This is a genomic window from Occallatibacter sp., assembly GCF_035317045.1.
Classification (GTDB): domain Bacteria; phylum Acidobacteriota; class Terriglobia; order Terriglobales; family Acidobacteriaceae; genus Telmatobacter.
Genome location: NZ_DATHHT010000011.1, coordinates 288,356 through 403,698, shown reverse-complemented (window position 1 = coordinate 403,698; position 115,343 = coordinate 288,356). Strand labels below are relative to the sequence as shown.

Genomic DNA, 115,343 nt, shown 5'->3' with positions numbered 1-115,343 from the left:
TGCTGTCGCTGCCGCCTTAAAAGAAGTTGTGGATGATTGGGAGGTCGTCTATATCAACGATGGTTCCACCGATTCCTCTCTCGAACTTTTGAAGAGATTGCAAGCCGTGGATTCGCATGTGGTCGTCGTCGACTTATCGCGCAACTGGGGTCACATGGGGGCAATTTCCGCCGGCCTCCAGACAGCGCGCGGTCAAGCCGTCATCCTGATGGATGGCGATTTCCAGGATCCGCCGCAGGTTCTTCCACGCTTGATCGAAGCCTGGCGTGACGGCGCTGAAGTCGTTGTGGGAGTGCGTCGCAGCCGGCAGGAGAGCCGCAAAATCCTCGCCGCGCTCTTCCCGTTGTTCTATCGCGTTCTTGGAACCCTCTCCGATTATCCAATTCCCCTGAATGCCGGAATATTCAGTCTCATGGACCGCAAGGCTGTCGATGCAATCGTGGCCTTACGGGAAAAGAACCGTTACCTTCCTGGGCTGCGCGCCTGGGTTGGCTACAAGAACTCAATTGTCTATTACGACCGGCACGATCGTGCCGCTGGCGATGGGAAGCTCTCGTTCATCAGCCGAATCAAGTATGCCATGGACGCAATCACGAGCTTCAGCTACAAGCCTCTTCGGCTTAGCTTTGGCCTCTTTGGGTTCTCCACGCTGATGGCTGCGTTTCTGGCGCTCTGCATGGTTATTGCATCCTCTGCCGTGTCGGCCGTGGGGTTCGGCATCGCCAGCGCGGTGTTCTTTGTCGGCGGACTCCTGCTTCTATCCGTGGGAATTCTCGGCGAGTATATTGGTCGCGTCTACGACGAAGTGCGCAACCGGCCAGTCTCGCTGATTAGTGAGGTCCATCGGCCTCAACTCACCATCGAAACCGAAGCGGGATCGATCGAGGTTCCCGTCGGCAGTTATGGCGTTCCCAGTGGAAGCCTCGCCATGCAGGCCGTGAGGTATTCAGAACAAGACGCAGCCTGAACATCACAGGATGTACTGAACCCCGCTGCCATTTGGCGAGCGGGGTTTTACTTGTTGCGAAAAGCTGCAGGTTGCGTTGGTCTCTAGATGAATATGCCAGTTTAATGAGCGGGAGTGGGATTGCTGATCGGGGTCTCGTTGGAGGTTGACACCAAGCCATCGTTCCCCTTGCCGCAGGCCGGGATCCCGCGCTCGATCGCTGTCCCCTCTTCATAATCGTTCCACGTCTCCAGCATGATGAAGGGCGGAGGCTGGTTCCCAGGAAACTCCTTGCGCCAAAAGCCAAAGGTATCGGCAAAAGTCTGGCCGCAGCGTGCAGAGATATGGCGATTCAATCCCCATGATGCCTTGCTGTCGTCGAATGTAGACCACGCGCCGCCAACGATGATCTTGTCAGCATATTTGGTCTTCATTGTCTCGTAGAATTCAGTCAGATATTGTTCTCCCCAGTCGCTGCCATCGGGCTTCCAGCCCTGGGTCCCCGTATTGATCCATGCATAGAAGCCGTCAAAATCCTTCGAGTACGCTCCAGGAAGATTTTCCTGGATCAGAAGCGGTGCCGGATTCCATGTGTTGACCATCGCACGCACCTTGTCCCAGTCGGTATGGCCGCCTTTCGGGAAGATGAAGATCACTGGACGTCCTTCGTACGTCAGATAGGCCTTGTTCCCCTCCGCTTTCGACGTGAGATAGGTATCGTGAAACACTGTGAAGTCCGCAATGGCTTCGTCCGTTGAGTCGTCTTCATGGTTCGTCTCGTCGTACATCATGGCTACCTGGAAGCCGTTCTTTCCGGCCTGCTTCTGCATCTCCGCGTAGCTCTGATCGATAAACGGTTCCCGGTCACCATACCAATCGACGACGAAAGCGGTGATTCCCATTTTCCTGGCGGATTTGATCTGGCGTTGAATTTCGTCGGGATCCTGGGAAGAATAGCCAACCGAAATATGTCTCGGGTGTCCAAACCACGCCTCATAGAGGGCGATCACCTGCGGCGAACTCCCCGTCGCTCTGTACTTTAGCTGTACGGGCGCATTTGAAGCCGGAGCGAAGCATCCGTGTGCCACAAAAAGAAAGAAAAAGAGCGTAAGACTCAAACGATTCAGCATCAATAGTGGTTTAGAAGCTATCAAGGCGACTTCGGTTGCAGGCTTCACCCGCAACAGCAGTTGCCCGGTCGTGAGCAGCCATAGAGCCATTTAACGCATCGGATGAATAGAGGCTGTCCCCGGAACATATTGAGAAAGCCTGCGATACTCGCAGTTCCTTCAAGAAGCGCATGGAGACCCATTCACTGTGGTAAGTTCTGTTGTCCAAACCAGGAAGTCATTGCAGGCACGCATAGTTTCCGGCAGCATTGTCCTGCTTTCCGGTTCCGGGCTCAACACCGGGATCAATCTCGCATACAACATTGCGGTTGCGCGATACCTTGGACCGAAGGGTTTCGGTCACGCCACCGTCATTTACACCATCCTCGTCCTGCTGTCGGCCGTGACCTTGTCGTTTCAGATCATTGCCACAAAAATGATCGCCCAGCAGGAATCCTCCGCAAACAAAGCCGCCATCTATCGTTTTTTTCATCGCGCCTCATGGGCGGGCAGCATTGCAGTTGCCTTGCTGCTGGTTGCTTTTCAAGGTCCTATTTCAAGCTACTTGAATCTGCCCGATGCTAATCTCATCACCCTGATCGCGGTCGGCGCAGCGTTCTATGTTCCGCTTGGAGCGCGGCGCGGTTACATCCAGGGAACATACGGCTTCCGCAGCCTCGCTCTTAATCTCGTCATTGAACAGGCGATCCGGCTGGGTGGGTCGCTTGCATTGATCGGTCTCGGCTATGGGCTCTACGGTGTTATTGCCGCAAATTCTGCGGCGATTGCGATTGCCTACTATTGCGCCAGGGTCAAGCTCATTGGTCACGCCCCTAATCCGATTCGTCTATCCCATGCGGCTCATGAGACCTTTCAGGCAATCATCTTCTTTGCCGGGCAGATGATCATCAATAACTCCGGCATCGTTCTGGTCAACCACTTCTTCCTGGCTCGCGAGGCAGGGTTCTATGCCGCTACCGCCATGGTCGGTCGCGTTATCTTCTCCTTCTCCCAGGCTGTCGTGAATTCCACTTTTCCCCTCGTAGCCGGAACGAGCAATGAAGAGAGAAGAGATTTCCGCGTGATTGCGACCTCTCTTGCCCTGGTGCTCGGTGTAGGCCTCACCATCACCGTCGGGCTTTGCTTCGCTCCGGCCGAGCTGTGGTCACGTCTCTTTGGAAACGACTTTGCCATAGCGGGAAAATACAACCTCCCCTATCTGCTCGCCCTCTACGCTCTTGCCACCGTGGTCTACTCGCTCGCCGGGGTCATCATTACCTTTGAAATGTCCTACAAGATTGCAAACACCAGCTGGATGCAATTGATGTTCAGCGGCATTCTCATTGTGGCGATCTGTCAATATCACTCCTCCTTGAGAGAGGTCGTGTTGGTTCAACTTGGCCTCATGTGCCTGATGCTTGTCTTCGTGGCAATTCCTTTTCTTATCAATTCGCTCACAGATCCCAAGGACGTGCTGCAACCGGGCAGCTCTCGTCCTCTCCGCTTGATCTGCAGAGTGTCTGAGGATGTCGCGATCGCGGAGTTCTTGAAGAGCGACTTCAACGGCCCAGCCTTCCGCAACTATCAAAACACCCTTGGCAATATCGTCAAATCTCCGAATCTTGAAGATCCCCAGGAAAACGCAAAGCGTCGGGCTCTTCTCTTCCTCCGACATCTCTACCTGTGGAGGGAGATTCCGGCTGACACCGAGTGGTACGAAGCCGAGATCACCACGGACGACCTTGCAAGCATTCGCATGTTCCCCAGGGCGCAATGGCGCAAGGTTGCGAATGGAAGATTTTCAACGCTCGCGATCGCGGAGGGAATTCAGAAGCGACAGGATCAGCTTGATGCGCAGTTCGTGTCGAAGCTCGATGCAATTTCCCGTCGCTTCGACGCTGAAGAATCCGAGCTCGGCGCCGTATTGATGATTGGTGTGAGCGAATCGGACCCAGTCACTGTTATTGATGGAAATCACAGGGTGATGGCGGCAATGCTACATTCGCCGCAGGCGTTAAGGAAGCTTCGATTTATCTGTGGGCTCTCTCCACGCATGACGGAATGCTGCTGGTACAGAACAAATCTGATGACTCTCTTTCGCTATGCAAAAAATGTTCTTACGCACTCCGCGCGGAATCCCGCTGCAGAACTGGCTCGCTTGTTATAGGACTTTCATGACGTTTTCCGGCAGTCTGGAATTGGAAAGTTTGGAAAATGCATCGATTATTCGAAATGAGAACAAACAGTTTCCGAAAGGAATTATTTACGATGAAATATCGAAGAAGATTAATTGAAGTTCGAACGCTTCCGGGGCACATCGATGGTCCGCAGCTGAGAACTCTCTACCGCGAGCTGGAGAGCTGCATCAATGTTGACGGACCCGCGGTGGTACTTGACTGTTCCATGCTCTGTCGGGTCGACAAACCCGCAATCCACTTCCTTCTCTGTTGTCTTGAAGAAGCCATGAAGCGGAACGGCGACATACGACTTGCAGGACTGCAACCCGCGCTGATGGCGGAAATTCGGTCAACTGGCCTCGATTCGCTCTTTCAGATTTTCGAGAGTATCGAAGATGCGCTTGAGAGCTTCCGGATGCCGCACGTGGGCTTCATCCTGCCCGAACAGCCCGCCGCAAACGACCGGCGCGCAAGTGAGAATGCAGCGTAGGCACTGTGGGAGCAAGTATGGCGATAACACGAAGCAGGCCCTTCCCTCGAAGGGAAAGACGGAATCTGTGGAGTCCCGGCATTCGACTCGTTGCGTTCAGTATCGCTGCGCTCCTGATGCTGGAAACCTCAATTGCAGCTGGCGCCCAGCAAAGTGCTCCGCCGATACCACCGCAGGCGCCTCAGTTGCAGAACGCGCGGCCGGCGACCACACCGGAGCCGACCGTCCAGGATGCGCGTAACGAAGCCCTCGACTCGTTGCCGTCGGCGCCAACTCCGCAGCCCGCGCAGCAGGCGCCAGCACAACAGCAGGCGCCTCCGCAACAACCGGTCGGTACGGCGGCAGCGCCATACGAAAAACCCACCGGTGTCCCGGGCTCCAGGCCAGCGGGAGCAGCGATTGCGCCTGCAAAGCAGCGGCGGGTGCGAGCCATTGCCATTCGAGTCGGAATCGTGCTGGCAGCAGGCGCAGCCGTAGGTGCGGTTGTGGGACTCTCCAAGGCGACTCACAGTACTCCTCAATAACTCGAAGTCGTGTTGTCAATCGGATGGTGTGGATGCGAAATAGACGCGATAGCGAGAGAGTCAGGTTCGTGAGCTTTTCAGGCGTTGACGGCGCCGGCAAGAGCACGCAGATCGCTCTTCTGTGCGCTCGTCTCGAAGAGCGGGGCCTGCGGATTCGCGTCGTACGTTTTTGGGATGACGTCGCAAGGCTCACAAAACTCCGCGAAGGCACCGGCCATCGAATCTTCAAGGGCGACAAAGGCATTGGCAGCCCCGAGACACCCATCAACCGTCGCGATAAGAACGTGGGCGGCTGGATGATGACCGGCCTTCGCTTCTTTCTCTACTTTGTTGATGCAATTTCGTTGCGATATGTAGTTGGAAAACAACTCCGCAGCAATTATGACTTCGTCATATTCGATCGCTATGCCTACGATGAGCTAGCCAATCTCGACTTGAATAGTGCCATCGCACGGACCTATGCTCGCATGATCCTGCGCATCACTCCTAAAGCGGACGTCTCCTTCTTGCTCGATGCCGACCCAGACGCTGCGTACGCCAGAAAACCGGAGTATCCGATTGAATTTGTTCGCGTCAACCGTCGTGCATACATGCAATTGAATGAACTGCTCGGAATCTTTACGATTGTTGCGCCGACTGAAATCGACACAGCGAGCCAAGAAGTGTTGAGCCAGGCGCTTCGTGTCCTCGCGCCCGAGGGCTCGCTGGAAAAGACTCTCCACGTCAGTCTCTCCAGCGAGACCTAAGCTTCAAAGCGCTTTAGCGATCTGAACCGGCAAGAACTACCACCTGTAAATGGTCAGGTCGTCCACAATTGCGGCTGCGGAACCGCTCCCACTGGTCGCTCCGTCAATTTGCACGTTGGCCAATAGCGTGGGCGCCCATCCGAGCATGTAGGCACCCAGAGCCGTGGTGTTAATGTTTTGCTGAGATCCATCAAGCGATACATATTTGTAGGAAATCCAGCCGGTATCGTTTCGCGAGTAACTCAGTTGCACGTGATGCCAGGTGTTGGTGGACCAGCTGCGAACATTGCATTTAGCGCCGGTATGAACCCACTGATCCAAGGGGTGTGTCGTGGTTCCCTTATTGACTGCGATGTCCCAGGTGTTGGACCATCCGTCGCACTGCATTCCATACAAAACGGTCTGGCCGCCGCTCAACACTTGATTGAGATCCAATTCCAGATTTACCAGGCCGCTATTCGGGCTGGGAATATAGACCCAGGTGTCGAAGAGGAAATTCGAAGCGGCTTCATCGTCTCCGAACGAAATACTGTAACGCTCCCCGCCGTAATTTGAATAGTTCATCGAAAACTTGCGGGCAGCTCCACTTCGGGATGGCGAACTGGTAGTGCCTGACCATCCGCTGGAACTTCCCGGCGTTCCGGTGTCGTGGATTGCCGTCCAGCCGCCAAAGGTCTGAAGGCTACTGACACTGCTCGCGGAAGACGGAATTCCTGAAGACGTTCCAACCGTAAACGCAATGTCCGTCACACACGAAGCGCCGGAAACTCCCCAGGCTTTTACGTGCAGGACGTGCCCGCCGGCAGCTGCTGAAACCGTCGTCGTGATTGCGGGAGCCTTGAAGATGGCGGTGTATGTACTGCTATCAAGTGAGTAGCCCGTTGCGCCTACCTGTTGACCCGAGCAAAGGGATGTAAAAGCCGAGAGGCTGAAGGGCGAACTAACTTGGCTATTGTTTGCAGGGGTATTGACAATGACGCTTGCAAAGGAGGGAATGATGGCGGAAACAAACAAAAACATTGCGATGGCGAGCTTCTTCGAAACCTTCATTAAGGATCCTTTTGGGGGAAAGATGGTTGATTACGACCGGCAGGAATTTGAAGCAGGCTGTCCCTTGCGCACAGCTCGATGCAGGAGTCGAGGTTGCCCCTCTATCCGGTTAACGCGGCTGCTTTCAGGCGTCCCCAGATCACATACGAATGAGCATGCTTGTCTGCTCGATGCCGGTAAGAGTCTTGGCGGCTAGCTTGGCCAACTCCCCAGGATTCTGGATTTCTGAATGCAATATTTCACTTTTGGACATTCACAGGCAACCCTTTTCGGGAGCAAAATACACGAAAATTACAACCATCGCATTTTCGTGAATTTCCTACGCGCTTTATGGAGCAAGCGGGTAATTATTACGCAGAATTCGCTTTGTTTTTCGCAAACACAGCTCTTTGAGGTCCATATGCTGGGACGCAAAAACGGCCTGGCACCGAACTTCGAAGGGAACCTCCATTTCACATCCTTGGCGCACTTGCAAGCGAACTGTAAACTCCACGTTTCGGTTGGACCGACTCGCGCATCTAAATCCTTGTAGCTGTATTTTCGAATTGCGCCGTCGACGCGGTCGACGCGGATGGGGAAGGGCAAGTTCACTCATGCCATCAAGATTTGAAGTGCTTCGGCGTACCCTTTTGCATGTGGCCATTTGTTGTATCGTCTGCGAGGTGCAACTGGCACATGCGGCTACCTGTTCAACCCAGTCCCAGATGCCGCCTCAGCAGCGCGACCTAATCGCGAACCAGGCGCGTGCCATGATTGCATTCGTGCAGCAGGGCAACATTGCGGGATTGCGCGGCCGAACACTTCCCGCAATCGCGGCAGATTTCGATGGCATCGCGGCATCGGTAACCAGTCTCAGTCCGCTTATGCAAAACTCGACGATTACCGTTGAAGAGCTGTATCTGCTCGATGCCTCCATGGCGCAGCCTGGCGCGGAGCGCACCCAATTCTTCTGTGGTACGCCCACCGTCGTGCTTACATTCAACGGGATACCCCCGGGCAATTACGCATTGGCCATCCTGCATGCCACAGGGGTACCGCACCCGCAACAGATATCAATCATTCTCGCGAGCACCCCGGGAAATCAATGGCAGCTTGCCGGTTTCTATGCCAAACCGATGCTTGTGGCCGACCATGATGGTATCTGGTACTGGGCTTCGGCACGCAAGTTTTCGCAGATGAAGTCGAATTGGCCGGCACTGCTCTATTTCCGCGTGGCGCAGAATCTGCTGAGTCCCGTAGATTTCCTGACCAGTCCGAATCTCGAAAAATTGCAACAAGAGACCGAACAGGCCCGTCCCGGTGATCTCCCCGGAAAATCACCAATGATGCTCAACGTACAGGGTTCGACCTTCGAAGTGACTGCAGTCGACACGACCACTCAATTCGGTCCACTGGACATGGACCTTCATTACGCACCCAATCCTGCGCAAGCGGCGCAACTGCGGGTTCCCGTTTCCGCCCGCAAGCAAGTCACCGATGTCATGTCCGCGTTGCTTCTCCAGCACCCTGAATTGAAGCAGGCATTTCATGGTATCTGGATCCATGCAGACCAGGGGAATGCAAGTCTCTTTGCGCTCGAATTGCCGATGGATCAGATTGCTTCAGGGCCTCAGCCGCAGGCAACAAACACAGCACCCGCCTTGCGTTGACAATCATTGTGTCGAGATCGTCACTTGCCTTTAAGGCTGCGTTCAACGGTTTCGCTGGCTTCGCGGTAGACCTTGATCTGGTGCGCGCGCAGCAGGGCATGTAGCGTTCCTTCAGTCGAGTCCGACGTAATCTTTGCGGACTCCAGCAGAGGCATGTGGCAGTCCACGCACTTTGTCCGGATTCTGGAGCCAAGGGCCACGTACCTTCCGCAGGCGCTCATCTCATGGCAACTCAGACAATGACGCGAGAAAGCATCCGCGTTCTCCTGTTTCTCATGAACATTGTGGCAGGTGGAGCACGTCATTTTGCTTGAGGTGAAGCATTTGCTCTGTTCCAGCGCGCCGACCTGGTTGCCATGCACGTCCGGCGGAGCGTCGGGAGTCGGGGGCTGAATCGCGAGGTAGTTGTGAACATCATCGCCCGCTATGAAGGTGAGGGGCGGCCGGGTCGGCTCGACGGCTCCCGCATGACAAAGCGCGCACAGGTCAAGTTGCCGGTCGCGTGTCAAGCGTGCAGGATTCACGATCATCTCACCGTGCTTGTCGCTGTGCGGCACGGCGACTGAGCGCTCGTTGGCAACATGTTGTGCGCCCGGCCCATGACAGCGCTCGCAGTTGATTCCGAGCACCAGGCTGCCCTTTTCAAAACGATTCAGCGGGGGAGCCAAAGAAGTGAAGTAGCTCGCGTGGCATTCCAGGCACCGGGGTACGATGGCGCGGTCAAAATGCACCTGCCCTGCCGGAAAGCCGGGGCTGATGACCCATTCGTGATTCCACGTCCAATACGACGCCGGCATCTCGTACAGCAGGTCGTCATGCCAGTATAGGTACGATTGTCCGTGACGTCCCGATCCAATCACAATGTCGAATCGTTCGGCCAGCCGGCTCTGATCCGCCAAATTAACTGCGCTCTGATAGAAGCCGTCGGGCGCGGCCACCATGTTCACAACGAGATTTGGATTCGAGGTATGTAGTACGTTGTGTCCTTGGCCGAAGCTGCCAATAATGTTCTTCGCCGTGGCCGGCCCGGAATCAAGGGCGTGCGGTGTGAGCCCGTAGAATTCCGACTCTTTGCGATGGCATTGCGCACAGGCTGCATCGCCTGCATACGAGCTGGGTGGCGGCGGCACGGCATGATCTGCTCCGGCATGATCTGCGGATGTCTGGGAGATGGTGACAGGAACCATGCCCAGCCATGCCAGCAACAGAAGAGCGGCTTTGCCCCATCCACGCTCAGTCTCGCCACGGTTCGTTCTTGAGCTGTCCAAGATTATGCGCCCTGACCGCCCTTTGTTCTGATGCGGCCCCTGAGATCATAAACAACTGCATCTCGACATTACCATTTAGCGCGAGAGACCGCCGATCTGCACGTGGTATAGGCTTAGTAGATTGCGCTGCTCCGACAAAAGGGTCTCACCAGACTCGTTGTGCAGAAGTTGTTCGCTCGCGATCAATTGCCGGAGATGCTGTATACATTGATTCCACTGCGCGTGAGCACAGCCAACTGACCCGCGCCAGAAAATATGGCATAGTCATTGGCGCTTGGCGAGGGATCTTTGACGTGCTCTCCGAAAAGACGCATTCCGTCGATAGCGCGATGAATATTGAACCCGGCTTCTTGCAGTTCGGCTGGATGGAATGTTTCGCCAGCTAGGATTGGCACATCAGCCTGAAAGACCCTCACCACAAATGCTCGTTTCGGATTTAGCTGCTCCGCGGTCTCGAGCCAGTGAATCAGGCATGATTTCCCGATCGAAATCCCACGTCGATTCGAATGTTAGCTATCGAACAGAACTTCTTCCCTGCAATCGGCTATTTTGACTCTGCGGCGTTCAGCTGCGCGCACGTCTCTAGGCACAACGAGAGGCCGAAAGTTCCGAGCGCAATTCTCAAAAGGGCGGCCTGTGACGTTTCCATTGACCAATCGTCTGCTTGAAGCGCTTCCTTCCGGAACCAGGTCAGAGCTTTTACTTCACCTTGAGCCGGTCGACCTTCCTGTCCACACCGTTTTGTTCGAGGCGGAAACACCTCCGCACTACGTCCATTTCATTACTTCAGGTATTGCTTCTACGGTTACGATCCTTTCCGCCGGTGAAGGGGTTGAGGTGGGATTCGTCGGGCGGGAAGGAATTGCGGAAAAGATCCATCTGCTAGGACCTCTAACGGGCACGTCACGCTGCTTCATGCAAGTGGCAGGAACTGGCCTGCGAATGGATTTCAATCGTTGCGAAGAAATGTTCGCAAAAGATGCGAATCTGCGGAGCGCAATTCTTCGACTCGTACAGCATGAGGCGCTGGTACTGGCTCAACTCGCTGCATGCAATCGAGTTCATCAAGTTGAAGAACGGCTCGCCCGGTGGCTACTCATGGTCCAGGACAGGACCGGCGAAACAGAGATGAGGTTGACGCAGGAATTCCTTGCGTACATGCTCGGAGCGCGCCGCTCAACCGTCAATCTCGCCGCAGGCAGTCTGCAAAGGTCCGGCCTGATTGAATACCGGCGATCGCGCATTCGTATCGAAAACAGGGAGCAGTTGGTCGAGGTTGCCTGCGAGTGCTATCCGATCATTCGGAGGTTGCTGAATGACGTTTTCCAAAACCTGAATCCGCGTTGAAATCTCTAAATTCAGAGGACGTCCTCCCCTCCTTGGCGCGAGTAAAGGCCTCGCTAGGGTCGGCTTCAACGCGTATCACGGAAAGGAACGTGTCTCTTCTTCATGAATGTCTCGAAGTGTCTGTGATGACATCGCGTGCGGCGCATCTAACCCGCAAGGTAGGGATGAGGAGCATCTCATGGCAAAGCGGGTTTCCGATCTGATTGTGGAAAGACTGATGGAGTGGGGTGTCGACACCATTTTTGGATATCCCGGCGATGGCATCGATGGGGTCTTCGAATCTTTGAGGACGCATCAGGATCAACTTCGTTTCATCCAGGTCCGACACGAAGAAGCCGCGGCCTTCGCCGCCTGCGGTTACGCCAAGTACACCGGCCGCCTCGGCGTCTGCTGCGCCACTTCGGGTCCGGGCGGCATCCACTTACTCAATGGGCTCTACGATGCCAAGTGCGACCATGTGCCCGTTCTTGCCATCACCGGTCACACATTTCACGACCTTATCGGCATGAACTATCAGCAGGACGTCGATCTCGACAAGCTCTTCATCGACGTGGCCGAGTTCAATGAGCGCGTGATGGGGCCTGCGCACGCCGTCAACGTGGTCGACATGGCTGTACGCACCGCATACGGCCGGCGCGGCGTATCGCATATTTGCATTCCCAAAGACATCCAGGAGTGGCCCGCGTCGGACAAGATGCGCAGCTCACCCAACATCAAAGGCCACAGCGGCGACTGGGAGCACCCACCCACGGCAGTTCCGGCAGGGCCTCTGCTGCGCGAGGCTGCCGAAGTCATCAATCACGGCTCCCGAGTCGCGATTCTCGTCGGACGAGGAGCCCTCAAAGCTCGCGAAGAAGTTGCTCAACTGGCAGAGGCTGTCGGCGGTCCGGTTATCAAGGCGCTGCTTGGCAAGGCCGTGCTACCCGACCGCAGCCCCTACACCACTGGCGGCATCGGACTGCTCGGCACCGCTCCGTCCGTTGATGCCATGGAAGAGTGCGACACCCTCATCATGATTGGCACCAGCTTTCCCTACATGGATTTCTTCCCGAAACCCGGCCAGGCAAAGTGCGTGCAGATCGAACTTGATCCTACGCGCGTCGGCCTGCGCTATCCGGTTGATGTCGCTCTTGTCGGCGATGCCAAGGCGATTTTGCAAGCGCTCCTCCCGCTCCTCAAAGAGAAGAACCACAAGTTCCTCAAGAAAGCCCAGGAACGCATGAAGACGTGGAACGAGTTGATGGAAGAACGGGGCACGCGCACAGACATGCCGATGAAACCGCAGGTGGTGACGCACACGCTCAACAAGCTGCTTGAAGACGATGCAATTGTCGTGACCGACAGCGGAACCATCACCACATGGGCGGCGCGTCACATTGAGATGCGCGGCACCATGCAGTTTTCCCTGTCAGGATCGCTCGCCACCATGGCCAACGGCCTCCCGTACAGCATCGCGGCCGCTATTGCGTACCCTGGTCGCCAGGTCGTCTGCGTCATCGGCGACGGTGGAATGGCTATGTTGATGGGTGAAATCGCGACGCTCGTGAAATACAAGCTTCGCGTCGCCGTCATCGTTATCAAGAACAACGTCCTCGGCCAGATCAAGTGGGAGCAGATGATTCTCGATGGCAATCCTGAATTCGGAGTTGAACTCGAGCCAATCGATTTCGCCAAAGTGGCCGACGCCTGCGGCGCACGCGGGTACACGATCGAAAGACCCGAGCATGCCGAAAGCATTTTGCGCGAAGCCCTCTCAACTGCCGGCCCCGTGGTGATCCAGGCTCTAGTCGATCCGCATGAGCCGCCCATGCCCGGAAAAGTCACCACCGAACAGGCATATAGATTTGCCAAGTCGCTGCTCCGCGGGCAAAAGGATGCAATCAAAATTCTGGAGACCGTTGCGGAAGATCAATTGCGAGAAGTGATCTGATCAGGGCACATATTAAGTGTGCTCATGCCTCTTGGGTGGCTGTGCAGCATGAGGGTCGGGCAGCAATGAGAACTCCACTTGTAATTGATAATCAACGCTCGGCTGAACCCGACCCTACCCGAGGAGGCAGCGGACCCGGCTTTATCGCTGGCCTTCTGTCAAAACTCGGTCCCGGTCTGGTGACGGGTGCATCGGATGATGATCCCAGCGGTATCGCGACCTATTCCCAGGTGGGTGCGCAATTCGGTTATACGCTGCTGTGGACGATGCTTCTGTCGTACCCGCTGATGGCGGCAATTCAGGAGATCTGTGGTCGCATCGGGCGTGTGACGGGCTGTGGACTCGCGGCCAATCTTCGCAAGAACTACCCCAAGCCCGTTCTTGTATTCGTGCTGTTGCTGATGTCGGCAGCCAACGTGTTCAACCTGGGGGCCGACATCGGCGCGATGGGATCGTCGGTGGCTTTGCTCGTTCCTCGAACTGCAACTCTCTTTACAGTCATTTTCGGCGTGTTCTCTCTTTTAACCGTTCTATTTGTTCCGTACACGGCGTATGCAAGATACCTGAAGTGGCTGACGCTCTCGCTTTTTGCATACATCGGCGTGGCCTTCCTGGTGCGCATCTCATGGCGCGAGGTACTGAGTGCGACGCTGATTCCTCGCATGAACCTTTCGCGAGAATCGTTTGTAGCGCTGATCGCCGTCCTGGGAACTACGATCAGTCCCTACCTGTTTTTCTGGCAGGCGTCGCAAGAGGCGGAGGAGGTAAAAAACAATCGCGGAGAAGAAGCACTGAAACGTGCGCCGTCCCAGGCTGGAAAGCAATTGCAGCGGATTCATGCCGACACAATGGTGGGGATGGCTTTCTCGAATGTAGTCGCGTTTTTCATCATCCTGACCGCTGCCGCTACCTTGCATGCGCACGGCGTCACGAACGTTTCCACATGCGCCCAGGCGGCTTCCGCCCTGGAACCGATCGCCGGTCGCTTCGCGGGCCTACTTTTTGTCTGCGGTATTGTCGGAACCGGTTTACTAGCCGTGCCGGTACTGGGGGCATCGGCGGCATATGGTATTGGCGAAGGCTGCAAATGGAACACCAGCCTGGAATATCAGCCACGCGAAGCGCCGCGCTTCTATGCGGCGATCAGCGCAGCAACCGTGATCGGTCTGCTGATGAACTTTCTTCACATCGATCCGGTTAAAGCCCTGGTCTGGGCCGCGGTTTTGAATGGACTCGTGGCCGCTCCGCTGATGGTGGTGATCATGCTGATGGCGTCAAGCAATAAGGTCATGGGCAAGTTCAAAGTCCCTCCCTATTTGCTGTGGACCGGCTGGATCGCCACGGCCACGATGGCCTGCGTCTGCGCCGGCGTATTTCTGACCTGGAAATGATAGGTAGGCCGTTCGTGCTCGCCAAGCTCAATCCTGGCCGAACACAGTGGCACGCTTCCCGCATAGGCCTGGAAGGTGGGCTGTCAAGCCGGGATGGGGGCGACCTCCGCAAGCCCGGGGCAAGGAATTCTACGGGGGCGCCGGGCTCTCTATACCCGCGGGATAGAGCCCCTTGGGGCTGAAATTGACACCCTGCGGGGCGGGATAGCGTTTACCTTGACTCGATCAGAGCAGAATTGTTTGATCTACGGCAACCCTGCGAGACGGCACTCAAATTCCTATTGACACCGATCTTTCCGCTGAATAATATAGCCCCTCGAACCAGTAAAGCGTTTTATCCTGCTGCCAACTGACTTCAGCAGTTTCCCCGGGTCCCCGAAAACTGAAGTCAGTTCTGATCACTTGCTGGAGACGTCTCCCCTAGGCGCTTCAGCTGAAATTTCGTAGCGAATTCAGGTATGAAGCGCAGGGCGAAGAATAGTTTTTCGACCCAGCTGTCCAATTGCAACCCGGGATATGCAATCGCTCAGATCGGCGACTAGGTTACGGTCGTCTCGAGCGCAGAAAAAAGCGGGGACGTACACCGCAGCGCATCGTCAGTGCACCAACTGCACTCGAACGCGGCGCCACAAGCAATGGAAAACCAGCTTCAAATGGAGAGTGACGCATGAAAGTGAATTCAGCGACACCAGCGAGATACAGATTGTTTGTGTTATCGCTCGTTCTGCTTCTCACCTGCCTGGCGGGACGCGCCCAGCAGAATTCAACAATCACGGGGACGGTCCTTGACAAGAACGGAGCTGCTGTTCCGGGAGCCGAGGTCACACTTACCCAGCAACAGACTGGCTTCGTGTCCAAAGCGACCAGCAACGACAGCGGCAACTTCACCTTCAACGGATTGAACGTCGGAACCTACGATCTCAAGGCCTCCGCGAAGGGCTTTGATGCGTACGTAGAAAAGGGAATCGTCGTTAACGTCTCGCAGACTACCCGCGTGGACGCGACACTCACTGTTGGCAGCGTAGACCAGACCGTAACCGTTCAGTCGGACGTCTTGACGGTACAGACAGATTCGAACGTCGTGAGTACGCTTGTCAGCGAAGAACAAATCACGGAAATCGCGACGGAGAACCGGAACTTTGCTTCGCTGGTCGCGCTCGGTCTCGGCGTCAGCTCCACTCTGCCGGACAACAACACGCCAACGTCAGTAGGTGCCAGCGCAAACATCAGCGTCAACGGTCTCCGCCAGAGCCACAACATCTGGTTGATCGACGGCGGTGAGGCCGATGATCGCGGCGGCGCCGGTGGCATCAGTATTTTGCCATCGCAGGATGCAATCGCCCAGATGGAAACTCTCTCCTCCAACTATCCGCCGGATTACGGCATCTCCTCTGGCGCCACAATCAGCCTTTCGCTCAAAAGCGGCACCCAGAGCTTCCATGGTGAAGCATGGGAGTTCAACCGCAACACCGCCTACAATGCAAACAGCTTCCAAAACAAGAACACGTCGGGAACCCCCACTAAGCGCGCGAAATTGAACTACAATATCTTCGGCGCCAATATCGGCGGCCCGCTTTTCATTCCTGGTTTCTACAACAAGGATCGGAAGAAGACGTTCTTCTTCTGGAATGAAGAATGGCGCAAGCTGATCCAGGGCAATCCTCCGAATCTTCAAAACGATTTGCCTGCGGCAGACTTCCCAACCGCCGGCCAAAACCTGGCGTACGTCTCGCCTGGCTTCGCCAGCTCACCGGTCGTCCTGAAAGTCCCGACCGTGGGCGACCCCGCATTCGCCGCGAAGTTGGCAACCAATTGCCCCACATGCGTGCAGGGCCAGCCTTTCCCCGGTGGTGTAATCCCTGCAGGCTTGTTCGACGCCAACGCCGTGGCATATCTGAGTTCCGGAATTGTGCCGAAGCCGAACGCGCCTCGAGACCAGTTTTTGGGTCAGGCAAGTCTTCCCATCAACGTGCGCGATGACGTTGCACGCGTTGATCATCGCATCAACGACAAGTATCAAATCCTTGCCCACTACATGCACGATTCTGTTTCGCAGGCGTTCCCTGCGCCGATGGTAGGTTGGTCAACCGGTAGCTGGCCGACGATCACCAGCACTCTGAACAACCCTTCAAACAGCGCTGCTGTCAAGCTGACTGCGACCATCAACCCCAATTTGCTGGTCGAAGCAAGCATGAACTATGACGGCAATATCATCGACATCGTCAACAGTTCCAAGGGCGCTTTGCCGTCGGGCTTCGCGGTCAACAAGTTCTTCAACAACGGCTCGAAGTCTGCTCCGAGTATGCAATGGAACGGCGTCTATGGCGGCGTTCAGGAGAATCCGGGTTCGGCTCCGTGGCACAACGCCGCCGGCGATCTCGAGCCCAAGGTGGACATCTCCTACACCATGGGCAAACACGCCTTGAAGTTCGGCGCCAGCTATAACCGCTACACCAAAAACCAGAAGCTCTTCCTCAATGCGGAAGGCAGCTATGCATTCTCGGGCGCAACCGGTGACTCCTTCATGGACATGTTGCTTGGCTTGTCCTCAAGCTATTCGGAGTCGCAGGCTGCACCGATCCGCCACTATGTCAACCAAACGCCATCGGCCTATGCGATGGATACCTGGAAGGTGACGCCTCGCCTCAGCCTGCAGATCGGTCTTCGTTATGACGCGCTGCCATTCGCCTGGGAGCGTTCCAACCAGGTTGCCAACTTCGATCCGGCGACTTATCTAACGGGGCAGGCTCCAACATGGCTGGTCAGCGGGTCCATGGATCCAAACGGGCCGGGCTTCCAAACTGTCAATGGCGGCCAGTTTTACTTGAACGGTGTTCACCTGGCTGGTCAAAACGGCACCCCCGCGGGACTGGTCAAGACCGACTACGACACCGTGCAACCCCGCGTCGGCTTCTCTGAAGACGTCTTCGGTAACGGCAAGACCGTACTGCGCGGCGGCTTCGGCACCTTCTACGAACGGCTTCAGGGCAACGACATTTACGATGTCGCCACCGCTGCACCGTTTGCCAACACTCCCTCAGCTAATACCGTGTACCTGAGCGATCCACACGTCAGCTACGTAACCGGCGCGGCGGCGGCCACACCGTTGTTCGCGCAGGGAAGCACCACTCTCGCCCAGAACTTCAGGGCGCCCGCGGTTGCCCAGTTCAGCCTTGGCGTTCAGGACCAGGTGGCTCAGTCGGTCATCCTGGTTGTTCAATATGTCGGCAATCTCGCTTGGCATCAGAACATTCGCCGGAACATTAACAACTACTCCTTGAACACTCCTCTCCTCGTGGGCAACAATCCCGCGTTCAATGTAAACGGCGGCCCTGCTACTGACTACCTGAAGTATTCGCGGGCCAATGCCGGTGACCCAAACAACAACTCGGGCACGAATCCGAACCACGCGAACATTCCCATCCCAGACCAACTGCGAGTGTTCGATGGCTTCGGCGGCATAACGGAGCAGGAGAACAACACCAACGGAAACTACAACGGATTCCAGACCGGACTCCGTATTCAGAACCGTTGGGGACTCAGCGGTGAAGTCGACTACACCTACTCGCACGAAATCGACATCACCAGCACCGACGACTCGGGCATCGACAATCCTTTCAACATTAAGTACATGAAGGGATCGGGAGGCTTCGATCGGCGCCACATCCTCAGCATGAACTATATCTACAAACTCCCCATCTTCAAGCAGCCGGGCTTCACTCACTCGGTACTTGGTGGCTGGGAAGTTGCCGGAACGATCATCGATGAGACTGGCGTTCCTACAACTCCTCGCACCTCGCTCAACTACGATACGATTGGCCTCGGCGGCGGCTATACGAACCGTCCGAATCAATCGGCCAAGGTGAAGAAGTTGGGAGGCTCCAAGAATGCGTTTGACACTTCTGCCTTCAGCAACCCGACTCCGGCATGGGCCGGCGGCCCCAACCAGGGCTTCGGCAGCGCGGGCAAAGACGCCATTCCAGGTCCGAACCGCGTGAACTTTACCACCTCGCTGTACAAATCGTTCGCGTTCACTGAAAGAGCTCACTTCGAGTTCCGTTTGGAATCGTTCAACACCTTCAACCACACCGAACCAAACGGCGTCGGAAATACACTCGGCAACTCGAATTTCGGAACGGTAACCTCGTTCTATGATCCGCGTGCACTCGAGTTGGGCGGTAAGTTCGTTTTCTAACCAGAACCAGTCATACAAAGCGCGGCAGGTTAGCCTGCCGCGTTTTGTATTTTGCGCGTAAATTTGGAGAATGAATTCGCCCGTGACGTCGATGGGAAAGAGAAGCTATTCCAAACTTGTATGCCCCAGCGTGGTCGCGATTGCGCTTATCTTCTTGCCCGTGCTTGTGGCGCAGGAACAAGATCGGTCTCAAGCGCGGTCGAATGCCTTAACCCTTGAGCAAAAAGGACTGAATGCTGACGCGGAACAGATTTGGATTGCCATTGCCAAGGCGGATCCGCAAAATGCAGAAGCCCTCGCGCATCTCGGATTGCTTGAAGCCCGTCAGGAACACTTCGAATCCGCGATTGAGAATTATCGCATGGCAATAGCAATCAATCCCGATCTGCCAGGTTTGCAGATGAACCTTGGACTGACGTTGTTCAAGGTTGCCCAATTTCCCGACGCCATCAAATCGCTTTCGTCCGAGATCAGGAAGCACCCGGGCGACCTTCGCCTTACCATCCTGCTGGGCATGGCGCACTATGGAATGAAGGACTACCTTGTCGCAATTCCATATTTGAAGCGGGCGACTGAGCATGACTCGCAGGATGTCGCTCTGCGATTGGCCTTGGCGCACAGTTGCATGAGGAGCAAGCAATATCAGTGCGTTCTCGATGCGCACCGGGAGATTCTTGCGCTGCAGCCCGCTTCCGCCGAGGCGGACATGCTGGCGGGCGAAGCCCTCAACCAAATGGGGGACAAGGCAGGCGCGACGAAAGAATTGCGGGCTGCGGTGGCATCAAATCCCGATCAGCCGAACGCGCACTTTGGGCTTGGCTATCTCTTATGGGCTGAGAACAAATGGCCGGAAGCGGCGAACGAATTCCAGTTGGAACTTCAGAAGGATCCGGGGAATCTGAAAGCAAGCATCTACTTCGCTGATTCGTGGGTCCGGCAGGGTGAGTTTGCAAAAGCACTCCCGGAATTAGAGAAACTCGCTCGCGGCAACGAGCCGAATCCCATTGTGGACCTTGATCTTGGCATCATCCACGGGAATAGTGGTCAAAACGAAGATGCGATTCGAGAACTCAAGAAGGCGATCGAATCTGATCCCGAGGACATTGAGCCGCATTTGCTGATTGCCAAATTGTATGGGTCGATGGGTAGAAAAGACGAAGCGAACGAAGAAATCGAACGGGCGGGAAAGTTGTCGCCCCGTAATCATCTATCTCTCGCGGAGATGATCGATTCGATTGAAACACCGGCTCCTTGATTGCTCGAATGAATCGATTCATTGCGCAATCGCCGGTCGTGTTGGTTGCACTGTCTAAGGACGAGCCGCTGATCGGCTACTCTCCGGCAGCCGAACGTCTGCATAGACTTTTATCCAGTGATTCCGCATCCTGGCGTGTACCACCTGTCCCGCCGTTTGAGAGACGATCACATTGGTCTCCTCGATAGGCATATGACAGTCAATGCATTTGTTCATGATCCGGTGACCCATCTTTTTGGACATGCCGCAGCTTTGCCAGTTGTGGCAGCTGAGACATTTGAGTGAATAGGACTCAGCGGATTGCCGAGTTGTATGAACGTCATGGCAGGTTGAGCAACTCATCTTCGCAGACGAGCGATAGCACTTGCTGCGCTGGAGTAATCCGACCTGATTTCCGTGAACATCCGGATGCTCTCCAGCAGGGGACGGAAGCGGTTTGAAATATTCACTCAGCGGCCGGCCCGGAATGTAGGAGAATGCCGGCGCCAGAGCTTCTCGCTGAATCCCATTATGGCATTCTGCGCACAAATCAACTTGCAGGTCTCGCGAAAAGTTTGCTGGATTCAAAATCGACGGCTCTTTTGCCTTGGTCTCCTGGCGCAATTCTTGCCGAACATGGTTTGCGCCGGGACCGTGACAGCTTTCACACGAGATGCCCGGTACCAGGCTTTTCCGGTCATATCGATTGGTTGCCGGGTTCGCGGAGAGGGTTCGAATATACGTCGCGTGACACTCCAGACAGGCCGGATTAACCGGGCGGGAAAAATCCGCGGTGCCGTCGACGTAGCCGGGGCTGTTGATCCATCGATGGCTGTCACTCCAATAGCTGACCGGCAATTCAAATAGTCGGTCGCCCTGCCAGTACAGGTAAGTCTGACCTCGCACCCCGGAACCGGTTATGAGATCGATCCGTTCAGTTCTTTGATAGACATCAGAGTCCCATCCGCTCCGCGCGGTTTCGAAGAGGCCATCCTTTTTCGACTCCATAAGAAACTGAAGTCCCGGTTCGGCAGACTCCTTTGTGTCAACGATGATCAGGGAATTGGCGCCATTTTGAAATGATCCGTGAACCGAACTAGAAGTGGGCAGTTGGGAGGTCAGGTGATGAGGAGTGAGATGGTAGTTTTCACCGATATCTCTATGACATTTCTGGCAACTCGCGTCGCCAGAATAGTCAGTTCGATCGGTCGTTGATTGTGTGTCTTTCGACGAGTGAAGGGCAACTGCCGGGCGCAGGATAAGGGAAGCAGCCAAAACGGGAAGAAAAACGACTTTGGCTCGGAACATTCTACGCGGCCCCCACTTGATGATACTGAGTACCGCATGAATATTGCTCAATCGCTGCTCCTATTTCCTGGCAGCGGTTGCTTCCTGCTTCATGAGTAGCTTCAGGTCCCGGGCCAACTTTTCGACCTCTTCGGCCTTTTTGAGCACAGTGAGGGAGAGACTCTCCTTGTAAGTGTTGGCCACCTCAGTTCGTAATTCGGCGGACAACTGATACAGCTTTTTTGTGTCCTCTTCAATCTGCGCCTGTCTGACTTCCTCTGCCGACGCCTCAGGGCGTGCTTCAGGTTTGGAATCGAGAGACGTTGGATGGCTCGATTGGGAAGCAGCTTTATCAGTCTGGAGCTTGGGTTCCGATGGAGTTGAAGAGGCCAGGGCCGCACTTGACTGGGAAAGCACTGGAAGCGCTAAGGCTGACGCGAGAACCACAGGCAAGAGCAGCCAGCGAATTAGCCTTGGTTTTTTGAGGTACTTCGTCATGCTTACTTCCTTTGAACAGCTGACCACGCGTGTTTGCGGACCAGCGAAAAGTGCCTACTGGGTCTTCATTTTCTCTTGCACGGTGTGAGCAAGCTTTTCGATCTTCGCCGCCTTGACGGCGTTGGCTGCCATAGACGTAGATGTCTTCTTCAAAACAATCTCTTGCTCAAGTTCCTGTGCCAGCAACAATATCTGATTGGACTCAAGCCAAATCTCTCGAGCGCGCATCTGATTCTCGATCGAGGCTGTTTCTCGCTTCTTCTGATCCCTGGGAGTGTCGTTAAGCTCCTGCTTCAAGTCAGGCGGACGAGGAGTTGGATTGGGAATGACTACGTGGTTCGGAGGAGGATTTTGACCAAGGGTTGCCGTGGCGCCCAGAATCAATGTACATAGAAACCCGCTTCTAGCGCCGATAACCGTGAAAGAACCTCGCATGAATCCTCGCTCAAATGCAATATAAACAGAGATTCGCATTCTCGGTCCAGACATTTCTTGAATGGCAAGATGCGGGTGCAACGGCGGGATCGGTGGACATTTCGCAGCGATATGGGGTTCATCCGCGCCTTCCATTTCTACTGGTTTCGAGAGAGACGGTGTTGGCAAATGTCCGCAATCGATTAACATCTCCCCAGAGGAACCGCGAGCCATGAACCAGGCAGAGATGATTGCGAAATGGGATGAGCACATCGGCTATGAGTTTTCGACACGCGACGTCTCTTCGACCATCGCGACCATGGTTGAGGACGCCTATGTCAACCACGTTCCAGTAATGACCGGCGGTTATGGCCATGCAGCCCTGCGCCGGTTCTACGCTGAAGACTTCATCTCGCTGATGCCGGCCGATACATCTATCAAACTCATCTCCCGGACGCTCGGCCAGGATCAACTGGTCGACGAGATGATCTTCTCCTTTACCCACACAGAGGAGATGCCCTGGATGCTCCCCGGTGTTCCTCCGACTCATCGACACGTCGACATTCCTCTGGTGGTGGTCGTAGGCTTTCGGGAGGGCAAGCTGGCGCATGAGCGGATCTACTGGGACCAGGCATCGGTGCTCAAACAAATCGGTCTGCTTACGGACTCGGCGCTACCTGTATTTGGAGCTGAAACCGCGCAAAAGCTCCTCGACCCGTCGATGCCTTAACAGGCTGCGGAAAAGGGAGTGATTACGGGTCAGCTTCCTCGAAAGCATCCCGCAGCGGCTAAGCCGACCTTGATTTCATTGGTTTTGTCGGCACGACTGAAGTCGCGCCCTTTCAAAACTGAGGCGCCGATTGAGTTTTTCCGCAGCCTGTTAAGTTGAGAGTGCGATCCGGACGGGACATTGTTCTGAGTTTGTATACTAGCGACACGCTTCCATCAGGAGGCCAGGGCAAGCGGCCGGCCGATACCCCACCCTGTGTTGTCGGATCGCTAAACGTCAGGAGCCATGTGGTCAACCAGCAGCTAATCGCATCCCTGGTCGTCAACTTTCCCTGCGACCGAATCCGCTCGCGCTTTCCTGCGCTCCATCAGGATCCAGGCTTGATTTTTTTCGATAATGGAGCCGGCGCGCAGATTCCTCAGGGAGTTTTTGACGCAATCAATGGTCATCTTCTGCATCGCAATGTGCAGCGCGGCGGCCGCTACGCCCGGAGCATGGCAGTCGACGCCACCATCGCGCAGGCCCGCGAGAGCGTCGCTGCCTTGATCAACGCGCGCAACTGCGACGAGATCGCTTTCGGCATGAACGCCACGTCGTTCCTCCGTCTGCTCAGCCTGGCGATCGGTCGCACCCTCGAGACCCGCAACGAGATCGTTGTCACGGACCTCGATCACGAAGCCAATATCGCCACATGGCTGCAGCTTGAGCGCGAAGGGGCAAAGATTGTCTGGTGGAGGATGCGTGAAGATAACAACCTTCACGTGGAGGATCTTGCCCCGCTTCTCACCGCGAAGACTCGCCTTGTGGCCTGTACCGTTGCCTCCCATGCGCTCGGTTCCATTGTCGATGTCACCGCCGTTGCGAAACTGGCGCACGCCGCCGGCGCCGAGGTGGTTCTCGATTGCGTTCATTACGCTCCTCACGCCCTCATCGATGTGCAGGCTTTCGATTGCGATTACCTCGTCTGTTCCGGCTACAAGATATTCGGTCCGCACATGGGTTTCATGTGGGGTCGACTGGAGCTTCTGAATGTTCTGCCAACGTTCCGCGAGGACTTTATTCCCGACGCTCCCCCCGGCAAGATTGAAGCCGGTACCTTCATCTTCGAGAACGTTGCGGGCATGGCAGCCGCCATTGCTTATCTGGAATCGCTCGGCGGAAGCGATGATGGTGAAAACGAAAACGCTGAACCCGCATCGCGGCGAGCCTCTCTCATTCGTGGCATGACTTCAATCCGCGATTACGAAGCCAAACTTTCTTTCGAGATGCTCGAAGTCCTGCGGGCTGCCGGCGCCGTTATTTACGGCATTGACGACAGCGCGCGCGTGGCTGAACGCGTTCCTACGTTTTGTTTCCGCCTGCCTGGCGTTGTGCCGGCGCTCGTCACCGAGACCATGTCGGACCGGGGTATTGGTATTCGTGATGGCCACATGTACGCTCCGCGCTTGATGAAGCGCCTCGGCGCGAGTCTCGATACCGGTGTCAACCGCGCTTCGCTCGTCCACTACAACACCCTCGACGAGATTCACGAGTTCGGGAAGGTACTCTTTGACATGGTTCGGGGGCGATAAACAAGATACTTCCGCCAGCGTGCCAATGGCTTTCATTCCCGCCGGCACGCGCAAGAGTTCACCCGAACTCAACCGCGCGCTCACGCAACGCCAGCTCACGATGATCACCATCGGCGGTGCGATCGGAGTAGGGCTTTTTCTCGGCAGCTCCGTCACTATCCGGCTCGCCGGGCCGGGCGTCATCCTTGCTTATCTCTTCAGCGCAGTCATCGCTCTCATTGTCGCTTACTCCATTGCGGAGATGGCTGTCACACATCCCGTCGCCGGTTCATTCGGCGTCTATGCGCAGACGTATTTGAATGAGTGGTCAGGCTTCGCGGTTCGTGTTACCTACGCCTTCGTTCAAATCCTGGCTATCGGCGCGGAGGTCACGGCGGTTGCAATTTACTTTTCTGTCTGGTTCCCGTCGGTTCTGCAATGGGTTTGGGTTGTTGGCGTCTCGGTGGGATTGGTCGCGGTCAATGGGCTGCGTGTCAGCAACTTTGGTGAATTCGAATACTGGTTTGCGATCATCAAGGTGATCACCATCGTGGCCTTCATACTCCTCGGCCTCGGACTGATCCTGGGCGTTGGCCCGGCGCGTGCCATCGGCTTCTCAAATCTCGCCTCGCACGGAGGGTTTCTTCCGCACGGCCTTACTGGAGTCTGGCTCGCCTTGAGCCTCACGCTCACCAGCTACATGGGCGTGGAAATCATAGGCGTCACCGCTGGCGAGGCGATGCAACCCGAAAAGACCATTCCTCGTGCGATGCGCACCGTTACTCTTCGGCTCATCCTTTTCTATGTTCTCTCGATCACCGTGATGCTCTCGATGACTCCGTGGAACACGATGGGCAGCGGGATCACTGGCAGTCCCTTTGTGCTCGCATTTGCGAAGGTCGGCATTCCCTACGCCGCAGGGGTCATGAACCTGGTGGTCATCACCGCCGCCCTCTCCAGCGCGAACACCAATCTCTATCTAACCAGCCGGACTCTGTTTTCTCTGTCGCATGACGGCTATGTCCCGAAGGCCCTCGGAAGCCTTGGCCGAAACGGCGTACCCTACGTCGCCCTGGTAGTGTCGACTGCCGGAATGGCTGCGGCCATCCTGCTCGCCATCTTCGCTCCCGGCCGTGCGTTCCTCCTCCTTTACGGCGTGGCCGTGGCCGGAATGTTCTTCGTCTGGATCGTCATCTTGTTCGCCCACCTGTCCTTTCGCCGCTCGATAGGACTAGCGCGCATCGCAATGCTGCCGATCCGCCTTCCTTTCTCGCCTTACGCGCAGATCGTGGCCCTCGTCTCCCTCGCTGCCATCGCCATCAGTACCTTTTATGTGGCGGGCCTGGAGTACTCGGTTCCGAGCTTCGTACCGTTCTTGATTGTGATTACAACTCTTTACTGGACGCTGATGCGAAGGAACCGAAGCATACGGCCAACATGCCGTCATTGATAGGTGGAGCGATTCTTCTTGACACGAAACTGAATACCTGTTTAGTCTATGCCTGTAGCAAAAAGGCCTATGACGGAAACTACTGCTCGCGATCTTTTTCCCGGCGCACTCGAAATGATGATCCTCGAGTCGCTGCGCCGCCAGCCGGCGCACGGTTATGCACTGGTTCAGCACATCCAGCAGCGATCGAACAACCTTCTGCAAGTGGAGGAGGGTTCGCTTTATCCGGCGCTCCAGAGACTGCTCAAGGCGAAGCTGGTGAAGGCGGAGTGGGGTGTTTCATCCACCAATCGCCGGGTGCGGACCTACCAGATCACGGCTGCTGGTCTCCGTCACCTCGAGCAGCAGATTTCGAGCTTTGAACGCATGTTTGAAGGCATTGCACTTGTCCTCAATCCGGGCAAATCTCCCGCCAGCTAGGAGCAGCCTCTCATGGACTGGATACCGAACATCTTCCGCCGCCGCAAGATCTATGACGACCTTTCTGAAGAGATGCAACTGCATCTTGAAGAGCGGGCCGAACAGTTGATGGCCGAGGGTCTGAGCCGCGAGGAGGCCGAACGGGCCGCGCGCCGCGCGTTTGGCAACAAAACGTTGCTGGAAGAACGCAGCCACCTTGTCTGGCAGTGGCCGACACTGGAGTCCATCTGGACCGACGTGCGCATCGCTGTGCGCAACCTGCGCCGGTCGCCCGGGTTCACGATCGCCGCGGTCTTGACGCTGGCACTGGCGATCGGCGCCAACGCCGTGGTATTCGGCGTATTGAACGCGCTGATTCTGCGGCCGCTCAACGTGCCTGATGCGCAAAGCCTTTACACGATTGAGCGCGGCAACAACAAGGACCAGGCAACTTCATATCCCGACTATCTCGATCTGCGCGATCGCAACCGCACCTTCGATGGTCTGACGGCCTATATTCTCAACGAGGTGGCGCTCGATACGGGCAAGAACCCATCCGAGGTCTGGGGCTACGAGGTGACTGGCAACTACTTCGACGCGCTGAAGATTCAGCCATATCTAGGCCGTTTCTTCCACGTCGCCGACGAGCATGGTCCCAACAGCGCACCTTATCTGGTGCTGAGCTATTCCTATTGGCACAGTCATTTTCAAGATGATCGCGGCATTGTGGGCCGGGTCGTCCAGGTGAACAGGCATCCGTACACCATCCTGGGCGTCGCTCCGCCGGAGTTCAACGGGACCTTGCTGTTTTTCTATCCGGATTTCTTCTTGCCGATGGTCAACCAGGAGGATGGGCCGAGTTTTCTGAACAATCGCGGACGCCGCAACATCTTCATGACGCTCGGACATGTAAAAGCAGGAGTCACTCCTGCGCAGGCCATTGCCGATCTGGACTCGATTGGGGCCTATCTGGAGAAGAGCTATCCCAAGGACGATGCCTACATGACCTACTCTCTGGCCCGCCCCAGCCTTATCGGCGACATGCTAGGGCCAGCGGTGAAGGGGTTCATGACGGGATTGATGCTGCTGGCCGGACTGATTCTGCTGGCCGCATGCGCCAACCTGGGCAGCCTGTTTGCCGCGCGCGCCGCCGATCGCTCCCGCGAAGTAGCCCTGCGCCTGGCGCTCGGATCGAGCCGAAAACGCATTTTGCGCGCGGTGTTTACCGAAGCTCTGCTGATTTCACTCGTTGGCGGCGTTCTGGGGCTTCTGGGTAGCGTCGCGCTTTTGCGCCAGTTGAGCATCTGGCAGCCGATTCCCGAATATCCCATGCACGTGCCCGTATACCCCGATGCGAATGTCTACCTGGTCGCGCTGTTTTTGGCTTTGGCCAGCGGATTCCTTTTTGGCGCGGTTCCGGTGAGGCAGATTCTTCGCGCCAATCCATACGAAGTGGTCAAGGGAGGATCAACCGGAATCATTGTGGGCAATACGGGGCGCCGGATCACTCTCCGCGATGTATTGCTCGTGGTGCAGATTGCCATCTGTGCGGTACTGGTGACTTCTTCGCTGGTCGCCTTGCGAGGCCTGGCACGCTCAATGCACAGCAACTTCGGGTTTGAACCCAAGAACACGATGCTGGTGGATACGACGCTCAGCATGGCCGGTTACAGCGGCGACAGGCTACACGCCATGCAGAGGCGCATGATCGATGCCTTGCAGACGATTCCCGGTGTGAAGACGGTGGGGTTTGTAAGTCAAATCCCGCTGGGTGGGGGCAGTTCGACTGCGGACGTCTTCACCGAACAGACGACGGAATTGAGGACGGCTAACGCCGCGGCAAATGTTGCCGTGTACAAGATATCTCCCGAATACTTTCAAGCGGCGGGCACATCCTTGCTGGACGGCAGAAGTTTTTCGTGGCAAGACGACAGCGATTCGCCGCGCGTGGGCATCGTGAATGCGCTGTTTGCACGCATGGTTTTCGGCTCAGCCAGCAACGCGCTGGGCAAGTATTACAAGACGGAAGATGGAGCGCGGGTGCAGGTGGTTGGAATCGCGGAGGACGGAAAGTACTATCAGATGACCGAGGATCCGCGGCCGGCGATGTTTCTGCCGTTCCTGCAATCTCCGACTGGGATGACAACCCTTGTGGTGCGCTCGGAACGCGATCCGCAACAACTGGCGACAGCTATCCGGAACAAGATTCGAGGAATGGATGACAGCCTGCCGATGTTCATCCAAACCTGGACCCGGGGCCTGGATCTGGCCCTGTTTCCCTCGCGCGTAGCGACGGTGGCGCTGGGAGTGCTCGGGCTGATGGGTGCAATGCTTTCGCTAACGGGCATCTTTGGAATGGCGGCGTACTCGGTGAGCAAGCGGCTGCGGGAGCTGGGAATTCGGTTGGCTCTGGGTGCGCAGCGGCGCGAAGTGTTAAAGGCTGCATTGGGGCGGTCCATTCGATTGCTGGCATTCGGTTCGGCGACAGGACTGCTCCTGGGAATTCTGGCCGCCCGGGTTCTTGCGTTCATTGTGTACACAGCCACGCCGCGCGATCCGCTGGTTCTGGGGGGCGTGGTTCTGGCCATGCTTTTGCTGGGCCTTCTGGCTATATGGATTCCAGCTCAGCGCGCTCTCTCGATCGATCCGATGATGCTGCTGCGCGAAGATTGAGTCGGCCGCAAATCTTCACTCTGCGCTGGCTGGTTCGCTCTCATCGAGAGATCGTGAACTTCGTCGCAAGTGTTGCCTCGGATGAACCACCGGCAAACACGGTATAGTTGCCCGGCTCAACGATCCACTGGTGATGCGTGCTCCAGACAGCAAGATCGCTCTGCTTCAGGTGAAACTCCACGCGCCTGGATTCGCCTGGCTTCAGGTGGACACGTGAGAATCCCATCAGGGCCCGATCCGGTGTTTCCACAGTGCCGACGTCGTGGTGCAGATAGAGTTGCGCGATCTCGTCGCCTTCCACGTTTCCGGTATTCGTCACTGTCACCGTTACAACAACATCGCCGTCTCTCCCATCGGGCGGCGCCTGAACTGATAGGTTGTCATACCGGAAAGTTGTGAAGCTCAAGCCAAATCCGAAAGGAAACTGCGGCTTCCGATCGCCATCTACATACTTTGTCGATTTCGACGGATCGAAGTTATAGAACGCCGGCAGCTGGCCGACACTCTTTGGAAATGTGATCGTGAGCTTTCCACCCGGGTTGTTGTCGCCAAAGAGCGTCTCGGCTACAGCCTGCCCGCCGAATTCGCCGGGGTACCAGGCTTCCAAGATGACTGGCACATGTGCCGCCGCCCAGGGAATTGTCAGCGGGCGACCATTTTCCAGAACCAAGGCCGTTGGTTTCCCGATCGCAACAATAGCTTCAAGCAGTTGCTCTTGATTACCAGGCAAATCCAGGCTCTGCCTGTCAGATCCTTCGCCGGAGATTCCCGGGTACTCCCCCAGCGCGAGGATAACGACTTCGGCTGCTCTCGCAAGGTCGACAGCTTTCTTGATGTCGGAGCCGTCATCCACTGCAATCGAAGCACCCTGCAACAGCGTACGCAAGCCATCGGCGATGCAGATGCGCAGTCCGTTCTTCTCATCCTCGTAGTCTCCATACCGAGCAACGGCTGCATTCGGCCCGATGAGCGCGATGCGCTTCAGAGTCTTCGGCAAGGGCAACAGTCGCCCATCGTTCTTCAGCAACGTCATGGACTCTCTGGCCGACTCGAGTGAGACTGCCAAATGTTCCTTGTCGCGTTTCACACGAGCAGTCATCGACGTGTCGACGTACGGGCGATCGAAAAGACCAAGTGCAAACTTTGCCCTGAGCACCGATGACACAGCGCGATCAAGGGCACTTGGGGAAAGCGTATGGTCCTGCATGCCCGACACGATCGCGTTCTGGAATTCTTCGTGGCTGAAGTCATAGAACTGCATGTCCACGCCGGCATTGATAGCCTGCACGATTGCATCCTTGGCGTTCGCGGCCGTGTGGTGATCCTCCCAGAGACGGCGGATCGCGCCGAGGTCAGAAAGCACAAAACCCTGGAATCCCCACTCTCCGCGCAGAATGGTGCTGAGGAGGTCTGGATCTGAAGCGACTGGTACGCCATCGATTTCGTGATACGCAGCCATAACGCCCATCGCGTGTCCTTCGCGAATCGCCGGCTCGAAGGACTTCAGCATGATGGTGCGCAGTTCGCGCTCGCCAATGTGCACCGGAGACGTGTTGAGTCCGCTCTCGGGAGAGCCGTGACCTACGAAATGCTTTGGTTCCGCAATTACGGAATGGTCACTGCTGAGCGATTCGCCCTGCGCGCCTTCCACATAGGCCAGACCGAGTTGTCCCGTTAGGTAGGGATCTTCTCCGAAGTCCTCTTCTACGCGGCCCCATCGCGGTTCGCGTGCCACGTCGAGAACGGGAGCCAACACCATATCCACACCTGCCGCCCGCATCTCGCTTGCGATTGCGGCCCCGGTACGTCGGGCAAGATCAGGATTCCAAGTCGCCGCCAAATTAATCGGAGCGGGAAAGACCGTGCCGTCGTTGTAGCCGTGCAGACCCTCTTCGATGAAGATGGCGGGAATCCCGAACCTTGAGTGCTCGATCGTCCATCGCTGAATCTCGTTTGACAGTTCCGCGCTCGGGTAAAGATCATGAATGCTCCCCACGCCGAGCGTTCCAAACAGCCTGTCTGCCTTGTTCGTTTGGAATTTCGCGTTCGCCGCCGCGTGCGTTTTGTCGAGAGCGTTGTCGACCAGGTCAGGCACCCCCGCGTACATGTCGAGCTGCCGAGCCTTCTCTTCGGCGGTCATGCGAGCGATCAAATCGCGCACACGATCTTCAATAGGCAGGTTTGGCTGCCTGAATGGCGCAGCAGAATCCGGGACGTGCGTCGGCTGTTGAGCGGCCACAGCGGCCGAGAGACAGAGAAGATAGCAGGCGAAATAGTGACGTCTCATGGGATCCTTCGAATGATACCGTTAATTTTCGCCCTTGGGCCTCAGCTGTAAGGGATGCTTGCGAACAACCTACTGTAAACCGGATCGTGTTGTGCTTCTGACCGATGGATCGGGGTGTGCCTTCAGCTATTCTTGAGAGTGCTCGTGGAATTGGACTGAACGAGGCGTCCAACTTTTCTGCCCGGAGATCAGATCGTGCCAGCGTCGATTGCAGTCAGAATGGTGCCACTGGGCAAAATTGGCCCAGTTGCCTGGCAAGCTGTATTCATAATCCTTTTGGCGATGGTCGCGGAGCGTGCATCCGCGCAGGTGGAGTACGTCGATCCAACCATTGGCAATGTCGGGATCCTGCTCGTGCCGACGCGTCCAGCCGTCTACATGCCAAACAGCATGATTCGGGTGTACCCGATTCGCGCAGACGCGATGGACGATCAGATCGAGTCCTTTCCTCTCACCATTAACTCCCACCGGATCCAGGAACTATTCAGCCTGATGCCCGGTGAAGATGGCAGGCCGGCTAGCTGGGACCAGGAAACGACAACGCCTTACTACTACTCCGTCCATCTCGGTGATGAGCGCATTCATACGGAGTTTTCGGCCACCGAGCGCTGCGGTTATTTCCGCATGACGTTTCCATCAGGAAACGCTTCCGTGGTGCTTGCGAACCGTCTCCCCGGCGAGCTGCACGTGCAGGCAGACGGCGCGGTCGTTGGCGAGGAGCGGTTCAACGACATGGCTGCGTTTGTCTATGGGGAATTCAGTTCACCCGTACAATCCAAGCTCGAGACCGCCGGCGACAAATCGCGCATGATTGTTTCAAGCGGGGGCTCCAAGGTTCTGGAATTTCGCTACGGCATTTCTTTCATCAGCGCTGAGCAGGCAAAGCGGAATCTCAGCCGGGAGATTCCAGCATGGGGCTTCGAACAGGTCAAAGATGCGGGAAAGAAGCGATGGAACGAGACACTCGGCCAGATAGCGGTTGAAGGCGGCACTGAGGCGCAGCGCAGAGTTTTCTACACAGCCCTCTATCGATGCTTAGAACGCATGGTCAATATCACCGAGGATGGGCGCTACTACAGCGCTTTCGATCATAGGGTCCATGAAGACGCGCGTCCCTTCTATGTCGACAATTGGCTCTGGGATACGTTTCGTGCCCTGGAGCCGCTCCAGACGCTGCTGAATCCAGAGATGGAAGCAGACAAGATCCAATCCTATGTCCGCATGTACCAGCAATCCGGCGTTATGCCAACGTTCGCTATTCTCACTGGGAACTACGCGTGCATGAACGGCAATCATGCCGCTCCATGGTTTGCAGATGCCTGGTTCAAGGGCGTGCGCAATTTCGATTTGCCGACTGCTTATGAGGGAGTGCGAAAGCGATCTCTCGACATGACGCTGCTTCCATGGCGTCTCGGCCCTAAATCCCCCCTCGATGATTTTTACAACGAGCACGGGTATATGCCGGCGCTTCGGCCGGGCGAGAAGGAGACATACCCGCAGGTCCATCCGTTTGAAAAGCGGCAACCTGTTCCTGTCACGCTCGAAAACAGCTTCGATGACTGGAACATCGCCCAGCTTGCGCGTGAATTGAAGAAACCAGACGACGAGCAACTCTTTCTCAAACGAGCCGCAAACTTTAAGAAGATTTTCCGCGCCGATAAGGGAATGATGTGGCCCAAGGACGACGAGGGAAAATGGATTGACCCTCTCGACCCGAGGTTCGATGGGGGGATGGGTGGACGCGACTACTATGACGAAAACAATGGGTACACCTACACCTGGGACGTACCGCAGGATTTCAATGGCCTGATCGCATTAATGGGCGGCGCACACAAAGCCGAGGAGAACCTGGATCAGCTATTCCGCGAGCCGTTGGGTCGATCAAAATATGAGTTCCAGGCGAAGTTCCCCGATTCCACATCCATGGTGGGGCAGTTCTCGATGGGGAATGAACCAAGCTTCGCCATCCCCTATATCTATAACCGTCTTGGCGCTCCGTGGAAAACTCAAAAGCGCACCCGCATGCTGCTGGAATCATTCTTCACAGACGAACTGCAGGGCATTCCTGGTGACGAAGACGGCGGCGGAATGAGCGCATTCGTAGTCTTTTCGATGCTCGGTTTCTATCCCGTCACCCCGGGTATTCCGGTTTACGACATAGGCAGCCCGGTTTTCGACAAGGCAACGATTCATCTGAAAAATGGGAAAGATTTCGTAATTCTCGCTCGCAACAATTCCCGCAACAACAAGTATGTGCAGAGTATCCGGCTGAATGGCCAGCAGCTGGATCAGGTCTGGTTTCAACATTCTCAGATCGCTGGCGGCGGGACGCTGGAACTCGTCATGGGCGATGCGCCGAACACGTCTCTCGGATCGACAGTCCCCGAGTTTCCTCCAGCATCCGCATCAGTAAAACCCGAACGATACGTCCACTAATAACTATCCGCAAAGTTTCAAGAATGATCTTGCGCCGGAATCAAGCCCGGCGGCGCGAATCTTGGCAAGCTGATCGCGCGACTCGATAGTGCCTTCCGTCAACAGGAATCCAGAAGCCATTTCGAGATCGTTTCCCGGAGTCCGCATCGTTTCGGTCAGAGGTGTTCCGTCATTCCGAATCTCCAGCGGCTTTTCCGGCGGCGAGCGAGTACTGCCGCGAGTGAACGGCGCAATTAAATTTAGCCTAGACCCGATGCAAAAATTCCTAAGCCACGCTATTGAACTGCGCAGCGAGTTTTTTCATTGCTGCATTTTCGCGGGTCACTTCACCAGTCTCTCGACTGTGCAATGCTATCTCTGCGGCGATTGAACGACCGAGAATTCGCTGATCTATATTGCCAAACGACCCAGGGACGAGGCTTCCCAACCAACCGACCCAGGCCGGGGTATGAGTGTTGCCGATAATGATGCCGGGGCGAAATATGGCGAGGCGGGCAAAACCGACACTACGCACGGTGTCTTCCTTCATGCCCATTACTCGCGCATAGCGAAACCGGCTGCGCGCTGTGCTTCCTGCCGCAGAAAGTAGGCAAAACTGCGCGATTCCGGCGTCATGGCAGCCACGCGCAAAGGCACCGACGATGCCAATCTCAAGTCGCTGCAATTCTTCTTCGCTCCAGCGCATCGATCCGGAACCGACGCCAACACAGCTCACGGCGCTGACGGGGCCTTGGCTTAAAACTCCGCGGGCAAGGGCGGCAGTGCGCTCGGCAAAGTCCGCAGCGCTGCTATCAAGAACGACGTTGCGCACGCGAGATCGCGGTGCAATGGGCTTTCTGGTGACCATCACCACTTCGCGGCATTCCGAAGTTGCCAGCAGTTCTGCGACGGCTGCACCGCCGACTTGTCCGGTACCACCGAGGATAATTGCGGCGAAATTCTGCTTCACAAATAGGACCTCTGCTAGCTAAGGATGCGACAGCCGTTCACCCCAAGAGAGAAGCATCTTTGGTCTCGGTTCTAAATTGAGCCAGTGAGGCATGGTTTTTCTCAATCGGCGCTATCAGGGCAAAGCGCTCCTTGCAATGATCACGAGTCGGTTATTGAGTCGGCGCCGTTGATCCCAGTTGCGTGGAAAGGAAACGAACCGTCGCCTCATCCGCACGCAACCAGTCCTTCCAGCGCAAAAAGCCGTGAATTTCATTGGGAAGCACGAGTTCCTCGAAAGGTGTCTTCTGCTGCTCGAGACGGTGCGCCAGCTCTACAGTTTGATCGAACGCCACATTCCGGTCGTCGTCCCCCTGGATCAGCAGTACCGGTGATTTCCACTTCGCGATATCCGCATCCGGCGAAGCGGCGAAGGCCGTCGCGATCGCCTGTTTCCACGAGGCATCTGCTTCGTACCAGTGTTCCGGGAGATCTCCACCCTTGCTCATCTCCGGCACCCAATTGGAGATGCCGTGAAAATCCACGCCTGCCTTGAACACATCGGAGTTTCGAGCCAGCGCGAGCCCCGTCAGATAGCCACCGTAGGATCCGCCCCAAATGCCGATCCGGTTCGCCTCGACGCCCTCCACCTTCTCGAGATAGTGCGCTCCCGCCAGCACATCCTGGTACTCCGCCGCGCCTGCTGGCCCGGCGTGCGCAGGATGCTGGAACGCCCGGCCGTATCCGATGCCCAGTCGATAATTCACCGAGAGCACAGTGAAGCCATGCGTCGCCAGGTATTCATTCACCGCGTAGGCATTGCTGTAGTAGTCCATGTAGTGCCAGCCCAGCAGCATTTGGCGCGGTGGTCCGCCATGCACAAAGATCACGCCCGGTTGCCGCGAACTCGCGCCGGATGCGCGAAACAGCTGGCCTTGGATGGTGAGACCGTCCGGCGACTTGAATCTCACCAGCCTTGGAACGACGAGCATCCCCGACGGGTAGCCTTTCGTACCGCCTGTGTCGAGTCCATGGCCATCGTCCGCTCCCGCCAGAACAGCAACCGATGCGGGACGGCGCGCGTCCGCCGTGATGTAAGCGACTTTCCCGCCTGCGAGCGCGGCAGGCGACCACTCGAGGCTTTCTCCGCTCGTCAGGGCTTCCGGAGCCGCCCCATCCATGCGGACGCGAAACAGATGCCGACGATCCTCATCGCCGGCGGCGCCTCCGGTGTTCGCGCTGTAGACCAGCACGGTGCGGTCGGGGCTCATCGCCACGTTCTCCACCATAAAACGACCAGGCGTCAGCAGGGTCGCAGCGCCGCCCTTTACGTCCACTGCGTAAAGATGCGGCCAGTTGTCCGTTTCCGCCAGAAACACCAGCTTGTCATTCGCCATCCAGAACAGCGGCTCGTCTTCGCCCACATACGACAGTGAACCGGCGAGGGTGTCCGGCGAATTCCACACCAGGTGCCCTTCGCCGGTCGTGGCATCGGCCGTCCAAAAGGCGAACGGGTGTGGTCGCTGCACAAGAAAGCTTTCCGGCGCGTCTCCGTGACCGGGCTTCCGCAGAAACGCGATCGAACCGCCGTCCGGCGACCAGACGGGCTCTTCATCGAAGTTGGTCGATGGAGCCAGGTAGACCAGGGGCTGCGCAGGCGACGTATAGACGCCGATAAAGCTGTGATCGCCCCTCCCCGACACAAACGCGAGCCGCGTCCCATCCTTTGACCAGACCGGCGTGCCATCCTTTCCGCGGTCGAAGAAAAGCCGTTTCCCCTCGCCTGCCTTGCCCGTTCCCCTCGCCAGCACTACTCCCCAGATTTGTCCATCCTTCACATACGCCACTTGTCCCCTTGAGGAGGCGGCAGGACTGTCGCCCTCCGCAATTTGCACCGGCGCACTTTCCGCGCCGTCGGTCGCAATCGACCAGATCGTGATTTTGGGCTCGGTCGGATTCCCCTCTGGATCGGGAGCCAGATTGCCCGCAGCGGGCCAATTCTCGTCGTGGTCTCCGCCGCGCACATACACCAGTTGCGATCCATCGGCCGAAAAGTTGATCTGGGTCAGTTCCTGTCCATCATCCTGCGTGTAGTGCGTAAGCTGGCGTGGCGCACTATCGGTCGCAAGAGCGAACCAGATGTTGCGGACACCGCGCACGTTTTCAACCCAGGCAAACCGATCCCCCTTTTCAGATGCGGCAAGCCCGCTCACATAGGAGTAGCCAAGCACCTGCTCCATGTTCGGTCCAGACGCAGCAAAAACCTGTGACTGCAAAACGCCACATGCGACCATCGCGGTGAGGACGACAACACGGAACGCAAAGCAACGAAAAAGTGGAAGGCATCTCATACCAGTAACGTATAGCAGAGATCCACGCTTCGGTGCGTGCGTTGGATTATTCGCGGTGACCGCGATCCCCGGATTGCTCCATTGCCCCAGCGATCGTTTCCAGAATTCCTTGTCCTGGAAACGTGCCGCGGCGATTTGGCATCAACCGATTATCGTTCCTGGCGACAAGGAGATCCAGCGAACGATTCGAAGCGACGGCAATCGAACGCCAATTCCACTAGAAGTTGATTGCTAGAGAGAACTGGCCGAAACGGCGTTCGTCGTTTGCCCCTCCATTGTTGCCGATGCCGCCTTTCGAGGCTGTGATGGGAAGCGGCGCACCATAGCCCGTATTCGCGACGTCGTCCAGGCTCTCCTGGATGTAGAGGTTGTGGTGATTAAAGACGTCGAAGCCCTCCGCGCGGAAGACCAGATTTAGACGCTCATGAATGGGAAATGTTTTACTGAGCGCCGCGTCGAGGTTCCACGCGCCAGGACCGCGAAATGAATTGCGCGCGGTCATAGCCGATGGATACGGACCCCAGTCGGAGATGCCATCCGGAAAGTTCGGTATCACGAGATTTGGATTGGTGAAAGAGACCGCCGACGGGAGGTGGCCGATAACATAGGCGTTCTGCCCTCCACCATCTGCTCCATTTGTTGACTTGAACGTATGGTTGGCGATGTGTGTGGAAGGCGTGTACCGGGGAACGTTATAACCCGCACCTGCCTGAGAATCGTTGGTGCTGTCGAAATACGGGAATGGCGTACCGGTCCGGACAGAGTATATGCCGGATATCTGCCAGCCGAAAAGTGCCTGCTTCAACGCGCCATGGCGGTTCGCGAAGAATGGCGAGCTGTAGATCGGCGCGACGACCAGCCTATGCCGAATGTCAAGATCTCCACTGCCGTAATCGAGGGAGGGATGGAAAGGATTCATGTAGCCGAGGAGAAAGAAAGCGTTGTTGGTCTCAGAGAACGCTGTGCTCAATTCATCGGTTTCATGAGCGAATGTATAGTTTGCTACCAGGCTCAAGGATGAGTGATACAGATTGGTCGCCTGGAACTGAATATTCATCGCATGGTAGTGGGAGTCGCCATTTGAACCGCGATTGTTGATGTTCGAGTATTGGCTGTTCAGGCGGGTCAGACCCACGTTGCCGTTTCCATCGCTGAGCGGATCACCTGCAAATACGTTTCCGCTCCCCAAGCCGTTGATGTTCTTGATGTCGTAGAGGTGAATGCCGCGCGCCCCGGCGTATTGAATTGACAGCATCGTGTTCGTGGCCAGCTGATGTTCCAGCGCCAGGCTGTAAAACTGCGTCTGCGCAGTCCGAATGTTCTCGTCAACGTTGCGCAGACTGGTTGGGGGCAGCGGCACGCTGCCCGAGGAACCCTCCAGTGGGCCGACATTGGAACTGGTCACAGGTGTTCCGTTTAGCACAACGACTGCATAGCTCGGCGGATTTTGGATCACGTTGAAAGTGACATTTCCAAAGTTGCGCTCATAGCTGATACCGTATCCGCCTCGAACGGAGGTCCTGCCATTCCCGGAGACATCATAGGCAAACCCTACGCGGGGCGATACTGTACCGTACTGCGGTTTCCATAGCCCGCCAATCGGACTGTCCGGGGTCGTGAATACTTGGCCGCTACGAATCTGCTGGTAGTAGTTTGAGCCCGGCCCGTAATAGTAGTTCGAGTCAAGGTTCGGATTGTTGTTGTGCTGCACGCCATAGAACTCGTAGCGAACACCTAGGTTAAGCGTGAGCTTTGGCATCACCCTGTATGAATCCTGGCCGTAGACGGCCCAGTCATGGAAGCGATCGCTGCGGGCAAAGGAAGGCGAAGTCGCGGGCAGGTTGATGGAACAGCCGGCTGTCTGAGTCAACGCGCCGGTATAAGGATTTCTGACGCAGGGAAGGCTGCCGTTCGCATTGACCGCAGCTTGAAAATTAGTCAGCACGCCGTTAACAAGATTCTGAATTCCGGCTGCAGCCGTGCTCCCCAACTGCTCGGTAGCCTGCGCAAATGCACCATAGGCTTGGTTGTCCTGGATGTAAAGGAGTTGGCCGCCGAACTGCATCGAGTGGCTTCCCTTTGTCCAATTCAGGTCCTGATTCCACTGAATCGTGTTCTGCGGTCCACCAAATGGCAATCCGCCGACAGCCGGGTTTTCATCAGAGAAACCTGGCAACTGGATGAAAGTCGACGTTCCAGGGACTTGTGCGTTCACCGATGTGATGAGAACGGGGGAGTTCTGCAGCTTGGTGTCGTAGGTTTGAAACGTGTTCAGGCGGCTGAAGCTCAGCTTGGTGCTGGTAATCAGGCTAGGACTGAAGATGTGAGAAAGGCTCAGGAGATAGGCAGTGTCCTGGAACGTCTGGCCCACATTGTATTGCGGATAGGGCGAGGCGAAGATGCCGCCGGATTGATCGACCTCATCGTAGTTCACGTAGCGGAAGAACATCTGGGTCTTATCGCTGAGAACATAATCGCCGCGCGCGACGATGTTGTATGTATTCTGCGGTACCCCGCCGCCAGCGTTGGCCGGCGCGATGAACGACACCTGTCCAAACACCGGCGTGCCGTCCGGGACTCCCGTGAATGAACCGATTCCCGCGGGGCCGGACAGATAGGTCTTGTTAAATGTGAATTTGTTGCCACTGCCGTAGGTGTTAAAGAACTCCTGACTGTTGGGCGCAGTGAGCGCCAGAAATTCTGGAGTCGGCACTGCAGCGGTGAGAGTAGCGCCGCTGCGCACGCGAATCCATTCAGTGCTGCCGAAGAAGAAGAGCTTGTTCTTCAGAACCGGGCCTCCGACCGCGAAGCCGAATTGATTGCGCGTGTACTGCCCTTTGGGCGCCGGAAGCGCATCTGTTCCGCCCTGAACGAGGAATGCTGAATTGATCTGGTCGTTTGTCTCCGTGTTCGACGTGTAAGCTGCCAGGCGATTGAACTCCCACAGGCCGCCGTGAAATGCATTCGATCCGGCCTTGGTGGAGACATTTACGATGCCACCGGATGCCCGGCCGTACTGGGCTTCAAAATTGCTGGTGGTTACACGAAATTCCCGCACCGCATCGACCGGGACATACACACCGATACCGTCTGCGAAGACGGATATGTTTTCTACCCCGTCGAGCAGGATCTCAGTGCCGCTGGCTCGTTGTCCGTTGATACTGAACCCCACAGCGCGCGTCGAGCTGGGTCCGTTCTGGTAAGTGTTATTCGATCGTGAGTCGCCGCTCGACGAACTGTCGCCGGATGAGATGTTGCCCGACAACGCTACGAAGTCGTAAGGATTGCGGGTGAGGCTCGGCAGACGGGATATTTGCTCCTCATTCACGATTTGCGAAAGTTCCTGCGTCTGCGTATTGACCTGGGATCCGCCCTCGCCGACAACTTCTACCTGTGTAGTGCTGCTGCTCACAGAGAGCTTGGCGTCAAGCGTTACATGTCCGCCGACGGTGATTTGCACCTTCGCAGTGTATGGCTGAAAATTTGTGGATTTAATCGTGACTTCATAGGTAGACGGCTCGAGGCCCGCCGCTTTGTAAGCGCCATTTTCTGAGGTCGTCTCAGTTCGAACGGCGTTGGTGCCAATGTTCCTTACCGTCACAGTCGCCCCGGGGATGACAGCGCCCAGGGGGTCTGTAACGGTTCCTGCGAGTTGGCCGGTTTCAACTTGCGCTGACAACTGGGTTGTGCAGAGGAGGAGAACAGCCAGAACTCCGAGGGCCAGAATCTGCAGAGAATTCTTCATAGTATGCCTCTCAGTCGCCGCCCCGAGGGGAGCGGAAATGCGTTGGGGAACTCCTGTGACAGCAATCCGTTCAAGGCCGCTGAAGTTTCGTTCCATGACGGACAACCCAAATGATGCCAGCGCGTCGAAAGCAAGTCATATCCGCGTCCACTGCCGGCTCTGGGGCTAGCACGTGCAAATGCAGTGCCTACCTGACCTCGCGAGGCCATGCGTGTGACGAATGGTAGAAATGTGCAGTTGGAAGCGCACCAGAATGGGACGAGCAGATGAAGTGCATCTGGTCGTGAAAATCTTAGCCCTCGCAGAGGGCTGAATCATGTTGAATTGCGGATTTCGCCGGGTTTTGCCTACCTCATTTCGAAGAGGTGACGTGTAGCGGCAATTGAGTGACGAGAGGGCAGCAGGGGAGGACAGTTAACCAGAAACCATTTGCCATGGAAGAAAGTGCGCCAAAGCCCAATACAGAAACTCATACACTTAAGGAGGGAGGCAGATTTTCGATTCAGGGCTGCCGAAGCAGTTCTGGATCGTAAGTTGACCCTACCAAAACTCCGAACCGCGAACTCCGCCTGAAGATAAAAGACTAGGCAAGCCAGGCCTCGTTCAATTCTTGAAAAGGACCGCCTCTTTAGCCGTTAATAGCCGCGTATCCATACCTGAGGTCGGCGTCCATCGACAGCCCGTGCAGATCCCGCGCGGAGCAGAGCCGTGATGGGGCCTACCGAGATGGAGATTTTGCTCCTCATCGAGACTTGCCTTCCAGCTCGTGTGGAGGCTCTGTACGGCCCAGAGTGTCATAAAGCGGTTGGACGGGTTCGATCGACGGGTTCTCCTCGGCAGTAGAAATCGCAAGAATGCGAATCTTATCGTTCGACGGGAGCGTAATCGATTTCGCGTCCCCAGCTACCTCAATCGGATACGCGAACAGATAGGAATACTCATAAGGTTCATTTAATCCAGAAGCCGTGTGATGATGCGAAGCGTACCAAGCCAGGCTCGCAGTCTTCACATACCCGGCTTTCAAGCCCACATAGTCTTCAGGATAGCGTGGAATGATCGGACGCTGTTCCCGCTGTTCCTCATCGACAGGAGGCCACACCGGGTGACTGGCTGAGATTGCCCAGTCACGCTCCGCAGGAATGTTCCAGATGCGCGTATCCCACTGACCGACAAATCCGCTCCAGTCCTGGATCGTCAACTCGACTTTCTTATTACCAACCCTGAATGAAGCGATCTGGTCGCCACCTGTCGCAGCGGCAAGCACATAGATGCGATTGAAGCGTCCCGCTGGCAGGGCAATCGTCTGCCCCTTCGCGACAACTGCGTTTGGCACTCCCGTTTTTGCTGGTTCCAGCTTGAACTCCACATCGTGATAGTTGATCGTCGCAGGCAGCATCTCCGCTGGCATCGCATTGCCGGCGCCGTCGAAGCCGCCCCCAACTACCTTGGTATCGTCATTGCTCGCCACAGCAAGGTCGTAATGCAGGGCCACGGGCTGTGAGTGTATAGGTCCCAACCTGGTGCCGGGCGTGCCAAGACGGACCGCAAACGTCTTCGCCTGATACGACTTGAACGAAGTGAAAAGCTCACCCCCGCTGACGTTCGCCGACCCGACTGGCTGTTCCTGAGCATTTATCTCGCGAGCCGCTGCAATAGGTCCGGCAAACGAAACCCGAACATTCTCAGCCGGCTTGCCATCAAGCTCTACCATGCGCACAACCACTTCGTCGCTAGCTTCCGCTTTTTTCAGCGCGAGCACTCGAATGCGAGGATTACTCAGATGGACCAGAGAGAAGGTGCTGCCCAACTTGCCGGCATGTTTGGTCGTCTGAAATGCAATCAGTGGGTCGTTCAACCGATAGGCTTGCCAATCAGTTTGAGACTGCTGCCAGCTGCCTGCGTGACCAACCAGTCCAAAAGAAAACTCGTGGTGACCCCAATCCTGATTCGCTTGATCGGTGTAAGTCGCGGGCCTGCCATTGGCCGGAGGCGTGATGCCAGGCGTCCGCAGCAACGTCAACCGCAGCGTATTGTCATTCGGTTTGTCAGACCCATTCTTGCAGTCCGTCAGAATGGTCGTCCCGAAGGTGCCGCTCTTGTCAGCGAGATCGATCCAGCGATGCGATGCAACCTCAAACTGACGCTCCTGCGCGTTCGATCGCTGAATCGTTCCGACTTCCCAGTTGTAGGTTGCATTTGGATTGCTCGCGCTGAGAGGGAAGGTCGCCTTGAGATTCGCGGCCAGTGTTCGCCAGTCAATCGCATTGGCAAACTCCACCCGATTGCCGGCATCCCCGGCCGAGAGGCTGACGGTCTGAACAAACCTCGAGTCTTCTGCCTCGCGTGTCACTTCAAGTGAGACACGAACCGGGCCATTTTCCTTGATCCGGACGTGGGCGGGCTCATCCACATACGAACGTGGTGCAGCTTGCTCTTGCTCAAAATCCATATTCCACGCGGGGTAGACCTTCGGCGTGTCAGTTGAGATTGCAAGCCGAATAGGAGCTGACAGCAACTCTTTTCTCAAGCTCTTATCGAAGATGCTCGCCACGTCACCCTTCGCATTTACCTGCACGAGATAGCGATCATTCTCCAGCGACGAATCGGTTACTCTCAGTCCGGAGTCGCTCTTCGCCGCTTTAGCGAAGAGCACTCCGTAAACTGAGTACCCGACCGACGGGGTCTTCGCCACAAAAAGAACTTTGCCATCCTCAAGCTGCGACGCAACTTCCATCCCCTCGTGATCGACGACCCTGACCGCCTTGGGAGCCCCATTCGGAAACTCCACATGCGCTTCAACCACATCTTCTCTCTCGATATTCAGCGGGTTGAATACCACGATCGGCACACCGCTCACTTGCGTGTTGAGCCCTGAAGTGACTGCCTCGTTCGCATCGGTCAATACCCCTGCAAACTGGTTCGACACGATCACATCGTCGTTCCATGCAAACTGGTACGCGCGTGGCGTCGCGGTCCCAGCGCCTGTATCGTGAAAATGCCCGCCAAGCTCCAGCATCCAGGCATCATTGATCCGCTGCTGAGGATAGGCGCGACCTCCCATCCACGCGGCCGCAACCGAGGCCTTCTCTGCTGCGTCCGCCAGTAGTTCATTCTTGATAATCCAGCGCTTGTGGTACGCCTCCGAGGTCAGCGAACCCGCAGAGTGATTGATCAGTTCGAGATCACCCTGGTAGTGCGGCAATCGAGAGGCCAACGGCGGCGTAATGTCGTTGAACATCTGATCTGCCGCAGACTCGATCACATGCACTGGGCCCAGCCCAACTCTTATTGCAGGAGCGTTGGACGCAGCCGCTGTCGGCGTTTGCCCCATTGCGAACGCTGTGTTCGGAGGAGACGGCAATACCGTTTCACTCTTCGTGACGGTGGCTTCAAGCAGCTTGACCGTCGATTCCTGAGTCGCACCCCCGATGTCTCCGGTTCCTACGTAGTGGTAATCGGCGAAGATGCCCCCTGCCTTGCCATCGATATCAATACGCTTCACCCAGTTCTGTTCCAGCGCTCGCTGGCGCATAGCAATAGCCCTCTGCTGCTCCGGAGTTAACCGTGCGCTCTCCTCGCTCGTCAATTGAGGCGCCGAGGCGGAAAGTGGACCCGTTGGCTCCTGGCTCAGGTCCACATAAACATTGCTTCCGTATCCACCAGGGTTGAGAGCGGCAATCACGCCCTTCCCGTCCGGGCCAAGCCACATCCCGACATTGAAAGGAATACCCTCCGGAGTCTGTTCCGGCGAGCCGGGACCTCCAACTCTTGGTGATGGTTGCCACTGCGCGTTCAGCTTTTGTGTCGAAAATCCTTTGATGCCGGCGTGTGCCAGAATGCTTGGCAACGACGCGGGAAAGCCAAAGCAGTCAGGCAGCATATATTCAGTGCTTGCCTTGCCAAAGTCTTTGCGAAAATAATCATTGCCATAAAGTATTTGGCGGAAAATGCCTTCGGCGCTGGGAAGGTTGACGTCTCCTTCCGCCACCGACGACCCTGCCGGAAACCAGCGTCCCGCGGCGACATACTGTTGCATCCGCGCGTAATCGGCGGGATAGTACTCCTTCATCAGGCGGTACCGGTTGGCTCCCGTCCAGTTGAAGACGTAGTGCGGATACTTGTCGATGTAGTCGAAGTTGACCCGCATGGTCTTGAGCAGAAACTCGCTGATCGTTTGCGGAAATTCCCACCGCCATTGCGTATCGAGATGCGCGTATGGCACTACATACAACGTCGGCGTCTGGGTAATATCCGGCGCCTTCATCGTCTGCGCCGCGACGGGCAACGAACAACCGAAGATCGCCGTTCCAAGACTGATGGATTGAAGAAGATAGCAGACCATTCGGCGTGCAACTCGGGAGCGTGAAAATCGTGTCATTGGGAGCCGTCCAGCCACACCGATGCCGCACGGAGGGCTCAGGTTTGAGGTAATTGCTAGAAGAACAAACCCCACGCGCCGGCACACGCATGGGGTTTGCTTTATCCTTGCCGACTCAGAACCAGTACCTCAGTCCGGCCTGCAAGTTGCGAGGGTTGGTGGTGGTCTTTGAGGTAACCTCGCCAAATGTGCCCGCCGTCGGGTTCAAGTTTGGGCCGGCCAGGTTGGGGTGATTGATGAAGTTATAGGCATCAACCTTGAACTCGAAGCCAGTCCTCTCATTGATCGCAAACGACTTCTTCATATTGAGATTCCAGTTCTGGAATCCCGGTTGATAGATGGAGTCCCGGACCCCTGGCTGGTGGACGAAGGTGTTTGGAGGTGCCGCTGTAAAGATGTTTGCGCCATCTGCATTGGTTGTCGAAAACCATTTGCCGGTTTGACCAGGGTATCCGGCAAACTTCTTCAACAACTTCGGATTCCCGTTCATCGTGTAGAACTCGCCTTCACTGCCGCAACCAAAGCTTCCAAACTCGCCAACATTGGCAGGGTCACTGTTTGCTCCGATTCCGCACGGCACACCGCTTTGGAATTGAAAATTACCGCTCAACTGCCAGCCGCCCACAAGTTTGCCCGCAAGGTTATTCTGGCTCTTGAAGAACGGCAATGCGTAGAGGAAATTGATCACGAGAGCGTTGCGCGTATCGTATTCCGAAGGGCCCCATAACCCGCTGGTGTCATAGGAATCGGGAAGGATATCGCGATAGTTGGAACTGTCATCCATGCTTTTCGCGAGCGTGTACGCCAATTGGACCATGACGCCATTCGAGAACGGCCGGTTCCATGCAAGCTGGAATGAGTTGTAGCGCGAACTGCCGTTACTCTGCTCCTGCTGAATGGCCGCATATCCACGAAACGGACGCAGGTAGTTCGGGTTCTTGCCCGGGTTCTGGGACAAGGCTCCAACTGTCGGCTGATTGATGTCGACGGTCCGCCAATTATAGAGTCCCCGTCCACCGACATAGGCAACTGACACCATCGATTTCCAGAAGAGCTCTCGCTGAACCGTGGCGTTCCAGTTCCAACGTTGCGGAGACTGCAGGTTCCGCTTCAGGCTGGTGATCTGGAGAGGAGCAGCAATACCGGTGGCCAGGCTGCTTCCAGGGTTGTCGACCATGTCATTAAGTCCGGACGCCGGATTGACCGTAACGGCTGGCTGAAAGGGCGAGTTACCGCCCGGGAAGACGTTGTCCAGCAGGCCCATGCGGGTTGCAAAGTTGCCCACGCCTGCGCGAACCACTGTCTTTGGCGTTAGCTGATAAGCAATACCGATACGCGGCTGATAGTTGTGCGAAGTGTTGACATAACCCTTCTTCATGCCCGGAGCAAACAGAGCAGCACACGAAGAACCGTCACAGTCAGTGGGGTTCGGTTCAGCACCAAGCACACCGTGCTTGGCTGCGGAACTCGGGAAGGAGGAGTAGCCAGGGATCACAATGCCGTTATAAGGATTGCCGGTCCCAAGCGTCACGTTGCCTGTAGCAGGATTGACCGTGGGTGCGTTGGCTGGATTATAGGATGCAGGATCGAAGTAATCTGCATTTCCCCACGCCGGCGTGTAAGGTTCCAGGATGGAAATACGCACGCCATAGTCGATATGAAACTTGTTGTTTACCTTCCACGAATCCTGCACAAAGAACTCGTCCATCAGGCCATGCCAATAGGTATAGGACTTCTGTCCGATTTCGGCATAGCTGTCGGCGATGCCCATCGCCAGATTGGCCAAGCTGACGCCAGTCGTGGCGCCTAACCCGCTGCGGTTATCCGTAAAGAAAAAGGTGCCGTTCTGGTTGCTCGCGCCTCCAGGAACGGTGGCAACGTTGATCTGGTCGTTGTCGTTCTCTCCGGAAATATTGAGGTAGTAGCCGCCCTTAAACGCGTGATTTCCCCACACTTTCGTCAAACTATCCGACGCCGTTAAGATGGGACCATCCGAGTGCGAAGGGTAAGGACCACCAGCCAGGCTATAGAAGCTGTCTTGAACAGAAGCGGTGGGTATCTTGTCAGGCTGGGCCTTTTGTGCAGCCGGGAATATATACGGAAAGGTGATTCCCAGCGATGACCGGTTGAATCCGGCAAGAGACGCATTCACAGGAATATAGACGTTATCGAGGCTGAGCGTCACGCGAGCCTCGTTAATCATCGTCGGCGAAATAGTCCAGGTCCACGCCAATACGTTGGTCTGATTCGGACGGATGAAGTACTTCCCGGTCAAACCTGAACCCTGATCGAACGGCTGATACTCGTTGTAGGTCGCGTTTTGGCGGCGGAACTCCAACTTGTGGCGGTCGTTGATGACCCAATCGACATTGATGACCTGCTTCCGCTGGTTGATGGGGTGCGCGGCCTGGGCAATCCAGTTCTGAGTCCCGGAAAGATATCCCGGCGTGGGAGCCGGATACGCATTCAATATTGCCAGACCGTTCGCACTGAGCTGGTCACCGGGAATGACATTCCCCGTAAACGCCACGCAGCCCGCATTTCCAACCGCCGGGCACGTCGCCGGATCGTAAATCTGATGAACACCAGAAAGCCACGGGTTGGGGCTCAGGAATTCACTGAAGTCGCCTGTGCGCATCTTTAGAGTTGGAACAGCCTGAGTCTGCGTATCAGAGAAGCGATAGCGGATCCAGTCTTCGTTCACAAAGAAAAAGAACTTGTTCCGGAACCTGTCCATACCCAACTTCGGAATCCAGACTGGTCCGCCAAAGGTGAATCCAAAGTTGTTATAGCGGAATGGCGAAGCGAACCGCGTCGAAGCAGACTGATTGCGAACCCAGGTATTGGCATTCATTGCCGAGTTGCGCAGATATTCATACGCCGAACCGTGAAAGTCCCTGGTTCCACTCTTCGTAACAACGCGTAACTGGCCACCCGCGGCGTCACCGTACTCCGCTTGGTAGTCGGTATTGATGACCTGCATCTCTTCGGTCGCATCCACGCTCGCGACGCCGATGATGGCGCCGCTGCCACGGGTTCGAACTGCCGGAGCCCCATCAAAGGTCACCAGAGTATCCTGCGCGCGAGAACCATTGATCTGAAATGGATTGCCGCCGCCAATCGCGAAATTAAAGTCGCCCAGCGTCGAGCCGCTTCGCAAACCGGGAACCAGTGCTCCCATGTAGAGCGGATTGCGCCCGTTGAGTTCCTGATCGCTAACCTGCTTGCCCGTAATCTCAGCTTGTACCGCGCCTGACTCCGTCTGCAACACTTCGGCGGTCGCTGATACAGTCACCTCTTCAGTCATTGCCCCAACGGTCACGGGGGCGTCCAAAGACAGCGTAGTATTCGCGCCCAGCGTGTTGTGGTTGCTGACATATTTCTTGAAGCCTTTTACTGTCGCAGACAGGGTGTAGCTGCCTGCGGTCAAATTGGTAACGATGTAATGACCCTGCGAATCCGCGATCGCCTGATGAGTTTCACCCGTTGCCTCGTTGGTCAGGACGACTGTTGCACCCGCCACCACAGCTCCCGAGGAGTCTTTGACAAACCCGCCGATCGTACCCTTGTCGGACTGGGCAAATGCCCCTGCCGAGAACACGATGGGAATCAATACCGCACAGAAAAGACTAGATACTAGCCTTCGCATCCACTGAGGTTTCAACATTTGGCCTCCTCTTTTGACAGTGTTTCTTCGTGAGCCGTCCCGTTTCAGACGACTCCGGCCCGGGGGAATTCAGGCCTGCTACCAATATGATTGCGCTATCATACTGGTAGCGTAATCATAGCGCGAAAGAATATTCGGGTTAGCGCTTGCTCGTCAAGAAATATTGTTAATTTTGTGTTAGGAAAGGGACCTTCATCAGGGATAAAATGTCCCATCCTAATCGCTGGGAATCAAATGCTGGCTCCTTTCACCAGTAATCGCGGGCGCACCAAGGCCCGTAATTCGACACGTCCCAAACGGGCAACTCTCGCAGATGTCGCGCGACTCTCCGGTGTTGGACCCATGACCGTTTCACGCACCATTAATGGCCATCCCTACGTATCGGAACACACCGCAAACAAGGTCCGCGCTGCCATTCGTCAACTGAACTACACGCCAAACCAGGCTGCCCGCGTCCTTACCGGCCAGCTTTCCCGATCCATCGGTCTCATCGTTCCCGACATCTCTGACAGTTTCTTTTCCATCATCAGCCAGGCGGTCCAGGAAACCGCCCACGCAAACGGTTACATCCTCTGGCTTGCCGCCTCTGGTGAAGACTCTGCCATCGAAGCCTCTCAAGTCGAGATGATGACAACCTATGGCGTAGACGGAATCCTCCTGGTTCCAGCGCATAGCCGGAAAACCTACCTCAAATCTCTAGCTTTAGGGAGCACCCCCGTTGTCACCATCGACCGCCCAATCGACATAGCAAAAACAGACTCTGTTGAAGTGGAAAACAGGGCTGGAGCTCGCTTCGCCGTAGATCACCTCATACAACACGGCCGCAAAAGAATCGCCTGCATCGTAACCAATCCCCACCTGCGCACAATACAGGAACGCATCTCCGGATTCCGGGACTCGATGAAGCGAGCCAATCTCCAGATTACGAAGGAGGTGCACATCCCCAACCAGGAGTCCGCAAAGGCGGCCCTATCAAAACTATTCGCCTCCCGCAACGCTCCCGATGCGCTCTTCACCGCGAATAACGCGACAACGATTTGGGTTATCGGAGCGCTCAAGGAACTGAAGGTCAAGGTCGGGAAGGATCTGGCGCTCGTCGGCTTTGACGATGTCGACTTCTTCGCGCAACTCACGCCTGCCATTACTGCGATCCGTCAACCCGGAATCGACATAGGCAAGCTGGCAGCAGAAATCCTCCTGAAAAACATCCATGCCGAGACGCCATCCGCCTTCGTCAAAAATGTTCTCCCGTTAACACTGATCATCCGCGAATCCTGCGGCTGCAAATCAACAGACACTCGTCAGTAATCCATGGGAAAGATATCCAGCATCACCTCGCTCTCGGGCGATCCGCGCGTGATTCAGTTCTCCTTGCGACTGTCCATCTGATACCATCCTGCTCTTGGAGCCGGGACACTCCCCGCTGGCTTCAGGACAAATCTCGAGAGCTTATTCATGCCTACACGATCGCGACAGGTGTCGCTCTTGCTGCTTGTTCTCGCGCCGTTAGCAGCAGCAGCTCAATCTCCTCCGCCGCCGAACCTTGTTCTCCATAGTGAAGTTCATCCCTCGCAAAACCAGACGTATATCGAGGCTCCATTCACCGTCCCAGCCGGCGTACATCGCATCACAGTCTCTTTCCACAACCTGGGTCACGATCAGCACACCGTGCTCGACCTCGGAATCGCCGACCCAATTCGTTTTCGCGGCGCCAGCGGCGGCAACAAGGACCATTTCACTCTCAGCGATACTGATGCCACGCCTTCGTATCTTCCAGGAGCCATTCCTGCCGGCCGCTGGAAGCTTCTCATCGCCGTCCCGAATATTCGTCCTGGTATTACTTCGCCCTGGCGTGCCGAAGTGTGGTTCAACCGCGCGCTCGACGATTCATCATTCACTGACCAGCCGCTCCGCGACCAGCCTGGCTGGTACCGCGGAGATTTGCACATGCACGACGCGCACAGCGACGGAAGCTGTCCCAGCCAAAGTGGCAAGCCCATCCCATGCCCTCTTTTCCTCACTGCGGAAGCTGCTGCGCGCCGCGGTTTGAACTTCATCGCCATCAGTGATCACAACACCACTTCGCAGTCCGATAGTGAACGCGAGCTTCAGCCGTACTTCGATAAGCTGCTATTCATTCCGAGCAGGGAACTGACTACCTTTCACGGGCATGCGAACGCCTTTGGCACCAGCCGCTTCATCGATTATCGCGTCGGCGCTTCGCAGGTCCCGGATGTGAATGCGATGTTCCGCAGCGCGCGCCATCTGGGAGCCATCGTCTCCATCAACCATCCCCAATCTCCCACGGGAGAAATCTGCATGGGTTGCGGCTGGACGCCGATAAAGCCCGTCGACATGAATCTTGTTACCTCTGTTGAAGTAATCAATGGCGGCGGCAGTCCTGCGACACACTTCTGGGAGCAACAACTTCGTCAAGACCATCGCCTCACGGCAATCGGTGGAAGCGATAATCACCATGCCGACTGGCCGCCGGAAAGACCGAGCTCGATCGGCTATCCCTCCACTGTCGTCTACGCGCAAAACCTGTCGGTCGCGGGTATTCTCGACGGAATCCGCTCTGGACGTGTTTTCGTTGACGTAGCCGGTTCGCGCGATCGGCTGCTTGATATGAACGCGAAGGCCGGATCTGCATCCGCGGAGATGGGTGGGGATCTCGAAACGCGCGACGGTGTCGTCTCCCTCGAAGTTCATGTGGTCGACTGCGATGGAGGATCGATTCATTTCTTTGTCGACGGCGAGACATCCACCGATCTCCCGTCGCTTCCCATCTCTAGCGGCGATCAGACTATTCGCGCCGAATGGCACCCCGATGGAGGTCGTCATTTTTTGCGCGTGGAGGTTCGCGATACCGATGATCGTCTGCTCCTGCTCGGCAACCCCATCTATTTTGGCTACCAGTCCGAAAAGGCTCACTAAGGAAAGGAACAGCGTGCGTCGTGCACTATACAAGGCTCTGTTTGCGGACGGAGCATTCTTCCGGCACGGACCGGTCCCGATAGGGATCAAACGTTTACGATGACTGGTCACAGAGATGTGGAGCCGCAAAGCCCTCTGGCAAGGCCCTAATCAAGTCTGGACTACGCTTAGGGAAAGAAGCATAATGTCGTGGTCAAGAAGGCGGGGGCGATGGCCGCGTTAAAAGCCAGTGCCCTTGCGATGGTGGACGATCTGAATCAATTCTTCGCGAGGATATGGAACAATTTGGGATGCTGATCACTGCCGAAGGCTCGTTCGCAGGCGCGACCTTGAAGTTTTTCCGGAACGATGAGCAGTAAACAAAGCGGCAGGCGACTATCGTGTACCACTCGTGCCCAGCGCGGTTGCGTTTGATGCGGGAGTTGGCTCCGGGCGTTCGGTGAAATTGCCGGACGGGGAGAATTAGGGCTCGGTTCGCGAGATTCTCGGCGCCAGGCAAATTTGAGCGTGGAGGGGGAGAGCCATGGAATATAAGGTTAAGCGCATTTCGACAGCGGGGATCGCCGAGGCCATCTCGAAAGCGGAACTCTATCGCTCGCTGAACGAACCGGAAGAGGCGGAGTCGATCTGTCGCGATATATTGACCATCGAACCGCAACATCAGCTTGCATTGCGTTTGCTTGGTCTCGCCCTTACAGATCAGTTCACTGGCCGCGGCTCCGATCGCTACCGGGAAGCCGAAGAGATCTTCCGGCAGCTCCAGGATCCGTACGAGCGGCTCTACTACACCGGGATTCTGCAAGAGCGTCGCGCGAAAGCGCAGCTCAATGCCGGGCAACAGCCTCATACACTTGTAGCGCTTTTTGACCAGGCTCTAAAGTCTTTCGCAGAGGCTGAGAGGATCCGCCCCTCAGGCAATGATGATGCAATCCTTCGCTGGAATCGATGCGTGCGCCTGCTTCAAAATCCAGCCTATGAATGGGGAGAATTGGAACAGGAATTGGTTCCGTTCGACTCCCAGGAAACCCCGCCGAGATAGCAAATCTCCACATTGCTGGGGGACAGTCAAAGGATGCGGAACAGCCTCTTCAAGGGATCGAAGTACCGGTCCACCACGCGCTCTTTCAGGGGAATGATTGCGTTTTCCGTGATCGTAATCGACTCGGGACATACCTGCCGGCAGCAAGTCGTGATGTTGCAGTAACCGATATTGTGCGCGTGCCGCAAATCGCTGACGCGGTCCTCAATATCGAGCGGATGCATTTCGAGCGCAGCCGCATAGACGAGTAGACGCGGACCGATAAATTCTTCGTGCTTGTGGTGTTCTCGCAAAACGTGGCACACGTCCTGGCAGAGAAAACACTCGATACACTTGCGAAATTCCTGTACGCGCTCGACATCGGCCTGCTGGATGCGCCATGTGCCATCGGCGGCATCAGGCGGGCGGGGTTTGAATTGCTTGATGGTTTTCTTGGCCCGGAAATTCCACGAAACATCCGTAACCAGATCGCGAATGACGGGAAACGCATGCATGGGCTCCAGGATGACCGGAGTATCCAGGTTGATGTCACTTAGCCTGGTCATGCACATCAGTTTTGGCATGCCGTTGATTTCGGCTGAACACGATCCACACTTGCCCGCTTTGCAATTCCATCGCACAGCCAGGTCGGTTGCTTGCTGTGCTTGGATCCGGTGCACGGCGTCCAGAACGACCATTCCTTCCTCGACAGGTGTCGCGTAGTCCTGGAATGCTCCGCCCGCAGGGTCTCCACGCCAGATGCGAAATGTCGCTTGTGTGGCCATCTGTTTCGCCTCCCGGCTATTTCATCTCCTCAACTACAGCCTTCAGCTCATTCGGCAGCGGCGTAAGTGCGCGCTTCTCAACTTGCATTTCACCATCCGCGCCACGGCTGATCACAATGTTGTACTTTCCCCACTCCGCGTCTTTGCCGGGGAAGTCTTCGCGGAACTGCGCACCGCGGCTTTCTTTCCGCAGCAGCGCCGCGCGGGTAACGGCCTCCGACACGATCATCATATTTCCAACATCAATCGTTGTGTGCCAGCCATTGTTGTACTCGCGATTTCCGGCTACCCCCGTTCGCTCTGCCCGGGCTCGTAGTTGTCCGATCGCATTGAGTGCCTGCTGCATTTCACTCTCGAGGCGCACGATCCCCACCAGGTCTTGCATGGTCTCCTGCAGATCGAATTGAATCTGATATGGATTCTCGCCGGAAGGTCCGCGGTCGAAGGCAGCCAGGGCCGCTGTTGCCGCGGCTTGAATCTCCACCTCGTCGATCGTGACCGCGCCGTTCGCCTTGGCGAAGTCGGCGGCAAATCGTCCTGCCCGCCGTCCGAACACGACCAGATCGGAAAGGGAATTGCCGCCCAGTCGATTCGCGCCATGCAATCCTGCCGCCACTTCCCCCGCTGCGAAAAGTCCCGGCACGGTGGACATCTGTGAATCGCCGTCGACGCGGATTCCGCCCATCATGTAGTGCGTCGTGGGGCCGACCTCCATCGGCTCTTTTGTGATGTCAAGATCGGCGAGTTGCTTGAATTGGTGATACATGCTGGGGAGCTTGCGCTTGATATGCTCCTCTGATTTCGGCATGCGCTCCTTAATCCAGGAAATATCGAGAAAGACACCGCCATGCGGTGAGCCACGGCCAGCTTTCACTTCGCGATTGATGCACCGCGCGACATGGTCTCTGGTGAGCAGTTCAGGAGGACGCCGTGCATTCTTGTCGCCCTGCGTATACCGCCAGCCCTCTTCTTCAGAATCTGCGGTCTGCTCCTTGTACAGGTCAGGAATGTCGTCGAACATGAACCGCCGTCCTTCGCTGTTGCGCAAGACGCCGCCTTCACCGCGCACCCCCTCGGTTACCAGGATGCCGCGCACACTTATCGGCCAGACCATCCCGGTGGGGTGGAACTGAACGAATTCCATGTCCTGCAGTTCGGCCCCGGCGCGATATGCCAAAGCAAGTCCGTCGCCCGTGTATTCCCAGCTGTTGCTGGTGATCTTGAAGGCACGCCCGATTCCGCCGGTGGCCAGTACGACTGCCTTCGCCGTCCACAGTTGGAACCGGCCTTTCTCGCGGTCGTATCCGCAAGCTCCGGCGATGCGGTTTCCGTCGAGCAGCAGACTGAGCACGGTGCACTCCATGTGGACTTCCATCCCGGTGTGAATGCCGTGATCCTGCAGTGTGCGTATCATCTCTAGGCCGGTGCGGTCGCCGACATGCGCAAGCCGCGGGTATCTGTGCCCGCCAAAGTTTCGCTGAAGAATCTTGCCGTCGGTCGTGCGATCGAAAAGCGCACCCCATGCTTCTAGTTCGCGCACGCATTCCGGCGCTTCTTTCGCGTGCAATTCGGCCATGCGCCAGTTGTTCAGATACTGACCGCCGCGCATTGTGTCCGCGAAATGAACGCGCCAGCTATCGCGATCGTCGACATTAGCCAGAGCTGCAGCAATGCCACCCTCGGCCATCACGGTATGCGCTTTGCCAAGGAGCGATTTGCAAACCACTCCCACCTTCGCACCGCTGGCTCCGGCTTCGATGGCGGCGCGCAGGCCTGCTCCGCCTGCTCCGATCACTAGTACATCGTAGGAGAAGCGTTGAAATTCTGGCATCTAGAGGATTCTCCAGTCATGCCAGATGCCCATCGAACACAGGCGGATGTAAATGTCTGAGAACGCAACCCACAGAAGACTCGCCCATGCCCACTTCTTATGCCCCGCGTTCAGTCGACTCACGAAGTTATATATCTTCTGCCTCACAGGGTGATGAGAGATCTGGTCGAATGTTCCTCCGATCAGGTGCCGGAAGGCATGACACCCGAATACATATCCGGCCAGAAGAACGACGTTCACGACCAGCACGAGGCTTCCAATTCCGATCCCAAATCCATCAGGAAAAAAGAACCCCCTCAACGCGTCGTATACAAGAAAGCCCCAGACAACATACGAGAGCCTCAAAAAATAGCGATGAAAATTCTGCATGATGAGCGGAAAGGTTCGCTCTCCGAGATAAGTCTTGCGGGGTTCGCTTACCGCGCATGCCGGAGGATCGGCCCAGAACGATTTGTAGTATGCGCCGCGGTAGTAGTAGCAGGTCATGCGGAAAAGGCCGGGTATCCACAGAATGAATAGCGCAGGAGAAAAGGGCAGAAAGTTCGGATACCAGCCTGGTTTCGGGCCAAACAAAGCGTGCGGAGAACTCCCGAAAAGCTCGGGAGAATAGAACGGCGAGATATATGGACCGTAGGTGTAATGGCTGTTCTGGAACGCCGCCCAGTTGGCATAGACCAGAAACGCGCCGAAGCCCAAGAGGACTGCCGTTGGAGAAAGCCACCAGGCGTCGCGCCGCGATGTTTGGCCAAACTTACCGTCTTTCCAGACTAAGTCGGGAGCTGACACAAGTCCCTCCACCGCGGAGGGTATTCGCAGACTGCGCCGTTCCCGCCCCGATGGCATCGGATTGTATAGCAAGAACTCTACCGTCAGCCACCTGCCATCTGAGTCAGGCGGAATCCGGACCGATCTGCACAATCATAATCAGCAGACAATCATCAGGGTTCGCTTGCGGTGAACGGATATGTGGCTGGCCGGGGAGCAACAATCCTCATCTAGGCGGTGGTGATGGCGGCTACCTCGTAGTCCCCGACGGACGGAACGGTGAAGTGCAGGATCTGGTCTTCGAAATGAAACGGCATGGGGTGTTCGGCCTTTAAGAGCTCGACCGATTTGACGCCGACGCCTGCGGGAAGTTTGATGGCGATGCGCTGTTCGCCGATGGGTTCGACTGACTGCAGCCAGCCGTGAAAGGCGTTGGCGTTGGAGTAGTTGAGAAGATGAACGGCGTAGCCGGGGCGCGTCTCCCAGCAGAACATTTCGATGAAGCCGGGGCCGTCGACGTTGACGGGGGATTCATTGTGCGTAAGCCAGCGGATAGTGTTGTGGAGAAGGCGCAGGAGATCGCCATGGCCGGTGAGCCAGAAGGTGCGTTCGACGTCGCCGGCGAGCCAGGCGGTGCGGCTGTTGCCGGACTCGCGCAGAACGACGGCTGGCTCCAGTGTGTGGGAGACGGGCGGATAGGCCAGCTCCGGAGGATAGCGCACGAAGCCTGGAACGACGGTGAGCAAGGGATTCTGAATGGGTTTGAGGGGGATGCGGTTTTGAGCGCCGGGGAGCCAATTTGTGCCCGTGAAGCCGTTCAGAATTGGATGCTGCGCGGCCGGATCGGCGATGCGCGCGTAGTAGGGATTGCCGTTAGTGCCGATGACGTCGCCAGCTTTGCTGGCGCCGAATAGATCGGCCAGGGCGAAGTCGGCGCGGGGGGCGAGGTTTTCATCGTAGAGGCTGGTTTCGAATGAGGCCAGGAGCGAGCCACCCGCGCGTGCGTATTCGCGGAGCTGGTCGCATTGACGATCGCTGAGCATAGCCACATTGGGCAGCAGCAAGGCGCGATATTTCGCGAGACGCTTGGGTTCGAAGCGATCTTCGTGAACAAAATCGAATGCGAAGCGGCCCCGCAGCAAGACTTCATAGATGCCCTGCGTCGTCTCTTGCATGTAGCCCCGCGAGTGCGAAGTTTTTGGGCCGGGGTAGAGGAGCTGCGTGCCCTGACCGATGACGACACCGATGTTGGCAATGGAACGCGCGGCGGCGAGATGGGCGTTGTGGCGGGCAGTCCACTCAAAGTATTCCGCACCGACTTTTTGCCAGCGCAGGTCTTCGCCACGGCCCGTCTCCGCGCCCACGAAGTGGAAATAGGGCACCATGCCGCTAGCCGAAGTCTGGCTGAGCCACATGCGCGCTTCCTCGGGATTTTTTGACAAGTTGCGCCAGCCGGGATTGCCCGTGGAATAGGCGGCGGTGACGTTGGCGGCGAACTTGCCGTCGAGCACGGCATTGCAAACGCGTCCCTGCAGGCTGCAGCCCCAGATGGCGGGCTCTTCCCAGCTTCGGCCCTGATTGTCGGCTTGAAACCAGGCAGCGGTTTTGCCGAGGCGGTCGAGGTTGGGGCCGCCGCGCACGTTGCCACCAGAGTTGGCGAAGAAGAAGCTGTCGGTCTTTTTCTCTTTGGCGAGCGCGTCATAGCGGGTCCACAGTGAGAGGACACGATCGGTGAAGGCGCGCCAGTAGGCCGGCGTAGAGGGCTGCGGAAGATTGGCGCAGATGGCGCAGTGGCATTCCGGCAGGCTGCCGAGGGGCGGCCAACCATTGGCGTAGAAGCAGTCCACGTCGTACTGCGTGTTGACTTCCTGGATGATGGCGGGGATGTAGTCATCCATGTAGGAAGAGAACATGCAGGTTTTGAAGAGGCGGGGTTCCTCGCCGCTGAACTGGACGGAGCCGTCTTTGTGGCGCATGGCCCACTCGGGATGCGCGGCGAGGGCGTCGTCCCAGTTGAGGTCGGGACTCATCCGGGCGACGACGCGCATACCGCGCTTTTTTGCGGCGGCGACGCATTCTCCGAAAAAGTCGCGGTTGTTGAGGAACTTTCCATGGCGATGAAAGGGGACCTTGGATGGGTAGAAGGCTAGGATGCCGGTGACGCTGACGAAGACGATGTCCGCTTTGACCGAATGCCAGTAGCCGGCCCATGCGTCGATATCCATGACCGCCGGATCGTGCTCAGTCATGTTGGTTTGGCCCACGCGGCGGACGTGCTTCTGCCACGGTTGTTGCGAAGTGGCAGCGATTGGCCGGCGGGATGGAAGAGCTACGAGATTGGAGGGCGATGGATCGGCGGTTGCGAGTGCGCGATCGGCGGCGTCGGATTCGGGATCGGCAAAGGCAGCGCTTGACGGCAAGGGAAGGATGGCAGCTCCGGATACAACGCCGGTGCGAAGAAAGTCTCGTCGAGTGATCATTTGGCCCATGTCTCCACTGAGGAAGCAGTGTATAAGGCGGGCGAGAGGTCAATCCAGAACCGCGGTTGGGCGATGGCGGCGTTGCCTCAATTCTATGGCGATGGAGATGAGGTTCTACGCCTCGCGAAAGCCGCTGAACCGCGGACAATCAAAGACCGGAGCATGGTCGACCTGGCCGATGATCCGGTCTTTGTTCGATCAAAGGTGATGTGGACCATTCCTTGCCACGGACGAGAGATCACGAGAAGGGAATCTGCCAGCGATTAAATCGTCAATTGCCCCGTTGATAAGCAACCCGATTCGCTGCTCCGGCATCCGTCACGGTGTATGGCAGTTGAGTGCTTTGCATCTGTCGTCTCTCATCAGTTTCCGGGGCACGTTGCCGGACCTTCCTAAGTTATCTTGAGAACGCAATCGCGCTGTTTTCGAGATTTTCAGGAGAGCCAATTGAGCAAGTTGAAGGTAGGCAGGAGATTGGCAGCAACATACGGGAAAGCGTTTTCTTTGATGGAGTAGGCAAATCCAGATCGACTTTATCTCGCGGTACCTTTGGAGACCCAATGTTCAGAAATACAGGAAGGCCCTTCTGTGGTTTGTTGCTGCTCCTGTTAGCTGGAATCGAAACTGTTCATCTGTCCGCACAGACATCGAGTGGCGCTATTGCAGGCAGCATTCAGGACAGTAGTGGGGCAGTTGTTGCGAACACTGCCGTTACCGCGACAAACAACGCTACCCACGCTGTCAGCGTGACCAAGTCCACCTCGAGTGGCGTCTATCGTTTTCCCAATCTCCCGTTGGGCTCCTACACGATCACTGCTGTTGCGCCCGGCTTTTCCACGGCAACGGAAACCGGCGTGATTGTACAGATCAACAGCACCACCGCATTGGATATCAAACTCGCGCCGGGCCAAGTCAGCGAGAGCGTCACTGTCGACGCAAGTGGCCTGCGCATTGAAACGGAAACATCTGAGATTGACGCTACCGTCTCCAACAAGCAGATTGAAGACCTCCCGCTTTCGCTCGCCGCAGGCATCGGCGGCCTGCGCTCGCCGGAGACCTTCGTGTTTCTTCTTCCGGGTACCACGGGTCCCGGCAGCGGTACTTCCGGCAATACCGGCAACGGCGTATTCTTCTCGCGCCTCTCCGGTGGTCAGGCCTACGGCGCCGAGGTGCTGCTCGACGGCGCAAGTATTCAGCGCAGCGAGAACGGTTCCTCCTTCGATGAAACTTCACCCTCTATCGAGGCCCTGCAGGAGTTTAAAGTCACCACCTCCAATCCCTCCGCTGAGTTCGGACGCAGCACTTCCGGCATTGAAAGCTTCGCCACCAAGAATGGCACAAACGATTTCCACGGCACTGCCTACACCATCATCAAGAACCGCGCCTTTGACGCCAACAACTGGTTCAACAACGGATACATTGCGCAAAACTGTCAAACCCTCTCCGAAATCGACTGTCCGTATTCGAGACCGCAGGACAGCAAGTTTGACTTCGGTGGCGTCTTCAGTGGCCCTGTCTGGATTCCACACGTCTGGAATGGCCACAACAAAACGTTCTTCCTTTTCGCGTGGGAGAAATATCAATTCACTCCCGGATCGGTGATCGTCTCCACAGTCCCCACTCAAGCGGAACGCAACGGCGACTTCAGCGATATCCTCGGCGGGTTCGTTCCGGGCGGAACGCCCTACAACGGGCAGAATGTGTTTTTGAATCCCTGTACCGGATTACCCGTGCAGTTCAACCAGATTTATGATCCCTCGACGACGACCCAGGTCAGCCCGGGTGTCTTTTGTCGTACGCCATTTGCTAACAACCAGATTCCAAGCTCCCTCTTCAGCCCCACGGCAGCTGCGCTATCCAAAGGGCTACCTCTGCCAAACCAGACGCCCCAGAGTACAGACGTCTTCGGTTACATCGGCAACTTTGCCTACACAGGCGTGGCCCCAAACAACAATACAACTTATACAGTTCGCATCGATCAAACCCTTGGCGATCGAAACAAGGTATTCGGCACCTACAACACACGTCAGAACACAAAGCTGACGGCGGCTCCAGATTTTCCTGAACCGTTCAACAACAGCGGATACGCTCAAGCCTTTACCACTCATTACATCCGTGGGGGTTGGGACTTCACCTTCTCACCCAACCTGCTGAACCATCTGAATGTCGGGTACAACCGAACCAACAGCGTGAACCTTTCCGAGGAATTCAACACGACGAACACTGCGGCAGCTGCCGGGCTCGCGAACGATCACTCCAGGTTCTATCCATTCATTTCATTTCCAAGTCCGGACGCGCCTTCGAACTGGGGCCAGCAGCAGAACGGCGTCAATATCGACGATGGCATTCGCGTGAACGATATTGTCAGCTGGCAAAAGGGCAGAAACAGTATCCGGGTCGGAGTCGACTGGCGACATCAGGTGTACTCCACCAACCTGTACAACGTGGATAACTTCAATTTCTACCGTGACCAGACAGCGGCCGTCAGCAACAGTTGCTGCGCCTCAGGCAACCCGTTCGCCAGCTTCCTGCTGGGAGAAGTGGGCTTCGGCGGCCAGACGGTATACAACGTAAATCCACGTTGGAAATCGTGGTACCTGGCGGGCTTTGCCCAGGATGATATCAAGCTCACGAGTAACCTGACCATCAACGTCGGCTTGCGGTATGACGTCGATCTTCCTCGGCATGAAGCGTTTAATCGGACCTCCGATTTCAGCTTCACCGCGCCTGACGCTGCTGCCGGCAATCTGCCGGGAGCGCTGGTCTTCGGCACAAACTGCCACTGCAACACGGCGTGGGCGGATACCTGGTACAAGGATATTGCTCCACGTCTTGGTTTCGCCTACGTACTCCCAAACACTGATGGCAAGGTGGCTCTGCGAGGCGGCGGATCCATCATTTATGGCCCACTGCAATACAACGACTTTGGCGGCAGCATGCTGCAGGGCTACAACATCAGCAAGGGAGTTGCGCTGGGTGGTACTGCTACCCAGGGCGGCGCCTTCACGCCTGCGTTCCGGCTTGACTCCGCTTCACTTGCCGATCCGCAAAACTCGAACGTCGGTTTTCCGGATTACAGCTACGCCCCCAATACCGACCCGACACAGCTGACAGCGGTGAATGGCCTCGGCACCTTCAGCGCAGTCGCGGGCGACCTCACGCTGGCGAGGGATGGCCGTCCTTCCATGACCAGTAACTGGAGCCTTCAACTTCAAGACCAGCTTGCCCAGGACCTGATCTTTTCAATGGGCTATATCGGCCAGGTGGCACAGAACCTCCGCTCCGGCTTCCTGACCAACTTCAACAATATCTCCCCATCCGATTTCGCCCTTGGAGATCTGCTGAGCAACCCGCAGTACAACATTCCGCTAGGTGGCTCCAGCCAGGGATACTCAGCGCCCTATGCAAACTTCACAGGTCCGATCGGTCAGTCGATTCGTCCCTTCCCGCAGTATGACTACATTGCGGATGATTGCTGCCTGGAGAACCTCGGTCACTCCTCGTACAACGCGATGGTGGTATCACTGGAGCGTCGTTTCCGTGACGGCGTCAACGTGCAGGCCTCCTACACGTGGGGGAAGATTCTCACGGATGCCGATTCGCTGATCCCTTTCAGCTATACGAGTAACAATGAGCGGGAGCAGGCGCAGTACTCTCAAGACCTGAGAGGGGATAAAGCCGTCAGCGTTCAGGATCTGAGGCATCAGTTCTCACTGAGCTACCTCTACCAGCTTCCGTTTGGCAGCAAACGCAAGTGGCTCAATCAAAGCAGGCCTCTCGATTACATCGTCGGCGGATGGGAGATCGGCGCCATTCAGCGTTACTCCAGCGGGCAGCCCATCGATTTCGGTTGCGCCACGGGTATCCCTTACTACCAGAATTGCATGACCTTTAGCGCAGGACCGGCCTCGCAGAACGGAGTGAGTTTCGCGAGTGATGCGTACAGGGGCAACAAAAACGGCCCCAGCGTTTTCAATGGGGAATCCTGGTTCAAGCCCGCGTACCGTGTGCCGGGTACCAACGGTGGATCGGATCCGGGTGTACCTATGTCGCAAGCCGCCTTCGTTGACCAGAATCGAGAGGGCGTCGGCTGGTCCCGCCCGTTTACCCCTGGTTGCGGAACTCCATCCGCACCCTGTTCTTTTGCTCCGTTTGCGTTTGGCAATATCGCCCGGGTCACAGAGGCCATCACCGGTCCCAAGTACCTGGCCGAAGACTTAAGCGTTATGAAGGATTTTCACATCGCCGAGAGAGTTACATTCCAGCTGAAAGGCGAAGCTTTTGACCTCTTCAATCGGCATAGGATGGCTCTTCCGGATCTTGCGCCAAACGATTCCTCGCAGAGCACAGGGTTCGGTATTCCCACGGGCGTAGACTACGGCCCTCGCAACTTGCAAGTTTCCGGCCGCATTACCTTCTGACGAACGACCCATGGCGGAGGCAGCGTATGCTGCCTCTCCGCTTTATCTTTGCTTTTGCCGTTTGCTTTTGTTTCTATTTTTCTTTGAGCCAAGGCGATCAGAAATCTGTCGTCAACATTTGCTATAACGGAATCCCATGCATGGTTCGCGTCGCTTCCGTTTGCTCCTGCCGCTGATTCTCGCTGGATTGGAGATTGCGGTCCACGCTCAAACTAATCCCATGCTTGCCAGGGCCGAGCATCTCCGCTCGCAGCACAAATCCGCCGAAGCCGCTGCGCTTCTACGCCCTTACACCGAGCAGCACCCCACCGACGCCTCCGCTCTCATGCTTCTCGGCAACACCCTGCTCGACCTTCACCAGACTCAGGAAGCCGGCCAAACCTTCGCTCGCGCACTCGCCGCAGAGCCCGGCTCGATCCCCGCCAACCTTGCTGCGGGCAAGCTCCTGCTCTCGCAGCACCGCTATCCCGAAGCCATGGATCGCTTTGAAACCATCCTCGCGCAACACTCGCATCAAGACCCGGATCACGTTGCCGCCCGCAAAGGTGAAGTTGCTGCCGCTACCGAACTCGCCGTTTCCAGCCGTCGCGACAACCACCCGGACCGTGCGCTCGCTGCCCTGCGCCATGCATGCGAAAAGCTCCCTGACTCTCCCGACCTCCAGCTCGACCGCGGCCTCCAGGCTTTCGAACTCGGCCAACTTCCCGAAGCCGACGAAGCTCTGCACGCTGCGCGGAAGCTCGCTCCTGCCAACCCCACTATCCTGTACGCGCTCGCGCGTCTCGAAAGCGAACAGCAAAAGATGCCCGAGGCTGAGCGCCATTACAAAGCCTATCTCGCCGCCCGCCCCAACGATGAGACCGCCCACTACGGCCTCGGATATGTCTATGCCGCGCTCCTGAATACCGAAGGCGCCCGCCGCGAGTTAGAAACCTCAATCCGCCTGCAGCCCCAGCAGACGGAGGCTTATTATCAGCTCGGCCAGATTGCTCTTGACGCTCATCGGGACGACGAGGCCAAGCCGCTCTTCGAGCGCGTCCTCGCCCGCGATCCTAATCACGCCGGTGCTCTCACTGGCCTCGGCGAACTTGCTTTCCGTAGCAAGGATTACTCCAGAGCCGAACAGCTTCTTGCGCACGCTGAGAAATCCGACCCCACCTACACTCGCTCCCACTACTATCGCGGTCTCTCCCTGGCCCGCCTGGGCCGCAATGAAGAAGCCCGGCATGAACTTCAGCAAAGTGATGGACGCACGCATGCTACTGTGTCATCACCCGTCAACACGCCGCAGCCCCCGCCTTAACAGAACCTTCTCTTCTCTATACTCTTCTCTCTCTGCTCTCAACCTTCAAAGGAAGGTGCTCAGTCATGTCTATTCGCACTCTAATGAATCGCACCTCTCAAACAGTTCTCCTCATCGCGTTGCTTCTTGCCTCGGAGATCTTCCTCACCGCGCAACAGCCCGCTTCACCTGCCTCCTCCCCCACCAAAACATTCACCAACCCTCTCCTTCCCTCGGGCCCCGATCCCTGGGTCATGTCCTACAAAGGCATCTACTACTTCATGGCCACGACCGGCTTCAATCTCACGCTCCGCGCCACGCCGGACATCACCGATCTAGCCCACGCGCAGAAGCGCGTCGTCTGGACCCCGCCCGCCACCGGCCCCTACAGCCATGAGATCTGGGCGCCCGAAATCCATCGCTTTGACAACAAGTGGTACATCTACTTCGCGGCCGACGCCGGCCACAACGAGACCCACCGCATTTACGTTCTCGAAAACCCCGCCGAAGACCCCATGCAGGGAGACTGGAAATTCAAAGGCCAAGTCACCGATCCCACCGACAAGTGGGCCATCGATGCCTCCGCTTTCGAACTCAACGGCCAGAAGTACATGATCTGGTCCGGCTGGCAGGGGGACCACGACGGCGAGCAGGACATCTTCATCGCGCACTTGAAAAACCCGTGGACCATCGACTCCGAGCGCACATTGCTCTCGCGCCCGCAGTATCCGTGGGAAGAGGTGGGCGACTTGCTCAACCGGCCGTCCATGCCTCATCTCAACGTGAACGAGGGTCCCGAGATCCTCTTCCACAGCCAGGACATTTTCCTTGTCTACTCGGCCTCCGCATGCTGGACCGACTACTACGCGCTGGGGATGCTGCGCGCCCGGGTCACCGACAATCTACTCGACGCAAAATCCTGGCACAAGTACGATCATCCGTTTTTCCATCAGAACCCCGAAGCTAGCGTCTACGCAACCGGCCACAACGGTTTTTTCCAGTCGCCCGATGGTCAGGATTGGATCATCTACCACGCCAACTCGCAGAAGAACCAGGGCTGCGGCCCTCAGCGATCTCCCCGTGCGCAGCCCTTCACATGGAACCCCGATGGCACGCCCAACTTCGGTTCCGCGCTTCCCGCCGGCCAGCCGCTCGCAAAACCGTCGCGGTAATCGTCGCTGGCTAATTCTGGCTGTGCTCTCCGTAGAGCGACTTGCTTAGCTCAAATTCTGCGCGGGCCTTCTCCAGCTGGCCTGCAGTGCGATACGCGTGACCTAACTCAAAGTGGGCCTTGGGATCTTTGGGGGCAAGACCAACGGCGAGTTGCAATTCGCGAATGCCGCGAGCGGAATCTCCCTGAGCAACCAATGCCATACCCAGTTTTTCGTGCGCCCATGCAGATTGCGGTCCCAGTTCCACAGCCTTCTCGAGAAAGGGCTCTGCATCGTCTGCGCGGGACTGATCGAGAAGAAAGATGCCCAGGTCGAGATAGGGCCACGGATCCTTCAGGCCGCGCTCTTTCGCCCATTGCGCGGCGGTGCGCAGAGCTTTTTCGGCTTTCTCCGGATCGTTCTGTGCATCGTAAGTGAGTCCCAGATTTTCTTCTGCTTTGAGATTCGCAGGATCAAGCGCAAGCAGCCGAAGATAGACTTTTTCTGCATCAGGAAAGAGATTCTTCGTGTAGAGGCACCGGCCCAGGCCATAGAGAACATCTGCGTTATTAGGTTCCATGCCCAGGGCGACACGCAGCCAGCGCACCGCATCGTCGTAGTCGTCGAGCAGCACATAGTCCATGGCGACGGACCGGAGTTGCGCAACGTTGGGCTTTCGGATCTGCGCGGCGCGGGTGTAGGTTTCGAGCGACTCGCGAGATTTGTTTTCCTGCTGCAGCACCAGCGCAAGTTCATAAAGCGTATCCGCGGATTGCGGATTGTGCTCGAGACTGGCGCGCAAGCCTACTTCAGTTTCAGCCAACGACGGATTGGGCGATGCTGTGGCTTCACGCCCGAGAGGTATGCCTGCCGGCTGTGCGCCTTTGACCGGCGTCTGTTGCGCCGAGACATGGGCCGTTAGAACAGCCCCGATCCAGGCAGCCAGCAGTACCGCTAGCCCGGTTTTGAGTAAATGCGAGCACCGAATTGTCATAGCCTCACACCATTGCGTCGCGCGATACTTTCCACGAATGACTATTGCAGGCAGGACCATCCGCTCGGCATCTAACCCAATGCGGTTGCCTGATGCCAAGCGCGCTTGTATTGTTCCCGGGCGCCATCCCGGCTGCGCAGAGCGGCATAAAACTTTCGCCTCAAAATGGTTTACCCAATGCTCCGTTTCTGAAAGAGTAACCGAACGGCACAGTAGGAGAAGTCCCGTGCGCATATTGCCTCCAATTGCAGCAATCTGTATTGCCACACTGATCACATTGAGCGCGCCTTCCCCGGCCGCGCGGTCGCAGGAGGCCAATGCATTTCAACTGAGTGGCGACTATGCCGGTACGCACGATCCTTCGATCGGCCGGGAAGGAGACAATTATTATGTCTTCGCCACAGGCTCCGCGCCGGGCGGAGGGCAGTTCGCCATCCGTTGCTCCCACAACCTCACCGAATGGAAGCTCTGCGGTCACGTTTTTGACTCCGTCCCCGAGTGGATTCACAAAACCAGCCCCGGGACAAAGGATCTCTGGGCGCCGGACATTTCATTCTTCAATGGGACCTATCACCTCTACTACGCATATTCGCTCTTCGGCTCGAATCTTTCCGGCATCGCGCTGGCGACCAACGAGACGCTGGACCCTGCAAGCCCGAAGTGCCACTGGCAGGATAAGGGACTGGTGTTGCACTCCATGGCCACCGATAACTTCAACGCGATCGACCCGAATATCGTACTCGACGAAAAGGGCCAGCCATGGATGAGTTTCGGAAGCTTCTGGTCGGGAATCAAGATGCGGCGCCTCGACCTGGCGACGGGAAAACTCTCATCGGAAGACCAGACACTCTACTCCCTTGCCGCCAGATCGCGCCCGGAGGATCCAGTGCCAGCCAAGCCCGGACTTCCGCCGGACTGGCAGGCGATTGAAGCGCCGTTCATCATACGCCACGGCGGCTTGTACTATCTCTTTGTCTCCTTCGATCTGTGCTGCCGAGGCCGACACAGTACCTATCGCACAATGGTGGGCCGCTCGCATAAAGTGACCGGGTCTTACGTGGACCGCGAAGGCCGAGAACTGCTCAAGGGCGGCGGAAGTCCGCTGCTGACAGCCAACAGGCGCTGGCTCGGACCCGGTGGTGAGTCCGTGTTGCAGCGCCCTGAGGGTGACTTGATTGTCTTTCACGCCTACGACGCGACAACAGGCAAGCCCGCACTGCAGATCTCCACAGTGGTATGGAAAAACGGCTGGCCTGAAGCCGCGCTGGGCACAGTGGGCGAGGCAAAATAAAGCGTGACGAGAGGAAACAGACATTTCCGGAGGGCATACGCATGGGCCGCTCTTGCTGCCGCCGGCTGTGCATGGTTGTGCGCTCAAGCGAGGGCCCCAATTGCAGCGCCGGGGGCATCCGTTCCCGGGCGATTTGTGGACATCACGGCGCAGGCAGGCGTGCATTTTCTGCACCAGGCGCCCCATACCTCGCGCAAATACCTGATTGAGACAATGGGCTCCGGCGTGGCGCTGTTTGATTGCGATGACGACGGACGGCTGGACTTATTTTTGGTAAACGGCGCGCCCTACCCTGACCCGACGCCGAAGGGCGCGATTCCCGAAAAAACGGGATCCGCTTACTGGAATCGCCTTTACCACCAGAAGAGCGACGGAACCTTCGAGGACATTACGCAGAAATCCGGCCTGTCCGGCGTGGGATACGGCATGGGAGTGGCAGCCGGGGACTACGACAACGATGGCCATGAGGATTTGTACGTCACCGGCTACGGCGGAAATCATCTTTACCACAACAACGGCAACTGCACGTTTACAGATGTGACTGCGGAAGCGGGCGTAGCGGGCGGCGGATGGTCGACAAGCGCAGCATGGGTTGATCTGGATGGCGATGGGCTGCTGGACCTGGTGGTTCTGCGCTACGTGAGGTGGGACTGGGACGACAAGTGGTGCGGCCCTTCGGAAAACCGCGGCTACTGCCACCCTGATGTCTTCGACCCGATCTCCATGCTGGTCTATCACAACGATGGCAACGGACACTTCACAGAAGTGTCCCACAAACTTGGTCTTGATAAGCCGGGCAAAGCGCTGGGCATTGCGATTGGCGACTACGACCGCGATGGGCGCATCGATCTTTTCGTGGCCAATGATTCCATGCCTGAGTTCCTGTTTCATCAGAAAAAGGACGGCACCTTTGAAGAAGTTGGCCTCGAGGCAGCAGTCGCAGTAGATGGCGATGGCCGCACCTATGCCGGCATGGGCGTGGACTTTGCCGACTACGATAACGACGGCTGGCCCGATCTCGTAGTCACAACACTGGCGAATCAAAAGTATGCGCTCTACCACAACGAACATGATGGGACCTTCGACTACGCAAGCTATAAGGCGGGCTTTGCGCGTATGACTTTGTTCCACTCCGGTTGGAGTCTCTGCTGGTTCGATTACGACAACGACGGCTGGAAGGACCTCTTGATCGCGCAGGGGCATGATCTCGACACCGTAGAAAAAAGCTATCCGCAGTTGCACTACCGCGAGCCCATGATGCTCCTGCGTAACGCTGCGGGTAAATTCACCGATGTGACCGCATCCTCTGGTCCCGGACTGCAAGAGCGGTGGGTGGGCCGCGGCATGGCGATTGGCGATCTCGACAACGATGGCCGAGCGGACGCTGTGGTGACGACGAATGGCGGCACGCCGCACATTCTGCACAACGAGACGCCGACTGCAAATCACTGGCTCACGCTCAAGCTGGTGGGTCATAAGAGCAACCGCGATGGCATCGGTGCTTTGATTCAGGTGACCACATCCGCAGGTAGTCAATGGGAGACGGTTTCCACGTCGCGCGGGTACTTATCTTCAAGCGATCCACGGGCCCACTTCGGGCTCGGAAGCAGCACCGTTGCACAGGCCATAGAGATTCGCTGGCCAAGCGGCATCGTGCAGACACTGAAGAATGTAGCCGGAGACCGCATTCTCCGCATAGAGGAGCCTGTGACAGCGACGCGCTAAAACCGCATCGGCGATGCTTCTTGACTTTCAGTGGTGGATTGAACTTTGCCTCAGAACGACGTCGTCGGAAGACGTCGCGGCCCAACGTCTGGAGGCGCATGCGCTCATAAACTGCCCGGATGAATGCGCCGGGGCGGGAGCTTCCGAGCGCGCGATCGAATATTCTGAGCTCGCCCTCCTGGACCAGTTTTATTGCGAGGTGATCTCAGGGCTGCCTGGCTTAACACTGCCGCACTCGGACTTGACGAAGTGGCAGATCGATTTGCTGGTAGATTCCGATGATTTTCCATTGATCGTCATCCTGATGGTGGTCGTAGCACGGCAGTGCTCGGAATCGACAAGATCCATCAAAGTGTGCACGCTCGTCTGAACCCGGGGCCGACTGCAGGAGATGTCGACAGTAATGCTGTGGCTGGTTATGTTCTGTCCCGTGACGGTGCAGCCGGGATGATTATTGGCCTTGACAATCATGTCGGCGATGCTTTTCTTCGTGATGCAGTTGAGAGATCGCATGGCGACAGAACCGTCGTCATCAAGAACGGTGTTCTCCCAAAGGCCTTCTTTGATGGGGAGATTTTGGCCGAACGCACATGCAGCGGCGTAGAGCAAGAGGACGCCGATCAGGATTCGCATGGTGAGATGAACCTCCTTGTCGATTCGGGTTGAAAGCGCACCGCGCAGCAGTGCAGAGTGAGAGAACGGTGCGCAGTCACTTCGCATTTTTGAGCATCGGTGAGGTGACCTGTTTGTAACCTGCTGGTACGTCAAAGCTGCTTAAATCGGCCACCGATGTGGAGAAGTGATCGATGCTTGTCTGGCTTTCCAGCAACACGTTTGCAGCGGCAGAGCTACCTGGAGACGCCGCGACTTCTGCTTTGGGCTGCGGTTTGTGGCGCATGAATGCGCCGAGGCTGGAACCGCCTAGCGCGCGTCCAAAAGCGCCGAGCTTGCCTATCTCGCTATTGGCAGTCTGCGTTCCTGTGTCAGTCGCTACCTCGCGGGTCACATTTCCTGCTGTCGAGGGACTGGTTTGGCTGTTCGAGGCAGGCACAACAGAGGGGGCAGGAAGAGGCTGACCATCAGGAGAGAGGCCGACGCGTGTGACCTGCAAAACTGGGAAGCCTTGCATTTTCGATGTTTCCTTCTTCAGATCAGCCAACGCTTCTGCGCCGCCTGGCTGTGCGGCGAGCAAGCCGGACATCTGGTTTGCTGTAGTGTCGATGGAAAGCTCCTGTGCCATGCGCAGGTTGAAGGCCCACAGCTCATCCATGCCTGGGATCTCAGGGACGAGCCACATCTCACTGGTTGCAGCCAGGCCCGCCTTTACGTTGGAGCCATCGTTCGCGTTCGCGATCATGGTGATGGCGATCAGGGCTTCTTTCGCCTGGAGGCCATTGATAGTGCGGGTGGCTCCATTGGAACTGATATGCGCGTCGAAGTTCATTTGCGCGCCGCTGGCTGAGGGCTGCTGGTTGCTGGAGGATGCACCTTGCTCCTTAGCCTTAGCCATGGCGTTTGCCATCGCCTGCTTCAGCTGCTGGAAAGTCATAACGTAGTAACTGTGTTTGTCGTGATCGATGAACGTGATGGCTTGCTGGTCGAGATCGATGATTTCGGTGGTGTGAGGATTGGACCGGACCATGCGATTGCCGTGGAGCAAAACGGTGGTGACCGTGGGGGCATTTGCCTGACGAGCCTGAGAACTGAATGCGCCGGCGAGCTTCATCATGCCTTGCAGTGAGCCGCCGGTGATTTGCGTTGTTTCCTGATAACTGACGTCAGTGTGGGCAGGCGGCTGCTGAAGAGCCGCTGCAGCGAAGATGAGGAGCCATGTTGATATCATTACGATCTCCTTGATGCGTGGATATTTGGAGCGTTAGGTTCTATTCGCGGGTTAGCTCGACGCGGCGGTTGCGCGCGCGGCCTTCGAGCGTGTCATTGGTATCAATGGGGCCCGACGCGCCATAGCCATTTGTGGAAAGGCGGTCGGGAGCGATGTGAAAGCGACTGACTAGGACCTGCTTGACAGCCGCGGCGCGGCGTTTGGAAAGATCCAGGTTGTAAGCGTCGCCGCCGATGTTGTCCGTATGGCCGTTAACGGTCAGCTTCCAGTCCGGGTGATCCGACAATGCCTGGACGATCTGTTTCAGCACGGGATCGGATTCGGGCTTGATGGTGTCCTTATTGAAGTCGAAGTAGATGCCATACGTAATCGCGCGCTTCTGCTCGGCGAGCTGCTTCTCAACAAGGTTTACCGGGTGCGGAACCTTGAACTCGATTTTCACGACTTCGACTCTGAATTTTCCACCATGAAAAAGCGGGTCTTTCAGTCTCCACAAGAGCACCAGAGGATTCAACGGATCGTCGATGACATAGACTTCTGCTTCGCTGTGGAATGGGCGGATCTTTTTCGGAGACGGATCTTTGCCTACAGATTTCATAATGCCGGTGAGATGAATCGCCGGGAGAGTGACGGGTTGATCGTTCACGATTATGGGATAGGCAACATCCTGCGATTCGACCCGTGAGAGAATGCCACCCTCATAGGTGGGCTTCACGCCTTCCTGCAGCGACAAGACATCGAGATATCGAAGATCAAGCTGGCCAGTGGTCTTTGCCTCTTGAAAGGATTTGTCTGAAAGGCGGAGTCGACTTACGCCGTGGAACAAGTGCGGCATGTGCAAAGCCGTGACTGTCACGTAGGTGTTTGCGGATGCAAGATCTACGTTGCAGACAGTGTCTGTATAGTTGGTGGGCTTCCAATCGTGGTTGTTGTCGTCTTTGTACTCCTCCGTTGCCATGTCCTCAACGAATGAAGTGGGGGTGGTGGAATTGATGGTGATTCGGTTTTCTACATCTCCGTTTTTGAGGCCCCAAGCCGTGGTGACCACTGTTCCTACCTGCAGGGGGATCTTCGCTGCGCTCTGCGGCGGAAACGGGGCGGGCGCACAGGGTTCGACAGGGGTGGCGTCGTTGACGGGCTGGACCGGATCTCCCTCATCGTCTTCGCTGCCAAGCATCTTTGAGAGGCCGTCGAGCAATCCTCCCGCATCGTCTGAAGGTCTTGCGGCGGGCGATCCCGGTTTGCTCTCGCCAGGAGGAGCTGCCGGCGCACCGGGACTGGTTCCATCAGGTGTTGCGTTGTGAAGGAGTGCGGTGGCCTTTTGTTTGACTTTGTAGCCGGCATAAACCAACCCGCCGATGCCGAGAACCGCAATCAGCGCGAGCACTCCCAGCACAACCAGCACGGTAGGCAAGCAGCCATTCTTTGTGCTCGCCACGGTCTGTTGCTGCGGGACGACCGGCGTGCTTTGCCAGGAAGATGCTGTGGCCGGTTGTGGAGAGGCAGGCGCTCCTGTTTCAGTTGACGCTTGCGATGCGGCGGGTTGCGCTTCGACCCCAGCGCGCGCGCCGCAGCCAGTGCAGAACTGTATGCCGGCTTCGAGTTGGCCTCCGCATTGTGTGCAGTAAGTCAAGAGGACTAAGCTCCTCCCTTGGTTTGAGAAGCGCAGTTTCTGGGGATGCTCGTGTCACCATGGAACAGGCGCGTTGCCGGACCCTTCAGTAGGGAGCCCACCTGGTCGACGCGGTCATCGGTGAAGAAGCTGAGTACGTAGTTGACCGCATCGTTTAGCCATTTCGGCATGGCATAGCCCAAACCCGAATAGAGCCATGCTTCAATGGTGCCTTGGCGACAGGCAGAAGCAATATCGGGAGCTCGGAGCACGGTTGCACTGACGGTGAGAGTCACGTATACCCCGGTTGTGAATCCAGCCACCCCCAGGCCCACGATTCCTTCCAGAGAGCATCCCAGTACAAGAGAGTTGATTCCTACCGATAGGCCCTCGAGCGATTGTCCGACGTCGGTGACGTAGCTAATCTTCATGGGCACGCTGACACCCCAGCTACCACCGAATCTTCCTGCTTTCAGACCGCCGGAGAAGTTGTATAGGCCATCGGCGTTCATGATGGAGTTCTTGGCGCTAAAGCCGGTATTGATGATTGCCGCCTGTTCGAACGAGAGAGCGAAGGGAATCGGGCCACCCAATGGGATGGAGAAGTCCACCGGCACATACAATTTGGTCTGAGAGTTGACGTGGAAATTTTGCGACGTATGGGCGTTCAAATGAACATGCACGCCGAGTTCTCCACCCAGATCCAGACCTGAGTCGGCCGGTACGCCGTTCAAAATACCTAGCGCAAAATTAGCGTGGAGATTGTGCAGCTCGAGAATACCGGTGGCTTCGTAATAGAGATCATTCTTGTCATAGATGTACTTCACGCCTATCGATGAGCTTGTGGCAAAAGGATGCGCCGTCAAATCCGCAACAGAGACCGTAATGGCCTTGGGCACATCGAGCGACGGTATCTTCGGGACATTGATTGAAGGACCTGGTGCTCCCGGCATTGTGATTTGGCCACCCCATGCTGTGTGCTCGAACCGCAGTGCTCCGTTTCTTTTCTCACCTGCTAACCTGGAAAATTCTGCGGGTAGATAATTTGTCCTTGCCCACCGCCGACCGATGCGGCGAAAGTTGGTGGCTTGTCCTTTCGGGTCGATCTTCATCATCTTCAGTGGTGTCCACTTACCTGTTGCGGACACAGAGGACACAACAACTGTTTTGTTCCATCCCTTCCATGGAGGTTCGAGTCGGGAGATATTCGGTTTGGTCTTTTCAACCCCAGGTTCCGGAAGGTCCGGATTGATGTACACCAGCGCGTTGCCGGGGTTGATATCCTCGCTCATGCCAAAGTCACCGTTGCGTATGACATCGGTCAGCTGGATCGGGCCAAGGACAACCTTTACGGTGTCGCCATCCCGCTTGATGTAGAGAATTCGTCCGACCGCCCGGCCGGTGGCAAAGACGATCTTGCCCTTCTCGAATTCGTTCACGTGCGGAGCGTTCGCATCGAAAGTCCATGACATTGCATCGGTGCCCACGGAGCGGATCGCTTTGTCTCCTTGCGTCATGAGGATGATGCCGGGCTGATACTCGACGCTGGGATCAAGCTGCGGCGCACGGCCATACTTCTTCTCTGTCTCCGACAATGCGGAGACTTCGAGTGGCTTGATCATTGACTTGCGCGGATGCCGCTTGAAATCGAACAACTCGTCGGCGACCGTGGGCTTCGAACCCTGGTCGGCTGATTGCTGGCTGAGGCTGGGGCCAGGCGTTGGCGCGGCGGATTTTCTGCATCCGCCAGCGAGCGTACAAATCAGTACGCCCGATAACATCATCCTTCGTGTACTGATTCTGGGAAAACACGCCTGCTTTCCCCGCGTCATAGTCCAGCCTGTTTTGCCGCAAGAGCGCCGATCACCGGCAACCTGAAGGTCTTGCCCTGAGATGCGCTGTACATGAGATAGGCCCAAAGGCAGAATCCACCCACCATCAGCAGCAGATTCACTGGCAATTCGACGATGAAGAACAGACCCTTTGTGATAGCGCCCAGGATCATTCCGGCAATCATCCAGACAATCCAAAAACCGACCCAGGCAACGTTAAAAAAAATCGACTGGAAGGCATGGAAACGCACAAAACGGTCTGCCTTAAAGGGATCAATCACAAGAAAAATGATGCCCGTGACGAATCCGGCAAGATACGCAAGGGCAGCAGCGCTGTGAGGTTGCAATCCGGAAGTGCTGGGCGCTGGAGCAGCAACGGTCGCGGCCGGTCCAGCAGAGGCACAGATGGGACAGGCCGACGAGCTTTCAGTAAGGAGGCGGCCGCAGTTCTGACAGAAGCTCATAGAATTTTCCTTTTCAAGATTGGGTTCTGGTGTCACAACTGGTTGGCGATGTTGGCGGCGAGCGGTTTGATCGCATTGGCATCGCAGGGGCACTCGGGGAACATCATGTGGACGACAGTGTGGCCCTTGCGAAAGATGAGGCCGCTTCCGCCCATCTCGTAAGCGTCGTCACCAATGCCCTCGAGATCGCCTGATGCTTTCTGATCAGTAGTTTTGCCGTCACCGTTGCCCCCCGTTACATGGTTGAAGGCCATGCGATTCATCTTCATTTCGAGTTCTGCGTTGCCGGTGGTGAAGCTGACTGAAAGGATGAGAACCTCACCGGTTGCTGCTTCTTTCGACAGGCTCTTGTCAGAAGCCTCCTGTTGCTTGAAGAAGGCGCCGGTGATCTGCTGCATCATCTTCGTCTGGTCCGCAGTGGGAGTTGTGCCATTGCTTTTGGCCTGGCTGCTGACCATGGAGGTCATATGTTTTGAGACCATGTCTGCCGGATCGCCTTTAGCGATGTAACTGCAGCCAGTATCCTGAGCTTGTGTACGGAAAATCTCGATGCCAACTGCCTTCGATACATCTTCTTTGCTGAGAAACCGGCATGGATCGCCTTTGAAGTCATCGCTGCCGTCGTCGCTCGACGCTGCCGAAGATGCCGCTTTCTGGACCAGAGAAGCAAGTCCACCTCGCGCTGGGTTGGAGCTGTCTCCCTCCACCTGGTGCGTAACGGCCTGCACTTTTTCTTTGACCTTGTGCACCGCGTAGTACACGGCGCCGAGCGCGGCAACGCCGCCGACAAAAATGATGACGACAGCGGCGATGCCTACTTTGAGCAGCGTGTTGGATCGAGCCGGGGCCGGAGCGGACGTGATGACCGGCTGAGATGAGCCAACTGGAGCGTAAGCTGGCGGTGCAGAGACTGAGGTGGGATGCTCCGTGGGTGGGGCAGTTTGTTGAACCGTTATGTTCGCGATTCCGCATTTGCCGCAAAACTTCTGTCCGTCAGTCAGCGGTGAGCCGCACGTACCGCAAAATTTGCTCATGTTTGCTAACTCCTAATTGCGATTTGCGCCAAAACCTGGCAGGGTGGATCGACAGAGTCCCGAAGTCTCAAACGGGATACCCGGGAATATCCGGGATCCGAGGCTGTTCTATGGGTGGTGGACAAGCTGAACGCAATATTCCTTAAAGTGCGCGGCGCCACGCAAATCACGGTATGGCAAATAACTTGTTGCATATCTCGCCGAGCTTTTGTCCAAGCGCAGCGTTGTGGATCTTCGGTGCTCCGGGGTCGATCACACTGATTTCGCAACCGCGATCATGACCCTTGACAGCAGAGAAGGCGCCTGCCTCGTTCCAATACGCGCCGTCGCCGAAGCCGCTGATCGTGTGCGCGCCGTAAATTCTCGGGATCTCCTGCCGGAAGACGTCGATGTCGGTAACTTTCAGGCTGATGTAAATCGGGCCGACATTGCAGGAATGCGCGTCGAGCCGCCGCGGGCGGCCGCCGGGAGTGCGCAGGATCGCGGCCTCCACATCAGGGGTCAAATACTTTTCGCAAGCGGTGGCACCGTTGTCGATCCAGGCCCCGCCACCCGCTGCGGCTGGCGTAGGCGTGAAAGAGGCTACTGCCAGAACGGCGGCAAAGGCCAAGGTTGACGAGCTTGAAAAGGAATGCTTCGGCATAGTGTTCCTCGATGTCATAAAGTTCTTTCTGCAAGGTGAGGTGAAACTCCAATGCTTAAATCCGATTAAGGCAGCTCTCCTGAATTGTTACTTCAGTTGACCTGATCGACTGCGATCGCAGTGAGCTTTGCGTACCTCGCCAAACCATCGAAGGTCGCGCAACTCATGGAGATTTTGGTTCCGTCCGGAACATTCACGACGGCGTCCTGTACCGGCACAGCCTCACTGTCAGCGGCGTCGCGTACCCCTGCAAGATGCACCTCGGTTGTGTCGCCCGTGCTGAGCTTGCAAATGGCATTTTGATCTGAACCATCGGCATTGATAACCATGGTTTTGCCGAAGATGAGATAGCTGCCGGCTGGGACGGTTACAGAGATAACAGTAGGAAAACTGTTGTCGAGAATTACGTCTCCACTGTTGCTAAGCGCGTAGGCATGACCAACACCGTTGGCTCCTGCAGGACCTTGCGATCCCGTTGGCCCCGTCGGACCTGCGGGGCCGACTGGACCCTGTGGTCCCTGAATACCCTGCGGACCTTGGGGACCAATGAGTTCGGCCCGGTTATGAACGGCTGAGCCATCGGGAAATATCAGTGCGTTCCCCATTCCTTCGATCCGGAGATTCCCCAAGACGTCGAGCTTTGCCTGCGGAGTGATGGTGCCGATTCCAATGCTGCCGAGTGACTCGAAAATGACGGAGTTTTCAACGTCATATTCGTCGATAAACTTCGCAACGTAGCCGGCTGTTCCGTCGCCTTTCATTGGGTGCACGCTTGTTGAAGCATTGACCGGATTCTGGGTTGCGGCCGCGAAGAGGATGGCGACCGTAATTGCGGCGAGTGCTGCAGTTGTGGTTCCGATCACGCGTCGGCGCGAGGCAGCTCTCTGAAAGAATTGCCTTCCAATGATTTCCTGATCTTTGCTGACTCCCCTAAGCTCAACCATAACCACCCCCATGATCCGAAGATTCTGCCTTCTGACACCGACACCTTCCGCGAGATTGCAACCGGAGTCAAAGAAACAGCGGCCAAAATCCTTCTAAACAGATAAACGGCTATTTATCAATTAATTACCGTCGACTCTAAACCGGCCGATCCGCTCCGCTACCAATCTGTGGTAAAACTCCAGATACGTTTTCGGACTTCTTCCCACCAATGTTCAAGTGATTCAAATGATCGAGAATACAAAAGCCGCATCGGTTTATCGCTTTGGTGTGTTCGAAGCCAACCCCCAGACTGGTGAGTTGCAAAGAAAGGGGGCGCGGCTCAAGCTGCAGGAACAGCCATTCCAATTGCTGATCCTTCTGCTCGAAAATGCCGGCGGGCTCGTGAGCCGCGAGACCATCTGCCAGCGGCTGTGGCTGGGGAATACGTTTGTGGATTTCGACGCTTGCTTGAGCGTGGCTGTGGGAAAACTGCGTGAGGCACTTGGCGACGCTGCCGCCAACCCGAGGTTTATTGAGACGGTTCCGAGACGCGGTTACAAATTTTTGGCGCCGGTAACCATGCATGCTGCGGTGCCCACACAGGCGGAACTCGTGGCTAAAAGCGCCGCCTCCATCGCAATACCAGCCGCGCCCCGGCATGGTCTCAATCGCAACTCGATGATCGCCGGCATCGCAGCCGCGGCCGTCGTTGTCCTCGGGCTCTATTCGCTGCATTCTCTACTGCGCCCCGCTTTTCATAGCGCGGAGGCTCACAGTGCCCTGTCGCCGGTCAATATCAGGAGATCGGTCGCTGTGCTGGGTTTTCGGAATCTGCCAGGGCGTGCCGAAGACAAGTGGCTCTCGGCTGCTTTCTCTGAAATGCTCAACACCGAGCTTGGAGCGGACGGCGAAGTACGAATGGTTTCGGGGGAAGATGTTGCGCGGGCGAAAAGTGACTTGCTCTTGGCAGATGAAGACACGTTGGCTCCATCAACTTTGCATCGACTCCGGACTGATCCGGGTGCCGATGTGGTGGTGCTGGGATCGTATACGCTGCTTCCAGGAGGAGGACAAATTCGTCTCGACCTCCGCATTCAGGACACCGCGGTCGGCGAGACAATCGCGGAAGAAGCACTTTCCGGTGACGAGAATGATCTATTCCAACTCGCCGACCGTGCAGGACAAGATCTGCGTCAGAAGCTTGGCTTGCATCCGATCTCGTCTGAGAACTCGACCGCTATCCGGGCCGCAATGCCATCAAACGAAAGAGCTGCCCGACTCTTTGCCGCCGGACGCGAAAAGCTTTGGGCTTTCGATTTGGCGTCAGCCCGAAGATTGCTCACCGAGGCAATCGCGGCCGATCCCAAATATCCGCTGTCCCATTCGGCGCTCGCGGATGCCTTGTGGCATTCAGGCTACGAAGTTAAAGCCCGCAAGGAGGCGCAACTTGCTGTCGACCTCTCGGATCATCTATCTCAAGAGCAGCGCCTCCTGGTGGAAGGGACGTACCGAAAGGCGATTGCAGACTACCCCAAAGCCGTCGAAGCCTATCAGACGCTCTTTCATATGTTTCCGGACAATCTGGACTACGGATTGCATCTGGCATCTGCACAAAACTATTTGAAGCATTCTGACGCACTGCAAACACTGGCCACGCTTCGACGCCTTCCGCCTCCCATGCGCGACGATGCCCGGATCGACGTAGCTGAGGCTTCAACTTGGATCAATACCGACTTCAATCGCGCGCAGGAAGCTGCCAGGCGCGCGATCGCGAAAGCGAGTGCACAGGGGTCGCACGTTCTGGTCTCAAGGACCCTCGGAATTCTGTGTCAACAAGGTCCCTCGGCCGGCAACCTCGAGCAGGCTTTGAACGATTGCGAGAATGCTCTCGACAGTTCCATTGAGACCCATGACGTGAACGGGGAATCGATGATGCGCACTGACCTTGCAGCGATCTACTATCAGCGAGGCGATCTGAAAGAAGCCGAGAAAATCTTTCGGCAGGCACTTGCCGGATTTCGCCAGGTCGGAAACCTCTCGGGAGCCGCTACGGCCTTGAGTAACATCGCAGCCGTCCGTGTTTCGCTTGGAGATTTGACTGAGGCGAAGAGATTACTGGAAGAATCCATCCCTGACTACCAGGCTACCGAGGACAAGGAGGGCGTGGCCCTGAACTTGAATAATCTTGGCGACCTGTCGCGGCAAAACGGAAACTTGAAAACAGCCGATGTCTTTTATGCTCAGGCCAAAGCTACCGCAAAGGAAATCGACGACAAGAATGCCATCGCCTACGTCCTCACTGGAGAAGGTGACGTATTCCTGGATAGAGGTGATCTTGCGGCTGCTCGGAAAGCGTACGAAGAATCTCTGGCGTTGCGAAAACAAGCAGGAGAAAAGCAAATGGCTGCGGAAACCGAGACTGCATTAGCCCTTGTGTCGATTGAGGAAGGCCACCCCGCAGATGCTGAAGCAGTAGTTCGCAAACTCCAGCCTGAGTTCCATCGAGAAGGATCGTCCGATGACGAACTGGCAGCCGGCGTCGTGCTCATCAAGGCCTTGCTCACCCAGTCGAAACAGATTGATGCACAGCATGAATATGAACAACTGCAGAATCTGGCTAAGAAGAGCCAGAACCCATACGTACGCCTGCAATGTGCACTAGCAGGGGCACGAGTCAAGCTCAACTCCGATCGCCCAGCCGAATCACGGCCTCTGCTAATACAAATAGATGAGGAAGCACGGAGACGAGACTTTAATGGCATCGAATTGGAAGATCGGCTCTTGCAGGCGGAACTGGCGAACAAGATGGGGCGCGATGCTCTGGCACAAGAGCAACTGACTGCGGTCGAGAATAGTGCCGGCGCCAAAGGGTTTGGCTTGATTTCGCGAAAGGCCACGTCCGATCGGCAAGCTTCACGAAGCGCCCCAAACCCCTGATCGCGCAGGACTGCTCCCGCGGCAATGAGAGCGATGGACCCCATCGCCGTGCGATCGGCTCAGTCTCGGCATTCTTTTGCTGGCGCGGTTGCCACATCTGCATACATCAAGTCCCTTGAATCGGCTCGCGTCTAACGACCGGATCACGCATCATTCTCGATTGGTGACGCTAGATCGATGCTTATGGAAGCCGGCTTCCGAACAGGATTCGTCTCCCTCAGCGAGCAATAAATCTCGAAGGCCGCGCCGCAATGGGATTTCTCCAAACAAAAAAGCGCTCGGCACCCTCGGGGCTGCCGGACGCTTCGAGTACTGGCCCTACTTCGATTCCTTAGTGATCGCGTCCGCAGCGTTGCCGGCCACGACCCAGCTTGCCGACCCGGCCACGACGGCTTCGTCCTCGAACCAGAGGAATCCGAAGTCGTCGATGCACTCCGGAAAATCCGGCTTGATGATGATGTATCCCGGAATCACGGCGCCCGGTATGTAAGCGTTGTCGGCGCGGTTGTTGCTGTACGTCTTTGTCTTCGAGACTGTACCGACCCCAGCCACATACGAAGTGCTGGATACCGGATGCGTGCCGAGAATGTAATTGACGGCACGAAGTGTGTATTCGGAACTCACAAGATCAGGAAACGCCTTGTGCAGAAAGTACATCCGGATGGCCATGTCAACCACGGCGCCCGATCCACCCCAGGTGCCCAGGCTCGGAGGCACGCCGAATGGCGTGGCGTCCAACTGCTTGTCCAGACCCGCCATGTATGTCTTCACCGCTTCTCGCATTTGATCTTTCGCGCTCGCGTCCAAATAAGGCAATGCTCGGACTGCCGTCCAACCACGGAATCCCATCTGCTGCGGGGTGATCATCTGAGGGAACAACTCTTTTAGACGGGACTTGTAGGGCTCGGCACCATTCGTGGCAATGGTCAACTCCAGAGCCGCAGCCCAGTCCTGTCCGACGCCAAAGCCGCCACGGTCGAAGCCGGATGGCGGTGCTATTGGTGCGCTCGTCGTGCCAGAACTTGCCGGAGCGCCTGAGCCAGAAACCGTACCCTGAGACGCAGCCAGCACGCCACCTCCAGGAGCGCCTCCCTGGCCACCTGCCGGCGCGGCTCCGCCCAGGCCGCCCACTGGATTCTGCGTTGGGTGAGCCTTCTCGGCGTTCCATGCTTTGATGGCGGTGTCGAGGCAGTCTTTCGCTAGTGCGTCGTCATAGCCTTTCAGCGTGTCGGCCGCTGCAGCCAGCGCCGCGATGGCATTCCACTGGAAAAACGGGTTCGTAGTGGAGAAGATCCAGCGGTCGTCTGGCTTGCCGGAATACTCGCCCTTCACTTCGTTCGGACCGAGCTGCGGGTCATAGATGCGGCCGTCAGTTTTCGACGCTCCGTCGCCCAAGTGGGTGTACTGGCGCAGATCCGGTTCGTGCGTGCCGCGGATCGCGTGGCCGAAATTGTGGAACTGCGCCCGGATGAGCAGTGCGCCGTGCTTGACTTGCTGCACCGTATCCGGCACGCCATCGGGACGGTGCATCTCCACCTCACGCGCGCCTTCATCGACCGTAAGCTCGTCGTACTTGAGATCAAATTCGCGATACGCCAGGGCCAGACTCTGAATCACGCTCAGTTGCGCAGGCTCCTCGAGGTCGAAGTCACCGGCGTCATACCAGCCGCCCACGTTCATCCCCGGAATGTGATCGCCGCCTTTGTACTTCCCGTCTATTGCTGTAGCCTGATTCCAGCCGTCGAATTGCTCCCCGACCACGGGCGCCAGACGGCCATCGTCCAGGTGCGAAGCGCCGTGCCATACGCGGTAGGCTTCGCGAACGGAAACGTGATCCATCTGCACGGCAAGGTGATGGTCTAGGCTGTCCTGCCAGACGTTTGCATAAGCGTCTTTGGAGATAGGAAAGGTCGCCGTGCGCTGGTCTGCGTACTCGATGACATAAAGGCCGGGGTCCTTCACCGGGGTGAAATCGAATTTCGAATAGACGTACCGCAGCCAGGGCGTTGAAGGCGTGATCGGGCCCTCAAACACCTGCTTGTAAGATCCGTTCTCCATCAGGCGCAGCACTTTGGCCGTCTTCGGGGCCTCGAACTTCGGGTCGAGTTCGAGCACCGCCACCTTGGAGAAACCTGGCGCATAACCGACTTGGCTGTGCGCGATCATGGGCGGCCGCGTCCAGTTCGGAATCACGTCCGGTCTGATGTGCCACACGATGGCGCCGGTGGTCTTCCCTGAAGGGATCAGCGAACGCAACACGAACCAGCCGTTCTGGGCGCGGTTCCGTCCATCGAACAGCATGAGGTCGGCCGTATCCGACTTAACGTTGACCCGGGCCAGCGCGTCGTCGACCCCCAGGGTGATGCTCTTGCCCTCGGCGAACGGCAGTGGCTGAGTGTATCCCTTGGCCTTATCCCAATCTTCCAGGTAGTACGCCTTCTTCGGTTCATCAGTCAGAGGCAACACCTTGACCATCGGATCGTCAGGCGTTCGCGGAAAGATGCCGGCTTTGGTTCCGTCCACGAGGTAAGCCTTGCCCATGTAGATCGAGGGCAGGAACTCCAGGTTGAAGCCCGCCCGCCCGGCCAGTTTCTGCGATAGCGGCTTGTCGAGATTGATGGTAACCTTCACGCCGCCTGGTTCCGCTGCGACTTCCAGTGTGTAGCTGAGATCGAAGGTCGGGAAAGCAAGACTCGCGGTGAGCCGATTGTTGGCCTTATCGGCCTGGCGCCCTTTGAGGGTTGCCACCAGGTCCCACTGCTCGGGCGTTGGCATCAGGCGCACGTCGCCGTTCGTGGCGATGCGCTGACCGTGGAGAATCATCTCCATGGCTGTGTTCTTTTGGTCTACGAAAACAGGATGGTACGTGCTGTCGTAGAGAAATACGCTAAAACCTTGAGTATCGAGGGTTTTCTTGTCGGTCACCCTCATGGCAAGATCGGCGCCGAACAGGCTTTGGCCAGAGATCAGGGCCACGAGGAGACACACTCTGATTCGGGTGGGCATAGATTGGGATAAAACTGCTCCTTTGCCTCAACCTACCATGACATGCACATCGTCTGGGCGCCCTTGGTTCCACAGGCGCGAGGATTTTGAGCGGGCCGCTCGCAGCTTCCAATACTCCCGATCGACGAGGTAGTTTCGAAGGAGCAAAGATGTCTAGGCACGGATGTGAAGATGGGTTGAATTGGAACTGCAAGGACCCTGCGGAAATGAATTAACAACAAATCCCAAAATGTGACAAGAGAATTGACAGTAATCTTGAAACGAAGGCGATAATCGCGTCACGATCTAATTGCAGGCTGGCCTTTGGTTCTGCGAAAATCAGCCTTTGCTTCGTGGATGGCGAAAATATGGCAAACGGATCAGCACCCGGGCTTGATGGACTTCGGCATATCGTCGTCTTGATGATGGAAAACCGCTCGTTCGACCACATGCTCGGCTCTCTGTCGGCTGACGACCCGCGCATCGACGGAATCACAAGCGCGCTGAGTAATCCGGATACGACCGGCGCGAAAGTCAATGCGCAACCTCTGGCAGAATTTCAGGGCCAGCTTGACCCCGACCCCGATCATCATTTCCCCGCTGTGGACTTGCAGATTTTTGGAGGTGATACCAGCGACAATCGTACGGCTAACATGAGCGGTTTCGTGAAAAGCTATTTCAACCAAAGAAGAGATGTACAGCATTCGCAGAAGATCATGTACTACTTCCCCAAGGAAAAGCTACCCGTCCTGACTACGCTCGCGACAGAGTTCGCCGTCTTCAATCGCTGGTTCGCTTCGATACCCGGACCAACGATCTGCAATCGCGCCTTCGCACACTACGGCACTTCTTTTGGCCGGGTCGACATGAACCTGGTGTACATCAATGAGCCGTTCAAGAGTATCTATAGCCGTCTGATCAATGCTTCTCCCAAGCACACCTCGAAACTCTACTACTACGACGTTGCAAGCTCGACGATGGAAATTGTGAACCTGTTGCAGAACCAGCCTGAGCTTTTCGGAACCTTTGATCAATTCCTGGGCGACTGCTCCAAGGGGCAACTGCCCGACTACAGCTTCATCGAGCCAAATTACAGCGACCACGACACCGACTCCGGTGAAGAGTTGGCAAATGATCAGCATCCAGACCACAACGTTCAGGCCGGAGAGATGTACATCGCTCAGGTATACATGGCAATCAAACGAAATCCGGCACTGTGGGCCAGCACCGCCCTTCTCGTTGTCTACGATGAACACGGCGGCATCTACGACCATGTCGTGCCTCCGGCTTGCCAGGCAGATCAATTCACAGCCACCGCAAACGACACCGGTACCGGGCGAGAATTCAAGTTCGACCGGCTCGGGGTGCGGGTGCCAGCGGTGCTCATCTCGCCATGGATCCAAAAGGGAACTGTTGTGGATCGCACGTTCGATCACGCATCCATTCCCGCTACCGTGACGAAGTTCTTCATGGGCGACTATGCCCCGCGTTCGCCGCGCGAAAAGAATGCAGATGTGTTCCTCGAACCAAATACGCAACTCGTGGATTCGAACAGAAACTTGCTTTCGCTCACGTCCATGCGCAACGATTGTCCGGAATTTGATGTCTAGAGCAGATCAGGAAGAAACACGATGACAACAATTCACGTGCCTCGCCCCCCGAAGTCCTCGATGAATCCAAACCGTCCGGCCTCGTCTCTGTTATTAACGCAGGTTGAGCAAATGCATGCTGCGGAGAAGCGCCTCCCGCTGCGTTATCGGACCGACATCTACATAAACGCCATCCGAACCGAACGCGAAGCCGCCAGGTATATTCGCGAAGTCACTGAGGCCATTCATCAGGCTCACGCGGACGCGGCCAGATCACGACTTCAGCGGACGCCAAAGCGCACGCGAACGCTGCAAATAGCCGCAGCAGCCGACGAGAAGCCAGCGCCAGTGCGTACTATCAAACGCGCCAGCAAAAAAGAAAACAGCAAGACTCGACCGAAGAAGTAGCCGATAGAGGCCGCAAAATGCGATTGGGAATTGTGTTGATGTTGTGGTTTGCGTCCACACTTGCGTTCGCTCAGGAAGGTGCGTTGCAGGCCGACTTCCGACGCGAAGGTGAGCGAGTAGCGGAGTCTTGCAAGGGCGGCGTCAAGTCCGCACCAGGATGCGCTATTGAGCTCTTCACCGATCACCCATTGCACATTGCAGTGGGAAGCATGCCTCCGCAGAATGGCTTTGCACTGGGAGCGGCTTTTGTCGCGGGCAAGAACACGACAAACTGGCGAATGACATGGGATCTGGATGCCGTAGGTTCTGTCAACGGCTCCTTTCGCGCCGGCGGTTACATGAAGATGATTCACACGCCGCCGCAGGCAATTCATGTCCTGCAACCAGTGTCTCCCGGTTCGAGTGCAGGCGCGCCTGCGCCGAGCTCTGCCACAAAGAACTTCGTCCATCCTTACACGGTCGTGAATCTTTATGCCCAGACGATTTCGCTCAACAAGCTTTTCTACTTCGGTCTCGGTAATGACTCGACCCTTCCGGGACAATCCGTCTTTGGCATGTCGCAGACAATTATTGGTGCAAGCGCCATTAAGCCCGTTTATGAGTGGCAAGCGATCCGTGGACTCAATCTCTCTCTTCTCGGAGAAGTGAACGGCCGGTTTGTGAGCCTGCGTGCCAACCATGGTGAGTCTGAGCCCTCGATCGAAACCATCTACTCTGAAGCGACTGCGCCGGGATTAGCATCTCAACCATCGATGATCCAACTTGGAGAGGGGATAAGGATCAAGCCGACTCTTGCTGGACGACTCCAATTGAACTATTTCGGAAACTTTCAGCAATTTGCCGCTTCTTCTGATTCCCGCCACTCTTTTATGCGCTGGACGGCCGACTTGAACCATACTTTCGCTCTGTATGGAAACACCCAGTCAGCAGGAGTCAACAGCTCTGACGAACACGGCCCGGACGAGTGCGCCAAACTCGACCAGGCGTGTCCGTCGGTATCTCATTCGAGAAACTTGAACGGCTCCATTTCCTTTCGCTTGTTGCTAACGGAGTCGTTCGCTTCGTCAGAAAACACCATTCCTTTTTATTTTCAGCCCACGTTCGGTGGATCCGATATCAACGGATCATCGGCGCTCTCGAGCTATCAGGACTACCGCTTCCGCGCACCAGGCGCCTTACTTCTGCGCGAGGGTTTCGAGCACTCCGTCTGGGGTCCTCTCGGTATCAGCTTTTTGGCAGACCAGGGCAGGGTCGCTAACACGCGCAGCGACATCGGTTTCGACCATCTGAAGCACAGCTTCAGTGCGGGACTTACCCTCCGAGCCGGAGGTTTTCCCATGGTCTCAATGATGTTTGCCTGGGGTGGAAGCGAAGGACATCACAACATATTCAACTTGAACCCGTCGCTTCTCGGCGGATCGACGCGGCCTTCTCTGTTCTAGTCCCGGATCCGCTCTGGGAAGTTGGAGATGATTCCGTCGACGTTGAGACTCTTGGCCAAGTCAATCTGATCATCGGTATCGGCGGTATACGCGCAAACCTGCAAGCCGCACTTATGAAGCGCGTCGACAAATTCCGGCGTCGCTGAATCGAGCCCGATGCCTACGTGTGTAGCCTTCGCATCCATAGCAAATGTGATCGGCTCGATGGGAACCCCTTCGAGCAATGCCATCGTTAAGGCGGCGGAATCCTGTTCACGAATGCGCAGAAGATCTGTGTGCAGGAAAGATGCAAAGATAACTGGATCTCTAAAACCAAAATCGTTCACGAACTTTGAGACGATCGGTCCAATTCCAGGTGTGATCGTCTCTAGAATCAGGCCTACTCGTCCCTTGGCGGCTTCCAGAAGTTCGCCCAGCAGGGGGATCTTCTCGCCGTTTCCTGCGTCCAATCTGCGCAGATCGTCAAGCCGCATCGCCGAGAGGCGGCCGCTGCCATTGGTCGTGCGATCGACAAATTTGTCATGCATCAGGACTAAGGCGCCGTCGCCGGTTCTCTGAACATCCACCTCGACCATATCCGCTCTCAGCGCTATTCCGCGTTCGATCGAGGCAAGTGTATTTTCAGGCGCGTGTCCCGCGGCGCCACGGTGCCCGATTGCCAAAATACGGCTCTTGCTCATTGTTTCCTAACTTGCACGCATCCAGGACTGCTTCAAGATGAAATCAAAGACCTGCGCGGGCGGTATTCTATAGCGCATTCCAGAATAACTGAAAGTCCTTCCGAAATGTGTCGCGTTCAGCCGCCCACGCACCGGCCACCGCCGGGACATATTTCCAGCGCTCGAACAGGTGTCTCCATCCTCCAATTCGCGGATCCTTGAACCACTTTCCATGATCAAGCTGGAATTCGAAGTACAGATCCTCCATGAGTTGAATGATTGTCATGCTGAAATAAAACTCCGCAACCGCATCGCGCGGACGGACCCCCGAAGCCACAAACGCGCCGGGAAACAAATCGGCGCCAAGGGCGTGCAGCGCGGGCTCCCTTCGCAGTTGCTCGAAGATGTCAGAGAGAGTTGAGGTATGCTTCGACGCCCCGTGTTGCAGATTCGGATTGACGGGATACCAGTAGTCTTCCAGCGCAGCGAAGAACTTCTTCACATCCGGACGCTGAGCATCCCACGCGATCCAGTTCGTTGCCGGGGTTAGGGAATGATGCGTCGCGTGATACCCCAGCGCGCGATAGCTCTCAAACTGAGACTCCGCGAACCACTGGTCTGCCGTTGTCTCGTGCGGAAACTGGCTCTGTGTCGCATGATATTGAGCCACATCCTCAGGCTCGTCTCCGGTCAGAGATGCCTTGAGATACACCAGTACTCCCTGGCTGCCGTCCAGATATTGAATTCTCCCTACCGCACAGTGACTGTCACTAGCCGCCGAACCGGGAGTTGGCTTGATTCGGATCGGGTCGATCTCGATCAGCGCACCGAAGTCTATCCGGCACTTGCGGATCGCTGAGCCGAGTCCCTCGAACTTGTACTCTGGATCCTGCTCCGCATCGCACAGGAGGATAAAGCTACATCTGCGGCGCACCAGTTCGTAGAGGCCCATATTGTCGAAGTGCCCGCCATCGGAGAGATTCACAAACCGCGTTTGATCGTCAGTTGATCCGATCAATTCACTCAGCAGCGCCGCCAGTCCAAACCGCGGGCTCGAGAGCTTCGAGCTGCCGTCTCTCCGCGGATTGCCTAACCACCATCCCAGTCGCACGTCAAACATCGTCATCAGAAACGAGACGGCGGGAGATGTATTGTAGCCTTGATTCGGGTTAGCAGCCGCACCGGATATCGCCATTGCCGTTCCCAGTTGGGGGCCGCCGGTCTGCGTATATGTCTCCGTCTTTCTGTAGCCCAGCGGCCGCAGCGTCTCTCGACTCCAGAACCTTGCTTTCTTGGTCGTCACGTGGCCTGAAGCGGAATCGGTCGAGCCAATCCAGCCTTGCGCGTCGAATCCGGAGTAGCAAGGTGTGAAGATGAAGGACGTCCCCTTCCGCTCCTGCCACGCGAGTTGTTTCCCGACAGAAAGGTTCAACGTCGCATTCACGATCGGATAGGGACCGAGATATGGCGCTCGTGGATTTGCCGCGTTCGCGTCCGGCACAGCCGGCGGCACGATGGGGGTCAGCATTGATAGATGAAAATCATCGCTCCCATCAAAGCCGGTGAATTTATTCGGCTGACGCTTTTCATTCGATGCGCCAAGATAGCAGCGGACCAGCCGGTTCTTGTAGAAGTGGTGCATTGAAAATTCATTGATGTCGACACGCCAGGCCAATATCGCGGATGCGGTCGCCAGACAGACAAGCAGCCAGCCTATGCTATCGACATACCAGCCGCTCCTGTCCCACATGGGCCAGGGCCTCAACAGGCAGTAGTGCTGCTGCGTTAGCATCTCCAGGGAAAGAGACCCGCGTCCTCCATGTGCAAGCAGAAGTTCCTCGAGGGTAGCCAATATCAGAACGAGCCCCACAATGAAGGTTGGAGGGCCCGCCTTTGCAAGTATCTGCATCCACGAGAACGATGGAGTTCCATCTTTAGTCGTTCCGGTTTGTTTGCTTCTGCCTGCAAACAAACCGGCAACCGTGGTAGCCACCCATCCTAGCGTCAGACCCGAGATCCACACACTAAATCCATGCAAACTCCATTGCGTCATCTTCAACACAAGATAGGGGCCGAAGATAGTTGAGCTCGTCAGCAGAACCCAATAGACCGAGAAGATGCTGCACACTGCGCGGAAGCGGCTCAACCACTCGCGTCCCGCATCGGGATAGTCGACCCCCATCAGGCCAACCTGCAGCGTCCCCGGCACCACAAGAACAGCCAGAAGCAGCACTGGACCCCAGACCTCGGCATGCCATACTTCCCAGCCAGCACGGTACATCGATAGCAGGATCGAAATGTAAAGGTGGAAAAGGCCAACACTCGTTCCCGCGGAGAGAAGCGTGATAAGCAGGAGGACTATCGGCCATAGCCTCGCCCCTGATTGGCGCGTGCGAAATTTGTGGACAAATCCACCAAGCCCAGAAAGAAGCAAAGACAGAATTGCAGCAAATATCAGGGCCTTCGCTAGAAGGGCTCTTTCGTTGGAGTCGATCTCAACGATGTGTCTCCACATCCATACAGAGCCCAGGTAAACCGCGAGCAGGATGTTGCCCACAACCAATGCAAGAATGTACCGAGGCTGATAAAGGGCCATGGGCAACTTCGGATCAAGCCATCGCGCCAATCGTCCCGGGGGGCCCAGTGAGTCCGCTACTGCCTTTCGCATATTGAGAGACATACAAAGCACGGCAAACACCAGCGCGACGGCGGCAAGTCGCCACATCCACTGATCCGCTCCCTCAACCATCAGCGGCGCCTGAAGCAGCCTGGGAATCAGGAGCATCGTGCCGAGAAACGAGATGAGCACTGCTTGATTTAGGACCACATTGCGCGAGTAAACTGCACCCATCGTCCACGTATCAAAACTGAAACTGCCCAGGCGTGGTGTAAGGTAGTTGCTGAATTCGCGCAGAAACCGGATTGGCCTTTGCGGTTCCGCCCTCGGATCTGGGCAGGAGGGCGCCAAAAGCGCCTTGAGCTTCGGCAAGAAAGACTGAAATGGTTCGGAGCCATTTTTACAAATCCACGCAGCAAGCCAGGATCCGATATATCCCCCACCGGACACGGTTGAGAGATAATCGACCTTGTTCAACAAGCCAATATCCGCAAGTTTTTGAAGTACCCCGAGATTGAAGGTGGCACTTCGAATTCCGCCTCCTGAGAATGCAAGCCCGAAGAGTTTCTTGTGCGCCGCCAGGTCGGAAGCGTCCAGTGAGGTCTGCGCAAGAGGAGGGTCGCCGACCTCTCCATCCAGAAGCCTCAAACGCCGACTTTCCTCGATCTGCCGCATCTCTTCGCGTAATACAAGCGCAAACGGCCTCGGCCATTCCATAGCCTCCCACAGGGCACAGGCGCACATAGGAACCTGTGCAAACATTTCTCCCAGCTGCAATTGAATGTCGCTCCAGTCTCCATCCGGCTTGCGCGAGACCGAACCCCTCAAGATGGCTGCGACGCCATTGCCGTCTTCTCTCTTGTTAAGCTGGTCCAGTAGAACTTGGCGTGTTTTCTGACGGGAAATCTTCAGCGGCGTAGCCTTCCACATATCCGTAGCGAACTGGGCAAGTTCGTTCGCCTCGTTTGTCCGAAAGCGAATAGCTCGCGCTACTTCGTCGCGAAAAGTAAATTCTTCCTGCAGGGCGGCCAGGAATTCCTTATCCTGTTCACCACGTTCAAAAGCCGCCCAGTTTAGAAGATGCTTCTCCAGTACCTGTGTGACACTCGGCGTCTTCGTTCCGCCGTCATGAATTTCTTCGATTCCCTTCGCCGCAATTTCATTGATGTGACGCCTGCCTGGGTATGCACCGACCGCGCGGGCAAATGCATTTCGCACCGCACCATTATTTTCGAACAGGGTTTGCAGGAGCCGCAGATCTGGTTGTCCCTTCCAGAGTTCCCAGTCCAGATCTTTTCCGAAAACCGTTAGTGGCGGCGACGGGATTCTCCCTCGCGCAGCGTCTATTGCCAGTAGGGTCAATTCCGGACTGTCACTCGCTGGCTTCACCCAATCGAGCGCGGTCGCGAGATCTTTTTGGAAATTCAGGTTAGGCCCAAGTGCATCTAAAAGCCTTGCCACCTGGCCATCACGATCGCGACTCCAAAAGCACTGTTGCGAACAACGATCAATCGAGGGTTGAAGGGCAGACAGGTCCGCTCGCTGTCTGCGCAGTTCGGCAACTCGCTCCGCGATGTCTTCGGCAAGGTTCATGGCTTGCACCGTCCGGCGAAAAATTTCATGGCTGTGGCGATTGACTTTGGAAGGAATCATCCGACTCCGCACCAGGTCGGGGCTTCCACGCAACGCTGTAGTACTGGCCTCTGTCCCGCGCCCACGGGTCGAAAGCATTTACAACAGAATCAAGCTCAGGCGCCAACTCGGGTATGTTCCGGATGAGGATTCGTTTCATCGGAGAAACAGGCTGGACGTGCCCATTCGGGGTGCCCTTCTCCATCACCACGGGCCCGGGGCCGTTATTATTCACCCAGTTCACGCCAAGTGAGGAATAGAATTCCGGACGAAAACTTGACGTGAAAAACCTGTCGCTGAAAAGCCTGCGCGAGGCGTTCAAGATGAAAACTACAAATTGCGTCTCGGAGATCGCGAAGCCATGAGGACGGCGATATTCAGCTAGATACCCGACCGCGGTGTCGACATCTTCGATGTTGTCCACCATTGTTCCATTGGGATGGCCAAGGCAGTCATTGATGGGCGTTCCGTCCTCGTTTACCTGCGCATCGGTGATCACCTTTGACGAGTCGCACACATGCTGACCGTAGACTTCGCGCAATGTCTTAACCGTATCCTGCTGCTCCGCTTGCTCGGGAGATCCCGGCTGTACACCAGGGTCCATGAAATCGTCGAAGCTCTTGAGCTGTCGAAGGCCATATTGCCGCCGGAATTCGTTGAAACGCGGAACGCCGTGCTCGCGGTCTCGAATGATATCCAAGGCAACAACATCGATCTGTTGAGTCGGACTATCGAGCCTGCCCATCTTCAGATTCTGCAGAAACATCGGAGAGTTGTGCAGGGTCAGCAATCCCAGGCGCTGACGTCCGAGCGTCAGGCCCCAGTTCGCAAGCGGCATGCCATGGGTGAATGCCGTTGCCTTACCCTGAAAGGTCTCCACAACCGGCACCTTCTTCGCGATCTTGTTCGGGTCAACCGAAAGATCCCGATATTCCAGCAAGTCCGGAACCAGCGGGTGCAGACGGTACACAGAGACAAATTCCTCAGGGAAGTTAAACGGCGATCCGAAATGATTGACACCGCCATTGGTGAACTTCGGGTTGGTAATGTCATAACCGATTGCCTTGCTTCCAAGTCCGAAGATGCCAGGTCCAGAGGCAAACACTGAGTACCATTGGGTTGCCTTGACCACATCCGTCGATCTTCCAAAATTCTTCGTGACCACTTCTCGAAGTGCGTCTGACAACGCGCCGCCGTTGGCTCCCAGCAGGCCGTTCCAATTGCCATTCATTCCGAGGTAGAGAGGCTCGTTGTAAAGCAACTGCGGTGTCCACTCTGTTGAGTGAATCTTCGCAATTTCCGCTGCCACCACAAGGCGCGCAACCTCGAACAGTTCATCTGGAGTCACATCGCGGTAACGAATTACGTCCTTCGGGTGGCTGGGATCGCGCAATCCGCTATCCGCATCAGGATTCAGTGTGGCTGTCCGCCTGAATTCGGCAACAAACGCGTTGTGCTCCCGCGCAAAAAGGTTATGCAGAAAACTCAGTCCGACCGTCCAGTTATCGGGAAATGCTGTTGCCTCCTGCCCGGCCCATTCGGGATTGATCGGATCGCTTTGCTCAAATACCGGGAGAACCCCCGGTCCCGTCTGACCTGCAACAGGAACCAGTAGTATTTTGGCCATGTCGCTTGGATCGCGTTTCACGCGCGCGCGCGAGCGGTCGTCGAATCCGTACAGCTGCGAAGCATCCCACCACGCCGTGTTGGTATTGCGCATCGTCTTTGGTGCACGCGCCAGATGCGCTTCTCCGTTGCTGGTGAAGCTATCCTGCGCGCTATCCTGCGCAACATACCCCCTGTCGATCCTGTCTTCCGGCCGACAGCCCAGCACTTTGACATCCTCATCGCTCAAAGGCTGTTCGGCATTGTTCACCAGCTTCTCCGCGCATCCGACTTTCATGTACTGCGCATCATTGTGCCCTTCGTCCAGATGCGAAAACCAGTCGTGTGTCATGAACTGAATCCAGTACGCGGCAAGGACATTGAAGAACGGTGCCTTCTTGTAATCGCAGTTTGCCTGGCTCGAGTCATTTGGCAAGCCATAACCTTCCCTGCACGCGCCAGCGCTGGATTGGAGGCGCGTAAATAAACGGCGGCTAATCACCTGCGGATCCGGCTCAAGAAGCGACAGACGATTTCCATGTCGATTGCGAGTCAGGGTATTCAGCCCAAGGTCCGGAAAGCTCGTCTCAAAGTCGACATTGCGCGCAAACAACATTCCCGAGGAACCCATCGCGGGGTTCACGATGTCGTTGCAGATCCCGGTCGTGTTCCTCCAACGGATCAGGTCGCCCTTGCAAACCTGCGGCCCGCTCCCGCCGACAATGTCGTACGCCGGATTCGTTGCCAGCAGGCGCATTTCCGGCCACACCTTGATTGCACCACCCCCCACTCCGTGGCTGCCTTGCACATATGTTGAGTAGGTGCCCGAATTGTCGAATAGGTTGAACTTGATTAACTCAATTCGTTGCAACTCCAGGTCAATCAAGGCGCCCAAAACTCCGCGATTGGAGGGTAGCTTCGCTGAAATAAATCCCTGGGGAAGTGACCCGAGATCGCCGGTTCCCCAATAGTTGCCCCAGTCAACCCACGGTGTCCCGCGAAACAGCAGCGCCTGTTCTCCACCGCGACAAAGGTCGGTCGCCTCCGACACTTTTCCTTGAAAGCGTAAAGCGCGCGCATTAGGTATCTTCAAATCCTTCAGCTGATCGACCACCATCTGTGCGCATCCGCGAAGTGCCTTGGCCTCCTCTTCCTTGCCGGAGTGAGTAATGCCAGGGTTGGGCTGCCCTTTCCCTGCGCATACGATCGCGACAAAGAGTGTCGCTATAAACAGCCGTTTCATCTCACATCCTCCGACGTGACAAAGCATTCGCGCCAACTACGTAGTGATCGCGGACTCGACACCGTTTCATCCCACCCTTCAAGCATTGTGGGTCCAGGACATTCCCGACGTAGACCTTGCATGGTGCATACTGGATAGGTATTCGCGAGTGGCAACTCTGTCGAGATAGGCAACTAAAGTCGCAACCGCCGAATCACGATCGAATCTTCAGCAGATCGAAGAGAGCATAATCGGAGTCATACAGCATATGATTCGAGTGCTGCGACTCTCTCATTGCTCTCCAGTGAATCGCGAGAGGGGAAAGAGAGACGAATCTTAGCATTAATCTAAACCGCTCGCAACAATGAAGTAGGTTTACCTTGAGAACTCTTTTTAGGCCACATTCTCGCCGGCAAGCGATCTCTTGCGCACATCCCTGATGACGAACGAGGGGATCTGGACACTGAACATACCATCTTCAACTTGAACCCCCTCATTCGCCCGTGCGGATTTAGTTGACGACAATCTTGCGATTCCCGCGTTCACAGCGTTTCCAAGGGAACTGTAGCCTTTCCCCATCTTCTTTTGCAGTTCCCGGTATTTCGCCAGTGCCTCCTCGCGATTGCCGTTCAATTCCAACAGATTTGCATCGACGTAGTCGTTCTTTAGCTTCCACCAGTCCTCCGACTCACCGACTGATGGCTTGCCATCGAGCCATTCATAGGTCTTCCGCGCCTCGTCGTTCGGGATAGCCGACAGTGACTCAACCAGTTCCTTGTGATTGGTAACGATAGGGTCGAAACAGAATCCAAGGATACGGTTGCGATTGCCCGCCTCCATCACCTCGTTGTTTTTTCGCATGTCATTTGCCACTCGAATCAGTTCCGCTCTCGCTCCCGGCTCGTCAAGGTAGATCAAGGCACTGAGTTGCAGTCTTCTCACGAAGGATCGCGCTCGCCCTGTGGCAACTGCGGTCTGAAAATGCTGCATCGCGAGCTCGAGTTCTCCTCCGGTCTTCAATTGCAGAAACCCTGTCATAGCGTGCGCATAGACATTATGTGGATCGATCTTCAGCGCAGCCTGCAAATCGGAATCGGCTATCGAACCCGATTCACGTTGCGCCATCTGACCATTGAGCCAGTGAGCCCAACCAAGATGTGCTTCAACATCTGCGGCCTCCACGCCCTTCGCCCGCGTCAATCCTGCGGTTAGTACCGGCAGAATCTGATCCAATGCTGGAGCGGAAACATCGGCCTCGTTCTGCCCTTCGCGGACATATACTCCAAAATCTTCCACCCACAGCATCGCAGTATTTAGCTGGGCGTCAAGCACAGGCCGATCCAGTGGATCGTTCTTCAAGAGCTCTGTATAGGTTGCGAGTGATGCCCTGTATTCGCCTTGATTGGCCTGAGTCTGCGCAAGGGACATCTGGGCCTCATGCTCAGCGTGGTGCCGATGGCGCTGTATGAGGCGATTCACGTTTCCGCTTATCATGGCAAAAAATCCAACCAGGGCAGAAATTCCACCTATCCAAGCCATGACGATCGGCCACGTCCTCTTCGTTACTGCCTCGAGCTTTTCCATGTCTTCAGCCATATGCTCTCTCTGGTCCCCAAGTCACATTCTCGAGTGTTGTGCTCGATCCTTCCAACGGCTAGCCAAGGAACGATTGGCGGGCCACTGATTATCCCATCGCTCCTGAATCTGCCTCCTTTGCATCAGCCCCGTCCCCGCGGTCGAGTGATTGGCGGGAGTGCCTCTGCTCATCGTCGCGACCGGAAAGCAATGATTTAAACCGAACAAAGTTTTGCAAAACGTTGTACCAAAATGGCGCACCAAGCGAGAGCAGCAACACAGAGAGCAGTCCGCCAGCCATGCGATGCCAGGTTCCCCATCCCCGAAGCCACTCGCGCCACGGCATCTGCGCGGGTGTCTGAATCAGCCCAAGATTGTCATACGTGGCGATCGCAATCTGTTGCTGCGAGGGTGGATTCCCCGCACTCTTTTCCTCTGTCGCACGGTATTGGTCCGCGAGAAGTTGCGCCTGGGCTACTATCGCCGTCCGCGTTGCATCATCGGAACTTAACCGCTGAATAATCCATATCGCGTCCAGTTGAAAAATAAAGGTAATGAGTGCAGCCATCACCACGCTCAACACATGGGCATGCGCGGTGAACCGCTCGGTCACGCGGTCGATGGTCTGGTCGAACCAGCCAAATAGCTTTGCCGTAAATGGACCCGAAGCGACCTTCAAGATAGCCATCGTCCTTCGTTCTGATGCTGCGAGCTCGGGCCGTAGCTTCTCGAGGTCTTGTGCGGTCGAACGTATTTCGGCGAGCACTGCGCTTGGATCAGCAATACCGCTTTTGGCAAGGACACCACATAGCGCACCCTTGGCCACCGGATCAAGCGATGCCGAGGATTCTCCCGCTGCTGCCTCCAATAGCAAGATGACCATCTCCTCACGTTGCAACACGCTCGCGAGCCTGTTTTCGTGCGTTGCAATCAGCGGATGCCTTAGCAGGAACTGTGCAATCCTTCTCGTTAAATCTTGACCCAAGTCAGGCCAGATCTGCCGGAGCAGCCGCTCAATCCCGTAGAGCAGGCACTTGCCACGTCGATTCGAAAGGCTCACCGCTGCTTGAGTGACCACCGTTACACCGAGGCTGAAGCACAGCATGATGGTCGCGAGACCTATCAGCACGTCCAGTGTCTTGGGCATTCCTCACCTCTCACATTGGGAATCCCGAAATCATACAGACTTCCAGGCTTGAGGACTCAGGCGAAGCTTGTAAGCTGCTCATCCAGGCCTCCAGGTGGAGAAAATATCCTACGCAATTCTGCGGCCACGCCCATCTACGTTCTCACCCTGAAAGCGGATATCGCCACGGGAAGAATATACAAAGTTTCAAATCGGAATGCAGAATGCCACTATTAAAGAAGAGTGTGCAAGCCAAATCCTCGCGTCCCATCGTTGCATGCCGGATCTGTCGCATTTTTCTGTCTCCAGCCACGCGCGTCAATCACCCTGGAAAGTTGCTTGCAAACGTGTCAAAATCGCGAACGGGCTGAAACCCAAAACCCGCGCGATTCTCGCTCTAATCCGCTCGATCATCTCCTGAGCACGACAAGGATGGTAAATGCCTGATATCTCAATCACTGATCAGACGGATAACACCGTCGCCCGGCCAGCAATCGATCTTCACCATCCGTCCTCGTTGTTGCATTACCTCGAGTCTGAAGCGCTCCACCTGGCAGTCTTACCCGATTTTCTCGAACGGAAGGAGGAGATCCTCAGTAAAGCTGCCACCCAGCCGATCCAGTTTCAGGCGAGCGCACAACACGGTTTCAAAATCGGCGATGCGCCTCCGGCCATTATCGTAGCGCCCTCGGCCAAGTTCGACATTTCGGTAAACGCCAGTCCGGGCTCGGCTCTTTTTGATCACGATGCATTCCCGCCGCCATACCTTGTCCCTGCCAGTACGGCCTATGTTGGACTGGAATTCAATGGCACTTTCGAATTCGACGCCTCTGCTTCCGCGGGAGACCTGGCTTTCGGTTTCTCCCAATCCAGCAATGTAACCCTGCAATACTACAAGCGTTTTCCACTAGGTGCCGCTGAACCCACGCTCTTGAGCGCCCTGTCTGACACATTGTCTCAATACACCATTCCGGCAACTGTGGCTGATCTCGGGTTACTAGGTGTTGGCGACATTGCGACGATTTCCGGAAATGGCTCCCTGCACGTTTCCGGCTCTATCGAGGTTGCCGCTTCCCCCAATCCGCTGGCGTCCGCGGCGCTTCCTCTTGGCGCAGGTACGATCTCAATACAGGCAGGCGTAGCGGCAGGTGTTTCCATTGGCTTCACTCTTTCCTGCGATTATCAGGTTCGAATTCGCAGAGTCGATGCTGAAACGATCGAACTCACGATTACCCGCGACAAGAATGCCGCATATCGCGTGGATGCATCCGCGTCGGGTGGCTTCACCGCCGAATTCAATGACCAGGATCTACTCTCGGCGATTATCGGTGCCATCAGCAAGAATCCAACCGCAGACGCCAGTTCGTTCGCCGGCCTCAGCGCCTCCGAGACCGCCACCCTCATCTCTGCAATCCGCAGCGGAATCGACCATCACTTAAAGGTCTCACTCGACTTGATTCTCTCAGCGGACAACGAGGATGGCGCAGCATTCCAGTACGAGATTCGTCCAGCGCTCTTGAATTCGGCCTCTATCGCTGCTGTAAACCGGGCATTGCATGGCGATCTGCGAATGCTTACCGCATTGGAGAAGAATCAGCAACCCGGCGGCAGCCTTGCTGATGGGATCACGCTAAACAAAAGCCTCTTGGCCGCAACTCGCGATCGTGGCGTAAAACTCAACCTCAACCTCCTTGGCATTCTCAACTTTGCTTCGTTCGCTGACCTGGTTCGCCAAAGTGAAGTACTTACAGACGAAGCATCCGGCGACGTCACCATAAAGGAAACCGTTTCTGGAAATACGATTTCTGCGCTATCTGATCCTCTGGACCGCCATGAGGCTTTGCGCAAAGCGATGTTTGATTCCGTTCTTGCCACCACTACCTATAGAGCGGGCGGGGCAGTGTCCTTATCGAATCTCAATTGCGAACAGGTCCACTTCGCCGTCAATCAAAAAACCTCCGCAGCCACCATCGAGCAATATTTACGATGGTGCGCGAATCTCGATTTATTGACACCACAGCAGCGACTCGAAGCCAAAGCTCGTCTCGATACAGAAGGTAGATCGACTTGCGTCCTGCGAACATCCTTCGCCGATAAAGATTGCGACGCCATGTTCTTCGATACCAATGGAAATCTTCGCGCCAAGGACTACTTCCTCGAAATCGGACGCCAGGCGATGCGTGCTTCAATCGATCCCGCAAATTCATCCAACGATCAGTTTCGAATGAAGATCACCCAGGATGACGTGTGGCCTCGTGCCCTTTCCTTGGGGCCTTTACCCGCCCTCGGCCCCCTCGTGGGACTCGGCTCTGATGACGTCAGGGTGGAGTTGCTGATTGGCGATGTGTATGTCATTTCTCAATGGGCCAATGGCATGGCCGACGCCGGAGTCGAGGTCCAGTCGATGCGATCTTTCATCGGAAAGTCCGATCTACGCACCGTCATTGCGAGTCCGCAATTCCAGAGCAGCCGAAACGCATTGCAAAAGAAGCTTGCCGGCATCATAAAGGCCAGCAAGGTCCGGTTCGCGGAACCATGGGGAATGATGTGCCTCTACTTGGCTGCCGGCTCTCCGCACACCGCATCCGCAAAAATCTCCTCCGGTGCATTCTCGCTCGAAGCCTCGTCCGATCGCGAATTGAGACTTGATTCCAACTGAATGCGCGGCAAGATTTCTAATCGAGCTTCCTCGGTGGGGCATCTGCGGCCGAGTGGAAACACGGTCAGCGCACATGCGCCGCGAACAATGCATGATGCGCAAGAATGAAGAGCGTCTGGTGATCCGCCCCCCCAAAGATCAACTGCAAGGGCCGCTCCGGCACATCGATCTCGGCGATTTGATGTCCATCCTGCGCGTAGACGAAGACTTGCCCGTTGGCCACGTAAACGTTCCCGCGCGTATCGGCTGCCACGCTCTCGCCTCCTCGCTGCGCGAACGGCTTCAGCTCCGCGAGTGTCCCGTCCGGTTTCACCCTCGCGCTGTAGGTAATGTCCTCAGACTCACTGCTGACATACACCTGCTGTCCAGGCTCTGCGACGATGAACCCATACGTATCGAGGTTGTCGCTGAATCGCCAACCCGACGTATCATTCGCCGGACCCTGCTCAAACACCCGGCCTGCCGGTAGAAACACGCTGCCATCCGCAGAGACATATTCGCGTGTCTTGAGCGTATTCGCATCCGCGGCGAACATCTCCGCCAACGTCGTAAAACGCATCGTGTCCACGTTCAACTGGTCCTTGAACTCCCCGTTGTTCCACCAGTTCACCGGAAGAATCACGGCGGCTTTGCCATGAGACTGGGCAGCTTGCGGTGTCAACACTGTGAGGTCTTCCGCGGATGTTCCCGGCCGGAACGTGTACACAGTGCTCTCAGGCCCAGCCGACGAAACCACCATCAGGTTGCCTGATTTGTCGATCGCCAGATTCACCGGATCGAGCGGATTATCCCGTTCAACCGTAAGGCCCTCTTTTTCCGTCCACCGGTAGATGCGTTGGTTGTGGTGGTCCACGAAATAGAGATTGCCCGCCGCATCCACCGCTGCTCCTGAAATCGAGAAGAAACCCTCCTCCAGCTTTCTCACGGTTGTTCCGTTGTCCAGCACAATCGACGCATCACTCAACTGAGGCCTCTGCGGATCAGCCAGGATGTCCAGCGCTGCGAACTCGCGTTCACGCACCTCGAGATGATGCGTCATATCCTCGATTGCGTTCTCGTAGGGGAACTTGCTCAGGCGCAGGAATGTGCCACAGCCATTCGCGTCGCAAACGCCATACCCGCTCTCCGCGTTCACATGCAGGTTGCGGAAGTGAATATCCGACGATCGATAGATGCGCACAGCCGCCGGGAATGACGCCCGCGAACGCGTTACGCGGTATCCGTGATAGTTCGCAATGGTGAGATTGTGGCAATCATCAATCTCCAGCGAAAGCGACTCGGGGCTCTCCCCGGCCTCCTCTTCGGTCTGCGGCGCATTGATGTCCCAGTTCTCTACATGATCAAACTTGATCTCGTTCCGCACGTGATGCTCGTTCGACAATTCGTACACGTGCCCGGGCGTCTTCGTGTTCGATACCTGAAAGCCTGACTGCGCAAACGTATTCGGCGTCCAGATGTCTGCGAATGTTCCTCCGCCCCCATCGGCAACCCATAGGCTCGGATACTGCCCGTCCCAGCGCTTGTGCAGATCGGAATCAGCCGTGTGGTCGTTGTTGTAAGGATTGGTGCCGCTGCCGTGGCCGCCGAGAAAGCGCACGTCATCCATAAGCGACTGCTCACCCGCCTTCCACAACACCGCTACCGCACGCGGATTGATGCCGCCCGCGAGCACTCCGATCCCGCTGACAATGTTCTTCCCGCCTTGCGGAGCAAGAATCACTGCCTTTGGCGCGCCCACCCCCTGGTATCCCGGCGTCTCATCCAGCAGGTCAATCTGCGTCAGCGTGGGATGCAGCGCAATCAGCATCGTGTCGGGCTTGAGCGTAAGCGTGTCGCGCACCACGTAATGCCCACCGGGAAAATAAAGCACAGGATGCCCATTGATGGCTTGCTGTAATGCGGCAGTATCATCCGTTGTTCCATCGCCCTTCACTCCCAGCGTGTGCACATTCACCCATTCGCTGCTCGACGGCAGCGCTCGAATCGCCGGCTGCAGCGTGGCCGGCATCGAGGCGAGCAGTGCAGCCTCATACTGCATGCCAATGGACCCCATCCGCCCTTCGCCGGGCACAATCAACCCGTAGGCGAAGTTCTTCACTTCGTAAACCGCGCCCTTTCCTGCAACCGTCTTTCCGCTCTCGCGTAGTTTGGCGAAGACCGGTGCATTGCTCAGCACTGCGTTCTGGAATCCGATTTCCGTCAGCGGGCTCTTCTCCAGGCTGATCGTCACCACCGGCCCGCTGATGTTCTGGAATCGCGAATCCTTCACCCAAAGCTGATCGGGATAGCCCTCATCGATATCGATAGCCTTCGGCACGTCCCGAAATGTATCTCGGATCAAGGTCAGACCGACTTCATGTTCGCGGATGGCCGCTTCTCTTTGCCCCTCGAATACCGAGTCAATCAGCGTGAACTGCCAGGCCGGCGAGGTCTTCTCCGTCAGAATTCCGTAGCGCCCTCCGTAGAATCGCAGGTCCTCCGCCTCATTTCCCGCCTGGTAGATCCCTGCCAGCGCTGAGCCCAGATGAAAATCCATGTGAGTCAGAAACGAGTGTTGCGCCACATGAAAACGCACCGCCACCGCTGCAGGATTGCCGTCTCCGATCTCGATGTCGATGTTGCTCATGGCCGAATAAAATGTATTCGGATTGGCATCGGCCACGTTGTTGTTGGGCGGCACCGATCCCGGCGGAGGAAATGCAATGCGATCCCCGGCCCGCGGGCGCTCATGAGGAGTCAGGCCCGTGAACATCACCATCACCCCCATGCCCTTCTGGAACCCGGGCGTATTCGGCGGAAGCACGAACACCGGGCGCGTGGCGCCATACCCAATGAGCCGTACGCCCGGCCACAGATAGACAGTTCGCGTGATGGTGTAGCGGCCTGCGGGCACGAACACAATGCCCTCCCGCCCGGTGCCTGCGGCCTTGTCGATGGCTGCCTGCAGCGCGGCGGAACTGTCCGCAGTCGTCGCCGGAGCATCCACATAAATGGCTTTCGGATCTTCGAGACGGGTAGTGATAACAGATGCGGCGAAAGCCGCCGGGCAAAAGCACAGGGTGACAGCGACCAGTACAGCCTTCTTCATGGGGCTCCCGCAGGTGAGGTCTTGAGCTGAACAGCGGAATCCAGCATACCCGAACCGTTGCGACAGCCTGAGATCGGATTGCATTGCCCGCGTGCTAACATCCACTCATCCGGCTCGCCACAGGCTTGAGCCACGGAGGTCAAGATGAGTCCAACCACAAGGCGTAGTTTCCTCAAAACAGGTCTGGCCGCTGGAGCCATGGCGACCGTCGGAACCCTTCCCCTGAGCGCCAAGCGCGCCGCGACCGATACCGTGGTGCTGGGGCGCTCAAAGATGGAGGTGACGCGGCTGGCCTTCGGAACCGGAACGGATGGCGGTGCTGTGCAGGCAGCGCTGGGCCAGCAGGAGTTCACACGGCTGGTGCGCTATGCATACGACCGCGGCATCCGCTTCTTCGAAACAGCCGAGGCTTACCAGACGCCGGCAATGCTGGGCGAGGCACTGAAGGGCCTGCCCCGCGATAGCTATCAACTGATGAGCAAGGTGACCACGTTCCACGAAGGTATTGACCCGCAGGCAAAATTCGACGAGTTGCGCAGCACCTCGCAAACCGAATACTTCGACATCATGCTGCTGCACTGGCAGCACACGGCTGACTGGCCGGAGACCACGAAGCGCTGGCAGGATGGAATTCTTGCAGCGCAGCAGAGGAAGATCATCCGTACCCATGGCGCCTCAGTGCACGGGCTGCCGGCGCTGCGTCAGATGCCGGGCACCAATTGGCTCGACGTGGGACTGATCCGCATCAACCACAACGGCGCGCGTATGGACGGGCCGACCTACGAAGACACCAACCACCCCGACAACGTGAGCGAAGTGGTCGATCACATCCACCAGTTGAAAAAGGAAGGGCTGGGGGTGATCGGCATGAAGCTGTGCGGCGGCGGCCAGTTCCAGAACAGTCACGACGATCGCGTGAAGGCGATGAGGTTTGCTTTCCAGAATGCCGGGGTCGACAGTGCGACGATTGGCTTCAAGAGCACGCAAGAGATTGATGAAGCCATCAGCAACTTGAATCTTGCACTTGTGTAGTTCCTTATGAACTGCCCAGTGAGCGACCTCCGATGTGCTTCAGGTCCGATTGACACTCAGGGATGTTTGGTCGGGAAGAACTGCTGAGCCAATCTGTGCGATTCCGTTCACCAACAGAACATCAGCGGACTGATGGGCAAGTTCTCTTGTTTTCAATGGTATAGGAGATCGTTAACGGAGCGCTTTGCAGGGTTGCGGACTGCGCTGAATGAGAAATGGCGGTGCTAGTAGTCGGCCGCGAACCTCTCTCCGGATTTGGGTTTTCCCTGCTAACAGGGAAAAATACAGGGAAAATATTAAGTTTACCCCCGACTTCTCCGGCAGCTCTGGGGCCCTAGGTATCTGATATTCGGGAGCTTCCATCAGATCTAAAGTGAAGTTGAGGCCTTTACCAAACAGGGAATTATCACACCGGTATCAGGGAATTGGCATTCCCTGATACGAGTCCGGCAATGCACTAAGACTTCCCCCCGGGGGGGGACCATTTGCCCCGACTCGCGCGCTGCGAGATCGCAGGACCGAATCTCGTTTCCGTAAGAATCCAAGGACTCTTCACTTAGATATAACGCCCGAGTGCTCGCGTTCTCTTCAGGGCAGGTGAGGGGGCACTTGCGTTCTACTTCATCGAGACCGGTAAACGTCCGTCTCGTGCTTCCCCTGCCAGACGCGGATGGTATGGGTTTTTGCGCGCAGGCAGCTCCTTTGTGGGACTGCCAGCGGCATTCGACATGGAATACCGTTCATTGAACCTGAAGTTCAGCGCCGCTCACAGCGACTGCCAGGATTCTGAGAACATAGAGCGAGAGAGCAGGACTGGACGCAATCAGATCACAGAATTTCTCTGCAGAAACCTGTGCTGCAAGAATCGCGATGGTGGGAGCGGGCATGGCCTGTCGAAGCCGCTCGCGGGGATGACTCCAAATTTGCGACAGCAACCAGCACTCGCCGTTGCCAAGGATCATCTTTTCGTTTCATGCTTGCGGGCTAGTTTACAACTGATCGCGGCCAAACTTGAATTCCAGCCGTTCTTTCTGATTGTTCCCGGAAGGGAATTGAGATGATTGAGAGCATTATCTTTCGACCAAATGCTAGAGCACGCCATCTCCAAGCGCCGTTGCTGAAAGAGCGAGAGGACTACCTGGCCCACTTGTTTCGACACGGATATAAAGTCAAGTCCCTTCGATCTAAGGCTTCCCTTTTAATTCATGTGATCCGGCTGATAGGCATTCCAACGGCGCGACAAGTAGCTCTCGATGAACTGCGACAAGCAGCCGAAGCTTGGGCGAACGACACTGCTTTCCACAAAGTTCTGCCAGCCAGCGCTCGAAGCGCACCTGCCTTGTACGGTCTAGCCCTGGACTTTCTTCGCTTTCACCATTGGATGACCGAGCCCAAAGCTCCCGCTCAGTCATTTTCTACGCTGCTAACCGACTTCACGCGGCATCTTAGGGAAACGAAGGGCCTGGCACTAAGCACGATCCGAAGCTACGGCGCGCGCGCGGCCGAATTCCTGAACTGGATCTCCCGACGGCACGACTGTTTCGCAAGTGTAACTTTGCAAGATATCGACGATTATCTCGATTTCAAGCGGGCAGAACAGCTCCAACCGAGAACCATCAACGTAATTTGTAAGGCACTGCGGGCATTGTTCCTGTTTGTCGATTCTGAGAGAGGATGTTTACGAAATATTGCAGGCAACATCCATGGGACTTCGGTTCCTAGATACAGCGGGGTCCCTCAGGGGCCATCATGGCCCGAGGTGCGCAGACTTCTCAGGTTCTCAAAAAAGATGTCGCTCGGAGACATTCGCATCAAGGCTATTTTGACGCTTTGTGCAATTTACGGATTGAGAAGCTGTGAGATTGTGGATTTGCGCCTGGAGGACTTCGATTGGTATAGCGAGACCCTGACCGTACGGCGGGGCAAACGTGGCAGGATACAGCAGTTTCCGCTTCAATACGAGGTGGGAGATGCGGTCTTGCAGTATCTGAAATTCGTGCGGCCTCATTGCCCATGTCGACACCTTTTCGTCACTCGAGGTTATCCGCATAAGCCCATCTTGACGACCACGCTTCGGTCCGTTGTGGCCAAACCGATGGTCAACTTGGGAATCAAATCGGAGAGGATGGGGACTCACACTCTGCGGCATGCGTGCGCTACAGAGCTATTGAGAAAGGGATCTTCATTGAGGGACATCGCAGATTTCCTCGGTCATCGGAGTCTCGGGTCGGTTAGCGTCTACGCCAAGCATGATCCCAGTACCTTGCGCAGTGTCGCGGCCTTCAGTCTGGCGAGTGTGCTATGAATCTAAGCGGAGCAGTCGAGATATATGTGCGCAGAAAGCGCAAGGAGGGGCTTCTTTTTATATCCGGTTCTAAGACGCTGGGCACTTTTTGCGATCAAATCGGGGACTCTTCTATTAGCGAGATAAAAACTCAGCATATCTCCGCCTTTTTGGACCGCCGTCCATCCGCTGTGACGTCGTGGCGTGTCAATCATAGCCTTCTGCGCAGGTTCTTCGAGTACTGGGCGGCCCGAGATGCCATGGCTCCGGTGTTGATGCCGCCAAACAGGCCACCTGTGCAACGGTCATTCGTCCCCCATATCTATACCCGCGATGAAATTCGGAGGCTAATGCGGGCGATTCCCAAATGCCAGGGTAGTCTCGCGTGCAGGCTTGGTAAGCAGACACTCCGATGTGCAATTTTGCTGCTCTATGCAACTGGCGCGAGAGTGGGAGAGATTGCGAACCTTCGAGTTTGCGATGTCGACCCCAAACGCGGGTACATTTCCATAGGCGGCGGTCGGTTCGGACGATCTCGCACGATTCCAATCGGGCCGGACCTCCGTGCGAACTTGAACTCTTATCTTGGCTTCCGGCATCAAAAGCGCCTGACGAACGACCGCCTATTCGTTACCCGGGATGGTCGCCCGGCCACTGCCGGGACCCTTCGCAACAGATTTCAGCGCCTTCGAGTTCTCGCCGGAGTTCAGAGTAGAAACGGCGCTAGAGGTGAGCCTCGGATGCACGATCTCAGACCCAGTTTCGCCGTTCATCGAATTGCCTCTTGGATCAAGAGCGGGGCGGATCTGAATCGGATGCTCCCTGCGCTTGCTGCGTATATGGGACTTGTTGGCCTGACCGCGACCGAGAGATATATGGCTCTCACGCCTGAACGCTTCCGCAAAGACCTGAGCAGACTCAGTCCAGGGCAAGCGAAGAGGCACTGGCGCGATAATCCTCAACTGATGAAATTTCTAGCTGCTCTCTAGGGGTAAAGTTCACTGCAGGCATTCTCACTAGGCCGGGCATCATAGAAGTATCTATGCAAAGCGAATGCGCCAGTCTCCGGCGAGGGTAGATGGTTGGGCAGGCGGCGAGGATGCTGCTGGCGATGGCGCGCGCTTCTTCCCACATCTGTGCAGCGTCTTCTTCGGTGGCTACAATCAGCGGGCACGAAGATTTGGCATACCTCCGCATCGATCATCGCGCTTCGTTTACAACTCCGTAAGAAACTTCAGGAGCCTCGAATCATCCTGCCATCTTGCATGTAATCTCGACGGGCTCAGTTTATTCAGAGCGTCTTGAAAGCGTGCGGGGGTCAATCGGAGGAAACGTTCAGTTGATTCGAGGCCGGCATTACCGATATACGCGGCCAAGGCAGGTAGCATGACGTCTAAATCTTCCTTCTTCTTTATCCATGAAGTGATCTGATGGACGGCGAACGTTGCCCTGAGATCCCGAACACAAGGCTTTTGACTGCTTTTTCGAAAGCCCGCAATCCCCGCTTTCCGACGCAGACGCTCGAAATTGCGCTGGACCGCTCGTGGACTAATAAATCCTCCATCCATTCTGGAGAAAAAGCGATCACCTTGTGTTTCCACTCGTTTTCGCCAATCAGCATATTGCTGTACTACTCGGATGAGGTCCTTTCCGAGAGGGATAGATCGACTCGTCTTCCCCCGGCTACCTGGAAGCTTAAAAATACAGTTCTGAAGATCGACGCTCTCGCAAACGAGCCTTGTCACCTCGCAAGCGCTGGCACCGGTCGCGTACAACACTAGAAGAATAGCGCGCAACGTTTTGGGGTGTATTTTGTCATTTTTCGTGATGCAAGTTGGCACCAATCGCAGCATGCGATGGAGTTCTTCCCTGGTATAGATATAGGGCAAGAACGTTGAGCGTTCTGGCGGCCGATTGGCGGGCATCAGCGATTCTGAAATCTCGCCATGAGCGGCCCAATATTCGAAGAAATGCCGAAGAAGGCTGTGCTTAACGCGAAAAACAGTTGTGGAAGCTCGGGATCGATTCAGGAACTGAGAAACGTGATTTACGTTGACGCGGCTGAGATCCAAATTACCGGTCGCTCTCAAGAAAGCTCGGTACAAATAGTATCCCTTGGAAAAAGATATGCCCGTAGCCTGTTTTCGCCGGACGTACCAGTTGATCGCCTGTTCGAGCGTCATAGAACACCTCGAAGACTAAATTTGGCCACACTTTTGAGGGACTCGGGATCAAATTTGGCATAGCTGCCCACCGATCGCAGGTCGCTGTGCCCTAAGAAATCCGCAATGTCCTTGAGAGATAATCCTGTTCTCAGTAGGTGCGTGGCGCATGCTCGGCGCAGCATGTGTGGCCCGTATCGTTGCAACGTTATATCGACTCTTTTCATGCGCGGGTTGATGATCGGGGACATTGACTGCCCTGAAACTGGTCGATAGGGTGGGTGCAGCGTGACGAAGAGAGCGCGACATCCACATCTGGGCCGCGCCCTTTCTAGGTACAGTGCGATTGCTTCACCTACCTCGTTTTGCAATGGAAACTGCTGAGTTTTTCCTCGCTTGGCTCTGCGTACGATCATCGATCCCTTACGCCAATCGATGTCCTCAAGCATCAAACCCCTCACCTCGGCTGATCGTAGTCCATATATCGAAAACAGCAAAAACATTGCTTTGGCTCGCAGGTCGGCGGGGCTGGAGTCTCCGATTGAGGCGATTGCTCGACGTACCTGTTCCCATGGGGGAAGGGAACTTGTTAGAACATTAAGAGGAATTTCTTGGCTGCCTTTTGGGCATCGGAGATGGATTCGATGGAAAGCAACGAATTGCTGCTGAATGAAATCAGGAAAGTGCCGGTCAAAGGCTATCCATTGGTAAGTTGCGTAAACTAACTTTATGCCAAGAAGCTAATTTGTTCAGAAGACGTCCAATCTTATCTGCAATAAAGAGTCTGATCTGCAATTTGCAATCCTTGCCAGCGTCTACCCCCGCGAAGGGCCGCTCACGTTGCATAATCTCACCATAGCCAATTGTTCGCCCGATTGGAATGCGAGAGATCAGTCGAAAAAACTCAGCGGAATCTCATAGAGGCGTGCAAATTCTTTGAGTTCGACGTAGTCAACGCGGCGCTCTCCACTTTCACATTTCGAAACGATGGATTGATTGATCTTCAAAGCGGAGGCTACATCGTTTTGGGTCAGATTCGCTTTCTCGCGAGCCTCTCTCAAGCGCTTTCGGAACGCTGCATAGGACCGTCGATAATTGGAGGTTTTCAAAAGGCGCCTTTCAGACGCCACCTTTTTACGGCTTTAGGTCGCAATATGCCAAAAGCGAATATTCGAGGTAAAAAATGCCCTTTAAAGATTTGAGAGTTTGATGGCAGGTGTTTTTGGGAGTGGCGATCAGAAGGTCAGCTGAGTGCAAACTGACCACCTCGATGCACAACTATTGAGCCGTGCGAGTAGGCCTAAAGCATACAGCCAGGACGAAGTTCCGAAGTGAATCTTTCTGGGCGCAACATCGCCAGCACTACCCATAACTGACGATGCCGCCCATGGAGGAGACAAATTCGTCAATCATCAAAGCTTTCAGAAACGCAAAAACCTGCGAAATTGCGTTGAAGCGAAGCACCTGAGATAAATCATTGAGCCTCGAAGATCCGACCTCGGCTGGTACCGATAGCCGGCTCAAACTGAGTCCACGAATTTACGGGACCTGCGCTCGGTCAGATGAAACCCACTGAGACGGCCGCAATTCTTCCTCACAGCGGCAATCTCCAGCCCCCTTTTTTTTATGACGCTTTTAATGCCTGACTCGGATCGGTATCCAGTGCTTTAGCTGAACGTCCCCATCTTCCATCTGCAGCAGAGACTGCGCCTCATTCGCATCCAAAGCGCAAAGCTCTGTCGCCCCAGTTCCCTCATTCATGCAACGGGAGAGCTCCGTTGTTCCGTGGCTGAGTTTTTGGGCCATGGAATTCTGATGTGGTATTGCGTCGCAGATCGGCGGAAGAATAAGATGCAGTGTAAAGTCCGCCCCACCGGGACGTGTCGACACAATCTGGCCATGGGCCGGTGTCACAACCGCCAACTTGCGTGTCTGGTTTCGGTCTCTTTCATCAACGAATTGTGAATCTACTGATATACTTAAGAGGAGAGTTGGAAGCCTATGCGGTGTCGGCAAGTGGATGGAAGCATTCGCTTTCAACATATCTCTCAGCCTCTCGTCCGTGTTGCTGTTTTTGGTTTTCCTCAAAACTGTGAAATCCCTCATGCCAAGTGAGGATGGCGGAGCTTTGCACGGTTTAGATTCTCCGCTCATTAGCCGTTCTGGCAAATCACAAGGGACTTTCGCTAACGCCAGTAGCTTGACAAATTGGCGCGCTCTCGTCAATCGAGAAGAGCGCCAGACTAGTAGGTCACTCCGACCCCAAGTAGGACAATGGCTTCTCGAAAATGTAGTCTGATCTTCGCGGCACTCCTATTCCTTGAACCGCTTTCCAGTGCGGCGCAAGAGGCGCGCCCCGCGCTCATTCCCCTTGCGCAAAGTAGCGGATCATCCCCAGCGGCATCAGCAACTCCGGCGTCATCCGTCGGCGGTCTTTCTGATGGTCCGATATCTCCTGGCGAGGTCGTGCATATCAGCGTCTTCGATGCGCCCGACTTCTCCCTCATTACCCGGGTTTCTGAGAGTGGAGACATTCCTTTTCCGATGTTGGGCCAGTTGCACGTCGCGGGTCTTAACAGTGCTTCTGCAGCGCGAATGCTGGCCAAGGAATTGAAAGACCGGAATCTCATGCTTGACCCAGAAATCATGATTACCATCGATTCCTCTAGCACAGGTATTACCGTGCTTGGTGAGGTCCACAGTCCAGGAGTCTATCCACCGCCCGGCAAGCACCAACTCTCAGATCTACTGGCCACCGCTGGCGGTTTAACTGCGAACACGGGTCGCATAATTGAGATCACCAATGATCGAGATTCTGGAAAGAAGATGTACGTGTCATGGGATCCGACTATGCACAATACTGAGAACTTCGATCGAACTGTTTCTCCGGGCGACCGGGTTTTAGTGCGCGCGTGTGGCATTGCCTATGTTGGAGGCAACGTCCTGAAACCTGGCGCCTATTCACTGTGTGGCTCGCCGAATATGACTTTGTCCGAAGTGATGACGCTAGCCGGCGGAATCGCTCCGAACGCCTCTGCAAGCAAGACATATCTTGTGCGCGCACAACCGGACGGCACAAAAGTCGTAGAGCAAATTGATTTGAAGAAGGTGTTAACGTCGCGTGTAGGCGATCCGATAGTACACGAAGACGACATTATCTATGTCTCGCCGAGTCCGCTTAAAGAGATTTTGAAGGGGGCCCTTGCATTTGCGATTTCACTCGCACCGTCAGCTCTTTACCTCTATCATCCATAGTTTTCTGCAATCTGCTATGAACCGAATCATCGAGGGCCTCTTCCAGCCAGCCGACGCGCTTACGGAGCCGTGTGAAAATCAGCATCGTTACACTTTCCTTCAATCAGAACGCCTATCTTAGAGAAGCGATGGACTCCATCCTGTCGCAAGGATATCCGGATCTCGAATACATCGTGCTGGATCCGGGGTCGGCCGACGGAAGCAGAGAACTGATCAAGAGCTATGGCGAACGTATCGCACACGTGATTTTCGAGACCGATCGCGGGGCGGCTGACGGACTGAACAAAGGCTTTGCGCGTGCGACAGGAGAGATCTTCGGGTTCGTTAATGCGGACGATCTCCTCTTTCCTGGGTCTCTTCGGCTGGTTGGGGAGTTTTTTGAATCGCATGCAGAATGCGACATATTGATGGGGAACGGATACATCATTGATGCGAAGGGGCGGAGGATTCGACATTGCAGAGCGCGAGATTTTACAGCGCGCCGTTTCTTTTATGGTGGGTCTCGGTGGCTCCAGCAGTCCACTTTCTTTCGTGCGCAGATTTTTCACAATTCCCCAAAATTTAATCCTGAAAACCGAACCTGTTGGGATGGCGAACTCTTCGTCAACTTAGCAACGCTGGGAGCAAGGATTGAATACATCAATGCGGATCTCGCGGGATTTCGTATTCACGACGCGTCTATTTCTGGATCGGGAAAGATGAACGAACAATATGGACAGGATCAACGAAGAATCTTCCGCCAGGTGCATAGACATGAGTGGAGAACAACCGATGAATTGCTACGAATCTTCTACCGTGCTGAAGGCTTTATAAAGAGCCTTAATGAGAGATTTCAAGCGCAACGGGAGAGCGCCGGTCGATGAAAATTGCAATCCTCTGGACATGCCTCTCGGGGTATCTGAACGCCTGTCTGAAGGAACTCGGCAAGCAGGAAGGCGTTGAACTGTTCATTTGTCACGAGGTGCCCGTTGATGATGCTCCGTTTGATGAAAGTCAATTTGACTGGATGCCAAATCGAACAACTTGGCAAAACAAATGTAGTGCCGAGGTTTTGGCACAAAAGCTGCATTCTTTCGAGCCCGACATCATAATCCTTTCCTCCTGGCATATTTCCGTCTATAGACGGGTGGCTCGGAAATTCGCAGGAAAGTGCTGGCGCATAATGGTGATGGATAATCCTTGGAAAGGCAGTCTGAAACAGTGGTTTGGCACACTCATATCGCCATTTTATGTAAGACCGATAGCGGACGCAGTCTGGCTACCAGGAGAAAGGCAGGCAGCATTCGCAAGAAAATTGGGATTTTCACAGAATCAGATCTTGCGCGGATGCTACTCCTGCGATCATGCATCGTTTGCTGCAATTCACACTTCGAGAATCCAGCGAGGTGAACTGCTGCCGCGCAAGTTTTTATTCGTGGGTAGATTCGTACCTCAGAAATCAATAGACGTGCTTGCGGAGGCTTATGCCATCTACCACTCCTCAGTTTCAAACCCTTGGCCGCTGATATGTTGTGGAACTGGACCACTTCGTTCACGTTTGGAAAGCCGGCAGGGGATCGTTCTCAAAGGCTTCGTCCAGCCAGAGCATATGCCAGATGTCTTTGCTTCCGCAGGCTGTCTCATTTTGACGAGTTATTTTGAACCTTGGGCGTTGGTCGTTCATGAAGCGGCATCGGCGGGAAGGCTGATTCTTGCATCAGAAAGCGTTGGTGCTGTGCCACACCTGGTGCAGCCGGGATATAATGGCTATATCTTTGACAATGGTGACGCCAGGGGACTCGCAGTATTCATGGCCCGGATCGCATCGATGACGGATGCCCACCTCGAGCAAATGGCAGCGGCTAGCTTCTCCCTTTCTCAGCAATTCACTCCCAAGCAATGGTCAAAAACCTTGCTTAGTTTCTGCGGGGCCGCTTCATTCAAATCCATTTAGATCAGTTAACTATTTAAGCTTGCACGTGGAGCTATTGTTGACCGATCCTGCTCGCATACCAGCTGCGCGCATGTAACTCAGAGTTCAAGCTGACTCTCAAGCAGACTCAAGGATATTAACTTGGCAATTAGAGCAAACGAAGGATCCGATGCTGCCGCGACCAGATCTGACCTCCCGGTGGAGCTTGCAATTCCAGTTCACGAGGAAGAACCTTTTCGAGTTCTTTTGCAGTTTCTTAAGAAACGTGCATGGATTCTTGCATGTGCCGTTCTAGTTGGAGCGCTAATTGGCATTCTGGTCAATCGTTTTTCAGTCCGGCTATACACTGCCAGAGCCAGCATCGCCTTGCAGTCTGGTGATGCTTCTTCGCAGTTTCGCGTGGAACAGAGCCAAAGCATTGGAGCAGATGTAGACACGGCTGAGCGAATCGACACAGAGATCGAAATTATTCATAGTCGGGCGCTTGCCTTTGAGACAATCAGGTCCTTGCATCTCGACGGTAACCCTGAGTTCTATCCATTTCCCGTCGGTCACCCTTGGGATCTATCAAGACCGGAAATCCGCGCAAAACTGATTGCGAACTTTCTTGGTACCGTCAAAGTCACAAGATTAGGCCACACTGACATCATTGAGATCTATTCAACCTCCGAGAGTCCGGAGTTGGCAAGAATGATCGCCAACTCTCTCATTGACCGGTACATTGAACACTCTTTTCATGAAAACTATGCGGCCACAGCGAAGATATCCTCTTGGCTCGATGATCAGCTCGGTGGATTGAAAGCGAAGCTCGAAAAGAGTCAACAACACATTCTCGATCTACAGAAGTCTATCGGCATTTACGGCATAGATCAGTCTCACAGCGTTGTTGCGGCCAACCTTGAAGAACTGAACAAGCAGTATGCAGATGCTCAAGTGGATCGCTTATTAAAGGAGTCGCGTCTTGAACAGATCAAAAGCTCGTCGCCGGACGTGATTGATGCTGCACTCGGAAGCTCCGATCCGGCCCTCGTTGCTGACAAGCAAAGACTCGCACAACTAAATGACCAGTATTCCGCTTTGGCTGAGACGTATGGTCTCGCGTATCCGCGGCTGAAAACACTTAGGGTCCAGGTCGAACAAGCTCAGAAAGAACTCGAACGCGAGGAGCGGGCACAGCGAGCGCGCTCGCAGAAGGAATTCGAAGCAGCCAGAGCTAATGAGGCAAAGCTACTCTCGGCACTCAAGCAGCAAGAGGAAGAAGTGTTTGGAAAGGG

74 protein-coding genes (2 of these 74 running past the window's edge) are annotated in these 115,343 nt (G+C 56.1%); 37 read left to right on the top strand and 37 right to left on the bottom strand.

Features of this window, described 5'->3' with window-relative positions; translation table 11 throughout:
* Window positions 1-967, top strand: the 3' portion of a protein-coding gene (locus tag VK574_RS04880; protein WP_472798684.1) for a glycosyltransferase family 2 protein. It extends 59 nt beyond the left edge of the window; 967 of the gene's 1,026 nt are visible here — the last part of the coding sequence; the start codon falls outside the window, past its left edge; its stop codon occupies window positions 965-967.
* 101 nt (window positions 968-1,068) lie between these two features.
* On the opposite strand, the gene VK574_RS04875 is transcribed toward VK574_RS04880, so the two are convergent.
* Complete coding sequence (locus VK574_RS04875; protein WP_472798683.1) at window positions 1,069-2,166, bottom strand: glycoside hydrolase family 71/99 protein; 1,098 nt, start codon at window positions 2,164-2,166, stop codon at window positions 1,069-1,071.
* Between the two features lie 130 nt (window positions 2,167-2,296).
* Between VK574_RS04875 and VK574_RS04870 the strand changes: the two genes are divergently transcribed.
* The 4 genes from VK574_RS04870 to VK574_RS04855 all read left to right on the top strand — a co-directional run bounded on the left by VK574_RS04870 (window position 2,297) and on the right by VK574_RS04855 (window position 5,992).
* The gene (locus tag VK574_RS04870; RefSeq protein WP_472798682.1) at window positions 2,297-4,222 is read left to right on the top strand and encodes a lipopolysaccharide biosynthesis protein; all 1,926 of its coding nucleotides are present in this window, start codon (window positions 2,297-2,299) and stop codon (window positions 4,220-4,222) included.
* A gap of 47 nt (window positions 4,223-4,269) precedes the next feature.
* Window positions 4,270-4,722: an STAS domain-containing protein gene (locus VK574_RS04865; protein WP_472798681.1), complete on the top strand. Its 453-nt coding sequence runs from the start codon at window positions 4,270-4,272 to the stop codon at window positions 4,720-4,722.
* 17 nt (window positions 4,723-4,739) lie between these two features.
* Window positions 4,740-5,246 carry a hypothetical protein gene (locus tag VK574_RS04860; RefSeq protein WP_472798680.1) on the top strand — a complete coding sequence of 169 codons (507 nt, stop codon included), beginning with the start codon at window positions 4,740-4,742 and terminating at the stop codon, window positions 5,244-5,246.
* Window positions 5,247-5,314: 68 nt separating this feature from the next.
* Complete coding sequence (locus tag VK574_RS04855) at window positions 5,315-5,992, top strand: dTMP kinase (protein WP_472798679.1); 678 nt, start codon at window positions 5,315-5,317, stop codon at window positions 5,990-5,992.
* Window positions 5,993-6,028: 36 nt separating this feature from the next.
* On the opposite strand, the gene VK574_RS04850 is transcribed toward VK574_RS04855, so the two are convergent.
* The gene (locus VK574_RS04850) at window positions 6,029-7,042 is read right to left on the bottom strand and encodes a hypothetical protein (RefSeq protein WP_472798678.1); all 1,014 of its coding nucleotides are present in this window, start codon (window positions 7,040-7,042) and stop codon (window positions 6,029-6,031) included.
* Window positions 7,043-7,635: 593 nt separating this feature from the next.
* On the opposite strand from VK574_RS04850, the gene VK574_RS04845 reads away from it, so the two are divergent.
* Window positions 7,636-8,691: a hypothetical protein gene (locus VK574_RS04845; protein ID WP_472798677.1), complete on the top strand. Its 1,056-nt coding sequence runs from the start codon at window positions 7,636-7,638 to the stop codon at window positions 8,689-8,691.
* Between the two features lie 20 nt (window positions 8,692-8,711).
* On the opposite strand, the gene VK574_RS04840 is transcribed toward VK574_RS04845, so the two are convergent.
* Together VK574_RS04840 and VK574_RS04835 are read right to left on the bottom strand one after the other, a co-directional pair.
* A complete protein-coding gene (locus VK574_RS04840; RefSeq protein WP_472798676.1) occupies window positions 8,712-9,959 on the bottom strand; it encodes a multiheme c-type cytochrome in 1,248 nt (415 codons plus the stop codon).
* Window positions 9,960-10,141: 182 nt separating this feature from the next.
* A complete protein-coding gene (locus tag VK574_RS04835; protein WP_472798675.1) occupies window positions 10,142-10,354 on the bottom strand; it encodes a hypothetical protein in 213 nt (70 codons plus the stop codon).
* 547 nt (window positions 10,355-10,901) lie between these two features.
* Here VK574_RS04835 and VK574_RS04830 point away from each other — a divergent pair.
* From VK574_RS04830 to VK574_RS04810, 5 genes are all read left to right on the top strand, one after another.
* Window positions 10,902-11,306: a Crp/Fnr family transcriptional regulator gene (locus tag VK574_RS04830; protein ID WP_472798674.1), complete on the top strand. Its 405-nt coding sequence runs from the start codon at window positions 10,902-10,904 to the stop codon at window positions 11,304-11,306.
* A gap of 178 nt (window positions 11,307-11,484) precedes the next feature.
* Window positions 11,485-13,236 (top strand): thiamine pyrophosphate-dependent enzyme, encoded by a 1,752-nt coding sequence (locus VK574_RS04825; protein ID WP_472798673.1) that lies wholly within the window; start codon window positions 11,485-11,487, stop codon window positions 13,234-13,236.
* Between the two features lie 65 nt (window positions 13,237-13,301).
* Complete coding sequence (locus VK574_RS04820) at window positions 13,302-14,627, top strand: Nramp family divalent metal transporter (protein ID WP_472798672.1); 1,326 nt, start codon at window positions 13,302-13,304, stop codon at window positions 14,625-14,627.
* Window positions 14,628-15,294: 667 nt separating this feature from the next.
* The gene (locus VK574_RS04815; protein WP_472798671.1) at window positions 15,295-18,822 is read left to right on the top strand and encodes a TonB-dependent receptor; all 3,528 of its coding nucleotides are present in this window, start codon (window positions 15,295-15,297) and stop codon (window positions 18,820-18,822) included.
* A 70-nt stretch (window positions 18,823-18,892) separates the two neighbouring features.
* On the top strand, window positions 18,893-20,077 hold the full coding sequence (locus VK574_RS04810; RefSeq protein WP_472798670.1) for a tetratricopeptide repeat protein: 1,185 nt from the start codon (window positions 18,893-18,895) through the stop codon (window positions 20,075-20,077).
* A 54-nt stretch (window positions 20,078-20,131) separates the two neighbouring features.
* Here the strand turns inward: VK574_RS04810 and VK574_RS04805 are convergent, their stop codons facing one another.
* From VK574_RS04805 to VK574_RS04795, 3 genes are read right to left on the bottom strand one after another with little or no spacing between them, the layout of a single operon-like run.
* A complete protein-coding gene (locus VK574_RS04805; RefSeq protein ID WP_472798669.1) occupies window positions 20,132-21,415 on the bottom strand; it encodes a multiheme c-type cytochrome in 1,284 nt (427 codons plus the stop codon).
* 9 nt (window positions 21,416-21,424) lie between these two features.
* Window positions 21,425-21,841, bottom strand: coding sequence for a hypothetical protein (locus tag VK574_RS04800; protein ID WP_472798668.1), 417 nt, complete (start codon window positions 21,839-21,841; stop codon window positions 21,425-21,427).
* Window positions 21,842-21,895: 54 nt separating this feature from the next.
* Window positions 21,896-22,411, bottom strand: a complete 516-nt coding sequence (locus tag VK574_RS04795) for a hypothetical protein (RefSeq protein WP_472798667.1) — start codon at window positions 22,409-22,411, stop codon at window positions 21,896-21,898.
* Window positions 22,412-22,487: 76 nt separating this feature from the next.
* Here VK574_RS04795 and VK574_RS04790 point away from each other — a divergent pair, with 76 nt between their 5' ends.
* From VK574_RS04790 to VK574_RS04770, 5 genes are all read left to right on the top strand, one after another.
* Window positions 22,488-22,985, top strand: coding sequence for an ester cyclase (locus tag VK574_RS04790; RefSeq protein ID WP_472798666.1), 498 nt, complete (start codon window positions 22,488-22,490; stop codon window positions 22,983-22,985).
* Window positions 22,986-23,272: 287 nt separating this feature from the next.
* Window positions 23,273-24,556 carry a cysteine desulfurase-like protein gene (locus VK574_RS04785; RefSeq protein ID WP_472798665.1) on the top strand — a complete coding sequence of 428 codons (1,284 nt, stop codon included), beginning with the start codon at window positions 23,273-23,275 and terminating at the stop codon, window positions 24,554-24,556.
* Window positions 24,557-24,581: 25 nt separating this feature from the next.
* On the top strand, window positions 24,582-25,985 hold the full coding sequence (locus VK574_RS04780) for an amino acid permease (protein ID WP_472798664.1): 1,404 nt from the start codon (window positions 24,582-24,584) through the stop codon (window positions 25,983-25,985).
* A 69-nt stretch (window positions 25,986-26,054) separates the two neighbouring features.
* Window positions 26,055-26,405 (top strand): PadR family transcriptional regulator, encoded by a 351-nt coding sequence (locus VK574_RS04775; protein WP_472798663.1) that lies wholly within the window; start codon window positions 26,055-26,057, stop codon window positions 26,403-26,405.
* A 12-nt stretch (window positions 26,406-26,417) separates the two neighbouring features.
* A complete protein-coding gene (locus VK574_RS04770; RefSeq protein ID WP_472798662.1) occupies window positions 26,418-29,057 on the top strand; it encodes an ADOP family duplicated permease in 2,640 nt (879 codons plus the stop codon).
* A 40-nt stretch (window positions 29,058-29,097) separates the two neighbouring features.
* Here the strand turns inward: VK574_RS04770 and VK574_RS04765 are convergent, their stop codons facing one another.
* Complete coding sequence (locus VK574_RS04765) at window positions 29,098-31,344, bottom strand: glycoside hydrolase family 3 N-terminal domain-containing protein (protein ID WP_472798661.1); 2,247 nt, start codon at window positions 31,342-31,344, stop codon at window positions 29,098-29,100.
* Between the two features lie 195 nt (window positions 31,345-31,539).
* On the opposite strand from VK574_RS04765, the gene VK574_RS04760 reads away from it, so the two are divergent.
* Window positions 31,540-33,780, top strand: a complete 2,241-nt coding sequence (locus tag VK574_RS04760; RefSeq protein ID WP_472798660.1) for a GH92 family glycosyl hydrolase — start codon at window positions 31,540-31,542, stop codon at window positions 33,778-33,780.
* A gap of 3 nt (window positions 33,781-33,783) precedes the next feature.
* On the opposite strand, the gene VK574_RS04755 is transcribed toward VK574_RS04760, so the two are convergent.
* From VK574_RS04755 to VK574_RS04730, 6 genes are all read right to left on the bottom strand, one after another.
* Window positions 33,784-33,966 (bottom strand): formate dehydrogenase accessory sulfurtransferase FdhD, encoded by a 183-nt coding sequence (locus tag VK574_RS04755; protein WP_472798769.1) that lies wholly within the window; start codon window positions 33,964-33,966, stop codon window positions 33,784-33,786.
* A 79-nt stretch (window positions 33,967-34,045) separates the two neighbouring features.
* Window positions 34,046-34,729, bottom strand: a complete 684-nt coding sequence (locus tag VK574_RS04750) for a Rossmann-fold NAD(P)-binding domain-containing protein (protein WP_472798659.1) — start codon at window positions 34,727-34,729, stop codon at window positions 34,046-34,048.
* A 151-nt stretch (window positions 34,730-34,880) separates the two neighbouring features.
* On the bottom strand, window positions 34,881-36,983 hold the full coding sequence (locus VK574_RS04745; protein WP_472798658.1) for a S9 family peptidase: 2,103 nt from the start codon (window positions 36,981-36,983) through the stop codon (window positions 34,881-34,883).
* 292 nt (window positions 36,984-37,275) lie between these two features.
* On the bottom strand, window positions 37,276-40,803 hold the full coding sequence (locus VK574_RS04740) for a TonB-dependent receptor (protein WP_472798657.1): 3,528 nt from the start codon (window positions 40,801-40,803) through the stop codon (window positions 37,276-37,278).
* Between the two features lie 742 nt (window positions 40,804-41,545).
* Window positions 41,546-45,067: a glycoside hydrolase family 38 N-terminal domain-containing protein gene (locus VK574_RS04735; protein WP_472798768.1), complete on the bottom strand. Its 3,522-nt coding sequence runs from the start codon at window positions 45,065-45,067 to the stop codon at window positions 41,546-41,548.
* Between the two features lie 229 nt (window positions 45,068-45,296).
* A complete protein-coding gene (locus VK574_RS04730) occupies window positions 45,297-48,848 on the bottom strand; it encodes a carboxypeptidase-like regulatory domain-containing protein (RefSeq protein WP_472798656.1) in 3,552 nt (1,183 codons plus the stop codon).
* Window positions 48,849-49,082: 234 nt separating this feature from the next.
* Here VK574_RS04730 and VK574_RS04725 point away from each other — a divergent pair, with 234 nt between their 5' ends.
* From VK574_RS04725 to VK574_RS04715, 3 genes are all read left to right on the top strand, one after another.
* A complete protein-coding gene (locus tag VK574_RS04725) occupies window positions 49,083-50,156 on the top strand; it encodes a LacI family DNA-binding transcriptional regulator (RefSeq protein WP_472798655.1) in 1,074 nt (357 codons plus the stop codon).
* A gap of 147 nt (window positions 50,157-50,303) precedes the next feature.
* Window positions 50,304-51,785, top strand: a complete 1,482-nt coding sequence (locus VK574_RS04720) for a CehA/McbA family metallohydrolase (RefSeq protein ID WP_472798654.1) — start codon at window positions 50,304-50,306, stop codon at window positions 51,783-51,785.
* A gap of 523 nt (window positions 51,786-52,308) precedes the next feature.
* Window positions 52,309-52,824, top strand: coding sequence for a hypothetical protein (locus tag VK574_RS04715; protein WP_472798653.1), 516 nt, complete (start codon window positions 52,309-52,311; stop codon window positions 52,822-52,824).
* Between the two features lie 26 nt (window positions 52,825-52,850).
* Here VK574_RS04715 and VK574_RS04710 read toward each other — a convergent pair whose 3' ends face one another.
* From VK574_RS04710 to VK574_RS04695, 4 genes are all read right to left on the bottom strand, one after another.
* Window positions 52,851-53,588, bottom strand: coding sequence for a succinate dehydrogenase/fumarate reductase iron-sulfur subunit (locus VK574_RS04710; protein WP_472798652.1), 738 nt, complete (start codon window positions 53,586-53,588; stop codon window positions 52,851-52,853).
* 16 nt (window positions 53,589-53,604) lie between these two features.
* Window positions 53,605-55,419: a fumarate reductase/succinate dehydrogenase flavoprotein subunit gene (locus tag VK574_RS04705; RefSeq protein ID WP_472798651.1), complete on the bottom strand. Its 1,815-nt coding sequence runs from the start codon at window positions 55,417-55,419 to the stop codon at window positions 53,605-53,607.
* Entirely contained in the window at window positions 55,420-56,205 is a 786-nt protein-coding gene (locus VK574_RS04700; RefSeq protein WP_472798650.1) for a succinate dehydrogenase, read from the bottom strand. It lies immediately after the preceding gene.
* Between the two features lie 209 nt (window positions 56,206-56,414).
* On the bottom strand, window positions 56,415-58,664 hold the full coding sequence (locus tag VK574_RS04695) for an alpha-amylase family protein (protein WP_472798649.1): 2,250 nt from the start codon (window positions 58,662-58,664) through the stop codon (window positions 56,415-56,417).
* Window positions 58,665-59,224: 560 nt separating this feature from the next.
* On the opposite strand from VK574_RS04695, the gene VK574_RS04690 reads away from it, so the two are divergent.
* From VK574_RS04690 to VK574_RS04680, 3 genes are all read left to right on the top strand, one after another.
* Entirely contained in the window at window positions 59,225-63,085 is a 3,861-nt protein-coding gene (locus tag VK574_RS04690) for a carboxypeptidase-like regulatory domain-containing protein (RefSeq protein ID WP_472798648.1), read from the top strand.
* 136 nt (window positions 63,086-63,221) lie between these two features.
* Window positions 63,222-64,388: a tetratricopeptide repeat protein gene (locus VK574_RS04685; RefSeq protein ID WP_472798647.1), complete on the top strand. Its 1,167-nt coding sequence runs from the start codon at window positions 63,222-63,224 to the stop codon at window positions 64,386-64,388.
* 65 nt (window positions 64,389-64,453) lie between these two features.
* Complete coding sequence (locus VK574_RS04680; RefSeq protein WP_472798646.1) at window positions 64,454-65,539, top strand: glycoside hydrolase family 43 protein; 1,086 nt, start codon at window positions 64,454-64,456, stop codon at window positions 65,537-65,539.
* Between the two features lie 10 nt (window positions 65,540-65,549).
* Here VK574_RS04680 and VK574_RS04675 read toward each other — a convergent pair whose 3' ends face one another.
* Complete coding sequence (locus tag VK574_RS04675; RefSeq protein WP_472798645.1) at window positions 65,550-66,512, bottom strand: tetratricopeptide repeat protein; 963 nt, start codon at window positions 66,510-66,512, stop codon at window positions 65,550-65,552.
* 226 nt (window positions 66,513-66,738) lie between these two features.
* Here VK574_RS04675 and VK574_RS04670 point away from each other — a divergent pair, with 226 nt between their 5' ends.
* Window positions 66,739-67,803, top strand: coding sequence for an arabinan endo-1,5-alpha-L-arabinosidase (locus VK574_RS04670; protein ID WP_472798644.1), 1,065 nt, complete (start codon window positions 66,739-66,741; stop codon window positions 67,801-67,803).
* 135 nt (window positions 67,804-67,938) lie between these two features.
* Window positions 67,939-69,528 (top strand): CRTAC1 family protein, encoded by a 1,590-nt coding sequence (locus tag VK574_RS04665; protein WP_472798643.1) that lies wholly within the window; start codon window positions 67,939-67,941, stop codon window positions 69,526-69,528.
* A 189-nt stretch (window positions 69,529-69,717) separates the two neighbouring features.
* Here VK574_RS04665 and VK574_RS04660 read toward each other — a convergent pair whose 3' ends face one another.
* The 8 genes from VK574_RS04660 to VK574_RS04625 form a co-directional block, all read right to left on the bottom strand.
* Entirely contained in the window at window positions 69,718-70,161 is a 444-nt protein-coding gene (locus tag VK574_RS04660; protein WP_472798642.1) for a DUF3617 domain-containing protein, read from the bottom strand.
* A gap of 76 nt (window positions 70,162-70,237) precedes the next feature.
* Entirely contained in the window at window positions 70,238-71,371 is a 1,134-nt protein-coding gene (locus tag VK574_RS04655; protein WP_472798641.1) for a hypothetical protein, read from the bottom strand.
* A 40-nt stretch (window positions 71,372-71,411) separates the two neighbouring features.
* Window positions 71,412-73,004, bottom strand: coding sequence for an OmpA family protein (locus VK574_RS04650; RefSeq protein ID WP_472798640.1), 1,593 nt, complete (start codon window positions 73,002-73,004; stop codon window positions 71,412-71,414).
* A 5-nt stretch (window positions 73,005-73,009) separates the two neighbouring features.
* Window positions 73,010-74,767 (bottom strand): hypothetical protein, encoded by a 1,758-nt coding sequence (locus tag VK574_RS04645; protein ID WP_472798639.1) that lies wholly within the window; start codon window positions 74,765-74,767, stop codon window positions 73,010-73,012.
* A gap of 44 nt (window positions 74,768-74,811) precedes the next feature.
* Window positions 74,812-75,279, bottom strand: coding sequence for a DUF4870 domain-containing protein (locus VK574_RS04640; RefSeq protein WP_472798638.1), 468 nt, complete (start codon window positions 75,277-75,279; stop codon window positions 74,812-74,814).
* 32 nt (window positions 75,280-75,311) lie between these two features.
* Entirely contained in the window at window positions 75,312-76,313 is a 1,002-nt protein-coding gene (locus VK574_RS04635; RefSeq protein WP_472798637.1) for a hypothetical protein, read from the bottom strand.
* A 166-nt stretch (window positions 76,314-76,479) separates the two neighbouring features.
* Window positions 76,480-76,956 (bottom strand): hypothetical protein, encoded by a 477-nt coding sequence (locus VK574_RS04630; RefSeq protein ID WP_472798636.1) that lies wholly within the window; start codon window positions 76,954-76,956, stop codon window positions 76,480-76,482.
* 92 nt (window positions 76,957-77,048) lie between these two features.
* On the bottom strand, window positions 77,049-77,900 hold the full coding sequence (locus VK574_RS04625) for a hypothetical protein (RefSeq protein WP_472798635.1): 852 nt from the start codon (window positions 77,898-77,900) through the stop codon (window positions 77,049-77,051).
* A gap of 226 nt (window positions 77,901-78,126) precedes the next feature.
* Between VK574_RS04625 and VK574_RS04620 the strand changes: the two genes are divergently transcribed.
* A complete protein-coding gene (locus VK574_RS04620; protein WP_472798634.1) occupies window positions 78,127-80,817 on the top strand; it encodes a tetratricopeptide repeat protein in 2,691 nt (896 codons plus the stop codon).
* A gap of 318 nt (window positions 80,818-81,135) precedes the next feature.
* Here VK574_RS04620 and VK574_RS04615 read toward each other — a convergent pair whose 3' ends face one another.
* Complete coding sequence (locus tag VK574_RS04615) at window positions 81,136-83,793, bottom strand: glycoside hydrolase family 9 protein (RefSeq protein WP_472798633.1); 2,658 nt, start codon at window positions 83,791-83,793, stop codon at window positions 81,136-81,138.
* 377 nt (window positions 83,794-84,170) lie between these two features.
* Between VK574_RS04615 and VK574_RS04610 the strand changes: the two genes are divergently transcribed.
* From VK574_RS04610 to VK574_RS04600, 3 genes are read left to right on the top strand one after another with little or no spacing between them, the layout of a single operon-like run.
* Window positions 84,171-85,412 carry an alkaline phosphatase family protein gene (locus VK574_RS04610; protein WP_472798632.1) on the top strand — a complete coding sequence of 414 codons (1,242 nt, stop codon included), beginning with the start codon at window positions 84,171-84,173 and terminating at the stop codon, window positions 85,410-85,412.
* Between the two features lie 21 nt (window positions 85,413-85,433).
* Entirely contained in the window at window positions 85,434-85,799 is a 366-nt protein-coding gene (locus VK574_RS04605) for a hypothetical protein (RefSeq protein WP_472798631.1), read from the top strand.
* 17 nt (window positions 85,800-85,816) lie between these two features.
* Entirely contained in the window at window positions 85,817-87,241 is a 1,425-nt protein-coding gene (locus VK574_RS04600; protein ID WP_472798630.1) for a hypothetical protein, read from the top strand.
* On the opposite strand, the gene VK574_RS04595 is transcribed toward VK574_RS04600, so the two are convergent.
* The 5 genes from VK574_RS04595 to VK574_RS04575 all read right to left on the bottom strand — a co-directional run bounded on the left by VK574_RS04595 (window position 87,238) and on the right by VK574_RS04575 (window position 97,698).
* Window positions 87,238-87,921, bottom strand: coding sequence for a glycerophosphodiester phosphodiesterase (locus tag VK574_RS04595; protein ID WP_472798629.1), 684 nt, complete (start codon window positions 87,919-87,921; stop codon window positions 87,238-87,240). The genes VK574_RS04600 and VK574_RS04595 overlap by 4 nt on opposite strands.
* Before the next feature lie 67 nt (window positions 87,922-87,988).
* On the bottom strand, window positions 87,989-91,735 hold the full coding sequence (locus tag VK574_RS04590; protein WP_472798628.1) for a patatin-like phospholipase family protein: 3,747 nt from the start codon (window positions 91,733-91,735) through the stop codon (window positions 87,989-87,991).
* A 400-nt stretch (window positions 91,736-92,135) separates the two neighbouring features.
* A complete protein-coding gene (locus VK574_RS04585; RefSeq protein WP_472798627.1) occupies window positions 92,136-94,997 on the bottom strand; it encodes a peroxidase family protein in 2,862 nt (953 codons plus the stop codon).
* Window positions 94,998-95,369: 372 nt separating this feature from the next.
* A complete protein-coding gene (locus VK574_RS04580) occupies window positions 95,370-96,572 on the bottom strand; it encodes a tetratricopeptide repeat protein (protein WP_472798626.1) in 1,203 nt (400 codons plus the stop codon).
* 88 nt (window positions 96,573-96,660) lie between these two features.
* Window positions 96,661-97,698, bottom strand: coding sequence for a hypothetical protein (locus VK574_RS04575; protein WP_472798625.1), 1,038 nt, complete (start codon window positions 97,696-97,698; stop codon window positions 96,661-96,663).
* 418 nt (window positions 97,699-98,116) lie between these two features.
* Here VK574_RS04575 and VK574_RS04570 point away from each other — a divergent pair, with 418 nt between their 5' ends.
* Window positions 98,117-100,336, top strand: a complete 2,220-nt coding sequence (locus tag VK574_RS04570) for a hypothetical protein (RefSeq protein WP_472798624.1) — start codon at window positions 98,117-98,119, stop codon at window positions 100,334-100,336.
* Between the two features lie 64 nt (window positions 100,337-100,400).
* Here VK574_RS04570 and VK574_RS04565 read toward each other — a convergent pair whose 3' ends face one another.
* The gene (locus VK574_RS04565) at window positions 100,401-103,424 is read right to left on the bottom strand and encodes a glycosyl hydrolase family 28-related protein (protein WP_472798623.1); all 3,024 of its coding nucleotides are present in this window, start codon (window positions 103,422-103,424) and stop codon (window positions 100,401-100,403) included.
* Between the two features lie 144 nt (window positions 103,425-103,568).
* On the opposite strand from VK574_RS04565, the gene VK574_RS04560 reads away from it, so the two are divergent.
* The 3 genes from VK574_RS04560 (at window position 103,569) to VK574_RS04550 (ending at window position 107,729) form a co-directional block, all read left to right on the top strand.
* On the top strand, window positions 103,569-104,456 hold the full coding sequence (locus VK574_RS04560; RefSeq protein ID WP_472798622.1) for an aldo/keto reductase: 888 nt from the start codon (window positions 103,569-103,571) through the stop codon (window positions 104,454-104,456).
* 1,057 nt (window positions 104,457-105,513) lie between these two features.
* On the top strand, window positions 105,514-106,761 hold the full coding sequence (locus VK574_RS04555) for a tyrosine-type recombinase/integrase (protein WP_472798621.1): 1,248 nt from the start codon (window positions 105,514-105,516) through the stop codon (window positions 106,759-106,761).
* Window positions 106,758-107,729 (top strand): tyrosine-type recombinase/integrase, encoded by a 972-nt coding sequence (locus tag VK574_RS04550; protein WP_472798620.1) that lies wholly within the window; start codon window positions 106,758-106,760, stop codon window positions 107,727-107,729. Before VK574_RS04555 ends, VK574_RS04550 begins: the two co-directional genes overlap by 4 nt.
* Window positions 107,730-107,954: 225 nt before the next feature.
* Here VK574_RS04550 and VK574_RS04545 read toward each other — a convergent pair whose 3' ends face one another.
* The 3 genes from VK574_RS04545 to VK574_RS04535 form a co-directional block, all read right to left on the bottom strand.
* Window positions 107,955-108,923, bottom strand: coding sequence for a tyrosine-type recombinase/integrase (locus tag VK574_RS04545; RefSeq protein WP_472798619.1), 969 nt, complete (start codon window positions 108,921-108,923; stop codon window positions 107,955-107,957).
* Window positions 108,920-109,510, bottom strand: coding sequence for a site-specific integrase (locus VK574_RS04540; RefSeq protein ID WP_472798767.1), 591 nt, complete (start codon window positions 109,508-109,510; stop codon window positions 108,920-108,922). Before VK574_RS04540 ends, VK574_RS04545 begins: the two co-directional genes overlap by 4 nt.
* 282 nt (window positions 109,511-109,792) lie before the next feature.
* The gene (locus VK574_RS04535) at window positions 109,793-110,032 is read right to left on the bottom strand and encodes a helix-turn-helix domain-containing protein (protein WP_472798618.1); all 240 of its coding nucleotides are present in this window, start codon (window positions 110,030-110,032) and stop codon (window positions 109,793-109,795) included.
* 1,144 nt (window positions 110,033-111,176) lie between these two features.
* Between VK574_RS04535 and VK574_RS04530 the strand changes: the two genes are divergently transcribed.
* The 4 genes from VK574_RS04530 to VK574_RS04515 form a co-directional block, all read left to right on the top strand.
* Complete coding sequence (locus VK574_RS04530; protein ID WP_472798617.1) at window positions 111,177-112,157, top strand: SLBB domain-containing protein; 981 nt, start codon at window positions 111,177-111,179, stop codon at window positions 112,155-112,157.
* Between the two features lie 71 nt (window positions 112,158-112,228).
* Window positions 112,229-113,020, top strand: a complete 792-nt coding sequence (locus tag VK574_RS04525) for a glycosyltransferase family 2 protein (protein ID WP_472798616.1) — start codon at window positions 112,229-112,231, stop codon at window positions 113,018-113,020.
* Complete coding sequence (locus VK574_RS04520) at window positions 113,017-114,090, top strand: glycosyltransferase family 4 protein (RefSeq protein WP_472798615.1); 1,074 nt, start codon at window positions 113,017-113,019, stop codon at window positions 114,088-114,090. Before VK574_RS04525 ends, VK574_RS04520 begins: the two co-directional genes overlap by 4 nt.
* A 120-nt stretch (window positions 114,091-114,210) precedes the next feature.
* Window positions 114,211-115,343, top strand: partial view of a GumC family protein gene (locus tag VK574_RS04515; protein WP_472798614.1) — the 5' portion only. It continues 1,057 nt past the right edge of the window; the window shows 1,133 of its 2,190 coding nt (coding positions 1-1,133); its start codon is at window positions 114,211-114,213; the stop codon falls past the right edge of the window.

Coding starts and splice junctions, on each gene's coding strand:
- VK574_RS04690 (WP_472798648.1), top strand. CDS start 59,225: ATGTTCAGAAATACAGGAAGGCCCTTCTGTGGTTTGTTGCTGCTCCTG.
- VK574_RS04620 (WP_472798634.1), top strand. CDS start 78,127: ATGATCGAGAATACAAAAGCCGCATCGGTTTATCGCTTTGGTGTGTTC.
- VK574_RS04860 (WP_472798680.1), top strand. CDS start 4,740: ATGGCGATAACACGAAGCAGGCCCTTCCCTCGAAGGGAAAGACGGAAT.
- VK574_RS04705 (WP_472798651.1), bottom strand. CDS start 55,419: ATGCCAGAATTTCAACGCTTCTCCTACGATGTACTAGTGATCGGAGCA.
- VK574_RS04815 (WP_472798671.1), top strand. CDS start 15,295: ATGAAAGTGAATTCAGCGACACCAGCGAGATACAGATTGTTTGTGTTA.
- VK574_RS04660 (WP_472798642.1), bottom strand. CDS start 70,161: ATGCGAATCCTGATCGGCGTCCTCTTGCTCTACGCCGCTGCATGTGCG.
- VK574_RS04790 (WP_472798666.1), top strand. CDS start 22,488: ATGAACCAGGCAGAGATGATTGCGAAATGGGATGAGCACATCGGCTAT.
- VK574_RS04630 (WP_472798636.1), bottom strand. CDS start 76,956: ATGCCGAAGCATTCCTTTTCAAGCTCGTCAACCTTGGCCTTTGCCGCC.
- VK574_RS04715 (WP_472798653.1), top strand. CDS start 52,309: ATGGAATATAAGGTTAAGCGCATTTCGACAGCGGGGATCGCCGAGGCC.
- VK574_RS04735 (WP_472798768.1), bottom strand. CDS start 45,067: ATGAAGGCGCCGGATATTACCCAGACGCCGACGTTGTATGTAGTGCCA.
- VK574_RS04845 (WP_472798677.1), top strand. CDS start 7,636: ATGCCATCAAGATTTGAAGTGCTTCGGCGTACCCTTTTGCATGTGGCC.
- VK574_RS04560 (WP_472798622.1), top strand. CDS start 103,569: ATGAGTCCAACCACAAGGCGTAGTTTCCTCAAAACAGGTCTGGCCGCT.
- VK574_RS04570 (WP_472798624.1), top strand. CDS start 98,117: ATGCCTGATATCTCAATCACTGATCAGACGGATAACACCGTCGCCCGG.
- VK574_RS04635 (WP_472798637.1), bottom strand. CDS start 76,313: ATGAGCAAATTTTGCGGTACGTGCGGCTCACCGCTGACTGACGGACAG.
- VK574_RS04530 (WP_472798617.1), top strand. CDS start 111,177: ATGGCTTCTCGAAAATGTAGTCTGATCTTCGCGGCACTCCTATTCCTT.
- VK574_RS04740 (WP_472798657.1), bottom strand. CDS start 40,803: ATGAAGAATTCTCTGCAGATTCTGGCCCTCGGAGTTCTGGCTGTTCTC.
- VK574_RS04850 (WP_472798678.1), bottom strand. CDS start 7,042: ATGAAGGTTTCGAAGAAGCTCGCCATCGCAATGTTTTTGTTTGTTTCC.
- VK574_RS04865 (WP_472798681.1), top strand. CDS start 4,270: ATGCATCGATTATTCGAAATGAGAACAAACAGTTTCCGAAAGGAATTA.
- VK574_RS04810 (WP_472798670.1), top strand. CDS start 18,893: ATGAATTCGCCCGTGACGTCGATGGGAAAGAGAAGCTATTCCAAACTT.
- VK574_RS04585 (WP_472798627.1), bottom strand. CDS start 94,997: ATGAAACGGCTGTTTATAGCGACACTCTTTGTCGCGATCGTATGCGCA.
- VK574_RS04875 (WP_472798683.1), bottom strand. CDS start 2,166: ATGGCTCTATGGCTGCTCACGACCGGGCAACTGCTGTTGCGGGTGAAG.
- VK574_RS04640 (WP_472798638.1), bottom strand. CDS start 75,279: ATGAGCTTCTGTCAGAACTGCGGCCGCCTCCTTACTGAAAGCTCGTCG.
- VK574_RS04770 (WP_472798662.1), top strand. CDS start 26,418: ATGGACTGGATACCGAACATCTTCCGCCGCCGCAAGATCTATGACGAC.
- VK574_RS04575 (WP_472798625.1), bottom strand. CDS start 97,698: ATGCCCAAGACACTGGACGTGCTGATAGGTCTCGCGACCATCATGCTG.
- VK574_RS04675 (WP_472798645.1), bottom strand. CDS start 66,512: ATGACAATTCGGTGCTCGCATTTACTCAAAACCGGGCTAGCGGTACTG.
- VK574_RS04830 (WP_472798674.1), top strand. CDS start 10,902: ATGGATTTCAATCGTTGCGAAGAAATGTTCGCAAAAGATGCGAATCTG.
- VK574_RS04825 (WP_472798673.1), top strand. CDS start 11,485: ATGGCAAAGCGGGTTTCCGATCTGATTGTGGAAAGACTGATGGAGTGG.
- VK574_RS04545 (WP_472798619.1), bottom strand. CDS start 108,923: ATGACGCTCGAACAGGCGATCAACTGGTACGTCCGGCGAAAACAGGCT.
- VK574_RS04610 (WP_472798632.1), top strand. CDS start 84,171: ATGGCAAACGGATCAGCACCCGGGCTTGATGGACTTCGGCATATCGTC.
- VK574_RS04580 (WP_472798626.1), bottom strand. CDS start 96,572: ATGGCTGAAGACATGGAAAAGCTCGAGGCAGTAACGAAGAGGACGTGG.
- VK574_RS04720 (WP_472798654.1), top strand. CDS start 50,304: ATGCCTACACGATCGCGACAGGTGTCGCTCTTGCTGCTTGTTCTCGCG.
- VK574_RS04800 (WP_472798668.1), bottom strand. CDS start 21,841: ATGACGAAGTACCTCAAAAAACCAAGGCTAATTCGCTGGCTGCTCTTG.
- VK574_RS04555 (WP_472798621.1), top strand. CDS start 105,514: ATGATTGAGAGCATTATCTTTCGACCAAATGCTAGAGCACGCCATCTC.
- VK574_RS04565 (WP_472798623.1), bottom strand. CDS start 103,424: ATGAAGAAGGCTGTACTGGTCGCTGTCACCCTGTGCTTTTGCCCGGCG.
- VK574_RS04605 (WP_472798631.1), top strand. CDS start 85,434: ATGACAACAATTCACGTGCCTCGCCCCCCGAAGTCCTCGATGAATCCA.
- VK574_RS04725 (WP_472798655.1), top strand. CDS start 49,083: ATGCTGGCTCCTTTCACCAGTAATCGCGGGCGCACCAAGGCCCGTAAT.
- VK574_RS04765 (WP_472798661.1), bottom strand. CDS start 31,344: ATGAGACGTCACTATTTCGCCTGCTATCTTCTCTGTCTCTCGGCCGCT.
- VK574_RS04595 (WP_472798629.1), bottom strand. CDS start 87,921: ATGAGCAAGAGCCGTATTTTGGCAATCGGGCACCGTGGCGCCGCGGGA.
- VK574_RS04625 (WP_472798635.1), bottom strand. CDS start 77,900: ATGGTTGAGCTTAGGGGAGTCAGCAAAGATCAGGAAATCATTGGAAGG.
- VK574_RS04795 (WP_472798667.1), bottom strand. CDS start 22,411: ATGGAAGGCGCGGATGAACCCCATATCGCTGCGAAATGTCCACCGATC.
- VK574_RS04820 (WP_472798672.1), top strand. CDS start 13,302: ATGAGAACTCCACTTGTAATTGATAATCAACGCTCGGCTGAACCCGAC.
- VK574_RS04645 (WP_472798639.1), bottom strand. CDS start 74,767: ATGATGTTATCGGGCGTACTGATTTGTACGCTCGCTGGCGGATGCAGA.
- VK574_RS04655 (WP_472798641.1), bottom strand. CDS start 71,371: ATGATATCAACATGGCTCCTCATCTTCGCTGCAGCGGCTCTTCAGCAG.
- VK574_RS04600 (WP_472798630.1), top strand. CDS start 85,817: ATGCGATTGGGAATTGTGTTGATGTTGTGGTTTGCGTCCACACTTGCG.
- VK574_RS04685 (WP_472798647.1), top strand. CDS start 63,222: ATGCATGGTTCGCGTCGCTTCCGTTTGCTCCTGCCGCTGATTCTCGCT.
- VK574_RS04780 (WP_472798664.1), top strand. CDS start 24,582: ATGGCTTTCATTCCCGCCGGCACGCGCAAGAGTTCACCCGAACTCAAC.
- VK574_RS04520 (WP_472798615.1), top strand. CDS start 113,017: ATGAAAATTGCAATCCTCTGGACATGCCTCTCGGGGTATCTGAACGCC.
- VK574_RS04710 (WP_472798652.1), bottom strand. CDS start 53,588: ATGGCCACACAAGCGACATTTCGCATCTGGCGTGGAGACCCTGCGGGC.
- VK574_RS04695 (WP_472798649.1), bottom strand. CDS start 58,664: ATGATCACTCGACGAGACTTTCTTCGCACCGGCGTTGTATCCGGAGCT.
- VK574_RS04730 (WP_472798656.1), bottom strand. CDS start 48,848: ATGTTGAAACCTCAGTGGATGCGAAGGCTAGTATCTAGTCTTTTCTGT.
- VK574_RS04680 (WP_472798646.1), top strand. CDS start 64,454: ATGTCTATTCGCACTCTAATGAATCGCACCTCTCAAACAGTTCTCCTC.
- VK574_RS04550 (WP_472798620.1), top strand. CDS start 106,758: ATGAATCTAAGCGGAGCAGTCGAGATATATGTGCGCAGAAAGCGCAAG.
- VK574_RS04775 (WP_472798663.1), top strand. CDS start 26,055: ATGACGGAAACTACTGCTCGCGATCTTTTTCCCGGCGCACTCGAAATG.